The sequence below is a fragment of the Aetokthonos hydrillicola CCALA 1050 genome, assembly GCF_017591665.1.
Lineage (GTDB): Bacteria > Cyanobacteriota > Cyanobacteriia > Cyanobacteriales > Nostocaceae > Aetokthonos > Aetokthonos hydrillicola.
In genome coordinates, this window is record NZ_JAAKGC010000005.1 from 1 (window position 1) to 115343 (window position 115343).

General features: G+C 40.7%; 96 protein-coding genes, 1 tRNA gene and 1 pseudogene (1 of these 98 running past the window's edge). 63 read left to right on the forward strand and 35 right to left on the reverse strand.

Annotation, left to right across the window (positions count from 1 at the left end; genetic code table 11):
• Positions 1-127 precede the first annotated feature (127 nt).
• Together G4P69_RS03765 and hemW are read right to left on the reverse strand one after the other, a co-directional pair.
• Positions 128-358: a hypothetical protein gene (locus G4P69_RS03765; protein WP_208348562.1), complete on the reverse strand. Its 231-nt coding sequence runs from the start codon at positions 356-358 to the stop codon at positions 128-130.
• Between the two features lie 643 nt (positions 359-1001).
• Entirely contained in the window at positions 1002-2186 is a 1185-nt protein-coding gene (gene hemW / locus G4P69_RS03770; protein ID WP_208341664.1) for a radical SAM family heme chaperone HemW, read from the reverse strand.
• 376 nt (positions 2187-2562) lie between these two features.
• Here hemW and G4P69_RS03775 point away from each other — a divergent pair, with 376 nt between their 5' ends.
• Positions 2563-3639, forward strand: a complete 1077-nt coding sequence (locus G4P69_RS03775) for a PIN/TRAM domain-containing protein (protein ID WP_208341663.1) — start codon at positions 2563-2565, stop codon at positions 3637-3639.
• 108 nt (positions 3640-3747) lie between these two features.
• Here G4P69_RS03775 and gloA2 read toward each other — a convergent pair whose 3' ends face one another.
• A complete protein-coding gene (gloA2, locus tag G4P69_RS03780; RefSeq protein ID WP_208341685.1) occupies positions 3748-4134 on the reverse strand; it encodes an SMU1112c/YaeR family gloxylase I-like metalloprotein in 387 nt (128 codons plus the stop codon).
• A gap of 143 nt (positions 4135-4277) precedes the next feature.
• Complete coding sequence (locus tag G4P69_RS03785) at positions 4278-5525, reverse strand: vWA domain-containing protein (RefSeq protein ID WP_208341662.1); 1248 nt, start codon at positions 5523-5525, stop codon at positions 4278-4280.
• A gap of 254 nt (positions 5526-5779) precedes the next feature.
• Here G4P69_RS03785 and G4P69_RS03790 point away from each other — a divergent pair, with 254 nt between their 5' ends.
• From G4P69_RS03790 to G4P69_RS03815, 6 genes are all read left to right on the forward strand, one after another.
• Complete coding sequence (locus G4P69_RS03790; protein ID WP_208341661.1) at positions 5780-5968, forward strand: hypothetical protein; 189 nt, start codon at positions 5780-5782, stop codon at positions 5966-5968.
• A 195-nt stretch (positions 5969-6163) separates the two neighbouring features.
• Complete coding sequence (locus G4P69_RS03795) at positions 6164-6826, forward strand: ATP-dependent Clp protease proteolytic subunit (RefSeq protein ID WP_208341660.1); 663 nt, start codon at positions 6164-6166, stop codon at positions 6824-6826.
• A 122-nt stretch (positions 6827-6948) separates the two neighbouring features.
• Positions 6949-7542 carry an ATP-dependent Clp protease proteolytic subunit gene (locus G4P69_RS03800; protein ID WP_208341659.1) on the forward strand — a complete coding sequence of 198 codons (594 nt, stop codon included), beginning with the start codon at positions 6949-6951 and terminating at the stop codon, positions 7540-7542.
• A 304-nt stretch (positions 7543-7846) separates the two neighbouring features.
• Positions 7847-8422 (forward strand): J domain-containing protein, encoded by a 576-nt coding sequence (locus tag G4P69_RS03805; RefSeq protein ID WP_208341684.1) that lies wholly within the window; start codon positions 7847-7849, stop codon positions 8420-8422.
• Positions 8423-8700: 278 nt separating this feature from the next.
• On the forward strand, positions 8701-11196 hold the full coding sequence (locus tag G4P69_RS03810) for an ATP-binding protein (RefSeq protein WP_208341658.1): 2496 nt from the start codon (positions 8701-8703) through the stop codon (positions 11194-11196).
• A 216-nt stretch (positions 11197-11412) separates the two neighbouring features.
• Positions 11413-11679 carry a MoaD/ThiS family protein gene (locus tag G4P69_RS03815; RefSeq protein WP_208341657.1) on the forward strand — a complete coding sequence of 89 codons (267 nt, stop codon included), beginning with the start codon at positions 11413-11415 and terminating at the stop codon, positions 11677-11679.
• On the opposite strand, the gene G4P69_RS03820 is transcribed toward G4P69_RS03815, so the two are convergent.
• Positions 11672-13969, reverse strand: coding sequence for a DUF11 domain-containing protein (locus G4P69_RS03820; protein ID WP_208341656.1), 2298 nt, complete (start codon positions 13967-13969; stop codon positions 11672-11674). The genes G4P69_RS03815 and G4P69_RS03820 overlap by 8 nt on opposite strands.
• 272 nt (positions 13970-14241) lie before the next feature.
• Here G4P69_RS03820 and G4P69_RS03825 point away from each other — a divergent pair, with 272 nt between their 5' ends.
• Positions 14242-15288: an FUSC family protein gene (locus G4P69_RS03825; RefSeq protein ID WP_208341655.1), complete on the forward strand. Its 1047-nt coding sequence runs from the start codon at positions 14242-14244 to the stop codon at positions 15286-15288.
• A 154-nt stretch (positions 15289-15442) separates the two neighbouring features.
• Here G4P69_RS03825 and G4P69_RS03830 read toward each other — a convergent pair whose 3' ends face one another.
• Positions 15443-16531 (reverse strand): RuBisCO accumulation factor 1, encoded by a 1089-nt coding sequence (locus G4P69_RS03830; protein WP_208341654.1) that lies wholly within the window; start codon positions 16529-16531, stop codon positions 15443-15445.
• A gap of 373 nt (positions 16532-16904) precedes the next feature.
• Here G4P69_RS03830 and G4P69_RS03835 point away from each other — a divergent pair, with 373 nt between their 5' ends.
• The 6 genes from G4P69_RS03835 to G4P69_RS03860 all read left to right on the forward strand — a co-directional run bounded on the left by G4P69_RS03835 (position 16905) and on the right by G4P69_RS03860 (position 22840).
• Positions 16905-17882 carry a response regulator gene (locus tag G4P69_RS03835; protein ID WP_208341653.1) on the forward strand — a complete coding sequence of 326 codons (978 nt, stop codon included), beginning with the start codon at positions 16905-16907 and terminating at the stop codon, positions 17880-17882.
• A gap of 21 nt (positions 17883-17903) precedes the next feature.
• Complete coding sequence (gene ubiE / locus G4P69_RS03840; RefSeq protein ID WP_208341652.1) at positions 17904-18599, forward strand: bifunctional demethylmenaquinone methyltransferase/2-methoxy-6-polyprenyl-1,4-benzoquinol methylase UbiE; 696 nt, start codon at positions 17904-17906, stop codon at positions 18597-18599.
• A 247-nt stretch (positions 18600-18846) separates the two neighbouring features.
• Positions 18847-20082, forward strand: a complete 1236-nt coding sequence (locus G4P69_RS03845; RefSeq protein WP_208348569.1) for a DUF445 domain-containing protein — start codon at positions 18847-18849, stop codon at positions 20080-20082.
• A 110-nt stretch (positions 20083-20192) separates the two neighbouring features.
• Positions 20193-20894 carry a hypothetical protein gene (locus G4P69_RS03850; protein ID WP_208345099.1) on the forward strand — a complete coding sequence of 234 codons (702 nt, stop codon included), beginning with the start codon at positions 20193-20195 and terminating at the stop codon, positions 20892-20894.
• A gap of 8 nt (positions 20895-20902) precedes the next feature.
• Positions 20903-21826 carry a DMT family transporter gene (locus tag G4P69_RS03855; RefSeq protein ID WP_208345098.1) on the forward strand — a complete coding sequence of 308 codons (924 nt, stop codon included), beginning with the start codon at positions 20903-20905 and terminating at the stop codon, positions 21824-21826.
• 189 nt (positions 21827-22015) lie between these two features.
• On the forward strand, positions 22016-22840 hold the full coding sequence (locus tag G4P69_RS03860) for an undecaprenyl-diphosphate phosphatase (RefSeq protein ID WP_208345097.1): 825 nt from the start codon (positions 22016-22018) through the stop codon (positions 22838-22840).
• A gap of 142 nt (positions 22841-22982) precedes the next feature.
• Here the strand turns inward: G4P69_RS03860 and G4P69_RS03865 are convergent, their stop codons facing one another.
• From G4P69_RS03865 to G4P69_RS03885, 5 genes are all read right to left on the reverse strand, one after another.
• Complete coding sequence (locus G4P69_RS03865) at positions 22983-23915, reverse strand: trypsin-like serine peptidase (protein WP_208345096.1); 933 nt, start codon at positions 23913-23915, stop codon at positions 22983-22985.
• A gap of 126 nt (positions 23916-24041) precedes the next feature.
• Positions 24042-27503: a CHAT domain-containing tetratricopeptide repeat protein gene (locus G4P69_RS03870; protein WP_208348577.1), complete on the reverse strand. Its 3462-nt coding sequence runs from the start codon at positions 27501-27503 to the stop codon at positions 24042-24044.
• Positions 27504-28249: 746 nt separating this feature from the next.
• A complete protein-coding gene (locus G4P69_RS03875) occupies positions 28250-28723 on the reverse strand; it encodes an HNH endonuclease (RefSeq protein ID WP_310834000.1) in 474 nt (157 codons plus the stop codon).
• Entirely contained in the window at positions 28713-28973 is a 261-nt protein-coding gene (locus G4P69_RS03880) for a hypothetical protein (protein ID WP_208345275.1), read from the reverse strand. The genes G4P69_RS03875 and G4P69_RS03880 overlap by 11 nt, the downstream gene beginning before the upstream one ends.
• Positions 28974-29088: 115 nt before the next feature.
• Complete coding sequence (locus G4P69_RS03885; RefSeq protein ID WP_208348580.1) at positions 29089-32679, reverse strand: CHAT domain-containing protein; 3591 nt, start codon at positions 32677-32679, stop codon at positions 29089-29091.
• Between the two features lie 315 nt (positions 32680-32994).
• On the opposite strand from G4P69_RS03885, the gene G4P69_RS03890 reads away from it, so the two are divergent.
• The 11 genes from G4P69_RS03890 (at position 32995) to G4P69_RS03940 (ending at position 43516) form a co-directional block, all read left to right on the forward strand.
• A complete protein-coding gene (locus tag G4P69_RS03890; RefSeq protein ID WP_208344207.1) occupies positions 32995-33189 on the forward strand; it encodes a hypothetical protein in 195 nt (64 codons plus the stop codon).
• Positions 33190-33544: 355 nt separating this feature from the next.
• Positions 33545-33727, forward strand: a complete 183-nt coding sequence (locus G4P69_RS03895) for a type II toxin-antitoxin system HicA family toxin (protein WP_208344208.1) — start codon at positions 33545-33547, stop codon at positions 33725-33727.
• Between the two features lie 15 nt (positions 33728-33742).
• A complete protein-coding gene (locus G4P69_RS03900) occupies positions 33743-33952 on the forward strand; it encodes a type II toxin-antitoxin system HicB family antitoxin (protein ID WP_208344209.1) in 210 nt (69 codons plus the stop codon).
• A gap of 246 nt (positions 33953-34198) precedes the next feature.
• Complete coding sequence (locus G4P69_RS03905; protein ID WP_208344210.1) at positions 34199-34351, forward strand: hypothetical protein; 153 nt, start codon at positions 34199-34201, stop codon at positions 34349-34351.
• 389 nt (positions 34352-34740) lie between these two features.
• Complete coding sequence (locus G4P69_RS03910) at positions 34741-37044, forward strand: sensor histidine kinase (RefSeq protein WP_208344219.1); 2304 nt, start codon at positions 34741-34743, stop codon at positions 37042-37044.
• Positions 36992-37438 carry a response regulator gene (locus G4P69_RS03915; RefSeq protein ID WP_208344211.1) on the forward strand — a complete coding sequence of 149 codons (447 nt, stop codon included), beginning with the start codon at positions 36992-36994 and terminating at the stop codon, positions 37436-37438. The genes G4P69_RS03910 and G4P69_RS03915 overlap by 53 nt, the downstream gene beginning before the upstream one ends.
• Before the next feature lie 30 nt (positions 37439-37468).
• Complete coding sequence (locus tag G4P69_RS03920) at positions 37469-38629, forward strand: hybrid sensor histidine kinase/response regulator (RefSeq protein ID WP_208344220.1); 1161 nt, start codon at positions 37469-37471, stop codon at positions 38627-38629.
• A 380-nt stretch (positions 38630-39009) separates the two neighbouring features.
• Positions 39010-40008, forward strand: a complete 999-nt coding sequence (locus G4P69_RS03925) for an ABC transporter ATP-binding protein (protein ID WP_208344212.1) — start codon at positions 39010-39012, stop codon at positions 40006-40008.
• Positions 40009-40821 (forward strand): ABC transporter permease, encoded by an 813-nt coding sequence (locus G4P69_RS03930; protein WP_208344213.1) that lies wholly within the window; start codon positions 40009-40011, stop codon positions 40819-40821. It begins immediately after the preceding gene.
• 211 nt (positions 40822-41032) lie between these two features.
• The gene (locus G4P69_RS03935; protein WP_208348584.1) at positions 41033-42892 is read left to right on the forward strand and encodes a GldG family protein; all 1860 of its coding nucleotides are present in this window, start codon (positions 41033-41035) and stop codon (positions 42890-42892) included.
• A gap of 12 nt (positions 42893-42904) precedes the next feature.
• Positions 42905-43516: a DUF4340 domain-containing protein gene (locus tag G4P69_RS03940; RefSeq protein WP_208344215.1), complete on the forward strand. Its 612-nt coding sequence runs from the start codon at positions 42905-42907 to the stop codon at positions 43514-43516.
• Positions 43517-43542: 26 nt separating this feature from the next.
• On the opposite strand, the pseudogene G4P69_RS40875 reads toward G4P69_RS03940, so the two are convergent.
• From G4P69_RS40875 to G4P69_RS03955, 4 genes and pseudogenes are all read right to left on the reverse strand, one after another.
• Positions 43543-43730: pseudogene (locus G4P69_RS40875) on the reverse strand (IS1634 family transposase); the annotation flags it as partial.
• 251 nt (positions 43731-43981) lie between these two features.
• Positions 43982-44257, reverse strand: a complete 276-nt coding sequence (locus tag G4P69_RS03945) for a hypothetical protein (protein WP_208344216.1) — start codon at positions 44255-44257, stop codon at positions 43982-43984.
• A gap of 784 nt (positions 44258-45041) precedes the next feature.
• Positions 45042-46604, reverse strand: a complete 1563-nt coding sequence (locus G4P69_RS03950; RefSeq protein WP_208348587.1) for an NAD(P)H-quinone oxidoreductase subunit N — start codon at positions 46602-46604, stop codon at positions 45042-45044.
• A 409-nt stretch (positions 46605-47013) separates the two neighbouring features.
• Positions 47014-47334: an RNA recognition motif domain-containing protein gene (locus G4P69_RS03955; RefSeq protein ID WP_208344217.1), complete on the reverse strand. Its 321-nt coding sequence runs from the start codon at positions 47332-47334 to the stop codon at positions 47014-47016.
• A 662-nt stretch (positions 47335-47996) separates the two neighbouring features.
• On the opposite strand from G4P69_RS03955, the gene topA reads away from it, so the two are divergent.
• The 8 genes from topA (at position 47997) to accD (ending at position 59720) form a co-directional block, all read left to right on the forward strand.
• Positions 47997-50645 (forward strand): type I DNA topoisomerase, encoded by a 2649-nt coding sequence (gene topA, locus G4P69_RS03960; RefSeq protein WP_208348590.1) that lies wholly within the window; start codon positions 47997-47999, stop codon positions 50643-50645.
• Between the two features lie 488 nt (positions 50646-51133).
• Positions 51134-51592, forward strand: coding sequence for a type II 3-dehydroquinate dehydratase (aroQ, locus tag G4P69_RS03965; protein ID WP_208341520.1), 459 nt, complete (start codon positions 51134-51136; stop codon positions 51590-51592).
• Positions 51593-51731: 139 nt separating this feature from the next.
• Positions 51732-52712, forward strand: a complete 981-nt coding sequence (locus tag G4P69_RS03970; RefSeq protein ID WP_208341521.1) for an ADP-ribosylglycohydrolase family protein — start codon at positions 51732-51734, stop codon at positions 52710-52712.
• Positions 52713-53058: 346 nt separating this feature from the next.
• Positions 53059-55620: an HD family phosphohydrolase gene (locus tag G4P69_RS03975; protein ID WP_208341522.1), complete on the forward strand. Its 2562-nt coding sequence runs from the start codon at positions 53059-53061 to the stop codon at positions 55618-55620.
• A 170-nt stretch (positions 55621-55790) separates the two neighbouring features.
• A complete protein-coding gene (gene leuB / locus G4P69_RS03980) occupies positions 55791-56876 on the forward strand; it encodes a 3-isopropylmalate dehydrogenase (RefSeq protein WP_208341523.1) in 1086 nt (361 codons plus the stop codon).
• A gap of 122 nt (positions 56877-56998) precedes the next feature.
• Positions 56999-57259 (forward strand): hypothetical protein, encoded by a 261-nt coding sequence (locus G4P69_RS03985; RefSeq protein WP_208341556.1) that lies wholly within the window; start codon positions 56999-57001, stop codon positions 57257-57259.
• Between the two features lie 120 nt (positions 57260-57379).
• Complete coding sequence (locus G4P69_RS03990; protein WP_208341524.1) at positions 57380-58180, forward strand: prepilin peptidase; 801 nt, start codon at positions 57380-57382, stop codon at positions 58178-58180.
• A gap of 571 nt (positions 58181-58751) precedes the next feature.
• Complete coding sequence (gene accD / locus G4P69_RS03995) at positions 58752-59720, forward strand: acetyl-CoA carboxylase, carboxyltransferase subunit beta (RefSeq protein WP_208341525.1); 969 nt, start codon at positions 58752-58754, stop codon at positions 59718-59720.
• A 29-nt stretch (positions 59721-59749) separates the two neighbouring features.
• Here the strand turns inward: accD and G4P69_RS04000 are convergent, their stop codons facing one another.
• The gene (locus G4P69_RS04000) at positions 59750-60172 is read right to left on the reverse strand and encodes a zinc ribbon domain-containing protein (RefSeq protein ID WP_420798728.1); all 423 of its coding nucleotides are present in this window, start codon (positions 60170-60172) and stop codon (positions 59750-59752) included.
• Between G4P69_RS04000 and G4P69_RS04005 the strand changes: the two genes are divergently transcribed.
• From G4P69_RS04005 to petJ, 9 genes are all read left to right on the forward strand, one after another.
• A complete protein-coding gene (locus G4P69_RS04005; protein ID WP_208341527.1) occupies positions 60086-61363 on the forward strand; it encodes an ABC transporter substrate-binding protein in 1278 nt (425 codons plus the stop codon). The two genes, G4P69_RS04000 and G4P69_RS04005, sit on opposite strands and share 87 nt — an antisense overlap.
• A gap of 117 nt (positions 61364-61480) precedes the next feature.
• Positions 61481-61750, forward strand: coding sequence for a DUF7219 family protein (locus G4P69_RS04010; protein WP_208341528.1), 270 nt, complete (start codon positions 61481-61483; stop codon positions 61748-61750).
• A gap of 116 nt (positions 61751-61866) precedes the next feature.
• Entirely contained in the window at positions 61867-63420 is a 1554-nt protein-coding gene (locus tag G4P69_RS04015) for an amidase (RefSeq protein ID WP_208341529.1), read from the forward strand.
• A 36-nt stretch (positions 63421-63456) separates the two neighbouring features.
• Positions 63457-64356: a carbohydrate ABC transporter permease gene (locus tag G4P69_RS04020; RefSeq protein ID WP_208341530.1), complete on the forward strand. Its 900-nt coding sequence runs from the start codon at positions 63457-63459 to the stop codon at positions 64354-64356.
• Positions 64357-64426: 70 nt separating this feature from the next.
• Positions 64427-65254, forward strand: a complete 828-nt coding sequence (locus tag G4P69_RS04025) for a carbohydrate ABC transporter permease (protein WP_208341531.1) — start codon at positions 64427-64429, stop codon at positions 65252-65254.
• A gap of 93 nt (positions 65255-65347) precedes the next feature.
• Complete coding sequence (locus G4P69_RS04030) at positions 65348-65563, forward strand: hypothetical protein (RefSeq protein ID WP_208341532.1); 216 nt, start codon at positions 65348-65350, stop codon at positions 65561-65563.
• A gap of 105 nt (positions 65564-65668) precedes the next feature.
• Positions 65669-66157, forward strand: a complete 489-nt coding sequence (gene psbV, locus G4P69_RS04035) for a photosystem II cytochrome c-550 (protein WP_208341533.1) — start codon at positions 65669-65671, stop codon at positions 66155-66157.
• A 386-nt stretch (positions 66158-66543) separates the two neighbouring features.
• On the forward strand, positions 66544-66963 hold the full coding sequence (gene petE, locus G4P69_RS04040; protein ID WP_208341534.1) for a plastocyanin: 420 nt from the start codon (positions 66544-66546) through the stop codon (positions 66961-66963).
• 253 nt (positions 66964-67216) lie between these two features.
• On the forward strand, positions 67217-67561 hold the full coding sequence (petJ, locus tag G4P69_RS04045; protein ID WP_208341535.1) for a cytochrome c6 PetJ: 345 nt from the start codon (positions 67217-67219) through the stop codon (positions 67559-67561).
• A gap of 133 nt (positions 67562-67694) precedes the next feature.
• Here petJ and G4P69_RS04050 read toward each other — a convergent pair whose 3' ends face one another.
• Positions 67695-69473 (reverse strand): hypothetical protein, encoded by a 1779-nt coding sequence (locus tag G4P69_RS04050; protein WP_208341536.1) that lies wholly within the window; start codon positions 69471-69473, stop codon positions 67695-67697.
• A gap of 513 nt (positions 69474-69986) precedes the next feature.
• Here G4P69_RS04050 and G4P69_RS04055 point away from each other — a divergent pair.
• Positions 69987-70610: a cytochrome b N-terminal domain-containing protein gene (locus G4P69_RS04055; protein ID WP_208341537.1), complete on the forward strand. Its 624-nt coding sequence runs from the start codon at positions 69987-69989 to the stop codon at positions 70608-70610.
• A 5-nt stretch (positions 70611-70615) separates the two neighbouring features.
• Here G4P69_RS04055 and G4P69_RS04060 read toward each other — a convergent pair whose 3' ends face one another.
• Positions 70616-72544, reverse strand: coding sequence for a cation:proton antiporter (locus G4P69_RS04060; RefSeq protein ID WP_208341538.1), 1929 nt, complete (start codon positions 72542-72544; stop codon positions 70616-70618).
• A 283-nt stretch (positions 72545-72827) separates the two neighbouring features.
• Between G4P69_RS04060 and G4P69_RS04065 the strand changes: the two genes are divergently transcribed.
• Positions 72828-72900 (forward strand) — tRNA-Glu (locus tag G4P69_RS04065).
• A gap of 93 nt (positions 72901-72993) precedes the next feature.
• On the opposite strand, the gene G4P69_RS04070 is transcribed toward G4P69_RS04065, so the two are convergent.
• The 3 genes from G4P69_RS04070 to G4P69_RS04080 all read right to left on the reverse strand — a co-directional run bounded on the left by G4P69_RS04070 (position 72994) and on the right by G4P69_RS04080 (position 76640).
• A complete protein-coding gene (locus tag G4P69_RS04070) occupies positions 72994-73587 on the reverse strand; it encodes an SRPBCC family protein (RefSeq protein ID WP_390691843.1) in 594 nt (197 codons plus the stop codon).
• The gene (locus G4P69_RS04075; protein ID WP_208341540.1) at positions 73587-75596 is read right to left on the reverse strand and encodes a GAF domain-containing sensor histidine kinase; all 2010 of its coding nucleotides are present in this window, start codon (positions 75594-75596) and stop codon (positions 73587-73589) included. The genes G4P69_RS04070 and G4P69_RS04075 overlap by 1 nt, the downstream gene beginning before the upstream one ends.
• Before the next feature lie 708 nt (positions 75597-76304).
• Complete coding sequence (locus G4P69_RS04080) at positions 76305-76640, reverse strand: ribbon-helix-helix domain-containing protein (RefSeq protein ID WP_208341541.1); 336 nt, start codon at positions 76638-76640, stop codon at positions 76305-76307.
• Positions 76641-77164: 524 nt separating this feature from the next.
• On the opposite strand from G4P69_RS04080, the gene G4P69_RS04085 reads away from it, so the two are divergent.
• From G4P69_RS04085 to G4P69_RS04100, 4 genes are all read left to right on the forward strand, one after another.
• Positions 77165-77554 carry an alr0857 family protein gene (locus tag G4P69_RS04085; RefSeq protein ID WP_208341542.1) on the forward strand — a complete coding sequence of 130 codons (390 nt, stop codon included), beginning with the start codon at positions 77165-77167 and terminating at the stop codon, positions 77552-77554.
• A 520-nt stretch (positions 77555-78074) separates the two neighbouring features.
• A complete protein-coding gene (locus G4P69_RS04090; protein ID WP_208341543.1) occupies positions 78075-78407 on the forward strand; it encodes a hypothetical protein in 333 nt (110 codons plus the stop codon).
• Positions 78408-78644: 237 nt separating this feature from the next.
• The gene (locus tag G4P69_RS04095) at positions 78645-79184 is read left to right on the forward strand and encodes a Dps family protein (protein ID WP_208341544.1); all 540 of its coding nucleotides are present in this window, start codon (positions 78645-78647) and stop codon (positions 79182-79184) included.
• Between the two features lie 202 nt (positions 79185-79386).
• The gene (locus tag G4P69_RS04100) at positions 79387-79569 is read left to right on the forward strand and encodes a CsbD family protein (protein ID WP_208341545.1); all 183 of its coding nucleotides are present in this window, start codon (positions 79387-79389) and stop codon (positions 79567-79569) included.
• A gap of 394 nt (positions 79570-79963) precedes the next feature.
• On the opposite strand, the gene G4P69_RS04105 is transcribed toward G4P69_RS04100, so the two are convergent.
• Positions 79964-80683 (reverse strand): response regulator, encoded by a 720-nt coding sequence (locus G4P69_RS04105; protein WP_208341557.1) that lies wholly within the window; start codon positions 80681-80683, stop codon positions 79964-79966.
• A gap of 1190 nt (positions 80684-81873) precedes the next feature.
• On the opposite strand from G4P69_RS04105, the gene G4P69_RS04110 reads away from it, so the two are divergent.
• Together G4P69_RS04110 and G4P69_RS04115 are read left to right on the forward strand one after the other, a co-directional pair.
• Complete coding sequence (locus G4P69_RS04110; protein WP_208341546.1) at positions 81874-82998, forward strand: sensor histidine kinase; 1125 nt, start codon at positions 81874-81876, stop codon at positions 82996-82998.
• Positions 82999-83146: 148 nt separating this feature from the next.
• Positions 83147-83581 carry a DUF2294 domain-containing protein gene (locus G4P69_RS04115; protein WP_208341547.1) on the forward strand — a complete coding sequence of 145 codons (435 nt, stop codon included), beginning with the start codon at positions 83147-83149 and terminating at the stop codon, positions 83579-83581.
• Positions 83582-83671: 90 nt separating this feature from the next.
• On the opposite strand, the gene minD is transcribed toward G4P69_RS04115, so the two are convergent.
• Complete coding sequence (gene minD, locus G4P69_RS04120; protein ID WP_208341548.1) at positions 83672-84499, reverse strand: septum site-determining protein MinD; 828 nt, start codon at positions 84497-84499, stop codon at positions 83672-83674.
• 564 nt (positions 84500-85063) lie between these two features.
• Here minD and G4P69_RS04125 point away from each other — a divergent pair.
• The 3 genes from G4P69_RS04125 to G4P69_RS04135 all read left to right on the forward strand — a co-directional run bounded on the left by G4P69_RS04125 (position 85064) and on the right by G4P69_RS04135 (position 89732).
• Positions 85064-85453, forward strand: a complete 390-nt coding sequence (locus G4P69_RS04125) for a nuclear transport factor 2 family protein (RefSeq protein WP_208341549.1) — start codon at positions 85064-85066, stop codon at positions 85451-85453.
• Between the two features lie 369 nt (positions 85454-85822).
• Positions 85823-86863 (forward strand): WD40 repeat domain-containing protein, encoded by a 1041-nt coding sequence (locus tag G4P69_RS04130; protein ID WP_208341550.1) that lies wholly within the window; start codon positions 85823-85825, stop codon positions 86861-86863.
• A gap of 421 nt (positions 86864-87284) precedes the next feature.
• Positions 87285-89732: an ATP-binding cassette domain-containing protein gene (locus G4P69_RS04135; RefSeq protein ID WP_208341551.1), complete on the forward strand. Its 2448-nt coding sequence runs from the start codon at positions 87285-87287 to the stop codon at positions 89730-89732.
• 139 nt (positions 89733-89871) lie between these two features.
• Here the strand turns inward: G4P69_RS04135 and nifT are convergent, their stop codons facing one another.
• The 4 genes from nifT to G4P69_RS04155 form a co-directional block, all read right to left on the reverse strand.
• The gene (gene nifT, locus G4P69_RS04140; RefSeq protein WP_208341552.1) at positions 89872-90075 is read right to left on the reverse strand and encodes a putative nitrogen fixation protein NifT; all 204 of its coding nucleotides are present in this window, start codon (positions 90073-90075) and stop codon (positions 89872-89874) included.
• The gene (locus G4P69_RS04145) at positions 90076-90342 is read right to left on the reverse strand and encodes a nitrogen fixation protein NifZ (protein WP_208341553.1); all 267 of its coding nucleotides are present in this window, start codon (positions 90340-90342) and stop codon (positions 90076-90078) included.
• 308 nt (positions 90343-90650) lie between these two features.
• On the reverse strand, positions 90651-91205 hold the full coding sequence (locus G4P69_RS04150; RefSeq protein WP_208341554.1) for a hypothetical protein: 555 nt from the start codon (positions 91203-91205) through the stop codon (positions 90651-90653).
• 102 nt (positions 91206-91307) lie between these two features.
• Complete coding sequence (locus tag G4P69_RS04155; RefSeq protein ID WP_208348593.1) at positions 91308-91448, reverse strand: hypothetical protein; 141 nt, start codon at positions 91446-91448, stop codon at positions 91308-91310.
• 524 nt (positions 91449-91972) lie between these two features.
• On the opposite strand from G4P69_RS04155, the gene G4P69_RS04160 reads away from it, so the two are divergent.
• The 6 genes from G4P69_RS04160 (at position 91973) to G4P69_RS04190 (ending at position 99923) form a co-directional block, all read left to right on the forward strand.
• Positions 91973-93121: a hypothetical protein gene (locus G4P69_RS04160; RefSeq protein WP_208348596.1), complete on the forward strand. Its 1149-nt coding sequence runs from the start codon at positions 91973-91975 to the stop codon at positions 93119-93121.
• A 477-nt stretch (positions 93122-93598) separates the two neighbouring features.
• Positions 93599-94747 carry a hypothetical protein gene (locus tag G4P69_RS04170; RefSeq protein WP_208348599.1) on the forward strand — a complete coding sequence of 383 codons (1149 nt, stop codon included), beginning with the start codon at positions 93599-93601 and terminating at the stop codon, positions 94745-94747.
• A gap of 216 nt (positions 94748-94963) precedes the next feature.
• Positions 94964-97711: a two-partner secretion domain-containing protein gene (locus tag G4P69_RS04175; protein ID WP_208348602.1), complete on the forward strand. Its 2748-nt coding sequence runs from the start codon at positions 94964-94966 to the stop codon at positions 97709-97711.
• Between the two features lie 48 nt (positions 97712-97759).
• Positions 97760-97906, forward strand: coding sequence for a hypothetical protein (locus tag G4P69_RS40395; RefSeq protein WP_208345458.1), 147 nt, complete (start codon positions 97760-97762; stop codon positions 97904-97906).
• Positions 97907-97973: 67 nt separating this feature from the next.
• Entirely contained in the window at positions 97974-98552 is a 579-nt protein-coding gene (locus G4P69_RS04185) for a Uma2 family endonuclease (RefSeq protein WP_208348605.1), read from the forward strand.
• Positions 98553-98711: 159 nt separating this feature from the next.
• On the forward strand, positions 98712-99923 hold the full coding sequence (locus tag G4P69_RS04190; RefSeq protein ID WP_208345465.1) for an AAA family ATPase: 1212 nt from the start codon (positions 98712-98714) through the stop codon (positions 99921-99923).
• Between the two features lie 128 nt (positions 99924-100051).
• Here G4P69_RS04190 and G4P69_RS04195 read toward each other — a convergent pair whose 3' ends face one another.
• Together G4P69_RS04195 and G4P69_RS04200 are read right to left on the reverse strand one after the other, a co-directional pair.
• On the reverse strand, positions 100052-100672 hold the full coding sequence (locus G4P69_RS04195) for a TenA family protein (protein ID WP_208345467.1): 621 nt from the start codon (positions 100670-100672) through the stop codon (positions 100052-100054).
• Positions 100673-100805: 133 nt separating this feature from the next.
• Positions 100806-101288: a cupin domain-containing protein gene (locus G4P69_RS04200; protein ID WP_208345469.1), complete on the reverse strand. Its 483-nt coding sequence runs from the start codon at positions 101286-101288 to the stop codon at positions 100806-100808.
• A 996-nt stretch (positions 101289-102284) separates the two neighbouring features.
• Here G4P69_RS04200 and G4P69_RS04205 point away from each other — a divergent pair.
• The 3 genes from G4P69_RS04205 to G4P69_RS04215 all read left to right on the forward strand — a co-directional run bounded on the left by G4P69_RS04205 (position 102285) and on the right by G4P69_RS04215 (position 107005).
• Positions 102285-105680: a CARDB domain-containing protein gene (locus G4P69_RS04205; protein ID WP_208348608.1), complete on the forward strand. Its 3396-nt coding sequence runs from the start codon at positions 102285-102287 to the stop codon at positions 105678-105680.
• 96 nt (positions 105681-105776) lie between these two features.
• On the forward strand, positions 105777-106034 hold the full coding sequence (locus G4P69_RS04210; protein WP_208345382.1) for a hypothetical protein: 258 nt from the start codon (positions 105777-105779) through the stop codon (positions 106032-106034).
• A gap of 557 nt (positions 106035-106591) precedes the next feature.
• Positions 106592-107005 carry an NUDIX hydrolase gene (locus tag G4P69_RS04215; protein ID WP_208345383.1) on the forward strand — a complete coding sequence of 138 codons (414 nt, stop codon included), beginning with the start codon at positions 106592-106594 and terminating at the stop codon, positions 107003-107005.
• A gap of 160 nt (positions 107006-107165) precedes the next feature.
• Here the strand turns inward: G4P69_RS04215 and aroA are convergent, their stop codons facing one another.
• Positions 107166-108449: a 3-phosphoshikimate 1-carboxyvinyltransferase gene (gene aroA / locus G4P69_RS04220; RefSeq protein ID WP_208348611.1), complete on the reverse strand. Its 1284-nt coding sequence runs from the start codon at positions 108447-108449 to the stop codon at positions 107166-107168.
• Positions 108450-108557: 108 nt separating this feature from the next.
• On the opposite strand from aroA, the gene G4P69_RS04225 reads away from it, so the two are divergent.
• A complete protein-coding gene (locus tag G4P69_RS04225; protein WP_208348614.1) occupies positions 108558-109751 on the forward strand; it encodes an alpha/beta hydrolase family protein in 1194 nt (397 codons plus the stop codon).
• A gap of 103 nt (positions 109752-109854) precedes the next feature.
• Here G4P69_RS04225 and G4P69_RS04230 read toward each other — a convergent pair whose 3' ends face one another.
• The 5 genes from G4P69_RS04230 to G4P69_RS04250 form a co-directional block, all read right to left on the reverse strand.
• The gene (locus G4P69_RS04230) at positions 109855-110484 is read right to left on the reverse strand and encodes a cytochrome c oxidase subunit 3 (RefSeq protein WP_208340825.1); all 630 of its coding nucleotides are present in this window, start codon (positions 110482-110484) and stop codon (positions 109855-109857) included.
• 34 nt (positions 110485-110518) lie between these two features.
• Positions 110519-112174 carry a cytochrome c oxidase subunit I gene (gene ctaD, locus G4P69_RS04235; RefSeq protein ID WP_208340827.1) on the reverse strand — a complete coding sequence of 552 codons (1656 nt, stop codon included), beginning with the start codon at positions 112172-112174 and terminating at the stop codon, positions 110519-110521.
• Positions 112175-112186: 12 nt separating this feature from the next.
• Positions 112187-113023, reverse strand: a complete 837-nt coding sequence (gene coxB / locus G4P69_RS04240) for a cytochrome c oxidase subunit II (protein ID WP_208340829.1) — start codon at positions 113021-113023, stop codon at positions 112187-112189.
• On the reverse strand, positions 113020-113415 hold the full coding sequence (locus G4P69_RS04245; protein WP_208340831.1) for a hypothetical protein: 396 nt from the start codon (positions 113413-113415) through the stop codon (positions 113020-113022). The genes coxB and G4P69_RS04245 overlap by 4 nt, the downstream gene beginning before the upstream one ends.
• A gap of 389 nt (positions 113416-113804) precedes the next feature.
• Positions 113805-115343, reverse strand: the 3' portion of a protein-coding gene (locus tag G4P69_RS04250) for a chloride channel protein (protein ID WP_243902300.1). It continues 1173 nt past the right edge of the window; 1539 of the gene's 2712 nt are visible here — the last part of the coding sequence; its start codon lies off the right edge, out of view; it ends in the stop codon at positions 113805-113807.

Genomic DNA, 115343 nt, shown 5'->3' on the forward strand with positions numbered 1-115343 from the left:
TCTTCTGCAGAAATTTCGGTGAACAAGGTGTTGTTTTCGATAGCTTGCATGGTTTTTTACTCTGTAAAAAATTTCAAAGTTCTTGTTTAGCTAAGTGCTTATAAGTGTTAGTGACCTTAATTAGTCATTAAAAGCCAAAATCAATTTTGCTGGCATAAGATCTGTTGTACTGAGTGGTAAGTACTGAAAGTGCTAGAACAGCATTGCCCGTTGTATTGAATGTATATTGGCCTGCACCAAGAGCAAAGATTTGCTGAGGTACACTTACTCCGATTTCGATTGCTTCACCGCCGCTAACGATAGCAGATTCTTCTGCAGAGATTTCGGTGAACAGTGTGCTGTTTTCGATAGCTTGCATTGTTTGTTACTCCGTAAATAAAGTTGGGAAGGTTTCGTTTATTCGAGTAGTCGCTTGCTTTATCTCAGCGTATCAACTGCTCGCTTGATTAATACGATATACGGAAGTAACAGGTTGAGTCATTCGCATTTTCTGTAAACTTCACTACGTAATACTGGAATAATAACTACTGAATTACGACAGTAAAGTTTCCTAAAACTACATAGAAATACAGATTTTTATTTAACACGATTGATACTAGTGTACATAAAGATATTGTAAATGTGTTGAATATAAAAGTAAACTTTTCCATAACATTTTTGGAAAAAATGCAAAAGACTCTGAGGAGCAACCGTGTGAGCCCCATCCTCATTCCTTCAGGCAGATGCTTTATAAGGATCCCGGAAGAGATCCCTGTGCATCACCGTCTTTACCGTATTGTGTCCTTTATGTTGGGAAACCCCAATAGTTGTATCAGTACATCCTTGAGCCAAGTACACCGCAATTCTACCAACCTACTTCATAGAACTTCATCTTGAAGCCACTAGTACCGCTTCTCAAGAGCGGAGACACTACGTGCGACGCGCAGCTATGCCCGCAGGGCGCAGGGCTTTACGCGAAAGTCACTCATTCAAAAGTGTTATATATCAAGGCTTTTTTCATTCTACAACTGCTCAAACAGGCTTGCTAAAACCACGTTAGAAAACAAAAACCCTTGGGGATCGCTTAAGCGCAGTCTTCCTTCCACAACTTTTACCCAACCCTTTTCATAATACGGCTGGCAAATGGTATGAATTCGCTCCACCCTATCTTCTCCAAAATCCGCTGCTAACTTTGCTAAACTCAAACCTTCTGCCAAACGCAACCCCAGCATTAAGGTGTCTAACAAAACTTCTTCAGATGCTGTAGGTTCACAATCGATCGCACCTCCGTCTTGGATCCACTGATAATATTCTTTAGTTTTGCGTGGACGAGTGAAGCGCTTAGCTTCAACATAACTTGCTGCACCCATACCAAAGCCATAATAAGGGCGATTTTGCCAATAAACTAAATTATGCCGACATTGATGACCTGGCTGAGCGTAATTAGAAATTTCGTAATGCTCGTAACCAGCATTAGTTAAGATTCGCTGGGCTAGCTGATACATTTTTACTGTTGTTTCATCGCTCGGTAAAGGTTGATCCCCAGGTTTGTAATAACGACCAAAGGCAGTACTTGACTCGATTGTGAGATCGTAGATGGATATGTGAGTAGGTGAAGTGGCGATCGCCTTTTCTAAAGAATCCTGCCACCTGTCTAAAGTTTGATGCGGTAGTCCTGAGATTAGGTCTAAACTAAACTCAGGAATTTGCACCTGATGAATCAAGTCAACAGATGCGAGGATATCGGAGACTGAGTGCGATCGCCCGCAAACTTTCAATAAATCGTCTTGAAAAGCTTGTACCCCCAAACTTACCCGATTGACGCCTGCGTGTTTGTACTTCTGAATTTGTCTTAAATCAAACGTCCCTGGATCCATTTCCACAGAAATTTCCGCTCCAGGAGATATGCCGAATCGTCTATCTAGTGCCGTTAATATCAACTCCAATTGTTGTGGAGATAGAAGTGAAGGAGTTCCGCCCCCAAAGAAAATTGTTACCAAAGGCTCACCTAAATTAGGTGTCATGGTAATTTCTTGACATAAAACTTCAACGTATTGGGCGATACTCCCAGACGTTTCACCCCTTAAGCGATCGCCCACAACAAACACAGGAAAATCGCAATAAAAGCAACGCCGTCTACAAAACGGAATATGTACGTAAGCAGAATTTGGAATACCAGTATTAACAGTTAAATAACGATTTGTCATTTTAATAAAGGATAAATTATTTTATATAAAAAAGTACGTATTTTATTTACATTTTCTTATCTTTTCCCATTAAAGACTATGGAAGAAGGAGTCAGAATTCATAATTCAGGAGTCGGAATCAATTCGATAGAGATTTAAATAGCGCAATAACAACCAGTCTTATAGAATTCACGCGCTCCCAAGCTGGCTCCTGACTCCTGACTCCTGAGTTCTTTTGTTAAAAATTTAAAGCATAAAACTCTTTGGTTATAATGATTGCAGATGTTGTCATACCAAGCTTTTAGTATGACCGTAATTATTTCTAAATACATTTTACCAACGAGGTAAAGACTCTTTGCTCTGTTGGGTTACACCGTTGTAGGAAAACAACAAAACCATGCTTGATGCCATTATCATTTTTTCATTTATCCTGGCAGCAGCGCTTATCGGGTTCTATAGCACCGAACTGCTACCAAACGGCACACTAGATAGCGTGACGAACGTAGACGCTTTGCGCTTTGTTGTTGCAGCTTTTGCTGCGATATTTGGCGCTGCTGCTGGACTGCGTTTTCAGACAGCGTATCGTCGTCTTGAGTCGCAAGTTCGGGAATTACCACTGGAGGTTATTTTAACGCGCGCCATTGGCTTAGTTATTGGGCTGTTAATAGCTAACTTGATGCTTGCTCCTTTATTCTTGCTACCCATTCCAGCAGATTTTGGCTTTATTAAGCCATTAGTTGCAGTCGTAGGCAGTATTATACTCTCATATACTGGGATGAACTTAGCAGATTCTCACGGACGAGGATTATTAAGACTACTTAATCCCAACACCGTGGAAACGTTGGTAGTAGAAGGAACTCTCAAACCTGCTAATACTAAAGTTTTAGATACTAGCTGTATTATTGACGGTCGAATTGAAACGCTTCTAGAAACAGGATTTTTAGAAGGACAGATTATTGTACCGCAGTTTGTCTTGCAGGAATTGCAACAAGTAGCCGATGCCAGCAAAGATCAAAAGCGCGTGAGAGGAAGGCGAGGATTAGAAATTCTCAATAGAATTAAAGCGGCTTATCCTGATCGTATCCTGATCAATCCAGTTGACTACGAGGATATAAATACAGTAGATGCTAAGTTAGTCCGATTTGCTCAAGAAATTAACGCCACCCTTCTAACCAATGACTACAACTTATCAAAAGTTGCTAGCGTCCAGAAAGTACCAGTCTTGAATGTTAACGATTTGGTGAACGCAGTTCGTCCAACCTATTTACCAGGTGACAACATTGACTTGAAAATTCTTAAGGAAGGGAAAGAACCTAGTCAGGGTATCGGCTACTTAGACGATGGCACGATGGTTGTTGTTGAAGAAGGTAGTAATTATGTTGGTGGGGAACTTCGAGTGGTTGTCACTAGTGCTTTGCAAACCAGCGCTGGACGTATGATTTTTGCAAAACCTCAAGCTTCTGCAATAGCATGACGGTAGAGTGTGCTAGGCGCACAAGGAGCATTTTCGAACAATTTCAGCAACGCACCGCTATTACACGGTGCGTTACTTCGTTAACGCACCCTATTTTCTAAATTCGGCTTAACTCTCGTAAATTTCCAAAGGTAGAGAATCTGGATCTTTAAAGAATGTAAATCTCTTACCTGTGATTTCATCTACTCTAATATTTTCCACGTCGATACCGTGGGATTGTAAATCTAGTACGGCTTGATCTATGTTCTCAACTTTAAAAGCAAGATGTCTTAAACCAGAAGCCTCTGGACTATTAACTCTTTGAGGCGGATTGGGAAAAGAAAATAGCTCTATTTGAGAGTTTTCGCCTACTTGCAAATCTAACTTATAGGAATTTCTCTGAGCGCGAAAAGTCTCTTGAATGATGCAGAAACCTAAAATTTCTACATAAAACTTTTTTGAGCGCTCATAATCCGAACAAATAATCGCTACATGATGAATTCCAGTAGTTTTCATGCTTTTTGTATAGTTAAAAGTTAGGCTGGGCATAGCCTATCCCACCATATATATTACATCCCCTATGCCCTATGCCCTATGCCCAAAACGGCGAGGCGTCAATTCCTCTCACCCCTCCAAGAAGTAAATTTCCTCGCCGTTTTTCATGAGTCTTGTAAAACAGTTTTTGAAACAATTCTAGTTTTCTTGCGATCGCTCTCTGATAGTTCTTCTCCGGCTTGCAGACGGGTTGCAGAAGTTTGTAGAACTGTTGCTGCACTTGTGTCGCCCATTTGGAGGGCAGTTTTTGCAGCCGTTTGCAACATTGTTGCTGCACCTGAGCGATCTCCTTGTTGCAGTTTGACTTCGGCTAACTGGGTTTGTCGATACTTTGCTAATGCTAAGATATGCTGCTGTACGTCTTGGTCAGAAGATGGTTGGTAAGCTCCAACCACATTTGCCTCAACTAAAACATTGTCTGAAAGTAACCCAGAATAGTTTAAGGTAGGATCATCAAAGCGGACTTGCAACTCGGTAATCATCTGTCTCCCAGGTGGCAAATGTCCTATATAAAGGTTTGCTAATACTACTCGTTCTACATCTTTCATCAAATCTCCTAGACGCACGGAGAATCTACCATTAGATTCTTGTTGTACTGGTAATTCGATGGTGTCTGGAGCAACCTGAGCAATGGGTTTGAGTTCTGCTAAGCGAACATTTGGAGCCAGAGAGAACAGCAAATAAGCATTAGTCAAGCCCACCGTTTGAATACGGGTGAAAAGACGGCTAAACTCGGCAATTGCTTGATCTGGCTCCTGAATATAAGAGAGTGTTCCACCACCAGCATCTGCTATTGTTTCTAAAACATCTTGGTTCCAATTGTCGCCAAATCCTAAAGTGTTTAAAGTCAAATTGTAATTAGTTGCCAGTTGGGCAAATTTCAAACAGCGATTGTTGTCTCCGTGTTCGTTTTCACCATCTGTTAATAAAAACACTTGAGAAATTGTCTCTTTTTTTCCTTTCGCTAATTCTTCAATGCCTAGGCGTAATCCCTCATCAATAGAAGTACCACCATCAGCAGAAAGACGATTAATTTGTTGTTTAATCCGCTCTGGGTTTTCGACTATTTGATTGGGTATTAAGACTTTAGCACGGTGATCAAAAACAACAACACTGAGGCGATCGCCAGGGTTAAGACTATCAACAATACGGTTTGCCGCTTTTTTAACAGTTTCTAAAGGCCGCCCGTTCATCGATCCGCTATGATCAAGGATTAGACATAAATTTAGAGGAGCACTGCGATCTGTGACTTCTGCGATCGCAGAAATTGAAATTGCCAATTGACGTTGACTATTTGGTTGATTGGCATCTAAGTTCTCGTCATTTAGCTTTGGCTGCAAGCTAACCTTCATAACCCTATTTTCCTATCCAGGATATACATATTTTTATAAATAACTTCATCCCGTTAGATGAGTTCTACGTAAAACTTATCTTAAATCCCTCTTCTTTTGCCACTTTCTACATTAGGCAATTAATTCAGACTATTTGCCTATGTACATTGACCTAATCCAAAGTTAATTTAGCTCCCATTCAAATAACCCTGAAGAGTTGACATCACCTCTTTTATTTTGCTATTCTTGCCTTAGCTTACACGTTTTAGCTAAAAATGTCAACGAGAAAAGGTCAAAAAGGACAGAAAAATATTCCATATCTCCACGATGAAATCAAAACAAAGCATACTGTGCTATTAACACCGACGGTTTGGGAAAAACTAAAAACTATGGCTGAAACAAAAGGTACAAGTATCAGTGAAATAATTGAACAATGGGTAAGAGAAACGGGGGATGGGGCATAGGGGATGGGGCAGAGGAGCAGAGGAAGCAGGGGAAGCAGGGGAAGCAGGGGAAGCAGAGAAGTAGGTAGTCGAACCTTCAGTAGTACCCATGCCCCATGCCCCATGCCCAAAGAGAGAAATCCACACCTTCAACAGCGTTGTTCTTCGCGCTAGGATGTATTACAGTTAACGGCACTTATTTAGGCAGCAGTTCCTATGGACAATTCTCCCATCAAGGGTGTTCAAGCCCCTTATTATGGCGATAACTTCTACCGGACACCACCGCCAGATTTACCTTCATTATTATTAAAGGAGCGAATTGTCTATTTGGGAGCTCCCTTAGTTCCAGAGGTAACTAAACTAATAATCGCGGAACTGCTGTATTTGCAGTCTGATGATCCAGAAAAACCAATCAAAATATACATTAACTCGACTGGTACTTCTGGCTACAGTGGTGACCCAATAGGCTTTGAGACCGAAGCTTTCGCGATTTATGATACAATCAAATATATCAAGCCTCCTATATATACCATCTGCATCGGTTCAGCGATGGGTATGGCAGCTATGCTTTTAAGTGCAGGGACAAAAAATTGCCGTGCGAGTTTACCTAACGCTTCCATTATTTTGCACCAACCTAAGAGCTACGCCCAAGGTCAAGCAACGGATATTCAGATCCGAGCAAGAGAAGTTCTAGCAAATAAAGCGACGATGGTAGATATTCTATCTCGCAATACGGGACAAACCAAAGAAAAGATAGAGAAGGATATGGATCGTCTCTTCTACATGACTCCCCACCAAGCTAGGGACTACGGTTTGATAGACCGAGTTTTTGAAAAAGAAGAACTTGCTAATCCTCCATTACCGGCTGGAGTCATTTAGATAGGAAGAATACAGGAGTCAGAATACAGGAGTCAGGAGGAGCCAGTATTGATTCTGACTTCTGACTCCTGACTCCTGACTCCTTGTTTAAAGATAACTATTGACTAAGGGAGTAAATTATTATGCCTATTGGCTACCCTAGCGTTCCTTATAGACTACCAGGGGAACAGTTCACCCAATGGATTCACATCTACAGTCGTCTTGCCCGTGATAGGATTATTTTCTTAGGGGAAGATGTTGATGATCGGCTTGCTAACGAAATCATCGCCATAATGTTATATCTAGATTCTGAAGATCCAGGTAAAGATATTTTTCTATACATTAATTCTCCTGGTGGTGTCGTAACATCTGGTATGGCGATTTATGACACAATGCAACACATTAAATCAGATGTGGTAACAATTTGTGTTGGTTTAGCAGCATCTATGGGATCTTTCCTATTAGCTGGTGGAACCAAAGGCAAACGTTTAGCATTGCCTCATTCACGGATTATGATTCACCAACCTTCTGGTGGTACCCGTGGACAAGCCACTGACATTGAAATTGAGGCTAGAGAGATTCTGCGGATTCGTCGTCAGTTGAATCAAATTTACGCTAATAACACAAGTCAGACTTTGGAAAAGATTGAAAAAGACATGGATCGTGACTTTTTCATGTCCGCCCAAGAAGCTAAAGAATACGGTTTGATTGACCGTGTGATTGAAGAACGTCCATAGCACCGCTGCGCGAAAATCAAAAGTCAAAAGTCAAAAGTCAAAAGTTTTATATATAAATCAAGGCTTCTGGCTATTTGAAATGGTTGCTTTATCTACGGCGCGCCGTACTAGTTAGCGAAGTTGTTAGTGGTTGTTTCAAGGAACAACTGCTAACAAGTTACCAATAAACTGTGAAGCGTGAACTTTAAATTGAAAATGTACTCTTTATTATTGAGACTTCAAGCCTTAAGCTATAAGATACCGTATGGGTTCGCTCCTATACGGTAAATTGATAGCAGATATTCGCGCTTCTAATAGATCAAAGATGGATCTTGGAGATTGCTACCGTTTATTAGGTTTAAGATCGGGAGCTGCTTTTGCCGACATCAAAGCTTCTTATCGTCGGTTGGCACGACAGTATCACCCCGATATTAACCCAGATGACAGTCAAGCCAAAGAAAAATTTATTGCCTTGACTGAGGCATACAAGCTGCTACTGCAGGTAGTATCGCCAGAAGAAACAGACCAAAAGTTCAGTGACTCAACAGCACCTAGACAGACACCACAAGAAACGCCAACACCGAAGCCACCTAATTTATCTGAAATAGAGGAGGGGCTAAAGTGGAAAACTTATGAGCAGTTGCAGGTGTTTTTGAAACAAAGAAGGTTTCCAGTGGCGATCTCACTGGTAGAGGCTTTAGCACAACGTTTACCAGAAGATGCGGAAGTGCGCCAGTGGCAAGCTATAGCATATCAAATTTGGGGACGAGAGTTAATAGCTCAAAACCAGTTTCCAAAAGCTAAAATTTATCTAAAGAAAGCTTTGAAGACAGACCCCAACAACAAAACCCTTTGGCTAGAGGTACAGCGAGATTTCCAAATTTTGGAGGAGATTTTTTGATAAAAAATAGGGTGTAAGAGAACCAGCCCGCTGGACGGGTTTTCCTACACCCAACACCGTATCTCACGTCTTCGGGATAGGTGCTTTCCAACTTTAGTTAATAGATGTGCTAGGAATATTCGTTAAATTTACTGAGTTTAAAAAAAAATAAATAGGATCTTGGAGTTATTTGGCGCTGTTTCCCCTATAAATAACTGAACTTTAAGTATATTTTCTGATTACAATTAACCAAACAGAGTGACAACTTATGATCACAGTTGTCTAGACTAACCTAAAAAATGAGTGATTACGAAATAATAACACAAGACGTTGACTTCAACGATTGTGATAATGAACCTATTCACATTCCTGGTTCAATTCAACCTCACGGGTTACTTTTCGTCTTAAAGGAACCAGAGTTAACAATATTACAAGTTAGTAACAATACGTTCAGATTTTTTGGTCTATCTGCGGATAAATTAATAGACCATTCTTTGGATATTATTTTTGATAAATATTATGTAGAATTGATAAAAATGTTTATCAACCAAAAAGATTTTTTAGCGAGAAACCCAATAAAATTATCAATAAGTCTATCAAATAGAAATCTATTATTTGATGGTATTCTTCATCGTCGAAATGGAATTTTAATTTTAGAATTAGAGCTTTCAAGATTTTCTGAAAATATTTATTATTTAAATTCTTTTGATTTAGTTAGAGCCGCTGTTTCTAAAATGCAAAATGCTTTAACTTTAGATGATTTATGTCAAACTATGGTTAAAGAGGTGCGTAGCCTTAATGGTTTTGATCGAGTCATGGTTTATCGATTTGACCATGAAGGACATGGAACTGTTATTGCTGAAGATAAACTACAAAATATGAGTTCTTTTTTAGGCTTATGCTATCCAACTTCGGACGTACCTAAACAGGCAAGAAAACTATATTGTTTAAATTGGTTAAGGTTGATAGCGGATGTCAATTATAGACCTGTGGAAATTATACCAAGTGTTAATCCTATTACTAATAGTCCAGTTGATTTGAGTTTGTCTGTTTTAAGGAGTGTATCTCCATTTCATGTAGAATACTTGCAAAATATGGGTGTTAAGGCATCCATGTCGATATCTTTAATTAAAGATGACAAGCTTTGGGGACTTATTGCTTGCCATCATCATTCACCTAAATTTATTTCTTATGAAGTGCGACAAGCTTGTGAATTTCTCGGTCAGGTTATGTCCTTAGAACTCACTTCTAAGGAAGATAGTGAAGATTATGAATATAAATTCGATTTAAAAAATATTCAAGTGAAAATCCTTGAATATATGTCTAAAGCAAAAAATTTTATTGAAGGGTTAGTTAATTATAAGCCTAATTTACTAGACTTGGTTAATGCTCAAGGTGCTGTAGTGTGTTTTGACGGGAATTGCACTCAAATTGGCAAAACACCGCAGGGAAAAGATTTAAAGCGCTTACTTGAATGGTTAGAAAATAATTTACAAGAAGAGGTTTTTTATACAAATTTTCTGTCAAGTCTTTATAAAGAAGCCGAAAAGTTTAAAGATATAGCTAGTGGGTTACTAGTAATTTTAATATCCCGGAACCAAAAGAACTACATCTTATGGTTTCGAACTGAAGTTATTCAAACCGTAAATTGGGCGGGAAATCCTAATCAAGAGACTAAATCAACGAGTGGTGGTCGTTGGGGTTTATCTCCTCGTAAATCGTTTGATTTATGGAAAGAAACTGTTAGATTAAAGTCATTACCTTGGAAAAAATGTGAAATTGAAGCTGCTCTTCAACTAAGGAATGCAGTCGTTAATATTGTTCTGCATCAAGTAGATGAACTTGCTAAATTGAATGCAGCTTTGCAGGAATCTGAGGCGCAATCTCGACAACAAGCAACCCATTTAGAAAAAACTCTGCGTGATCTCCAGCTTGCTCAAGCTCAGCTAATTCAAACTGAAAAAATGTCTAGTCTCGGTCAAATGGTTGCTGGGGTGGCGCATGAAATTAATAACCCTATTAACTTCATTCACGGCAATCTAAGCCATGTAACTGACTACACCACAAGTTTACTCAACTTGATTTACCTCTATAAGCAGTATTATCCCTCACCCCCGGAAGTTATTCAATCCCAAGCTGAAGATATTGATCTAGACTATTTAATTGAAGATCTACCAAAAATTTTGTCTTCGATGAGGGTAGGAACTGAACGTATTCGTGGAATTGTTTTGTCGTTGCGTAAATTCTCACGGCTCGATGAATCTGACATGAAGCCAGTGGATATTAATCAAGGGATTGATAGTACATTATTAATTCTGCAACATCGGCTACAAGAAAATAATTATCCGACAATTGAAATTATTAAAGAATATGAAAATTTACCTTTGGTGGAATGTTATGCAGGTCAGTTGAACCAAGTATTTTTAAATATAATTGTCAATGCAATTGATGCATTAGAAGTGGGTTGGCAAGACCAAGCCTCAACACCTAAAATTAAGATTCGTACTGAAATTACTCAGCCTCAAGATATTGATCAGGATGACACTAATTCATCGATAAAAATTAGTATTGCAGACAACGGACCTGGTATTTCTAAGGAGATACAACCCCACATATTTGATCCCTTTTTTACGACAAAACCTGTTGGGAAGGGTACTGGTTTAGGGTTGGCTATCAGCTATCAAATAATTGAAAAACACGGGGGTCAGCTAACCTGTCTATCAACATCAGGACAAGGTTCAGAGTTTGTTATTAACATTCCAATACGGCAAAAGGGTAAGGTATATGACTATTGATCCTATTTCACAGGAACGAACACAGTTTGTCCTTTACGGTTTTTTTTGATTTGCACTAATTGAACGTTTTGTGCTTGTGCAATTCCCTGTAATATAAACTTGCTAAAATTTATACTATCATTTGAAGGAGACGCTACGCAAAGAGCGCAGTTCCTTGCTTGTTCCATTACTATAAAGCTATTGTTTCACCCTGTCTATTGTTAGTACAAGGCAATTATGTCTCATTCTACTATCACAGTTAGCATCAAGTTATTTGCAGCATATCAGGAAGCTTACGGAGTTCCGGAAATAGTGCTAGAATTACCTAAAGAAACAGCAGTTGTGGCGGTGCGAGATCGCCTAATTAACGAACATCCGGAACTCGCCAAATGGAGGGAAGTTACGCGTTTCGGTATTAATTTGCAATTTGTCGAATCAGACACGATTCTACAAGATGGGGATGAAGTCGTGTTAATTCCTCCCGTGAGTGGTGGCATCAGTTGACTTTAACACGAAAGCGAATGAACCCGTAAGAATTTGTTGGAGTTCCAGGAGCAGTTGCACGAGGGAGAATGTTAGGACTCTTGATAGGATTGACAACTACAGCGCCGTTAGTATTATTGTTACTACCACAGGCTGTAGGTAGTGTTTTTCTTGGTGCAAACAACTGACCCCTATCAGAATCAGCAACATTTGACAGATAAAAGCTTGGGTTAGTTGGCAACTTTGTAGAGTCAAGCGCAAGCCCTATACCCTGAGCGGCTGTTGGTAAACCACCATCTGTAGGAGTTAAATTATTAAAGGTGTTAGGGATGAAAGTAGTATTGTTGGGTATAGGATCACAGATAACGACATTCGTAGCGTCGTTCGTACCTTTCGATAAAAAGTAGATGGTGTATTCCAACTCATCTCCCGGCTTAACAATTCCGCCATTAATCACACCGCGCAGGTATGTAGATGTTGGACTGGGCCAGTTAGAATCATTATCTTCTACACTATTAGGGTCATCAACAAACTGATTAAAAGAAACACCGTTAATCGCAGTAATGCGTTTGACTAACAGCAGCTTAGGTGTACTAGGGGGTACGATATTCAGTACAGTATTACTAGCACTGCTTGGAAAATACGTCCATAGATCTAACCCCTTGGTATCTCCAAAGGAGCCATTACATTTAGTGTTAGCATTACCATTATTGCCTTGTTGGCCAAATGCTCGCTGGTTAGTTGTGGTATCAAATCCATTAATCGGGTCACTGTAAGGTATGGTAGGTGGATTAATACCGCACAGTGCACTACCTGGAGTGCCAACATTAGTACCCCCAACAGTTGTATACCCGCGATCGTCATAAAACCCTGTTGTGTTTCCTAGCGGATTGGTTGCATTTAGTAGCGTAATAGTCGGACCACCAAAGTAATTATTTTCAGCATCCAGCATAGGAAAGTGATACTCTCCGGCATGAATTTTCATGCTGACTTTGTAGTTATTACCACTAGGGAAGTAGTTACCACTATTATCTTTACCGTTCCAAGAAACTGACTGCGCTCCGGAAGTTAGTAATGCTCCGATTAAAACTCGATTTTGTGAATTAGTTGGATCAAAATTCGTGCCATCACGGCTGATGATAATGACGTAATTACCTGAAATGTTACTGTTAAAAGTAAAAGTACCACCAGTAGAATATTTACTATTGTTACCTCCAGCAGTGCCTGTAAAATTTACGGAGTTGACAGTCGGAAAAATCGGGGTTGAAGAAATACCAACTCCGTCCAATGTACCATCTGCTCGATAACGGTTTAGGTATGGAAGCACATTTGAATCAAGAGGATTGAAGAAAGTAGGATACTGTGGACGAGATAGACTAGTACCTCCGTCAGGACTTGAAAGTTGAGCATCTTGACCAATAACGTCGTGATAAAGAATCGACTTACCGTCGCTGTCGAAAAAGCCCACCTGATTACCATAAATCACAAACCCGTTGGGATCTGTTCCTCTAAGAGTTACTTTATATTGATAACCATCTGTTGTAACCGGGTAGGTTGAGAAGTAAACTGGAAGACCATTATTACCTGTGAATAAGGCAAAATAGTAGGTGAACAATCGCCCATTGAAATCAGTTATGGAGTCTTGATTGCTACTGCGTACCGTCACATCCCAAGCTGCAACACTACTTCCCTGACTCGTGTCAAAGTTTTTGGAGCTTACGAGATTAATATCAGCGGTCACTCCACCATTTACATTAGAGTTACTTCCATCAGTTCCATAGAAAACAACGTCGTAAATGCCTGTGGATGGAGCTTTGTAATAACACGGTATATACCCACTGGTGTTACCACTACCAGAAATAGACTGTGGACCTGCTAATTCCTGAGTGCGGCTGGAAATATATCCTTGACCAGGTTGGGAGGAACATTTAAAATTTGGTGTTGCTGGGATGATTTCACTGCCAATACTTCCGCTAACTTGACCAGGATTGAAAACTAGAATATCAGCACTGCCTTGCCCTACAGCACTGGAACCTAAAAGAATATACTCTCCTTGATTTGCGTATACCTTTAGTAAAGTTCTGCGTGTAACAATACCACCGTACTGGTCAGTTCGCCATTCTAGGTTAGCTCTGGCACTACCAGCAGGAGAAGAACTAGGATATAATGTACGGCTACCTTCTGCTTGAGCAGGTTGTATCCAATAACTCCAGGTACACAATAGTAGAGCAAGGCTACCAAGCCATCTTTTTTTAGATTTAGGAGATATAACGCTTCTACATAATTTGAGATGTTTGATAGATAGGCTCATCGCTGGTTTCGGAGATTTTTGGATAGTAGCAAGTTTGCTCAAACACAATTTAGAAGCAGAACTTGATCTGAGTGGCGATTAGGCTGTCTCCTCACCGCCCTTGAGAGCGATCGCGAAGCGCCAATCACACTTACACAATCCCCTCTTTTAGATTGCCCAAAGTATCAGATGATCTACCATATCGATAAATTCGTGGCCTTTTGATTGATAGTTGTGCTATCTTCCCTAAAGAGCAACTACGAACCCCCAAAACTTGCATTAACTGACAGCAGATGAAAGTCAGTAGAGAAAATCTCTTAACCCTAAGCAAATATGCCATAAAAATGGGAATGGCAGCCACCTTAGCTGCTGTAATTGCTCAAAAACTTCACTTAAGATATCCCATTTACGCAATGATTGCTCCCATCATTATTATGGGAACTACACGAGGCAGTACTTGGAGTGCAGGAATTAGCCGGATCAAAGGTACAATAATTGGTATAATTACAGGCGCTATATTTGAGACAATATTTGGTAGTAACCCGTTATCTATATTGGCAGCGAGTACTTTAGTTATCTTTTTGTGTCGTTATTGGGAATTAGGTGAAGCTTACAGGCTAGCTGGATATGTAACTGCTATCGTGGTTTTAGAACATAGCGATCAGCCTTGGCTATATGCCTGGGGTAGATTTTTAGAAACTGCATTAGGAATTGGAGTTGCCTTACTAATCAACACTTACCTCTGGCCATCACCAGCAACAGAAAACTTAGCAAAAAGCTTAACTCAAATTCTGATCGATATGGAAAAGCTTTACCAAATAGTCTTTAACTGTTACATAACAGGAGAATATCACGAAAAAGAAATTAATGATCTAAGAAATAGCATTATTTCATCTCTCAGGGAAGAAGAAAAACTCTGGCCAGAAGCAAAACGGGAACAATCAGGGTTATTTTGGGTAGATGAAAGTTGGGAATTTCTTATCAGAAGATTGTGGGCACATATTTCAACTATGAATAATATTGCTTTAGATAGTCAGGAAAATTCTTTGTTATTAGGATTAGCTCCTCAATTAACACAATTAGCTCACGTGACTTCTATGAGTTTTAGACAGCTAGTTGAAGCTGTTAGTAATAAACAATCTTTTATAAAATTGCCTGAGTTAGAGCAAGCTTGCTATGTAGCAGACAAACAAATAGAATCGTTACAACAAGTTGAAAATAATCACTATCCTCTTGGGGAAATGTTACGCTTTGCCTCATTCTTTTACAATATGGAAGCAATTGCTAGAGATCTATTAAAGATGAGCGATCATAATGGAGAGAAGCAGAAGAAAAGGTAGCCCTCAGCTACCCTTTCTTCTTGCTAAGCTTTTCCACATATAAGTTGCATTTTGTTCTATTAGTCGGAAAAGCTTCAAACCCTATGCCCTATGCCCTATGCCCTATGCCCCTTGCCCCCTGTTATCTAAATGCGCAAACTAAATGTGGAACATATTATTCATCAATTTGCCAAGAATCCTTAGTCAACTCTTCATCAAGAATTTTCTTTGCACGTAGAACCAAAATAATTCGTCCCAGTATAGGTATTTCTGGTACAGTCTCAAGCCACTGAAAGTCTACTTGACCGGAGTTGTCAACCACAAAATAACTGTTAGCGTCCCATTCCCTTTGAGCACGATCTAAAACGACGAGAACAGGTTCTGAGATATTTCGTGTTTGGTTAGGAAGGCTATCACTGTTGCACAAAATCACTAAAGGATCTTCTGCACTCAATAACACTTGCCAACCTGGTAACGGTACCCAAGCTTGTTCTCCTGCAAACTTAACCATCCGAAATGGTTCTACTTCTTTTATAAAAGGAACTGCTTGGAGATCTTGTGGTGTTAAGGGTAACTCACCAACAACTGGGACAATCCGAGGTAATTCTTCTTCTGATTCTAAACGGTAGAACGGTAAAATCGGGGCAGGGCGTTTAGGGACAACCGTAAAATCAGTTAATAATCGTTCGATTTGTGTCCTAGCTGTTTGGGAGTGAGCAAATTTTAACCCTTTAGCAATTTGGCGCGATCGCGCTTGGAGATCTGAGTTTTGGCGGGCTAATTTCCAGCATTGATAAGCTACAGCATCTCCTGGATGATTTTCAAAACCTTCGGGGGGAGTACGAAAGCGGGAGAAATCTTTAATTGCTTTGGCAACTTCCCTTGCCTCGTCTAGATCAAGCCTATGATTGAAGGTTAATTCAGCCGCCGCTGCGCGTTCTTCTTGAGTCAGTAAGCGCAGTTCATACAATACATCACTTCCTCTTGTAGCGTAGTGTGATATGACGGCCTGTGATGCACCAGCTTTTTCTAAAGAACTATAAACTTGGGCACCTACAACAACCTGGTTTTGTTGAACCTGTTCAAAACCAGTCGCTTCAAAGATCGTTTGAGGATTGTAACCTGCTTTTTGCAGTTTGGCGATCGCCACTCCCCATTCTACCCAATTACCTTGCTTTTGTCTGAGTTTTTGCAGGAGATCTTGTGCTATTTCCTCATCCATAGCATTTTCAAGATTTTGAGCATTGGGTGGTTGGTCAGTCATCTAAAACTCCTGATACGTTTGGAAACTCTGTGTCTTTAGACTCGGCTTGCTGACAGTAAGACAAAGAATACCAACAGCAGATATTATTTTATCCCTTAAGGTGCAATACCGTTCCATTGGGAGGGAAAATTCCACAGAATTCACTTAGCGAGTGATTCCAGCGTTGTTCCTCATCGCCGCCTTTTGAACAATTACTTACAACTGCCCAGGTATTTTTTTGCGTAATTACACTTAAAAAACATATACTGTTTATAATTTAAAATACTTATAAATTAATATTTCAAGAGTATAGTGAAGAAGTAGCATAAGCTATTCTCAATTTAGTTTTGTATGGAATATAACAAAAGAAATAATACTTATAAGGATTGATTTTATGGATCATCTACTTCCGGAACTTGATAAAACCAAATGTCAGTTAAGGACTATAGAAAGACCCAAAAAACAAAAAATTCTGGTAGTAGACGATGAGCCAGATAATTTAGATCTACTTTATCGCACCTTCCGACGCGACTTTAATGTTTTCAAAGCAGATAGTGGTATCAAGGCTTTGGAAGTTTTAGCATCTGAAGGAGAGGTAGCAGTGATCATCTCTGACCAACGGATGCCAGAAATGAAGGGAACAGAGTTTCTAAGTAAGACGGTACCCCAATTTCCAGATACAGTAAGAATCATACTAACAGGTTTTACTGATATTGAAGATCTAGTAGAAGCAATTAATGCTGGACAAGTCTATAAGTATATTACTAAACCTTGGGATCCTGGCGAGCTTAAGGCTGTTGTCCAGAGAGCAGTCGAAAGCTATGATTTACTCAAACAGCGAACAGAAGAATTGCGGCGTGTAAATGCCCAAATGTCGTTGCTAACTGTTCTAGTCCAGCTTACACAAGAAGCTCGGAGCTTAGACGAAACCCTAAACGCAACTGCGGCTGTTTTTGGAGAAAGTTTTGCAGCGGATCATTGTATTTTACAGTTAGTAGAAGATAATACCTTAGTTTCGATAGAAGGTAGTTACAGTAGTACAGGTAAACTAGTAAATTGGCTAGCACAAGATCTTTTGTTTAAGGAAGCCCTTGGCACTCTTAAAATGCAAATGTCAATGAATGTGGCTAATGACCCAAGATTTGCCAATGCTAGTCACTACCAGGATTCTGATGTTCAAGCACATTTAATTATTCCAATTATTTATCAAGATGCAGTTGTAGCTGTACTGTCGCTACAGTGGCAACGACCCTGCACCTTACGAGAAGATGAACTAAAAGTGATTCAATTATCAGCCGAAATGGTGGCCATATCGCTCACTTGCAAACAATCTTATAAACCAAAAATCCCATCAATGGTACATAGTGTATAGTATTCAGCCTTGACTACACTAATGACTAACAACGAAATTCGTGCCATTTTCGACAGTATTGCTCCAGTCTACGACCAATTAAACGATTGGTTGAGTCTGGGACAACACCGAATTTGGAAGGAAATGACGATAAAATGGAGCGGAGCAAAAACCGGAGATACAAGCCTTGATTTGTGTTGTGGTAGTGGGGACTTATCCCTACGCCTAGCACGGCGAGTCGGAGCAACGGGACGAGTGTACGGAGTAGATTTTTCAACTGCACTGTTAGAAATTGCTTCTGCCCGCGCTCAAAGCGAGTATCTACCTCCCGTCATTACCTGGGTGGAAGCTGATGTACTAGATTTGCCTTTTGAAAACAACTATTTCGATGCTGTAACAATGGGCTATGGTTTACGAAATGTAACAGATATTCCTAGAAGTTTAAAAGAAATACACCGCGTTCTCAAAGCAAGTGCCAAAGCTGCTATTTTAGATTTTCATCGTCCAAGCAATCAACAAATTCGCGCCCTTCAACAATGGTATATGAATCATCTAGTGGTTCCACTTGCTGAGCAAATGGGTTTTAAAGAAGAATATGCCTACATTAGCCCGAGCTTAGATCGTTTTCCAATAGGAACAGAGCAAGTTAGGATCGCTCGTCAAGTTGGCTTTGTAACTGCAACACATTACCCTATCGCGAACGGTATGATGGGAGTGCTAGTGGTCACAAAAGCGTAAAACAGGGAGCTCTTAGTAGGGAGCTCTTAGTAGGGAGCTCTTAGCAGGGAGCTCTTAGCAGGGAGCACAGAACACAAGGTTGAAGGATAAGAATTACATTAGGAAATCTTGAGCGGGAACGAGTCAATAGTGCGTAGGATTTACCTTTTTTTTCTCCTCTGCTCCCCCTGCTCCCCCCTGCTCCCCCTGCTCCCCCTGCTTCCCCTGCTCCCCCTGCTCCCCCTGCTCCCCTCTGCTTCCCTTTCATATGGATTGGTCTAATCTCTGGCTTTATGTATCTCCCCCAGTTCTGGGTGCAATTATTGGCTATTTCACCAACGATATAGCCATCAAAATGTTATTTCGACCTTATCGACCAATTTACATTGGTGGACGACAGCTTATCTTTACCCCTGGATTAATTCCGGGTAATCAGGATCGCCTGGCTAAGAATATCTCAGAAACGATTATGGGATCGTTACTGACACCTGAAGAATTGCAAAATCTAGCACGGCGGCTCTTGCAAACTGAACGCGTGCAAGCAGGTATTCTCTGGTTACTCCAAATGGCTGTTGACCAAGTAAAAGCTGATAAACAGCAAAAAACTGCTAGTGTTTTGGCAGCGATTTTACGGGATTTGTTAGGAGAATCGTTACCTCGTCTCCTCAAGGTTTTGGCACGGCGTGAAGATTTTTTAGAAGCACAGATCAATCAAATTTTTGACCAAATATTACTGGAATTTCAACTTAGTGAAGAACAAGCAAGACGCCTTGCAGATTGGCTTGTACAAGTTGTGATTCCACCAGATGTACTGCGGCGTGCAATAATTGATTTTTTGAGCGATCGCACAATTCAGACTATTGATGAAAGGTTTCGAGAAAAAACCAGTGGTACTTATTGGGTAGTGGCAAATTTATTTGGCTTACGCAATACTTTAACCCGATTACGGAGCTATTGCTTGGATGAAAAAGAAGCTACCATAGCTCGGTTACAAGAACTGATTCAAGATTTGGAAGTGCGCGATCGTATCAAAAAATTTCTACTTGAAATATCTTTACAAAACTTACCAATAGGGACAGTACGCCAACTAAGAAAAACAACACGCGACACTGTTCGTCAATACGTGCAATCACGAGGTAGCGACGTACTTCAAGGATTAAGTGAATCAATTAACTGGGACAATCTTTCTGTACTGGTTCTTAATCGCCTTAGTAATTCGTCTGTTTTGGGTACTTCTTTAGACGTAGTGAGTAAAGAATTGGCTTTAATTTTAGATCGTTATTTAGAAAAAGATTTAGAAGCTATTGTTGCTCAGACAATTCCCATTTTGGCTATTGATCAGATAATTATTGATCGCGTAAATGCAACCCCACCTGCTGATTTAGAAGCTGCTATTGAAGGAATTGTGAAAAATGAATTACAAGCAATTGTCACCTTGGGCGGGATTTTAGGGTTTGTTGTCGGATTGATGCAAGCAGTATTTTTATTCTTTAACCATGTATGAATAAGTTCATAGACATGAGTTTATTCTCGGAAAATATGGATAGATACGTTTCGGTTGGTGAAGCAGCACAAATTAAAGGCGTAGTTCAGAGATTTTAGGAGGTAATGGACGTGGGAGCAACTAAAACTTATGTAGATCAAATAGATTTCTGGTATTGGGGCGAGTTGTTTACTCTTTCCAATTTAGTTGACTCGTCTCGTCATTATTGCCTTGAATTAATTCTCAAAGGAAAAGGTAAACTCGAATGCAATAAGGAACTGCAAGCTAAGTTTGATATTAATAAAAGGTGGGCTAACTCTGTTTATACCGAGGTACAACCAATTGTCACCAATACTGATGAAAATCCTGCTTACAGCAGTTTAATTGGCTTAACAAAGTTCATGTCAATGTATGGGATGAATTCATCATCTGCGGCGGCGTTTGTTATAGCGCGTCGAGGTCGCAGATTTTCAGAAAGATTACCAAATAAACATCATTTACTTCCTTCCAAGTCCGCCTACACCGAAGATACTAAGGTGAAGCACGTTTGGTCGCATTGGAGTAGAGTTGCTCGTAGTGCCAAAGGTACTCGGAGGCATCAATATTTTACAGCCCGTCTTAACCGGACGCGAAAGGTTACGCCTAGTAGTCAGCTTGTTCATTCTATGAGTAAGTATGGACTGTTGGGCAATCCAGTACAACTGGAGCTTTTTGAGGTTGGTGTGATTCCAACGGGAAATGATGTGGTATCCGTTGCCGCGTCTAAGTCTAGACAAAAGCCAAGTAAACGTAGTATGTCTACTCATACTCAGCTTTTCCTAGATTTAAATTAACGGTTTAAATGTCACTACATCAAAGTTCTGGTCGCTGGCGTTTAGGGTTGGTGTTGTCGTTGTTGACGCTATTGTTGTGGGGAATTTTACCTATTGCTCTGGCAGTAACTCTACAATCTCTTGATGTTTACACAGTCATTTGGTTTCGTTTTTTAGTATCATTTGTATTGCTTGGTATCTATTTAGCAATGCGTGGGAAATTACCAAAGCTAGAACAGATGTCTTCCACTGCTTGGAAGTTGTTAGCGATCGCTACTCTAGGCTTGGGGGGTAATTACTTGCTTTTTATGTGGGGGTTAACACTAACGTCACCCGCTAATGCTGAAGTTAGCATTCAAATATCCACCCTTTTATTCGGTTTTGGTGGGTTGGTAATTTTTAAAGAACGTTATCAGCTGTATCAATGGATTGGGATCAGTGTATTAATTTTTGGTTATGTTTTATTTTTTAACGAGCAAATCACAAATTTAATCACAACTCGTAGTAACTATATTCTCGGTAATGGTTTGATTACACTAGGAGCAGCAACATGGGCTGTTTATGCTTTGGCACAAAAGCAGTTATTACAATCTTTATCCTCCACTAGCATCATGTTGATTATTTACGGAGGATGTGCTTTGTTATTTACCCCTTTTGCTAAGGTAAAAACAATTATAACTGTGGATAGTTTCCACTTAGGAATGTTACTTTTTTGCGGCTTGAATACTCTAATTGCTTACGGGGCTTTTGCAGAATCATTAGAACACTGGGAAGCCTCACGAGTAAGTGCAGTATTAGCATTAGCCCCTATTATTACTTTAATAGCAGTCAATATTATATCAATAATTGCACCTTCTTTAATTCCACCAGAACGTTTCACTTTTACAGCAATATTAGGAGCAGTACTAGTGGTAATAGGCTCAATGGCGATCGCGCTTTTTAAAACTGATTAAACAGTGGTTTTTCGTGCCACTTACTTAGTCAAGAATAGTGTTTAAAGTTACACACTATTGCTTAATCCACTTACGGTATGCGATAGAATAGCGATCGCTCTCCCTTGAGAGACTGCTAGCATGTTTATCAATCCGGGTTCAAAACGGTATAGTGAATTACTAGTTTAATCTTTAAGGTGTTAATTCTGCATGGAATATATTCAAGCTTTTGTTTTAGGTATTATTCAAGGGATTACTGAGTTTTTGCCAATTAGCAGCACTGCTCATCTGCTGATTTTTACAAAGGTTTTCGGTTGGAAGGAACTAGGCGCTAAAGATTTTGTGGATGCTATTCAATTTGGTAGTGTCATAGCTATTGTGTTATATTTCTGGTCGATGATTTTTGATATATTGAAGGGTGGAATTAAAGCACTTCAGAATAAAGACTGGCAGAGCGAAGAATGGAAAATAATTGTCGGTATTGCGGTTGGGACATTACCTGCATTAATTTTTGGCTTTCTTTTTAAAGATGCCATACCTGAGAGTGCTTTAGTAATTGCTATTATGTCAATTATCATGGCGCTTTTACTCGGTTTAGCAGAAAAAATTGGCTCTCGCAAACGGAATTTTAACTCATTGGAAATTCGAGATGGTATTTTAGTAGGATTGGGACAAACCCTAGCTTTAATTCCAGGAGCTTCCCGTTCTGGTTCAACATTGACCACCGCCTTATTTTTAGGGTTAGAACGAGACACGGCGGCAAAGTTTTCATTTTTGTTGGGTTTTCCTACTTTGACTATTGCTACCTTGTATAAAAGTCTGAAAATATTCAAGGAATTTCAAAACCACCAGTTACCAGATAATATTGTTCCACTTTTAATTGTGGGTATTGTTTCTACCTTTATTTTCTCTTACCTATCCATTGCATTTTTAATCCAGTATTTACGAACTAAAAATACTTTAGTTTTTGTATGGTACAGGTTAGCATTTGGAACCACCATATTATTATCAATAGCCGCAGGTTGGAAGGCGTAAGGATCCCAATGAGTGACAATTTAGTGCGATCGCCCTTGGTGCTGTCTTCGGGGCGATCGCGCAAAGCCCAGCAGCAAAGCTGATCGCGCTATAGATTCAGAACCCCACAGCTTCAGCATCATGACAGCTGTGGGACATCTACCTACTTCAAGAAATCGAGTTTGACAGCTACATTAATTAAGTCTTTATTAGCCTGCAAATCTTTAATTTCACCTTCGTTGAGAGCAACGATGTACGGGTCATCATTAATCATAGCGATGATGGGTCCTCCAGAAGAACCACCAGCAGTATCGCAGTCATGTAAAAGGAAATTCTGAGCCTCGTTGACAATGCTACAACCTTTTTGGAAACTTGCAGTCCATCCAGGCCCAGCATTAAAATATTGCTGATATTTAGGAGTAGGAAAATCTCCGGAATAGCCCACGAAGAAGTATTTTTTCTGGTTACGAATCAAAACTGAAGAGGGTAGAGGCTTTGTTCCTAAATAGCCATATTTACGACCAAGGGGTTTATTGATTTTCATAACAGCCCAGTCATTTGGACTAATTGACTTGCTATTTTTGAAATCTGTACCATAAATAACTTCTTCTACAGATGCTATATCTTGAACATCTTGTACTTCTCTATCGATAACGTTTGGTAAGAAGAGAATTTGTTTGCTTAATTTACTAGTATCGGGATCAATGACGCAGTGGGCATTAGTTAAAACCAAATTTTCTGCAATTAACGCTCCTGTACAATGATAACTTTTAGCATCCGCAGTAGTTCCTTGGACACGACCAATTGTAGACCAAGGATATTTCCTGCTCAACATAGGAATACGGTGATCTATTTCGCCAGGGATTCCGCGTGTACCACCAACGTTAGGTTTTGCAGAACGACCAAGTGAGTCGGGGATGTAAGGTTTGCCATTACCAGGTAGTTTTAATTGACCTACATTTTGAAAGCTAGTAAACTTTGGTGGAGTCAATTCTTGGTTTTGTGTCTGAGCTTTTGCTTGTATTGATGACCAATGACCCAAGGTAACAACGCTCAGAATTCCTGAGACAAATAATGCAAAATGTTGTTTAGTCATTGAAAGTTACTCCTCAATTAATATTTGAAATTGTTGACTTTATCTACTGGAATTTTCCAATAAAATGGAAAGGTTTGTAGTTGCATTAAGAGTGCACTCTTAGTGCAACTACGAACCAAGAATTGTTCATCTCCATTCACCTTGCAAAGTAAAAGCAGCCCAATATAAGGGCTTGTTCAAGTTAGGATCACGCAATAGCTTGAGTTGTGCTTCTCGTAAAGCAACACTAGGGGATTGATGAAGCTGTAGCATTTGAAAGTAAAACTCCTGCATCAACTTTGCTGTTGCGTCATCGTTCACTTTCCACAGAGATACTGCCACTCTTTGGGAACCTGCATACATCAAGCCTCTTGTCAATCCTATTAATCCTTCGCCTTCGACATTCTTTCCGATTCCTGTGTCACAAGCACTGAGTACAACTAGGTCAGCAGGATAGTCCAGATTAAAGATATCACCAAGCTGCAGGTAACCTCGAGGAGTTGGCGAGCCTTTTTGATCAAAAAGTGAGAGAACAATTCTTGATAATTCTGGGTGTTCTGGGTCAGCAAAACCGTGAGTGGCAAAATGTAAGAAGCGATACTGTGATAGTTGTTTGCTGGTTGCCCAATTGTAGTTAGCATCGAAATCAAACGCTTGTAAGTTATCTGTTTGATTGACGAGTTTTAAAATCGCGTTGGCTTCCTTGCGCGTACCTTCAAGTCTTCCCAAACCGAAACTTCTTGCTGCACGTTTGATCTCAGCTTGCTGTATTTCAGCAGGAATAACTAAGTTGGAAACAGGAGGTGGCTCAGGTTTACCTGTAATTCGTGTATCATTTGCCTCAAATACTGGGTCAGCGAGGATAGCTAAAGTTTTAGGAGCGCTTTTGCGTCCCATAAGTTCTTTTCGTTGGGTAGCAATAGTGGTGAGGGATGGTAAATTGACGATTTGATGGTTAACTATCAACGGTTGGTACTGAATGTTTCCGGATGCTTTATTATTAGTAGTGATGTCAGATAATGCGGCAAAGGGAATAGTTTGCAATGCACCATCAGCAACAATCACTAAGCGTTTTTTTCCCAACTTGCTAGCTACAGGTGCAAGGATAATTTGACTGAGTTTGTTAAGATCTGGGGAACTATAGGGTAGTTTTATGTTTTGTCTAAAATTCTCTGCTGCGGTTTCGATTTGTTTTTTATCTGGAAGTTGGTAGGTATCAATAGAATTGGGAGTTACAGCCCAAAGATAACTGTGTTCTTTACCTAAAGAATATTCCAACAAGAGTGTATCAGAATCCAGTTGTTGCTGAATCTGCTCTAAATTCAGAGCTTGTGGGTACTTGATTGCTGCGTATTTAGGGCTAGTAAGCCGAATTTTTGTTTGTAACTCTTGTTGTTGACTTAGCAAGTTTTCAAGTTCAAGTTTAAGCTTTGCTATTGCAGCTTCGGTGTTTGGTTTGCTGGATAGTTCTTGTAGTTGTCTTGTTGTACTATCGATTTTCTGCTGCAACTGCTGTTCAATAGCTAAAAGTTTCGGGTCAACACCTTTACGAATATCAGCATGAGCTTCAGTTAACAATTCTATTAAGCCACGGGCACGGGAGCGTTCGCTGATTTGTAGTGCAAGAGCATCATACCCGCTTAACGGGTATTTTTTATGCAGTTGCATCAGCAGATCAATGTAGAATTTGTAATAACGTTGTGCTGAAGCGAAGTAGGAACTTTGTAGGTCTTTGTTAACAACTTTCGTGCGTAATTCTTCGCTAATTTGTATAGCTGCTTTGATTTGTTTTAGGGATCGTTCTAAGTCGCCTTGATTTCGTTCTAGAAGAGCTATATTACCGAGGGTAGTAGCTTCACCCGACTTGTCCCCCACAGCGCGTCTTAAAGGTAAAGCCTGATTGTAGTAGGTAAGTGCCTTCTGCAAGTCTCCTAAATCCGCGTAGACTCTGCCAATATTGTTCAGGGTAGTAGCTTCACCCGACTTATCGCCGGCAGCACGGTATAGAGGTAACACCTGATTTAAGTACGTAAGTGCCTTCTGCTTTTCTCCTAAATCATTGTAGACCGTGCCGATATTGTTCAAGGTAGTGGCTTCGCCAGACTTGTCGCCCACAGCACGGTATAGAGGTAAAGCCTGATTGTAGTAGGTAAGTGCCTTCTGGGTGTCTCCTAAATTCGAGTAGACCGCGCCAATATTGTTCAGGGTAGTAGCTTCACCCGACTTGTTGCCGACCGCACGGAATAGTGGTAAAGCCTGATTGTAGTAGGTAAGTGCCTTCTGCTTTTCTCCTAAATCCGAGTACACTTTGCCAATATTGTTTAGTGTCCCAGCTTCACGCGAGTTGTCGCCCACAGCACGGATTAGAGCTAAAACCTGGTTGTAGTAGGTAAGTGCCTTCTGCTTTTCTCCTAAATCCGAGTAGACTCTGCCAATGTTGTTAAGGGTAGTAGCTTCACCCGACTTGTCCCCCACAGTACGGATTAGAGCTAAAACCTGGTTGTAGTAGGTAAGTGCCTTCTGCAAGTCTCCTAAATTCAAGTAGACCGCGCCGATATTGTTCAGGGTAGTGGCTTCACCCGACTTGTTGCCCACAGTACGGAATAGAGCTAAAGCCTGATTGTAGTAGGTAAGTGCCTTCTGCAAGTCTCCTAAATCAGCGTAGACTCTGCCAATATTGTTTAGTGTTGCAGCTTCACCCGACTTGTTGCCCACAGCACGGAATAGAGGTAAAGCCTGATTATAGTGGGTAAGTGCCTTCTGGTTGTCTCCTAAATTAGAGTAGACACTGCCAATATTGTTTAGTGTTGCAGCTTCACCCGACTTGTCCCCAACAGCACGTCTTAGAGGTAAAGCCTGATTGTAGTACGTAAGTGCCTTCTGCAAGTCTCCTAAATCCGAGTGGACACCGCCAATGTTGTTAAGGGTAGTAGCTTCATCCGACTTGTCGCCCGCAGCACGGATTAGAGGTAAAGCCTGATTGTAGTAGGTAAGTGCCTTCTGGTTGTCTCCTAAATTCGAGTAGACTAAGCCAATATTGTTCAGGGTAGTGCCTTCACCCGACTTGTTCCCCACAGCACGGAATAGTGGTAAAGCCTGATTGTAGTAGGTAAGTGCCTTCTGTAAGTCCCCTGAATCCGAGTAGACTGAGCCAATATTGTTAAGGGTCCTAGCTTCACCCGACTTGTCACCAAGAGCATGGAATAGTGGTAAAGCCTGATTGTAGTAGGTAAGTGCCTTCTGCAAGTCTCCTAAATTTGAGTAGACTTTGCCAATACCTGTAAGAGTAAGAGCTTGATTTGCCTTGTCATTCAATCGCTCGAATAGTTGTAGCGCCTCAAGCCACTTGACGATCGCCTTCCGCAACGATTCTGGTGTCCCTTGCTTATAAAATTGAAGTCCTTCTTGGAAGGTTTGTTCTGCAGTAGCACTATCTCCACCTTGTTGTGTTGTTCCTGCTTTTTGTCCTATCTCCAAACCTCTCGTTGGAGGTGTTGCACCTGCCAAATCCAACAACAAAACCACACCCAGCAATAAAGTTAAACTGTAACGCGGTAACTTTAATAAAAAGCACCCAAAAATCCAGTGAAAAATTTCACTCCTCTTCATTTATTTACCTCAAGTACCAATTTTTAGTTACAGCGATATCACCACCAGAATAAATCTGTGGTTAGTCAATATTTACTTGTCTACAAAAATATTACCTTGAATGTATCCTGATTTTACGCACAAGATTTAGCTGTAACGGTTGCGGTTTCTGTTTTTGCAACAACAAAACGCAATAAGGTAATTTTAAAAACGAAAGAAATAGAGATGCTGCAAGCTTTTTACTGATTTTAGATGATAGCTTTATTTGTGCAATTGGCTCTTTGGACTCGCTAGTTCCATTCACTTGAGATTGGCGATCACGCAGAGCACACTTCGATGGAGCTGATCGCCCTCAGCTTACCCTTCTGGGTGATCGCGCCAATCTATGTTTTTCATCAAACCCGAATTACCTGAAAACTGAATATTGTTCATTTATCAGTAGGTTTTCCCTTTTCCATCTCGAAAAGTTGTTATCTGTAGTTGGAACACTACAAAGAAGCTGGGATGTTGTTGTAGAAGTTCGACAAATATGCACCATCATCTCAAGCCGTTAAAATCAATACACACGTTTTGGGCTTATTAGATCGCTGCGCTGAGTAAGGATAAAGAATAAAGTCTAGCACCTTGCGCCTACGCGATCGCTAGTTTTTGTATTGTACAGGTTAGCATTTGGAACTATAATATTATTATCAATTTCAAACAAAGCCTTAAGCCATTTGATTTCTTCCCCGGCTTCTTCAGATCTGAACCCCTACGGGGCTTGGCCATCAATTCCTTTTTACTGGATCATCTGGTGGTGGATGCCGACCAATTTCTCTATCAGCAGCACGAATATTAATTATTCTAGGTCGGTTGAATGCTAATTCTGTAACTGTGGTGCGTCCTGTTGGTGTCAAACCGATAATCAAAAGCGTATCTGTTGACCAAATAAAGTGTTCTTGCCAACTATCAGTGCGAGGATTAAATAAAGGTACTTCTGATAACAACTGTTCATCAAAGGCTTTAAGTTTATTTGATTTTTGGCGATTGCAATGAAAACAAGCCAAGGCTAAATTATCAATTGAATTAGCACCACCTTTGGAAAGAGGAATTACATGGTCTACAGTAAAGGAAACATATTGCCATTGTTCGGATGCGTGACAATATTCACACAGAAACTTGGCTCGTTGACGTACTTGATTTTGAGTAGCTTCACGCTTTGTAACGATTTGCAGACAAATTTCTAATTCCCTATAACTCACTCTGGTTTTGAGTTAGCGATGAATTTCTGATCATCCGATTCACAAAACTCAGATAATCGTCTAATTCCTCATATTCATCTAATTCTTTTTCTTCCTCGGAAGTAAGTGCAGATTCTTTCTGCTTAATCAATAATGCTTCAATTCGTCCCTGTACTAAGCTAGAAGCTCGAAATATAGGCACTCCTTCTACTAGCTCAATGCGGACAGCACCATCTAATGGTAAACTTTTAGGTAAGTGTAACAATTTCATAGGTCAATTGGTTGTCTTAGCATTTATCTTAAAATATATATAGGTTCCGCAATTGTCCTCGTTGTTTGTAGTTGTGCTTGAGTACACTAAAGTGCAACTACGAACCAAGAATTATTTATCGCCATTCACCTTGCAAAGTAAAAGCAGCCCAATATAAAGGCTTATTCCATTTGCGATCACGCAATAGCTTAAGTTGTGCTTCTCGTAAAGCAACACTAGGGGATTTATGAAGCTGTAGCATCTGTTTGTAGAATTCCTGCATCAACAGTGCTGTTGCTTCGTCGTCAACTTTCCACAGAGATACAGCCACTCTTTCGGAACCTGCATACATCAAGCCTCTTGTCAATCCTACTAATCCTTCACCTTCGACATTCTTTCCGACTCCTGTTTCACAAGCACTGAGTACTACTAGGTCAGCAGGATAGTCCAGATTAAAGATATCACCAAGCCACAGGTAACCTTGAGGTGTTGGCGAGCCTTTTTGATTAAAAAGTGAGAGAACAATTCCTGATAATTTTGGTTGTTCTGGGTGAGCAATACCGTGGGTGGCAAAATGTAGGAAGCGATACTGTGATAGTTCTTTGCTGGTTGCCCAATTGTAGTTAGCATCGAAATTAAACGCTTGTGAACTTTGTATTTCGTTGACGAGTTTTAAAATTGCGTTGGCTTCCTTGCGTGTCCCTTCAAGCCTTCCCAACCCTTCGCGATTGAAACTTCTTGCTGCTTGCTTGATCTCAGCTTGCTGTATTTGAGCAGGAATCTCCAAGTTGGGAACAGGATGTGGCTCTGGTTTACCTGTGACTCGTGTATCATTTGCATCAAAGACTGGGTCAGCGAGGATGGCTAAAGTTTTAGGAGCGCTTTTACGCCCCATAAGTTCTTTTCTTTGAGTAGCAATGGTTGTGACGGATGGTAAATTGACAATCTCATGGTTAACTATCAACGGTTGGTACTTAACGTTTGCGGATGCTTTATTATGAGCAGTGATGTCAGATAATGCGGCAAAGGGAATAGTTTGCAATGCACCATCAGCAACAATCACTAAGCGTTTTTTTCCTAGCTTGCTAGCTACAGGTGTAAGGATGATTTGACTGAGTTTGTTTCCAACCAGAGAATCATAAGATAGTTGTAAGTTGTTTCCAAACTCAAGAGCAGCATTTTCGATTTGTTTTTTGTCTGGAAGTTGGTAGGTATCAATAGAATTGGGAGTTACAGCCCAAAGATAACTGTGTTTTTTACCTAAAGAATATTCCAACAAGAGTGTATCAGAATCAAGTTGTTGCTGAATCTGCTCTAAGTTCAGTGGTTGCGGGTACTTGATTGCCGCGTATTTAGGGCTACTAAGCCGAATTTTTGTTTGTAACTCCGACTGTTGAGAGAGAAGATTTTCAATTTCAAGTTTAAGTTTTGCTATTGTGTCGTCGGTGTTTGGTTTGCTGGATAGTTCTTGTAGTTGTTGTGCTGTACTGTCAATATTCTGCTGCAACTGCCGTTCAGTAGCTAAGAGCTTAGGATCAACACCTTTACGAATATCAGCATGAGCTTCAATTAACAATTCTAGTAAGCCACGGGCGCGGGAGCGTTCGCTGATTTGTAGTGCAAGAGCATCATACCCACCTGATGGCTGTTTTTTATGCAGTTGCATCAATATGTCAATATATAATTTGTAATAACGTTGCACTGAGGCAAAGTAGGAACTTTGTAGGTCTTTGTTAACAACTTTTGTACGTAATTCCTCGATAATTTTTATAGATGCTTTGATTTGTTTTAGGGATTGTTCTAAGTTGCCTTGATTGCGTTTTAGTTCAGCTAGATTACCAAGAGTCCTCGCTTCACCAAATTTGTCGCCAATAGCACGGGATAAGGGTAAAGCCTGATTTAAGTAGGTAAGTGCCTTTTGGTTGTTTCCTAAATTTGAGTAGATACCGCCAATATTGTTAAGTGTTGTAGCTTCACCCCACTTATCGCCAACAGCACGTCTTAGTGGTAAAATCTGATTTAAGTAGGTAAGCGCTTTCTGGTTGTTTCCTAAATCCGAGTAGACACCGCCAATGTTGTTAAGTGTTGTAGCTTCACCCGACTTGTCTCCGACAGCACGGGATAAGGGTAAAGCCTGATTTAAGTAGGTAAGTGCTTTCTGCTTTTCTCCTAAATACAAGTAGACAGTGCCAATATTGTTAAGTGTTGCAGCTTCACCCGACTTGTAGCCCACAGCACGGGATATTGGTAAAGCCTGATTGAAGTGGGTAAGTGCCTCTTGCCAGTCTCCTACATCCGAGTAGACTAAGCCAATATTGTTAAGTGTTGTAGCTTCACCCGACTTGTCGCTGACAGCGCGTCTTAGAGGTAAAGCCTGATTTAAGTAGGTAAGTGCCTTCTGCCAGTCTCCTAAATGCAAGTAGACACCGCCGAGATTGTCAAGGGTCGTAGCTTCACCCGACTTGTCGCCGACAGCGCGTCTTAGACGTAAAGCTTGATTGTAGTAGGTAAGTCCCTTCTGCTTTTCTCCTAAATCCGAGTAGACACCGCCAATATTGTTTAGTGTCCTAGCTTCACCCGACTTGTCGCCGACAGCGCGGCTTAGACGTAAAGCTTGATTGTAGTAGGTAAGTGCCTTCTGCTTTTCTCCTAAATCCGAGTAGATACCGCCAATATTGTTTAGTGTCCTAGCTTCACCAGACTTGTCCCTGACAGCACGGATTAGAGGTAAAGCGTGATTGTAGTAGGTAAGTCCCTTCTGCTTTTCTCCTAAATCCGAGTAGACTGAGCCAATATTGTTAAGGGTCGTAGCTTCACCCAACTTGTCGCCTACAGCGCGTGTTAGGCGTAAAGCTTGATTGTAGTAGGTAAGTGCTTTTTGCTTTTCTCCTAAATCTGAGTAAACTAAGCCAATATTGCTTAGTGTCATAGCTTTTCCCCTCTTATTGTCAACAGCACGGGTTAGTGGTAGAGCCCGATTGAAGTAGGTAAGTGCCTTCTGCAAGTCTCCTAAATCCGAGTAGATACCGCCAATGTTGTTAAGTGTTGTAGCTTCACCCGACTGGTCACCGACAGCAACGTATAGGGGTAAAGCCCGATTGAAGTAGGTAAGTGCCTTCTGCTTTTCTCCTAAATGCGAGTAGACTAAGCCAATATTGTTTAGTGTCTTAGCTTCACCCCAGTGGTCACCAACAGCACGTCTTAGTGGTAAAGCCTGATTGAGGTAGGTAAGTGCTTTCTGCAAGTCTCCTAAATAATAGTAGCTTAAGCCAATATTGTTTAGTGTCATAGCTTCACCCGGCTTGTCGCCGACAGCAACGTATAGGGGTAAAGCCTGATTGTGGTAGGTAAGTGCCTTCTGCAAGTCTCCTAAATCCGAGTAGACTAAGCCAATAGAGTTAAGGGTAAGAGCTTGATTTGCCTTGTCGTTCAATCGCTCGAATAGTTGTAGCGCCTCAAGCCATTTGACGATCGCCTTCCGTAACGATTCTGCTGTCCCTTGCTGATAAAGTTGATCTCCTTCTTGGAAGGCTTGTTGTGCAGCAGCACTATCTTCACCTTGTTGTGTTGTTCCTGCTTTTTGTCGTATCTCCAAACCTCTCGTTGGAGGTGTTGCACCTGCCAGATCCAACAACAAAACTACACCCAGGAATAAAGTTAAACTGTAACGCGGTAACTTTAATAAAAAGCACCCAAAAATCCAGTGAAAAATTTCACTTCTCTTCATTTATTTACCTCAAGTACCAATTTTTTGTTACAGCGATCTCACCACCAGAATAAATCTGTGGTTAGTCAATATTTATTTATCTACAAAAATATTACATTGAATGTATTCTGATTTTACGCACAAGATTTAGCTCCAACGGTTGCGGTTTCTGTTTTTGCAACAACAAAGGGCAAGAAAGGAGTCATTAGAACGAAAGAAATAGAGATTCTGTAAGCTTTTTACTGATTGAATATCATAGCTTGATTTTTGCTATCAAGCTTCTTATAGCGCTAGTTTCCTTGAGAACACGTTGGCGATCGCGCAAAGCGCACTTCGATGGATCTGATTGCCCTTGGCTTAACCTTCCGGGCGATCGCGCCAATCTATGTTTTTCATCAAAAGCGAATCACTGAAAATACAATTCGGTTCTTCGGTAGGTGTTATGCTGAAATTTTAATTAAAACTGGAAATTTTGCTTGCAAATTAAGGTTTACAGGTGATCACAGACTCAATTTCAGCACCGAAGCTTAAACGGTAGGTATAACGTCTGTTATTGTTTCCCAATAAGGATTTCAAACTTATTTGCAGAGGTTTTTAGTATAACAGGTACCGAAGAGCCAAGATTTTTCCACAAATGAGGGTGTTCCCCTTCGGGTTTCGCAGTCGCTTTATGAGGGAAACCAACGCCAGATTCCTACGGAGGGAGACCCTCCTGCAGAACTGGCTCCTCAAGACCGCGCTGCTCTCCGTTCATTGTAAGGGCGAATGCCATACTCTATCCCTGCGGGCTCGCTGCGCTAACGAGAAGCCAGAGGAGCGTATACTCCCGTGGTATTACAATTATCTCGTGAGGATTTATTACAGCAATTTTCTCAATACAGTATAGATGAAAGTTCGTGAAGTCATTAAACTAATAGAGGCAGATGGTTGGTATATTGCAAGAACTAGGGGGAGTCATCGTCAGTATAAACACACTACAAAATCAGGTTTGGTAACAGTTCCAGGAAAATTATCTGATGATTTAGCACCAGGAACTTTAAATAGCATTTTGAAACAGGCGCAATTATAAAGAAGAGGAAAATTAATGCGTTATGCAATTGTGATTGAAAAAGCAGTAAACAACTATTCAGCTTATGTACCAGATTTACCTGGATGTGTAGCTACTGGGACAAATCTTCAAGAAGTTAATCAGCAAATAAAAGAAGCAATTGCTTTTCATTTGGACGGGTTGCGAGAAGAAGGGTTACCTATCCCTGAACCAACTACTTTGTGCGAGTACGTAGAGGCTTCGTAAAACAAGAATTTATGCACTATACATATCTATAATAATAAGGGATAATGGTCGTTCCCTATTCTTAGAGGCTCTCCGCCGTTCGCCCCTACAATTTAATTTTTGTCTGTATGACGTCTCACGATTGTGTAGCGTTTTCCAGCAAGGAACAATTTTAGCTAGACACGTAGGGTGGGCAGTGTTACCAGAACTTTTATGTAGTCAGCAAGATACGTTCCTCACTGCCCACCCTACACCACTTCGATGGAGATGATCACCCTTGGCTTACTCTTCCGGGCGATCGCACTAACCTATGTTTTTCATCAAACCGAAATCAAAGTAGGGAGCAAGATGCTCCCACTACCGTCTTTTTTACAAAATTCGGGTGATCCCTATGCGATCGCTCATTCTAAGGAATGTTAAAACCACCAATTACCAGATAATATTGTTCCTCTTTTAATTGTGGGCATTGTTTCTACTTTTATTTTCTCTTATCTATACCATTGCCTTTTGGCTCTAGTATTTACTAACTAAATTTTGTCATCAAAGGTTTTAAGACTTTCTCAAATTTAAACAGAATCCGTAAACTAAATTTACAAAGCGACATTCACGATGGTGTAAACAATCACTGCTTTTTAATATTTCTTATGAACTATACCCTTATGGGCTTGTTAGACTGTCAAGAATGGTAGCCAAGAAATCATTTTTTCCGTTCCTGTCAATCTAGGCGAGAACTCCTTTGGACGAGAAGGTTATTCGCTACAGCCGGAGGACTGGTTTTAATGAGCCTAGAGCAAACAGGAGGAACAGTAATGTATACTGATGTAGATTTTTCTGATGTGAATGTGACTAACTTGAAAGAAGCTCCAATTCATCTTTCTAGTCACATTCAAACTCACGGTATACTCTTAGTTCTTCAAGAACCAGATCTACAAATATTGCAAGCTAGCAAGAATGTGTATTCGCTTCTTGGAATCTCTCCTGAAGAAGTGTTGCAAAAAAAACTTGAGGATTTGCTAGACCCATTCCAAGTAGACAGAATTAAGGCAGGACTATTAGAGGAAAGTCTCGATTTCATCAACCCTGCTAAAATCTGGATAAGAAAAAAAGGCGATGATTATGTGGTGTTTGATGGAATATTTCACCGCAGTATAGAAGGAACTTTGATTCTAGAATTAGAGCCTGCAATTTCTCAAGAAAATATTCCGTTCTTAAGCTTTTATCATCTAGCAAGAGCTTCTATTAATCAGCTTGAAGAAACAGCAAATTTGCAAGATTTCTGCCAAATCATTGTTCAAGAGGTCAGGAAGGTAACAGGGTTTGACAGGGTGATGCTGTATAAATTTGATGATGATGGGCATGGCTCTGTGATTGCTGAAGAAAAGTTGGAAAATATGGAACCATATTTAGGTCTCCATTATCCAGAATCAGACATTCCCAAACCAGCAAGAAAGTTATTTGCTTCTAATTGGATTAGATTAATTCCAGATACCCATGCAGAACCTGTAGAAATTTTCCCAGTAAATAATCCAGTTACTCAGCAACCGATTGATTTAACTAACTCAATTCTCAGAAGTGCTGCCCGTTGTCATATAGAGTATTTACATAACATGGGTGTGGGTGCTTCTTTGACTATTTCTTTGATGAAAGCAGGAAAACTCTGGGGTCTTATAGCCTGTCATCATCAAGCACCTAAATATGTTTCTTATGAGTTACGCAAAGCTTGCGAATTCTTGGGACGAGTGATATTTTCAGAAATTTCGGCTAGAGAAGAAACTGAAGATTACGATCATCGGATGAGACTCACATATATTCAGTCAGCTTTGATTGAATATATGTCCCAAGAAGAAAACTTTATTGACGGGTTGGTAAAACACAAACCAAATCTTCTAGACTTAACGAATGCTCAAGGAGCAGCAGTGTGTTTTGGTGGAAATTACACATTGATTGGTGAGACTCCTAAAGAAGAAGATTTGAATTTGTTGGTGCAATGGTTAAAGAATAACGTTGAACAAGAAATCTTCTACACAGATTCTCTCCCACGAATTTTCCCAGAAGCGGAAAGCTTTAAAAACGTTGCTAGTGGAATGCTGGCTATTCCTATTTCTAAGCGCAATTATGTACTGTGGTTTAGACCAGAAGTGATTCAAACAGTTAATTGGGGTGGTGATCCTAATAAGGCGTTTGAACTTAATGATGCTGAAGGGAGTATGCGCCTGTGTCCACGTAAATCATTTGAATTGTGGAAAGAAACGGTTCGTTTAACCTCCTTATCTTGGAAAGCAGGGGAAATTAAAGCTGCTCTGGAACTACGCAAGGCAATTGTGAATATTGTTTTACGACAAGCAGATGAACTTGCTCTATTGGCGGAGGATTTAGAACGTTCTAATGCTGAGCTGAAAAAGTTTGCGTATGTTGCTTCCCACGACTTACAAGAACCCCTCAATCAAGTAGCAAATTACGTTCAGTTGTTGGAAATGCGCTACGGAGAAGAACTTGACGAGGACGCTAAGGAGTTTATCACTTTTGCTGTGGAGGGAGTTAGCTTGATGCAAACGCTGATTGACGATGTGCTGGCTTACTCTAAGGTGGATAAACAAGCGATCGCGTTTCAGCCAACGGAAGTAGAAGTGGCTTTAGAACGAGCCTTAACAAATTTACGGAAACGTATTTCTGAAACAGGGGCTACAATCACTCATGATAAGTTACCAAATATTATGGCTGATAGCACCCAGCTGATGCAGTTGTTTCAGAATCTTATCGGTAATGCTATTAAGTTCCGCAGCGATAAACCACCAGTGATTCATTTGGGTGCTTTAAGCTTAGAGGATGAGTGGCTATTTTCTGTGCGGGATAATGGTATTGGACTTGATCCACAATTTAGCGATCGCATCTTCGTAATCTTCCAGCGTCTCCATACACGAGATGAGTACGCTGGTACTGGAATGGGTTTAGCTATTTGTAAAAAAATTGTCGAGTCTCACAGAGGAAGGATTTGGGTAGAATCACAGCTAGGTGAAGGCGCAACCTTCTACTTTACGATTCCATTTGGAGGACGTGATCTTGAGCGCAGAAATGGACGAAAAGCACAAAACAATCTTTTTGGTGGAAGATAATAAAGCCGATATCCGTCTCATCCAAGAAGCGTTGAAAAATAGCTCTGTTCCGCACGAAGTTGTGACGGTTAGGGATGGGATGGATGCTATGGCTTATTTACGCCAAGAAGGACAATATGCTAATGCACTACGTCCCGACCTGATCTTACTAGATTTGAATCTACCTAAGAAAGATGGTCGGGAAGTGCTGGCAGAAATTAAAGCTGATCCTAAACTAAAACGCATTCCAGTGGTTGTGTTGACAACCTCTCATAATGAGGATGATATTTTTCACAGCTATGATTTGCATGTGAACTGCTACATCACTAAATCGCGGAACCTCAGCCAACTATTTAAAATAGTCAAGGGAATTGAAGATTTTTGGTTGGGAACAGTCACTTTACCATCACAATAAAGGAAATGGGGAGTGGGGGTAGACTCTCATATGGCTGTGATCTGTACAGTAAAAATCTTATTGATTGAGGATAATCTTGCGGAAGCAAGGTTGTTACAAGAGTTTCTCATACCAGCCAAGACAAATGATTTTCATTTGGTTCATGTCAAGCGTCTAGCAGAAGCCCTTCAAGAAATTAGTCACAACACTTATGATGTGGTTTTGCTAGATCTGACATTACCAGACAGTCAAGGATTGGCATCTCTTGCAGCTTTGATCCGGTATGCACCTAATTTACCAATTGTCGTACTGACAAATACTAATGATGATGAGCTAGCTCTTGAAGCGGTGCGATCCGGCGCTCAAGATTATCTAGTTAAACGACTGGTAAAACCAGAAGTGCTGATTCGCTCTCTACGTCATGCGATAGAGCGCAAGCAGGCGTTGGAAAAATTGCGTGCAGTTAATCACACATTAGAAATGAGAGTTCAAGAACGAACAGATGAACTGGTAAAAGTTCAAGAACTTAGCCAGAGTAAATCTGAGTTTGTTTCAATGTTGTCTCATGATATTCGTAACCCTTTAAATACTATCCTGCTTGTTGCGGGATTGCTACAAAGTAGTGACGACAAACTCCCCAAAGAGAAAAAACTTTCTCATTTCCAGTTGATGCGATCGGCAATCAAAAACGTCGCACAGCTATTGGATGAAGTGATGTTCATAGGTAAAGCTGATACTGGAAAGCTTGAGTGTGAACTGATCGCCGCCGATTTAGAACTTTTCTGTCATCAAATCGTTCAAGAAATGCAGCTGAGTCTTTGCGAGGAACGTCCTACTATTATTTTCTCCAGTTTCGGTGAGATTGGTGAAGTCATGTGTGATGAAAGTTTGCTGCAGCATATTTTGACTAATTTACTGAGCAATGCCATTAAGTATTCACCACCAAATAGCACAGTCCGGTTTGATCTAATCGGGCAAGAGAAAACGATAATTTTCCGCATTCAAGACGAGGGTTATGGAATTCCCGAAGAAGATCAGCACCGAATATTTCAACCTTTTCATCGTGCCACAAACGTTGGCAGAATTCCTGGTACGGGCTTGGGTTTAGCAATTGTTAAGAAGTGTGTTGAGACACATGGCGGTAATATTACAGTTCATAGTGAAGTTGGGGTAGGAACAACGTTTACAGTTACACTACCGTTGAATAGGTAGAGGCAAAAGGCATTTGCCCTATTTGGTTTTAGTCTCGTAGCGTGCGTTAGCTCAAATCTTGCACATTTAAGTATAAATACTTGATTAACACCGCGAAAGTATCAAGAATTGAACTATAAAACATTCCTTTCCATTCCTCTTCTAGAGGAATTTAGCTCTTAGACAGGGATTTATAATCCCTGGCTGATTTAAATGCAGTCACACAATCAGTATCGTCGCAGTAGCATTTATATTTACCATTTTATTGGTGCAAGTTAAGAGGAGAGGGGATACAACTGAGAAACGCAATAATCAAACCTTGTGGCGTAATTTCCCGCAAGGAACAATTTTAGTGTTTATTATGTTCTGGTAACCCATCAATCACGCTTACGCTTAAACAGATGATTGAAGTTGAACATCTCAATAAACAATACGGTTCTACCCAAGCTATTACTGATGTCACCTTTAATGTAGAACAAGGAGAAATCTTAGGTTTTTTGGGACCAAATGGTGCTGGAAAGACTACAACCATGAGGATTTTGGCGGGTTATCTACCTGCGACGAGTGGAACAGCTCGGATTGCAGGTTTTGATGTGCATGAAAATTCTCTTGCTGTGAGGCAAAGAATAGGGTATTTGCCAGAAACACCGCCATTGTACCCAGAAATGACGGTAGAAGGGTTTTTATTGTTTGTGGCAAGGATTAAGGGAGTACCAGCCGGCGATCGCACAACCAAAGTAAAAGCTGCCATCGAACGCTGTAACTTACAAGACAAGCGCCACGTTATTATTCGCAAGCTTTCTAAAGGATATCGGCAAAGAGTTGGTATTGCGCAAGCGATCGTTCACGATCCACCAGCTATAATCTTGGACGAACCAACTGTTGGACTTGATCCAAGACAGATTATTGAAGTGCGAAATTTAATTAAAAGCCTTGCTGGTAGCCACACAATTATTCTTTCAACACACATTCTACCAGAAGCAAGCATGGTTTGTAACCGAGTAGCAATTATCAACAAAGGTAAACTCGTAGCAACAAATACGCCTGAAAATCTCATGACTCAGTTAACTGGTGGTGCAGGGTATGAACTCGAAATTGAAGGAGATGGTGCTTTAGCTAAACAAGTATTGTCCAAATTACCAGGAGTGAGTTTAGTTGAAACAATGTCTACTGTGGAAATGCATTCCCAAATTCAAGAAAATCGCGCTCTCCTACGGGTGATATCACAGTCTGGAACTGAAATAGGAGGAGAAATTGCAGCAGCATTAATGCATGGAGGATTCACTTTACAGCAAATGCGGCGTGTGAGCGCTACTCTAGAAGATGTATTTTTACAACTGACGACAGAAGAAAAAAATTTGGAGACTTCAACACAAACCAAAGAAGAAGAGGCAGCATAAATGGGTATTGTATTGAGTAATATTATTGCCATTTATCGTCGAGAGTTACAGAGTTATTTTATATCGCCTTTGGCTTATGTGATTGCGGGTGTTTTTTGGTTTATAAGTGGTCTGTTCCTAGTAATGATTTTGCTGGGACCAACCGGAATTCTGGCTTTCGCCGCATTACAGGATTTACAAGCGCAACGAGCTGGAGTACAATTACCGCCAATAGATTACTCCTATGAGTTTGTCAGAGCATTATTGGATAGTATGGGTTCACTTTTGTTATTTATACTGCCAATTCTCTCAATGGGACTTTATGCAGAAGAACGTAAGCGAGGCACTTTAGAACTGTTAGCTACATCGCCAATCACAAACTGGGCAGTGGCTGTGGGTAAATTATTGGGTGTGCTAACGTTTTTTATAACTATGGCTTTGCCATTGCTAGTTTTGGAAGCGATCGCCTTAAGCGGGTCAACTCCACCAATGTTACCAACAATTCCTTTACTAGGTCATTTTGCACTAATCTTACTGGCTGCGGCAATTTTGTCTATAGGAATGTTCATTTCTTCTTTAACAGATAGCACTATTCTGTCTGCTGTCCTCACATTTGCAGTGATTTTATTACTGTTATTGATTGATGTTATCGCTAAAAATATTAGTGGACCGGTGGGAGAATCTTTAGGTTATATATCGTTGCTGAAACATTACAACACTATGATCCAAGGAATTTTAGATACTAGTGGCTTAATTTTGTTTGCAAGTTATATTTTTTTAGGTATCTTTTTGACAGCAAAATCAATCGATGCCTTACGTTTTCAAAGACAATAAAAAGGAGTCAGAAGTCAGAATACAGGAGTCAGAATACACTCTCCTGGCTTCTGAATTCTTCTTCATAAATAACGCAAAAGATTTTTGCTGTATATAGGAATAATATTTGATTTCTCAACAGATACCTAGAACATACCAAACGTTTAATAATGGTGCCTTACGGACTTCGTCCTAACACACCCTACAATACTATCGCCTATTACCTTGGTTAATGAATACTATAATTGCGAAAAAGAAACTTTGGAAATATCTGTTTCTACTTGGTCCATTCCTACTTGCTGCGGGCTTAACAATTGGGTTGGTAACAGAAAAATGGAATGGAATTGCCTTAGCATTCATAATTCCTGGAATTATAGTTGTTGGTTTTTGGCTAATATGGCAAAACCAACAAAGTAACTGGTGGGGACGCCGTTCCACCCAAGCAGGTACTAACGCCCTAGTTGGAACTTTGGCAATGTTAGTCATCGTCGGTTTAATCAACTTCTTAGGTACTCGCTACCACCTAAGAACGGATTTAACAGAAACTCGTTTATTTACCCTTGCACCGCAGTCAAGAGAATTAGTACGTTCATTAAAACAGCCAGTTAAGGTGTGGGTATTTCAGGGTGCTCAAAATTCGCTGGATCGGGAATTGCTGGAAAATTATCAACAGCAAAACCCAAACTTTAAGTTTGAGTACGTAGATCCCCAAGCAAAACCAGGACTGGCTGAAAAGTTTGGTGTTAAAAACCAAGGAGAAGTCTACCTAGAATCTCAAAATAGAAAACAATTGGTACAGGTAGTCAGTGAGAGCGATCGCCTATCTGAAGTAAAGCTAACTAATCGTCTCCAACAAATCACAAGCTTAAGCCAGCCTAAAGTTTACTTTGTTCAAGGTCATGGCGAACACCTACTCTCTCAAGGAGATGGTGCAATGTCACAAGCTGTTCAAGCATTAGGTGACAAAAACTATATTGCTTCACCTCTAAATTTAGCAGAAAAGTCAACTGTACCAGAAGATGCTGCTGTTGTAGTAATTGCTGGTTCCCGGCGCGCACTCTTTGAAAGTGAAGTGACAGCTTTACAAAATTATCTCAACAAGGGTGGTAACTTGTTGCTGATGACTGATCCTAACAGTGATCCAAAACTAGACAATTTACTTGTTAGTTGGGGTGTGAAGCTGGATAATCGTTTAGCAGTGGATGTTGCTGGAATCGAAGCACTTGGTCCTGCAGTCCCCATCGTAACAGAATATGGAAAACATCCGATTACCAAAGATTTTCGTAACGGAATTTCTTTTTATCCTTTAGCACGCGCAATAGAGACTACCCCAGTATCTGGTGTAGAAGCGACTCCCTTGTTGCTAACAAAACCCTATCCTAAAAGTTGGGCAGAAAGTGATCAGAAAAGTGAAAAGTTGGTTTTTCATCCAGGACGTGATCTTAAAGGTCCCTTAACCTTAGGTGTTGCTTTGACAAAAAAACTAGGCAATACAAATACATCTAACCCAACACCAACAACTTCCCCCACACCACAACCGACAACCAAAGCTTCTACAAACCCAACACCAACAACTTCTCCCACACCACAACCGACAACCAAAGCTTCTACAAACCCAACACCAACAACTTCCCCCACACCACAACCGACAACCAAAGCTTCTACAAACCCAACACCAACAACTTCCCCTACACCACAACCGACAACCAAAGCTTCCACAAACCCAACACCAACAACTTCCCCCACACCACAACCGACAACCAAAGCTTCCACAAACCCAACACCAACAACTTCCCCCACACCACAACCTACTACGAAACTTACTGAATCAAGGATGGTGGTTTTAGGAAATTCTGATTTTGCAACCGATGGCTTGTTTGGACAACAGCTAAATGGAGATGTATTTCTTAACTCGGTGACTTGGTTAAGTCAACAGGATCAACCACTCCTTTCAATTCGTCCAAAAGAAGCAAAAAATCGTCGCATTAACCTAACAACATCCCAAGCTCGTGTTTTAGCATTGTCGTCTCTGTTAGTTTTACCTTTAGTTGGCTTTACAGCAGCAGGCGTTGTGTGGTGGCGCAGGAGATAAGAGGGTGGGAAAATGAAATTACAGAGGACAACTTTAATTTTGATACTGTTAGCTCTAGGTTTGGGTGGCTTTGTCTATTTTTACGAGATTAAAGGCGCGACTCAACGAGAAGAAATTAAAGAGAAAAAGCAACAGATTTTTTCTTTTGGGACTGCTGACTTACAATCTTTAATTATCAAGACTCAAAACTTGTCGATAAATCTGGAACGCCAAAACAATAAGTGGATGCTACAATCTCCAGAGGTTATGCCAGCAAATGATGCTGTGGTGTCATATTTGACAAATTTATTGGTCAAGGGTAAGAGTGAACGAACTTTATTGATTCCAGCTAATCAGCTTGGGGAATTTGGTTTAGATCAACCTCAAGCAACAATTGATGTGAAGCTAAAGAATCAAAAAACCCATAAGTTGATTTTAGGAAAGCCTGACTTTAACCAACATTTTTTGTATGCTATGGTTGACCCTATTGCTAAGCCAAGTGGGAGTACAAATGTGTTGTTAGTATCTAAAGATTTTGAGAACGCAGTTCGTCGAGATCTTTCGGAATGGAAAGAAATTGTACCCATTGGTTCACAAAATCCGGTAAACAAGACTGAAGAACCAGCCCCCACAAAAACTAAATAAGCTCAAAGCTGTAACGCACCATTAATAGTGGTGCGTTTTGCCACTTCCGTGGGCAATTCGTAGGCTCGAATCAGATGTTGGGACAACTTTATTTCTATTTCAACCCTAGCCTCTGACTGCTTACCTAATTCTTCTACTACTCTTCCTAATCGGTCATCACTGGCATCTTTTTCTGCTATGGATCAGCCCAGCCGGTGCTTAACTCTAAAGCCTTCCAGGTATCATCAGTTAATCTTAAAGAGCGCACTCGACGATAATGGCATCACCGTGCCAGAAAAGGTTTTTTGTACGCTAAGAAATTTTCAAGTGTCTGGAACGACGATTTTTCGTTCAAACTAGATTAAAACTAGCACCATAACCATAGTTTTCTCACCAATTTTACAGAAAAAAGAGATTGCTGAAAAGCTTATCCCATCTTAGTTTCAGTCTTAGCGTACAATTTACCCGGTTGGGTACAGTGATGCCTTAATCATCAAAAGCTCTGTTTCTAGACATATTGATGAGTAAATCAATAATTGCCTTATGCCTTTTATGAAACTTTAATAGCTCTAAATACGCAAATGGAACGACTATAGGCCATAAAATAGCAGATATAACTAAAACTACACCATAAAAAAAGCGCTGATCAATGGCTTTCATTTCTTCATCTTCTAGAAAGAATCCTAGCCACTCACTGAAGAAGCGATATGAAAGCATCATATAGCTTAAAATTCCCAGGTAGATGATAAGTTTGATTAACATGATAGTAATTTCATTGTCAGAATCGCAGGTATTACTTTACTCCCCACAAAATATCAATAATCTCTAAGTGAATTTTCTATTTACTATAGCAGCCCATTAAGTTTTGAAAAGCTAGAACTGAACACTCCTCGTTGCTTTTCCCCATTCATTTTTTCCTTCCAAAGCAGATCAGCTCTAGTATAAGTATCTTTGATACTATATTTTTCTCTTTGTCCCACATCACCATTAAGCCATACATTTATTAACTTCACTCGAATTTTAATTTTCTATTTTGTGGTATCCTCACAAGCAGCTATACCTGTCAGAGCAGTAAAAGGGGAGAATTTCAAACCAATTATAATAACAATCGAAATTATATCTATCCAAAGTAGTAGATGTCTATAGACTATACAAACCTACACATTGTAATTACTGAGAAATTGGAAAAGAGGCAGATACCAGCAAAGGGAAAACTTTTTCGGGATTCTCCATAGAGCTAAAAATTATCATTAATTTCTTGGACATGAGCTATAGGATAAAGTTCGATACTTTATCCTATAGCTTATTTAATAACAAAGTGAATTTATAATTTCAAACAGTAAATACACTTATTTTGAGTTGAATCTTACCACGATTAATTGAATAACAAGGAGTCAGGAGTCAGAATACACCACCCATAAAGGGATCGTGTTTTAACGCTCCTGAATAAGTTTAGTCACCAAGAATAAGAATAGTATCAAAATAGAATAGGGGCGAACAGCCGTTCACCCCTATTGAATCTAATACAGCTACATCAAGTTTAAATCTACAACTTCTCCGCTAGCTCAGTTGTGGTATTGTTTACCTGATTGCTAATCACTGTAGTTGGTTGCAAGATTGTTGTATGGGCAATGGAATTATTCGCCAGTGTAAATAGAGGATTGGACAAGATACCTGAAATGGTAGTTGCTATTAAAGTGACTATTAAACCCACCTGCAAAGGTCTAAGTCCAGGCAAATCCCAACGCACTTCGGGATAATTTTTCACTGCGTCGGACATTTCTTGAGGTTCTTTGACTACCATCATCCTAACTACGCGAATGTAGTAGTAGATGGAGACGACACTAGTAACTAGCCCTAACAAGACTAACCCATAAAGACCAGCTTGCCAACCAGCCCAGAACAAGTAAATCTTTCCAAAAAATCCAGCTAGTGGAGGGATTCCGCCCAAGGAAAGCAGAGAAATGCTTAATCCTAGGGTGAGAAGAGAGTCTTTCTGATAAAGACCAGAGTATTCCACAATTTGGTCTGTTCCTGTGCGAAGAGAGAACAGAATAACACAGGTAAAACCACAGAGGTTCATGAATAGATAAACCAGCAAGTAGAATACCATACTGGCATATCCCGCTTCGGTACCAGCAATCAACCCAAGCATGACAAATCCAGCTTGCGCAATGGATGAATAAGCTAGCATTCGTTTCATGCTGGTTTGGGTTAACGCCACAACGTTACCCAAAATCATGCTAAGAACAGCGAGGGCGGTGAAGACAAACTTCCATTCGTCAACAACGAGGGGAAAGGCTACTGTTAGTAAGCGGATAGCTAAAGCAAACCCAGCTGCTTTAGAACCGACAGACAAAAAGGCAATTACTGGGGTAGGCGCACCTTCGTAAACGTCTGGTGTCCACTGATGGAAAGGAGCAGCAGAAATTTTGAAGCCAATACCAGCAATTACAAAAACTAGAGCAATCAACAACCCTAAGGATTGACCAGCACCTGCTTTGGCAATTCCATCGCCGATCGCACTCAGTTCAGTTTGTCCACCTGATAGACCATACAGCAGCGACACCCCATACAAAAATACCGCCGTACTCGAAGCACCGATCAACAGGTATTTTAGTGCTGCTTCATTTGAACGGGGGTCACGTTTGGTATAACCTGTCAGTAAATAAGAGGAGATACTCAGGGTTTCTAACGAGATGAAAATCATCACCAACTCGCTAGCACCAGATAAGAACATTCCTCCTAAGGTAGCAGTCAGCAAAATCGCGATGAATTCTGCTAAAGCCGCACCACTTTGTTCGATGTAGCGAATTGACATCAAAATGGTGACCGCACAAGACAAAGCCACAATCCCACGAAAGACGATACTGAGGTCGTCACTATTAAAGGCTCCGCCAAAGAAAATATGGTTGGTACTATCCCATTGAAAGCACAGGGCTACAATCGAGGCAAATAAACCTGCGATCGCTAGATATCCAATCCAACGGGAGGATGTACGCCCCAAAATTAAGTCAACAATTAAAACTCCCAAAAGGGTTATGATTACAATCCCTTCCGGTAGAATCGTTCCAGCATTCAACTGGGATGCAAGATTAGCAAAATCCATCTTTATTTATAGGTTTTGGCTACTAGACATAATAGTCCCACTGTGTTAATTGTATTGTTTTTTGTTTCCCTTGCATTAATCTTTTATAGGCAAGGGGTAAGGGGTAAGGGGTAGGGAGAAAAGCCGCAGGGAGTACTATTTGAAGGGGTTTCCGCTGCTTTTATAGATTTTTTCATGAGTGATTATAAGAAATAATTAAGCAGTTCAGCTCAACACTGAACTGCTTTTAGATGAGTATAGTTCACATAGTACACAGACCGCTTTGGTAAGCGGATCTATGAACTTAAAACTATCCATTGCTAGAGACGAACTCAGTTTGTGACTGTGGGAAGTATAAACTGTTAGTGTGCTTTAATGTATATTTAGTTATGCTTAGCTCAGTCTCTACCGCTTACTTCTGTTTTGGGTGTTAATATCGTTTTGAGTAGCCGCCATTGCTACTGTTTTTGTTACCCCAGCTACCACCGCCAGAACGACTACTTTTTTCCTCTTTTGGTCTAGCTTTATTAACTTTCATTACACGTCCCATCCACTCAGCGCCATCTAAAGCCTGAATGGCGTCGTTTTCCGCAGTTTCCGATTCCATTTCTACAAAACCAAAACCTCTTGCACGACCTGTTTCTCGATCTGTGGGTAGTTGAACCTGCTTCACAGCGCCGTATTCAGAAAATACCTGACTTAGATCTTCTTGTGTAACGCTGTAGGATAGGTTACCTACGTAAATTGACATGAAACTCTCCATAATCCTATTATGCAGAGAGATTTACCCGAAGAGCCACTTGCAGTTATTGATAAAAACAAGGACAATTCCGCCGAGTTGATTTCTCCGCAATTATGATAGCATGTTTTTTGCCAAAAATGTATGGTATGGGGCATGGGGCATAGGGCATAGGGCATAGGGCATAGGGCATAGGGCATGGGGCATGGGGCATGGGCCGTGGAGAGCAAAAAAAGACTTATCAAAGCAATATTGACTTCTTTCTACAAAACTAAATTTAGCGATATAATCCTTTCTCCCATACGCATTGCCCATTGCCCATTGCCCATTGCCCATTGCCCATTGCCCATTGCCCATTGCCCTATTGTATTAACCTTAAAGAAGTATTGTGAAAACTGTAGTCGCCATTTATGCCTGAGATAGGTTAATGATTAAAATAACCAACTCATGCTCTTGCTTTTCTAACCTAAAGGAAGATCCACAGTCCAACTGCTTAATTCTGGCAATCTCTCCCGTATACCTCGAGTTTAAGGGAATTTTGCCGGTTTCCCGCAGTATATGTAACGATTAAACCAAGCTCTTGAGCGCGTCAGTTTCCGCTCAATATCTGACGCCCTATTCTTTCAACTTGACTGTTTAGCTGAGCAGCCCCAACTTTTCTTTGTTTTATTTCCATGTCAACTCTTGTCATTGTCGAATCTCCGACCAAAGCTCGTACCATTCGCAACTACTTACCAAGAGACTATCGGGTGGAAGCGTCTATGGGTCATGTACGTGACCTTCCTCAATCAGCTACTGAAATTCCCTCTAACGTAAAAGGAGAAAAATGGGCGCAGCTAGGGGTAAATATAGACGCTGACTTTGAACCTCTGTATGTAGTTCCTAAAGATAAAAAGAAAATTGTCACACAGCTTAAAGAGGCACTTAAAGACGTAGATGAACTGATCTTAGCAACTGACGAAGATCGTGAAGGTGAAAGTATTAGTTGGCACTTACACCAGTTACTAAAGCCAAAAGTGCCTATCAAGCGGATGGTGTTTCATGAAATTACCTCTGAGGCTATCAAAAAAGCCTTGGAAAACTGTCGCGATATAGATGAACAGTTAGTTCGCGCTCAAGAAACACGGCGAATTTTAGATCGGCTTGTAGGCTATACTTTGTCGCCTCTGCTGTGGAAAAAAATAGCTTGGGGACTTTCCGCAGGGCGGGTACAATCAGTTGCTGTGCGACTTTTAGTGAAGAGGGAACGCCAGCGGCGTGCTTTCCACCAAGGTACATACTGGGATTTAAAAGCAACTTTAACGCCTCCTGCAGAGAAAGGTTCGTTGAGCTTTGTTTCCCAATTAATCACTCTTGGAGGAACTAGGCTAGCAACTGGTAGTGATTTCGACTCAGCAACCGGTCAAATCGCTAAGGAGCGCCAGGTTATCCTTTTAAATGAAGCAGAAGCACTTGCTCTCAAAGAACGCTTAGCTGGTAAAGTTTGGCAAGTCACTGAGATGGAAGAACGTCCTGTGACTCGCAAACCCGCACCACCATTTACTACGTCTACTCTGCAACAAGAATCTAACCGTAAACTGCGCTTGTCAGCACGGGACACAATGCGCATTGCTCAGAATTTGTATGAGCAAGGTTATATTACTTACATGCGTACGGATTCAGTCAATTTATCAGAGCAAGCAATCACAGCAGCTCGTGCTTGTGTAGCACAACTTTACGGCAAACAGTACCTTAGCCCTGAACCTAGGCAATACGCTACCAAATCAAAAGGCGCACAAGAAGCTCACGAAGCTATTCGACCTGCAGGTAACAGCTTCCGTACCCCTCAAGACACTGGGTTGAGTGGTCGGGAATTACAACTCTATGACCTGATTTGGAAGCGTACCGTCGCCACCCAAATGGCGGACTCTCGCCAAACCCAAATCACCATGCAGCTACAAGTGGAAGACGCAGGTTTTCGGTCTTCTGGCAAACGTATTGATTTTCCTGGGTTTTTACGCGCTTACGTTGAAGGATCTGATGATCCCGAAGCAGCATTAGAAGACCAAGAGATTATCTTACCTAACCTCAAGGTAGGCGATCGCCCAAACTGTAAGGAACTGGAAGCGATTGGTCACGAAACCCAACCACCAGCGAGATACACCGAAGCAACTTTGGTAAAAACCCTTGAAAGTGAAGGCATTGGTCGTCCGAGTACATATGCCAGCATTATCGGCACTATCATAGACAAGGGTTATACCCAATTAACCAATAACGCTCTTATACCTACCTTCACGGCTTTTGCTGTTACCGATCTACTAGAAAAACACTTTCCTGACATTGTCGATCCGAGCTTCACCTCCAAAATGGAGCAGACGTTGGATGACATTGCTGCTGGAGAAGCTAAATGGCTACCCTATTTACGGGAGTTTTATCTAGGAGAGAAAGGGCTAGAAACCCTGGTGAAGGAACAGGAAAACCAAATTGATGGTAACGCCGCTCGAACGGTCGAGTTGGAAAACTTAGATGCTAAAGTCCGTATTGGGAAATTTGGTCCTTATCTAGAAGTAGAAAATGGTGATGGTGTTGTAACGGCATCAATTCCTAAAGATTTAACCCCAGCAGATCTTGATCCCAAACAGGTAGAAACTCTACTACGACAAAAAACCTCTGGTCCTGATCAGTTAGGTAGACACCCAGAAACTGGCGAGCCAATCTATGTACTTATAGGTCCTTATGGTCCTTATGTTCAACTAGGTGACAAGTCAGAAGAAAACCCCAAACCTAAACAAGCTTCTCTTCCTAAAGGTGTGAAGCCAGAAGACGCTACCCTTGATATGGCGGTGGGTTTGTTAGCTTTACCTAGATTATTAGGTCATCATCCAGAAACAGGTGGCAAAATTCAAGCGAATTTGGGGCGATATGGCCCTTATGTCGTTCATGATCAAGGTAAGGAGGGCAAAGATTATCGTTCTCTCAAGGCAGGTGATGATGTCTTAACAATTTCTTTAGAAAGAGCGTTAGAATTATTGTCTGAGCCGAAAAAAGGACGTACCAGTACAAGCAAATCTAAAGCAGCCTTAAAAGAATTAGGCTCCCATCCAGAAGACGGTGAACCTGTAAACATCTACAACGGACCTTACGGAACTTATATTAAACACGGTAAAACTAATGTTGGTATTCCAGAGGGTGAATCGGTTGACGATGTGACTCTCTCTAAGGCCTTAGAACTGTTGGCAACCAAAGCACAAACTGCGAAATCTAGTCGCAAAACAAGTCAATCAAAAAGCTCTAGCCCGAAGTCTACAACTAAGTCAAAAGCAACAACTGCAAAGAAAAAATAAAAGGGAGCTCTTAGCAGGGAGCAGGGAGCAGGGGAAGAAGGAAAAAACTGTCTTAGGTATACCCCATGCCCTATGCCCCATGCCCCATGCCCTATGCCCCTTACACTCTATTTCTTTAATAGGATGCGGTTATATTAGTCATGAATGTGATACTCTAGAAAGAAACGGAGAAAGACTACATTTCAAAGTGGCTTGTACCTAAAATAGGTAAGTGGGGATCAACAGGGTTTACATCCAGATCGAAACAGTAAAGTTAGTTTCTCCGCAGTGGCACAATAATAATTGAGGTAGTAACTCAGGAGCGGTCAGTTCAATGGACTATATAGACAAGGTGCTAGAAAAGCTCAAGGAATTAGCACGCAAGCTGATTGAAGCCCTTCTCGGGCCAGCTGCTGAGCCGGAACCGGAACTGATTCCAATTCCAGTTAACGAGCGCTCTCGCAGGCGGTAAGCTGGACTCACCACATACAGAGTCTTAGAGAACCAACATGCCGGATTTAATATTGTCTCCCTTAAGCGTTCTGGTGCTGCATGGACCAAATTTGAACTTGCTAGGACAGCGTGAACCAGGAATTTATGGTTCGACAAGTTTGACGGAAATTAATCGCTTGTTAGAAACAGAAGCAATAAAACTACAAGCGAAAGCATCTTGTATGCAGTCAAATCATGAAGGCGTGTTGGTAGACGCTATACATGGAGCACTAAATCAACATCAGGGTATTTTGATTAATGCCGCTGCCTACACTCATACAAGTGTGGCGCTGAGGGATGCGATCGCTGCTGTTAACTTACCTACAGTGGAAGTGCATCTGAGTAATATCTACCGCCGCGAAGAATTCCGCCATCATTCATATATAGCTCCAGTTGTAATTGGGCAAATTAGTGGATTTGGTATACAAAGCTACTTGCTCGGCTTGCAGGCTTTAGTATACCATTTAAGGCATTAAAAACATCAGTAGGGTCGCAAAGCCTTGTGCCCTACAATAGACGGGAACATCTAAATAGATTCCTGTTTTTTCCGTCTTTCCCCATTTCAATCTTGATAGAGTAGTAGAACAATTTGCTTAACTATTAGCTTGTCCAATAATGCGCTACTCTCTTAGAAGTCGATTTGGTGGAACGATACTTGGAGCACTCCTAGGGAGAAGCTTGCCATTAATTGGTAACAAAAAACACCAAAGTGTAGGGACGTTAAATACGAAGTCTCTACATTGGTTAGAAATGGCAATTTCGGGTGCAGAAAGTTTAATTAATTTGGGTAGGTTTGACTTAAAAGATTGGCAAAAGTACAACAACCCAGAACCAGTGCTTGTAGACACGTTCAATATTCTTCCGGAAACAGTTCTTGCTGCACTGCCAATAGCATTATTTTTTCACGAAAATAGAATAAAACTTCGAGAAAACTTGCTCTTATCGGTTCAATTATGGAGCGATGAGCCGCTCATAAGGGATGGGACACTGGCAGTTGGTTATGCGATCGCTCAGTCTCTAAGAGAAAAACTATCAAAAACCAACTTGATTTCTCAAACAATTTCTTTTATTGGGGAAAGTTCAACGAGCTTACCAGAGCAATTAATAAAAGTTAATGACTTGTTAGATTCTCAAGCTGGATTAGAAAGAGTACAAGCTGAGTTGATCAAAGAAGAAAAGTTCAGTAACGCTATTGCCATGGCATTTTACTGCTTTTTGGATACTCTAGAGGATTTCCGTCTTTCAGTTTTGAGATCTCGTCAAATTCCAAGTCACTCACATGGTATAAATACTATTACTGGGGCTTTGTCAGGAGCGTATAATAGCACTATAGGCATTCCGGTAAACTGGCAGATGCTAGTGGCTCAAGCAAACTCACCAGAAACAGAACTGATCAACTTTTCGCGACTGTTAGAACTAACTGATTCGCTTATGTCTGTATGGTCAGGAATTTATGACTTAGAGACAAATTCTAACGATGTAAAAAAAGAAGATTGTAAGATAATTGAGGTGATCGCGTCTGCGCAGCGTCCCAAAGGTAGGCAGTATAGTAGCGAAATGCTGGTAGCATCTCCTGGGATTATCCGCAGCAACTAGCTGTAATCCTAAAGGTATAGTTGAATATTACTACTATGGTAGGAATTATTAAAATAAATAGACCATTCTTCAAACATCTCCAAACTCCGCTTTTCAAATTTTGAATTTAACCGCAAAAATTCCTGACGGCGAAAAAACAACCTCCTATCGTCCAACTTAATAAAAAGATTGTTGCTCAATTCCTACAAGAATTTTTCGTTAATTTCTATACTGATAATATTTACAAAATCTCCCCTCAATCGTAGTCTGTGTAGGGTAGCTATTGTGGTTAATCAAATTCAAAAAAACTTCTGTTTAGGATTGTTTTATTTTGAGCAGTAAAAGTAAGCAACTGCGGTTTTAGGTGATGAAACAAGCACCATTTTTTCAAAACTTAACGCAGCCGTTAAGTCACTGGCTGCGACGATGGAAAGCGAGACGCCGTCTGTACTTATCCAGGACAAGCGACAAAGACAAATACCGAAAACGAACAGCGTTAAGCTCAATGGCAAAGTCGGTAAAAATGAAACGAGGCTTCTATGCTCTGAGCTTACACTCGTTGCGGCGCAGCAAGTCGTCTCTGATCATTTTTTTGCTTGCTGTTTTGTCGTTGATAGGAGTTATGGGTAATAACTTATACAATCAGCCTCAGCTTCACGTGGGGACTATTGCACCACAAACGATCAAAGCACCAGCAGATGCTACCATCCAAGATCAGCTAAAAACAGCAGATCAACGCCAAGCCGCTAGTATCAGTTCTATACCGGTGTTGATGATTGATAACGAAATTAATCATCAAATCAACCGAAGCTTGCAACAACTGCTCAACCAAGGTAACGAAATTCGTTCTTCAATAGCGTCTTTTCCTTTTTTTGACAATTTAATTTTATCTGCATCTAGCCAGCACTATCTGCAATCCTGTCCTGATTGGGAATGGCAAGCGTTACTTCTAGTTATTGAAAATACTGGAAAACAAAATACAGGACTGTTATCTCCTACACAAAAAAGTAAAATAGGAGCGCTGAAAACTCTTGAGGAATATGAACAAGGCAATGTATTATCAGCAACAGATATGGATTTAAGCCCAGTCGATTTGTTCAAAAAAGCTGATTTTACTCAAGCAGCAGCGCAATTAGAAGCTTATCGTGCCTCGTCTTCTAAGCAACAGTTCTCCTCACTGATGTTTCGGATCTTAAAAGCACGGCAAGGATACGCTAAAGCAAAAACCAAGCTTTTAGAGCTTTTAACTGAACAACCCGAAACAGTATACAAGGAAACTTCCTTACTGGATTTGTCAAACGACGATTGGGCAAAAACACAAATGGGAATCCGACAAAGTGCACAACGAATCCTCGCCCAAGGTTTATCACCTGGACTCCCGACGAATATTTTGGAACATGCAATAAGCCTACAGGTGCAAACATCTGTACCAAAAGATGGTGAACATCTAGCAATCAAATTGTTGTTGAATGTACTCAAACCAAATCTTAAGAAAGATGAAATAAAAACTACACTAATCGCTGCAAAGGCTGCTGCTCTAGTACAACCAGTAATGGTGAAGGTCAAGCAAGGTGAGATTATTGTTAAAAAAGGAGAAAAGATCACCCCTTGGAAACTTGAGGTACTAGATCATTACCGGTTGATTCGTCGAGAAGTTAAGTGGCTAGCATTGTTCCGTTTAGGAAATTTTGTGATTGCTGCTGTTGGTATTTTTGCCTTAATAGAACAACAAAGCAAATGGCGACTGAGACAAACAGATCGATTATTGGTGCTGTTGCTCACTTTGAGTACACCAATATTGCTCACAATGGGTATACCCTACACAACCTGGAGTGGTGTAGGTTTACTTTTGGGTAGTTATTACGGTTCTGTTTTGAGCGTGACAGTTGTAGGTCTAATGTTATTTTTGCTACCAGTTAGCCTAGAAATGAGTAAAATCATGCTTTTAGCTGGTGCAGCTGGAGGCGTATTAGCAGGTTGCGTGGCACAACGACTACACTCACGTGAAGAACTAGCTTTATTAAGTCTTGCTATTGCTGTAACAGAGGGTAGTGTTTACCTGCTACTCTATCTTCTTTTAGGTAAAGCATTTGGTATGTCTTTATATATCACACTTCAACACGCAGCATTATTTGCTTTATCTGGCTTAGCTTGGAGTGTTGTAGCGCTTGGTTTAAGTCCCTACCTAGAAAAATTATTTGATTTAGTCACCCCGATTCGTTTAGCGGAACTTGCAAATCCTAACCGTCCTTTGTTAAAGCGGCTTGCCACTGAAGCGCCTGGGACTTTTCAGCATACACTGTTTGTTGCGACCCTTGCTGAAGCTGCCGCCAAACACTTAAGATGCAATGTCGAGCTTGTAAGAGCAGGGACACTGTATCACGATATCGGAAAAATGCACGATCCCATCGCATTTATTGAAAATCAGATGGGAGGACAAAATAAACACGATACAGAAATTCAAGATCCTTGGAAAAGTGCAGCAATTATCAAAAAACATGTCTCAGAAGGCTTAGTGATGGCACGAAAACATAGTTTGCCAACAGCAATTCAAGCCTTTATTCCACAGCATCAAGGGACAATGCAGATTACTTATTTTTATCACCAAGCTCTGCAAATGGCAAAAGAAGATCCAACATTAGAAGTGGACGAGGCTGATTTTCGCTACGATGGTCCAATTCCTCAGTCACGAGAAACCGCAATTGTTATGCTGGCTGATTCTTGTGAAGCAGCGCTGCGATCGCTCAAAGATACCTCCCCAGAACACGCTTTAGTCATGCTAAACAATATCCTCCGTGCTAGATGGCAAGACAATCAAATGGTAGATTCCGACTTAACACGGGAAGATATGGCTCGAATCGCCGAAATTTTTGTTCAAGTTTGGCAGCAGTTTCACCACAAGCGCATTCCTTATCCAAAGGTGAGATGAGGAATACAGTTATCAGTTATCAGTCAAGAGTAATGTGTTGATCGCAACGCTAAACACTGCACTATAAGTCTTGATAACTGATAACTGATAACTGTTCACTGTTTAAGTGCCCTTTGCCCCATGCCCCATTCCTGTGTATTATATTTGAACACTTACACATAGAAGGAATTATGACTCAAAACTACCGCATTACATTACTCCCTGGCGATGGTATTGGAACCGAAATTATGGCGGTGGCGGTAGACGTGCTGAAAGTCATAGAGAAAAAGTTTGATATTCAGTTTGAGTTTGAAGAAATGCTGATGGGTGGTGCAGCAATTGACGCCACTGGTGAACCATTGCCAGCCGTAACACTGGATACATGTCGTAAAAGTGATGGAGTATTACTAGCTGCTATTGGTGGTTATAAGTGGGATTCTTTACCATCTCACTTACGCCCTGAAGCAGGTTTATTAGGGTTACGTGCGGGTTTGGGATTATTTGCTAATTTACGTCCAGCAAAAATTTTCCCGCAGCTGATTGATGCTTCAACCTTAAAAAAAGAGGTTGTGGAAGGCGTCGATATTATGGTGGTGCGCGAACTCACTGGTGGTATTTATTTCGGTAAGCCTAAAGGTATTTTTCCGACAGAAACGGGTGAAAAGCGTGGTGTGAATACTATGGCTTACACTGAATCGGAAATTGAGCGGATTGGGAGAGTCGCTTTTGAAACAGCACGAAAACGTGGTGGTAAACTCTGTTCAGTTGATAAATCAAACGTTTTGGAAGTCTCTCAGTTATGGCGCGATCGCATCACTCAACTCTCTCAAGAGTATCCAGATGTGGAACTATCACATTTATATGTAGATAATGCTGCAATGCAGTTGGTTCGTGCGCCCAAGCAATTCGATACTATCGTCACGGGCAATTTGTTTGGTGATATTCTCTCTGATGCTGCTGCTATGCTAACTGGCAGTATTGGAATGTTACCTTCTGCTAGTTTAGGCGCTTCTGGTCCTGGTGTTTTTGAACCGGTTCACGGTTCAGCTCCAGATATTGCTGGACAGGATAAAGCCAATCCTCTCGCACAAGTTTTAAGTGCTGCAATGATGCTGCGGTACGGTTTAAACCAACCAAAAGCAGCCGACGACATTGAAGATGCTGTTTTACGGGTTCTACAACAAGGCGATCGCACTGGCGATATAATGTCACCGGGAATGAATCTGTTAGGTTGTCGCGCTATGGGTAAAGCACTCATCCAAGCTCTCGAAGCTTAAGCTGAATGTGTAGAGAAAGTAAAATTTCATACTTTCGGGATGACTGAAATCTCTGTTAACAATCAACATTCATTTTTTCAGATAAACTATAGAGAAACCTAGAAAACAAAATTGGTTGAGTGGTGTACGCTCTAAAACAACGACCGGCAAATTATACCAATCCAAAGAACCAGCCAGCATTGATTGACCCTAACGTCATCAAAGCCGCTGTCCAAATCTATAATATCTACTGCGAAGTACACCCAGAAATCGCTGGGCAACCTTCCGGGGTGGCAATTAACCGAGTTCATCACCGAGGTAAAGTTATTTTTACCAACCACCCGATTCTCCTGCCAGAAGAATGTTTTGTGCCCTTAAATCAAATTGAATCCCATGTGTATTAGTTCGCTTTGTTTTCATAGAAAAGCTTGAGCATGTTTTAGTGATTAAGTCAAATTAAATTCAATGTGTATTAGTTAGTGGCTAGTGGGAAAAATAACAAGTAGCAATTATCCACTAACTAAATGGACCTATTATTAGTCTTTCCGGCAAGTCTAATAGTTTTTGCTTTGGGAGCATCTATTGGAAGCTTTATCAACGTCGTAGTTTACCGACTACCGATACGATTATCTATTCTTTGGCCACCATCTCGGTGTCCACACTGCTTAAATAAACTCAAAGCATACGATAATCTCCCAGTGCTGGGATGGCTTTTGTTAAAAGGACGGTGTCGTTATTGTAAAACCAGAATTTCTTCCCGTTACCCAATTGTAGAAGGGGTGACGGCAATATTATTTGTGGTCGTTTTCTGGATATTTAAGTTTTCTCTATTGACACTAGGTTACTGGGCTTTTTGTAGTTGGCTCTTAGCTCTGTCTTTGATTGACTTGGATACGATGACTCTACCTAACCCACTAACACAGTCAGGGTTGGTGCTGGGAATACTGTTTCATATAGTTTTGGGTTTTGGATCAGAGGCTAGTTTATCAGGATTGGCAAAGCAGGTGATGACAGGAGTTGTAGGAGCAGTGCTGGGATTATGGCTGTTCGATGCGATCGCTATTCTTGGTTACTTTGTGTTAAGAAAAGATGGCATGGGAGGAGGAGATGTCAAACTAGCAGCAATGATGGGAGCTTGGCTAGGTTGGCGGTATTTGCTTTTAGCTATTTTTATTGCTGCTGTTGCAGGTGTTTTAGTAGCTAGAAAAACATTTGGAAAAAAGAAGCCTATCCCTTTTGGTCCATTCCTTGCTTTAGGAGCAGTCGTATCCTTATTTTATGGTAAAGCGATTTTGTCTACCTACTTACATTTAATGTTTAGCTAAAAGAATTCAGGAGTCAGGAGCCAGAAGCCAGAATGAAAGACAGTATAACTGGTGGACAAATAATGAGGCTGAAATCCCCATACTCTTGATTCTGACTACTGTATTCTGATTCCTGACTTCTTGTTTAAAGTTTCTTGAATAACTGTAAACTTCATCACCCCATCAACCTTTTAGGCTTTGCTAATATCAACTTGTGACTAGAATTACACCCTTAAGTACTAGTACTGCTAAGCAAAATTTGCTCGTTCAAAATTAAAAAAGCTGATATCATAAGCTTCTTGTGTTCTTTTATAGGCACCTAGAGGCTTGCTACAGGATATTATAGCTCTAATTCCTGCGCCCGTTGTACTAGTACCAATAGAACAGTTACTTATTTCGTTTCTATCTACTCCAGCAGCTTATTACGATTGAGTTTTCTACAACAGAAACTGTAGACTTGAATTAGTTTATGTATTTTCGTTAAGCTAGCAACTAAGTACCCACACAAGATGTCTGAATTGGTTAGAAGACAAATTTAAAGAAACGGAATTTACCTGTTTTTTACTACTACCCTCTTAACAATAAGATACAAATGCCCAACAACGAAGAATCACGCGGTTTAAAATCCTTGTCCGCCAATTTATTAGATTGGTTTGCAAATCGACGAAAATCTGGATCTATCACTCAAGAACGGCAAGAAAGAGAAATAGCTGATGGACTATGGCATAAGTGTTCCCAATGTGGTGTTTTAACATATACCAAAGACTTAAAAGCTAATATGATGGTTTGCGTGGAGTGCGGACACCATAATCGAGTTGATAGTGATGAACGCATTCGCCAGTTGATAGATCCTAATACATGGCGACCAATGGATGAGCATTTACGTCCCTCGGATCCTTTACAATTTCGCGATCGCAAACCTTATATAGATCGTCTTCGCGAAATGCAGGATAAAGTCGGTTTACTAGAAGCCGTCCAAACAGGTTTAGGTCAAATCAATAGCTTGCCCATTGCCCTTGCCGTGATGGATTTCCGCTTCATTGGTGCTAGCATGGGATCTGTTGTAGGAGAAAAACTTACACGCTTGATCGAGCAGGCGACTCAACGCCGTTATCCTGTAGTCATTGTCTGTACATCAGGTGGCGCAAGGATGCAAGAAGGATTGCTCTCATTGATGCAGATGGCAAAAGTCTCTGCTGCCCTACAATATCATAGAGAGGCAAGACTACTATACATTCCAGTTTTAACTAATCCCACCATGGGAGGCGTTACTGCTAGTTTTGCCATGTTGGGTGATATCATTTTGGCTGAACCAAAAGCGACTATTGGTTTTGCTGGGCGTCGAGTGATTGAACAAACTTTGCGGGAAAAATTGCCAGAAGATTTTCAGAGTGCTGAAGATTTACTCAAGCACGGCTTTGTTGATGAAATTGTTCCTCGTACTCAGTTAAAACAAACTTTAGCGCAGTTAATTGCCTTACACCAACCACCTGCTCCAGCCAAAAACCATAATATGGTGATTTGGGAGACAAGAACTTTAAGTTCTAGTATTGCGGATTGACACTCTCCGGGCTAAAGCCACGGAGATTCTTAAGAGACAAGTCTCTCAATATCCTTATTGCTAAGGTTCCCAGGCTCAGTACGTTTGCCTTGTCGGCGTACTGATGTCTCCTTACGTTGTTTCGGGCGTAATAAACCTCGTGGTTCCAGTTCCTGAGAGTCCCCCAGTACCATACTGGCTATGCTTAACATAGCCAGTTCTTTTATATTTTTAGCTGCATTTATGTCCGCCTGCGCCATGTGATTACAGGAAACACAAATGAACTTTTCTTTGTCTCTACTCTCCGCATCAACGTGACCACAAACATTACATTTTTGGCTCGTATGTTTGGGGTTCACTTTGATTAAAACCTTTCGTGACTTCCCATGAACACAAAAAGAGCCTTTCAGTTCTTGGTATCGCTCATAGCGATCGCCATCCTCATAATTGGCTGTCACAGCATAGTGCAACACAGTGCTTCTACAGGGTCAACTCCTGTAGTTATCAAGCTTAGTGGTTGGGGATCTAGTCCAGTCGAAGAAGAACTATTAAAAAAGGTACTGAAAGAGTTTGAAGTAAAACATCCACATATTAAAGTCAAATATGAGGTTATCTCCGACCAATACATGGACGTCATCAAAACTCGTTTGATTGGAGAAGCTGCACCAGATGTATTCTACTTAGATTCCCTGGATGCTCCTTTGCTCATGAGTCAAAATGTCTTGGAACCGCTAGATAAGTACATTACTCCCACGTTTAATCTAGCTGACTTTGAGGAGACTTTACTCAACACATTCAAATATCAAAACCATATTTACGGTCTTCCCAAAGACTTTTCTACCCTTGCTTTGTTTTATAACAAAAAAGCCTTCACGGCTGCTGGCTTAACAACTCCTCCAAGTACATGGGATGAATTACGGGCTTATTCTCAGAAACTAACAATTGATACTAACAAGGACGGCAGAATCGATCAATACGGTTTTGGAGAGACTTCAGAATTAGCTCGTCAAGCCTATAAGATTAAATCCTTTGGTGGACAAATCGTTGACAAGAATGGATACGCAACATTTGCAAGCCCTGCTGGTTTACAGGGATTGCAGTTAGTCGTAGATCAGTATCAAAAAGATCGCTCCTCAGCACAAAATTCTGATGTGGGAACGAACTCAGGAAGTGAAATGTTTGGTCAGGGTAAGGTGGGAATGGTGATTGAAGGTAATTGGGCAATTCTTTATCTGAAACAGACATTTCCTCAAATAGAGTTTGCGATCGCAGAAGTACCCAGTATTAATAATAAAAAAGGCACAATGGTCTTTACTGTTGCCTACGTTATGAATAAACAAACAAAAAACAAAGCCGAAGCTTGGGAACTCATTTCCTTTCTCACCGGTAAAGAAGGCATGAAACGATGGACAGAATCTGGGTTTACATTGCCTACTCGGAAATCAGTGGCTAAAATCTTAGGCTATGATCAAGACCCCCTGCGGTCTACATTCGTGACTGGGATTGATTACGCTATGCCTTGGCAAGCAGGCAATTACCCGGCAGCCATCACAAACAACTTTGATAATCAGTTTGTTAGTGCCATGCTAAAACAACAACCGTTAAAGCAAGCAATGCTTCGCGCGCAGCAACAAGCCAATACGCAGATTCAATTAATGGAGTAAATCTTATATAATCGTATATTTAAGGAGAATATAAAGAAAAAGTGCATAAGATAGAGCAAGCGGAATATATTAGACCTTTACAAGTTGATCAATAAGAACAATTTAAGAGGCGAATTGATGGAACAGCACAATAAAGTTGACAAAGAAAAATTTTTATACCCTCGCAGCCGCTACCACGGTCGTGTCAAGCCAGAAAACTTACTGTTCAATGCCAATCTCCAGGAATTTGCTCACAAAATAAGCTATATCGCTGCATTAGAAACAAGCGGGAAAATCTCACCTGAAGAAGCTTATACGCAGACCAGAACGCTCTGGAAACAATTAAAGCACAGCAGCAAGGAAATGGGTATTGGGAGCACAAAAGATAGCCCACAAACAAATTCTTGAATTGTTAAGTTGTAATAAGCATAACGCCTTAGGGGAATTATTAATAAACCAAAACATTATTAGTTAATTTAACATAAAGATTTGTACTTTTACTGCACGCGACTGTACAAATCTTTATGAATAAATTTATCGGTTTTGGTGCCACAGAAATTGCGCAAAGAATTGCGTCTGGTGAAGTATCCGCCTGTGAAGTCATTGAGGCTCACATTGCTCGTATTGAAGCAGTTAACCCAAAACTGAATGCAGTAATCATACCGCTATTTGAACAAGCCAAGAAAGACGCGATTGCAGCCGATGAAGCTCATCAGGTAGGAGAAACTCTTGGTGAATTGCATGGCGTGCCTATCACCATCAAGGCTTCTTTTGACGTTGTTGGAACTATTTCTACAATGGGGGTTGCGGGAGAACCTCAAATGAAAGCAACCCAAGACGCTGTGATGGTCGAAAGACTCAGACGATCTGGGGCAATTATTTTAGGTAAGACAAATATACCTCAGTTAGCTGCCCTGAATCAAACTGATAACCCAGTTTACGGGCGTACGGTTAACCCGTGGAATTCAAACCGCGCTCCTGGCGGGAGTACTGGGGGAGAAGCAGCAATCATCGCAGCAGGTGGTTCTTGTTTAGGCTTAGGTAGTGACTTTGGTGGGAGTGTACGGATGCCCGCCCATGCGTGTGGTATTAATTCTATCAAACCAACTTCGAGAAGGTTAACCCTGTCTGGTCATGCTTCATTTTTACCTGGTCAATCAGTAATTATCTCTCAACCAGGAGTGTTGGCAAGAAGAGTTCCAGATCTGAGTTTAGTAATGAAAATTCTTTGTGCACCAGGTCAGGAAGTTTTAGATTATCACATTCCCCCAGTTGCTTGGCGAGAACCTGAGACTGTTCAAGTTGAGAATTTGCGGATTGCATTTTATACAGATAACAATGTGATGACTCCATCACCTGCGATTCAAAGAGCAGTTAGAGAAGCAGCATCAGCATTAGAAAATTATGGTGCAGTAGTAGAGGAATGGACACCGAACAATCTAGCTAGAGCAGTGCAGTTATTCATGCAATTAACTTCTGCTGATGGTTATGCTACTTTCAAAAAACACGTTGGTAACGCTCAGTGGAATAAGCAGCTTAAAACTTACCATCAAATCGCCTCTACTCCTAGAGGCTTGTTGAATGGAATCTCCTCAATTGCTGGGTTGTTGGGATTAGAGGATATGTCAAGAAGCTTAGCATCAATAGGGAAAATCTCCGTCACCAAATATTGGGAAGTCACTAAAGAAAAAGACGATTTTTGCACCGAATTTTTAGCAGCAATGAATCGTAACCAATACGATGCAATTATTTGTCCCTCGAATGCTTTACCAGCCCTTACTCACGGCGATGGCTTTTTTGTAAGTGAGGATACGACTTATACCTGTTTATATAATCTACTGGGAATGCCTGCGGGAGTAGTAGCTGCAACACGAGTAAGGGAGGGAGAAGAAAGCGAACGTAACCCGAAAAAAAGTCAAATAGAAGCGGCTGCAAGTAAGATAGAACAAGGAAGTTTAGGGTTACCTATAGGCGTTCAAGTAGTTGCTCGTCACTGGCGCGAGGACATAGTTTTAGCAGTAATGTCTATTCTAGAACAGCATTTTCGCGCTCAACCTGATTATCCTTCGATGATTTAGTTCTTAGTGAGTAGAAAATCAGGCGGAGGTGTGTTTGTGTCTGAAGCTAGAACGCGAGAAAGAAAAGCCAACGAGAAGATAACAGAAAATTTAGCGGGGTATCTGTTTATCTCACCAACTATTCTGATTTTGGGAACTTTTGTTGTACTACCGATTGTCTACGCGGTTTTTCTGTCTTTACAGAAGGTACAACTTTTAGGAGGAATCGACTACAAGTTTATTGGCTTTCGCAACTTCTCAGAGCTACTTCAAGATGAACGATTTTGGATCGCACTAAAAAATACAGCACAATATGTAGTTATTGTAGTGCCAGCACAAACTGTTCTAGCCTTAATCTTAGCGGTAACCCTCAATTCTGGTATTCGCGGCAAAAATTGGTGGCGGATCCTTTACTTTGTACCCACAGTCACCTCTTCAGCCGTTCTAACGTTAATTTTTATGTGGATTTACAATACCAATGGGTTACTCAATGATTTTCTTGCTTTTTTAGGGCTGCCCACTTACAACTGGTTAGGAGATCCAGCAGTTGCACTCAAAGGCATTATGCTAATGAATATTTGGTCAACTGCGCCGTTTTATATGGTAATTTACTTAGCAGCGTTGCAAGATATACCCCAAAGACTTTATGAAGCAGCAGCGATAGATGGAGCTAATAGCTGGCAGCAGTTTATTCATATTACTGTTCCTATACTTAAGCCTGTGACATTCTTTGTCGTCACAATCGGCGTTATTGGAACTTTTCAGCTATTTGATCAATCTTATATTTTTTCTGGTGGTACTGGTGGCCCAAATAACGCCACTCTCACGGTAGTTCTACTCATATACCAAGCAGTGTTTCGTAACTTGCAAATGGGTTATGCAGCTGCGATCGCCTTTCTACTGGCTGCTGTCATCATCACTCTCACCTTGATCCAACGCCGCTTCTTCTCCGAATAAAGACGTTCACTTCGTCTTCCCATGCCCCATGCCCCATGCCCCATGCCCCATGCCCCATGCCCCATGCCCTATGCCCAATACCCGCTTTTGGAAAGCCTTACTGTATGTTATATTAACCCTCTACGCAGTGATTACGCTGATTCCATTCTTATGGGCGCTTTCAGCATCATTTAAACCCTTATCTGAAATAGTCGCAGGGGGTAGTAACTTCCTCCCAAAAAACTTTACCCTCGATAACTACAAACAAATCTTTCTACAACAACCACTGTTTTTCAGATGGCTGCTGAACAGTGGGATCATTGCTTTTAGTGTCACCGTTTCTAACCTGCTATTGAATTCGATGGCAGGTTACGCTCTGGCAAGATTATATTTTAGAGGAAGGCAGTTTTGGTTCTTCCTGATTTTGGCAGTATTGGCAATTCCAGCACAGGTGACGTTAATTCCCACATTTTTAATTCTAAAAGCCTTTGGCTGGCTAAACTCCTATCAAGGGATGATTGTGCCTAGTATGGTCAATGCTACTTTCATCTTTATGATGCGGCAATTTTTCGTCAATTTTCCAAAGGAACTAGAAGAAGCTGCCCAACTAGATGGTTTGAGGACCTTTGGTATTTTCCGACATATTGTCTTACCATTAGCAAAACCAGCGTTAGCAGCACAAGCGATTTTTGTGTTTATGGGTAGTTGGAACAACTTCTTGCTACCAGTAGTTATCCTGTTTGATCCAGAAATGTTTACCCTTCCCTTGGGGCTCAACACCTTTAAAGGACAATACATCAGCTATTGGAACTATATTATGGCAGCTTCTATAGTTTTCACCCTTCCAGCCTTGGCTCTTTACGCTGCCTTCAATAGGTATTTTATCCAGGGTGTTACCTTTACAGGAGGCAAAGGTTAGTATCAATCAATGAGTTTCGGCAAAAAATGACCCCCTTAAAGTGATAATTGGTATTACAGCGACGAAATCTCTATCTGTGTGTTAACAAATATTATGGGTTTTGCAGACCTATCAATTGGGGAGATAGCAGCAGACTATAGTATTCCTGTAGACAAGGTGCTATCTATCTGTGACCAACTGAAAATTGCCTACAAAAACCAAAAGACGCGTTTGGCGTTGGAGGATGCAAAGGCGATAATTTCCGAAATTCTGTCGGAACAAGCTTCGACAGGTACTAATAACAATGTTGGTGAAACCGAAGTCAATTGACTAGTTAATGGCTAACTGCTAATTCTTAGGAGTCAGCAGTTAGCAGCACGGGAGTCAATATCGCTGTCATAACTATGTTGCGAGTTAAAACTGTTAAGGGGAAACATGTTAAGAAGATTACTTGGCATTTTTGCAGCTGTCTTACTATCGTTTCAGTTTTTTGTCAATAGTGCTTTAGCCCTGGAATTAGATGCGGCTACCCGCACAGTCAAATTAAACGACAAAGGTGATACCATAGAACTCAGCCTTAAACAAGTCAAAGAAGGTAAACGCTTATTTAATTACGCTTGCGCCCAGTGTCATGCTGGCGGTGTTACGAAGACAAACCAGAATGTGGGTTTAGCTCCTGAAGATCTCGCGTTAGCAACACCACCCCGCGACAACGTTGAAGGTTTGGTTGACTACTTGAAAAACCCCACCACCTACGATGGTGAAGAAGAGATTGCTGAACTTCATCCCAGCACCAAGAGTTCTGATATTTTCACCAAAATGAGAAATCTGAGCGATGATGACTTAAAAGTGATCGCCGGTCATATTCTCCTACAACCCAAAGTTGTTGGTCAGAAGTGGGGTGGTGGCAAAATTTATTACTAAAGCTAGCGCCGCTGAGCGAAAGTCAAGCATTCAAAAGTTTTTATAAATCAAGGCTTCTGGCTGTTTGAATGGCTGCTTTATTTACGCCGGGCTGTAGTAGTTTGATGCTTTAGTCGTTAGTCATTAGTCATTAGTCATTAGTCTTTGGTCTTTGGTCTTTGAAAGATGTTATTATCACGCTACTTTTAGAGTGATTAAAGCTTATTAAAGACTGGAGACTGAAAACTAAAGACTAGTGACTAAATTTATGATTGAGTGCATGAGTTTTTCTGGATGAGTACTCTCTTTTATTAAAAAAAACAGGATCTAAGACAGACTGTCATATTTAGTCTCAATTTTATTTAAAATGAATATGTGAAAAGTAAATTGATTGTTCGGAGGAAGCAATGAAACTGATTGCCTCAAGTCTACGACGCTTGGGTTTAGCTGTTTTGACAATTCTTTTAGTTGTTAGTAGCTTTGCCATTTTTAGCGAGAGTGCTGCTGCTGAGACATATACTGTTAAACTGGGTTCTGATAAAGGATCGTTAGTGTTTGAACCCAAGAAATTAACCGTTCATCCCGGCGACACAATTAAATGGGTGAACAACAAAGTTCCTCCCCATAATGTGGTGTTTGATCCCGCAAAAAACCCTTCTAAAGATAAAGATCTAGCGAAGTCCCTATCTCATAAGAAGTTGCTCATGACTCCAGGACAATCTCAAGAAACAACTTTTGCAGCAGATGCACCTCTTGGCGACTACACCTTTTACTGTGAGCCTCATCGCGGAGCTGGTATGGTTGGCAAAGTAACAGTTGTTCAATAGCTAACAATAGTGCTATTTGAGGCTTAGATGATTGATTTTCCTTGCTTGTTGTGTAAACTTAGCCATTAATAGTCATTTGTCAAAGTCGCTAGTTTAGGCACATGCTAGAGATCAAAGGCGGTGACGGGTTCTATTCTCTCTCGATATGCCATAAAGGGAATGTAAATGGAGAGGATGAACTTGTCACCGTCAATTGTATGATTACGCTGTAGCTCCCCGACTAATACCGGAGCCTTATCGCGAGGAAAATCTCTTGAAAAGATTTTTATTAATTATTGTGTTGGCGATCGCCCTATCTATATTTAAATTTATAAATCCAGCATTTGCAGCCGAAACATCTGACGGTGCAAAAATCTTTAGTGAACGGTGTGCTTCCTGCCATATAGGTGGCGGTAATATTCTTATCGCCGAGAAAACTTTGAAACAAGAAGCTTTATCAAAATACTTAGAAAATTATGATACCGATGAAATCAAAGCTATTATCTTCCAGATACAGAATGGTAAAAATGCTATGCCAGCCTTCAAGAATAAGCTAAGCGATCAGGAAATCCTAGAAGTCGCCGCTTACGTCTTTCAAAAAGCTCAACAAGGATGGTGATTTCAGTTATCAGTTATCAGTTATCAGTTATCAGCCAAGATGAATAATGTGTTTATTTTTGGGTTTAAGCCCCCTACAATACACCTTGATCGCTGATAACTGTTTACTGTTCACTGATAACCCCTACTCCCTCCTACTCGTTGTTCTGTCTTTGTTCTCTAAGTTGGCGCAATCGCTTCAGTAGTTTTTGCCCAGATTCGATAGAAGTCGATGGCTGATTACTACTGACTTTGGGTTGAGATGATGCTTGAGGAATAATTTGTGATGGTGGTGTTGGTTGATTGCCTCTAATTCCCTCATTAGTTTGTCGTTTAACAGAAGTTTGGGGTGAAATTCTGCTTACCTGTTTAAGCTGAAGTGGTTGTGCATTTACTTGTGGTGTGTGCACTTGCTGAGAAACATTAGCTGGCTGTTCATTTGATGGTTGAGCCACAGGAGAGAAGCCTCTACGACGTTCTATCAATCTTTGTCGTAGTTTAGATAAAGCTTCCTGCTTTTGATTTATGGCAGATGAAGATCCAGCTGTGTTATTGGTAGGTGCTGCAACTTGAAGCAAACGGGCAGGTGCTTGTTTTACAGCCTCAGAGCTACCATCAGTTTTCAAAGATAAGCTAAATGGGTAATACTTGGGCTTACCTGTTTTTTGAACAGGGTTGTTCTGGAAATATTCTCTAAAATATTCTCTGGTAGATGCTTTGAGATCAGATGAAACAGAGTTATTCATAAAGGTTACTGTTTCAACTTTACCTTCAGCATCTACAATCAAAGCACCATCAAGTCTACTTTGTTGGCTTGATTTTGCATTAATTGTTCCAAAAATAGGCAGTTTAGTTTCTATATTGGGGTATTGTTGCTTGACTTGATTAAATTGATCCCCAAAATTAGGAGTTTTTCCAACTACTGCTCCTCCCATATTTGAGGTAGACTGCATCTGCGGCGAGAGGGAAGCGTTCCCAGCTTGCGGGGATGGTATTAAATTTGTGTTTGCTAGGCTGACTCTAGTTTGTGAAGGTTCTCCTATTGGAGTTATTAGCTGCCGATTTTGTATAGCTGTTGATACGGTGTTTCCATTTGCTATGACGGGTGAAGTTGTATTTTGTGTTGTTCCTAGGGGGATAACAGATGGAACACTTCGCAGATCTGGCGGTACTTTAGCAGCTTGTAATTCTGGTAGACGGCTAGAAGATGATACTCCTGTAGCTATATTGCTTTGTCTAGTATTTGTATTAACACTTTGGACTGGCAAATTTGTCTGTGGTAGTTCTGTAGCTATATTTGCTTGTCTATTAGTTGTGTTAACACTTTGTATCGGCAAATTTGTTTGTGCTAGTTCCGCAGGTGTTTTAGCAGGCTGCAATTCGCTTATATTAGAAGGTGGTAGAGGTTGGGGTGCCCCCAATGCCACCTTGTCATTAAAACGAGTTAATGGTCGGGGATTTATGGCTGTTGGATTTAACGAACTACTAATAGGGTTGATCGGGTAATTACTTAGCGGGAGTCTCTGTAAGGGCTGACTTTTGGGTAAAGAAGGAATAGATAAGTTAGTTGATGATTTAGGTAGTGGAGGTAATATTACCTGAGTCGTAGGAGATTGAGGTATTGGAGATAAAAGCTGCTGTTGCGTAGATAAGTTTGGTGGTGGCGGAGGGATTTGAGGTTGTAAGGCAAGGGGTTTTATTGCTACTTGGGGTACTCCCGCTTGTGGAAGGCGGTTTTGTTCTGCCTGATTTAATTCAACAACTCCAACAGTTTTTGATGGATTTATTTCTTGTTGTTTTGGTTTGGAGTCAACTGGCATCAACGGCAGGATGAACGCGATAGTACCGTGGATGCCAACAGAGGCAATAGCTGCTATTCCAGTAGGTTGGCTTAGGAAGTCTGGTATATTTTTCAGCAATGAGGCGTAAGACATAACAGTTTTCGTTCACTCGGCTCGTTTGCAATTGACTGGCGATTTTATCTTTCAGGCAATAATTAACAGATCTGCTTTTATAAAATAATAGCTTTATTGAACAGATTTAAAACAGAAAGATTGCTAGTTTTTATAGTTGTTAATCGAAACAAAAATGACGCAGTATTTTTCCAAGAAGTTGCGTTTATTGAAAATTAATTTTGAAAATTAGTTTTAGGACAGTGGGTATGGGGCATGGGGCATGGGGTAAGAAGTAGAGAACACAGGAGGGAAAGAAAGAAAAAAAAAGGTGATCCGATTCGTATTGACTTCCTTTCAGCTCAAGATTTACCGAAGTAATACTTACTCGTCTACCCTATGCCCTATGCCCTATGTCTATTCTCATTTTGCATAATATTATACATTCGTACTTACTACTATACGAAATATTTTTTTACGTTAAGCATTTTTAATATTTCTTAGCTAAACTTGTAATAAAAAGACATGATTCGCTAATCAAAGGGGCGAGGGTCTATGAAAAATCCTAACGTTGAGATGGTTTTGCGCCGAATAACGACAAGTTTATCGGTAGTTATTATTACGTTGACTCTTGTTGGTGTCAGTACTGGAGTTCTGTTGTCTTTTAACTATGAACCTGCTGCTGGAGCAGCATATCAGTCATTGAAAGTTATTAACACTGAATTACCATACGGATGGTTGTTCCGGAAAGCACATGAGATCGCAGGGCATGGAGTGATTGCGATCGCACTCATTCAAATTGTAGTAATGTTTCTAGGCCGACAATTTCGTAACGGTTGGTTAAGTGCTTGGATTAGTGGCATATTCCTAACCCTGAACTTGATCGGGCTAGCGTGGACAGCGATGATTCTAGGATGGAATCAAGAAGGATACTGGCGTTTTAACATCGAATTAGGAACTATTCAAGCAATTCCTTTCATTGGTGAACAGCTAAGGGACATTATCACTGGTGGAGCAGTGAGTACGGTAACTGTCCAGCATCTTTACACGATACACAGCTATATACTCTCAATTACAGCCTTAATTCTGGCGGTGATCCATCTAGTTGGAGCGTTGTGGCAAGAAAAAGAAGTGATGGAAGTAGGGGAGTTACAACAGCCCGAACCAGCAAATTCATAATTGTGCTAAGAATTCCTAACCACAGTGTTACTGGCAGCAGCCTGAGATAATTTTGCCAGTGGCACTTCTTCTACTTCTGGTAACTTTTCTAAAGCAAGGCGAGTTGACTGGCTGGCACCAGATAGACGTTTTAAAAGCTGTGGTCTGGGATCATGCAATAAGTAGATAATGCGATCGCCAACTTCCCACTCTTGATTTGCTGGCATTACCTGAAGATTATTGTCTCTTTCTATTAATAGCGGTACCAACTCCTCAGAGCGAATTAATGCCTGTAAATGTGCTTGTTGAAGGGCAAAATCAGACGTATTAAGTGTAGTAGTCCCTAACTTAACTCTTCCATCATTCAAATAGTCGTTCCAAGTTTTAATGGCAAAGTCGGGGATAAAAGCTTGATTAACTTTATTCTCATTGGTTGAGGTAGTTGCTTGCGGATCGCGGGGGAAAACTGCCAATACACGCGGTGGATTAAATTCCTCGGCGGCTCGCTGAGCTAAAACAAAATTTACCTCACCATTGTTTGTCATCGCTAAAAAAGTTCCCATTGAAGCAAGTTCTGCTTCTTCTAAAACACCAGTATCTAAAGCGCTGTTACCGATCACTTTTATCTTTTCCGCTTCAGCTTGCTCGCAACGTTGAGGATCGGTATCAATTATCACCACTTTTTCTCCACGTTCTTGGAACAATCGAGCAATTAACAAACTTAAGGGACTACAACCAACAATTACTGCTCCAGTTGCGTGTTTCGAGGTGATTCTTAAGCATTGAGCGATCCAGCCCGCCGTCAACCCCTGACAAACAACAGTCATGATAATTGTAAGAAAGACTAAAGCTTTAATAGAATCACCACCGTTGATACCGTGCTGTGTCAGCAAAATCGCAAATAAAGAAGCAACAGAGGCAGCTACAATCCCTCTAGGAGCAACCCAGCTTAAAAATAGTTTCTGTCGCCAGTTAAGATCACTATTAAAAGTACATAACAGGATATTAACCGGACGAACAACAAACATTAATACCAAAACGGTCAATAAGTTACCCCAGCCTAGAGCAAATACACTGGCAATAGATAAGTCTGCTGCTAGCAGGATGAATAAAACTGAAATGCTAAGAATTGTTAACTGACCTTTAAACCGCCGTAGCAAACGCTCTTCTGGTACAGAGGAGTTCGCAAAAACCATACCCGCAACTACGGTTGTCATCACTCCAGACTCGGTGCGGATCGTCTGCGCTAGCGTAAAGATCCCCCATAAAACTGCAAGAACAACTAAATTTTTTAGCTCTAGGGAAAGAAAGTTAGCGCGTTTGAAAATAGCGCTCATTAAATAACCACCTGCTGCGCCAATTGCTGCACCAATACCAAGACGCACAAGCAAACCGATGATCGCCCCTTTGGGGCCAGCATCGCCGTTTAAAATAGTGTCTAGCACAACAAAGGCAAGAATAGCCCCTACAGGGTCAATTAAAACGCCTTCGCCTTCTAAAAGCATGGCTACCTGTCGATCAACGTTAATTTGCCTCAACAGGGGGCTGATCACTGTTGGTCCTGTGACCACAACAATGGAAGCGTACAGAAAAGCGATCGGCCAAGGAAATTCGCCAAGCCAATGAGCCGCCATACTGCCACCCAATAACGTGATCAGCGTTCCTAGTGTCACAAGCAATTGCAGGCTAACAGAAACTCTACCTAGCTCTTGGAGATCTAAATTCAGTCCACCCTCGAACAAAATAATCGCTGTTGCTAGCGCCACAATAACATCGAGCCCAGTGCCTAGCATTTGGGGATGTAATAGCCCAATAACATCGGAGCCTAAGACTATACCGAACAGTAGTAAAAAGACAATGCTGGGTACACGAAGGTATGCAGCTACCACTTGAGCGCTAATACCTGCAAATACTGCGATTACGACTTGCAGGGCAATGTGAGAAGATGCTTCCATATGTCAAATTTCAAGGGATATATTTCAACATCTTTCGTGGTGCAACATGACACCCTATGTTCCTTGGTAGATCAAGATGTTTGTTCATACTTGGTTGTTTATAACACAGTATTCTCTATGTTTTTAGTCAAACAGGAAACACTCAATTAGCATCATCGGCATCCGTTCGGTTGATCTAGCACTGTACTAGTTTAACTTCCCCAGAATCTTTAAAAATTTTTTCCTTAAATCTCTTGACATTATCGAGAAAAGTAGTTACCTTTATAAAAGTGAAACGACAGACGCCCCCATCGTCTAGAGGCCTAGGACACCTCCCTTTCACGGAGGTAACGGGGATTCGAATTCCCCTGGGGGTATATCAAACAGTGAACAGTAAACAGTTATCAGTGGTCAAGGGGTGTGTTGGAGTTTTCATACCCCTTGATAACTGCTCATCTGCTCAATCCCTTTCACAGGGCTGAGAAGCTTTCTAGACGTTTGTAAATTGCCATCAGATTTAATTTTACGTCTTGGCTAAGGCGACGCTCTATGATGGCGACAGGCATAGTCAATTTAGGCCAGACTTTGACTGTGTAGGAGAGATACGTTCCCATCAAGTCACCGTTAGAATAAGGTTCTAAACACCAGCTACCGGAGAAGTCTTTAAAATCTCCTTCTACCATTTGGAAATTAATTTTCTCCGGGAAGAATTCTTCTAAATCGAGAATCACTCGCGCAGAAAAATTGAAGCGTAGTAAGCGCTGACAGCCTATCTGCTCTAGGCGTATACCTCCAGTAGGATGCTCCAGCCGACAACTTTTTGCTAGGTTCGGGATAAAATCAGCCAAAGCTTCATAATCTGTAAGCACTTCCCACACTTTTGCTGCTGGTTGAGGGATTTGGACTTGAGCAGTTATTTGTCGCTGCCGCTGCGATATTTTTTGAATATGCACTTGCACAGCTTGTAAAGCATCTACATCAGAGTCCAAATTTTCTTCTAGATATAACTCTTCCTCGGTGGCGGTTAAATCAAGTTCCTCTTGTTGAATGTTTTGTTCTTCGATCACTGTTGGCTGTTGTCTGAAAATTGGGGCAAAGTCAAGGTGAAGCAGATCTTGCTTAGGTTAGAGTTTTCTATCGGGGTACTCTCCACGGTAATCGCTCCATTAAGATGTTGTACTAAGGACTTGGCTAAGGCTAGTCCTAAGCCAGTACCAGGAGTCCATCTTCCTTTTTTTCGACGGAATCTATCAAATATGTACGTGGCTTCCTCTTCAGATATGCCATGTCCAATATTAGTCACTTTAATAATAACCTGATCTACTTGTTGTTCAACTCGGTGAGTCACTTGCAGTTCAATGACAGTATCTTGTTGGGTATATTTACAAGCGTTCGTTAATAACTCTTGCAGGATCCGATCAAAACTCTCTACCTCAGTTTCTAGGATGTAAGACTCTTCCGGTAAATCTAGAGAAATTCTTAAGCCTTTATCTGCCAGTGTTGTTTCAAAAGATCCTGTTATATTTTCTATTTTTTCATTTATGTAAATGGTTTCTAATTGTGGGCGCTGTGGCTGGCTTTCCAATCTTTGGAATGTCAGCAAATCATTAATTAAATTAATTTCCTTAGTACATTCCTGCTCTAGTATATCCATATACCTAGTGTGACGTTCAGGAGTTATTCCGGGGTGACGTAAATTACGCAAAGCCATACGCATGTTGGTTAAGGGGTAGCGTAGGCGATCGCTTATGTTGCTCAAGAACTCATCTTTGAGATCGTTAAGTTCTCGCAATTGCTCAACGTATTGCCGGGTTCTTTCATGCAATTTGGCTTGGAGTTCTAGGCTGCTTTGGAGTTTAGCTGTGCGCTCATCGACCAACATCTGTACTTGTCGCAGCGTTTGTGTTTGAATTACAGCATTACTTATTTGCGCACAAACCATTTCCACAATATTTAACTCTGCTGATTGCCAATCACGAGCATCTGCTTGCTGTAGCACTAGAAATCCTAAAACTTTGCCTTGACTTTCTAATGGCATTAATAGCACCGACGGCAATACTTCCAGAGCAAATACTGGGGCAGCAGCCAAACCCTCATTTTGGTCTGTGCCATTATTAACGATAACTGCTTTTCCAGGATCGCTAAACGCCCGCTGACACAACCCACACTCTAAAAGCCAAAACGAATCCTCTAAATTCTCTAGCACGCTAGCTACAGAAGTTAGTGTTTCTCTAAACCATTGCCCAACAACATTTGCTTTCGCTTTAGGTATTTGTGTTCTAGGTCGAGTTCTAAATAACGGATCAGTATATTTTAATAATATCAGTAGACCACGGTCTACCTGGAGCGCTTCTGCCGTAGAGGTGATTGTTAGCTGGAGCATTTGATTTAACTCCAGGTTACTACGGCTGAGTATCGTCAATTGCTTGATTAAGCTTTGATGCTGAGTACAGGTTTGCAGCTCTCGTTTTTGGCTAGCAATAATCTGTGCTTGTCCCACTTGCGAAAAGGCGATCGCGCAAGATGGCTCAAGAGTTTTTAATAATTGTTTTTCTTTTTGACTCCAATCATAGGGTTGGGATTTTATGAGGCAGATCACGCCGTTGTTATTGCCACCAAATCGACAAGGTATGGCTAAAACAGCTTTTACTGGTATTGGCAAGGACTGACATCCTATTACCAGACTTTTCTCTATTCTGGAAATATCCTCAATGGTTGGTTCACAAGCACACTGCACCACCGGCAAATCCATCTGTTCGACTGAATATACCTCATCTGAGTGAGCCACATCTGAATACTCTTGTGTACACCAATAAGCACTGATTGCCTCATCAGAGACATTGTCCATTACAGTCACTAAGCAGCAGCAATCTACTTGGAAAGCAACTCCTAGTGCTTGGGCAGTTGCTTCCAACATGCCTGATGGAGCCAAGTTACTGGCAATAATTTGGTTAATTTTTTGTGCCAACTGGTGGGCAGGTTCTTCCTGATGCTGCATCAGCTTAACCGGGTATAGTTTAAGTCGATCTACTTCATCTAGACATTGTGGTGACGAGGATAAACGCTTTTCCATTCCTGGCGTGCTCTTGGATAATAACCCCATTCTTTTTGTCTCGAACCTCCTGGTATATTAATTACCCTTAGTTCAGTGGCTGCACCTTGATGAATTGTAAATCTTTGATTAGTACTTTCTCTCAACTGTTATAGCCCTTTTATATTGCAGATGACCAAATTCCTGAAATATTAAATAATTCTCTATAAAAGCAGAAAAATACCAATAACTGAACTGAATTGTTGGGTTTTGATAATTTCTAACTGTTGCCGTCAATTTGATTTGCTAGTTGTGACTCAGAATATCTTTTCTGTACAACATCCATAAACCGTAATTACTCTATAGTTAAGCTAAAAAGCGCATAAACTCCTTCAGTATTATCACTGTGTTATAACTTGGGGTAATGTAGTATTTATTCTATTTACTCCGAGTACTAACGAAATGTAAAATATTGTTACGCTAAAGGCTCTGGAATCTAAGAAAGTTTTAATGTACCGATTGTAAAGAATAAAAGATATTTTAGGCTGCTATTACCTAAACCCGTATCCTTCACTACCATTTATTAAGCTCTACTTTTACATCTGTCAAGTGTAGTCAGACCCCCCAACCCCGTTCGGGGAGGCAGGGGGAGCTCTTGAGGCAGGGGACGACAGAAAATTCTTCCTACATCAATGCAGTTCAGTTACATCTTGTCAAGTAGTAACTGAACTGCATTAGCAAAAACCAAGTTTAAATAGCTAAGCTCTCGACACTCAGAGGAACCATCTCGCCATTTCTTGTGAGTCCTAACAACATCGGTTGTCGCGGTTCAATGAGTTGACCAGTAAGTACACAGCGTTCTTCCTGTTGAGCCGTGGCGGCTATGCTAGCCCGAATATCGGCCTTTGAAAATCGGGGTTTCCACTCTCCTGATTTTTGCTGGACATAGTTCCATAGAATATCCCGGATGAGAGCTTGGTACCCCTGATTTCCCGCTAGTTCTTTGAGTTTATCTTTGAGATCGCGCTCTAAGCGGATACTGGTGACTTCCATATCAGTGGTTGGGGTACGAGCGATTGTATGCATGAGTTTTTCTCCTTAAAGTATGGACAGGATAGTAATACAAGTGTAGTATGTTTAAAGGAATGTTCAATAGGTGAAATTTTTTGTGGAAATAATCATTGTAGGCCAAATTACTTGTCACTGCGTTGTTTCAAGCAATTGTATATTTTCTTTTCTTAAAAATTTGCTAACAAGGCCCAAGTTTTTTGGAAATTAGCTTATTTGAACGTGGAGTATTTATTTATGAGTAACCGTAGCGTAAACCAATGGCAACAGATTGAGGGCAGTCATGATTTTAGATATGCCAGCATTACAGTAACAAAACTAAATAAAAGGAGCGGGAGGTATAAGCATTACTGAGGTTGTGCTTCACATAAGACGAAAAAAGTCAATGGCCAAATTCCAACCCCCGCTTCCGCAACAGTCGAAGCGGGGGTTTTGTATGAGGAGTCAAAAAGAGAGAGCAATGCATCCAACTATTTTTTTGTCCTCGAGACACTTCTGGACGGATGTGCAAGCAAACCTGGAATAACAGGAGAGCATAAGGAATGTTGAAATTAATATATACTGAAACTAGTTTTTACTTAGAGTATGTAGTCCAGTCGCTAGAAGAATGGGTAGCGCAACAAGCAATTTTGGCGCTGCGAGTTGGACAAGTCTTATGTGTTAAACCCAGCACTGCTTCCTTTTTGCTTCCTGTTAATTTATCAGGAGTAGAAGTGCTTAGGGTTCTTGCGTATCAAGATGACCAAGAAATTATTGCGCTGGATGTTTGTGACCTTGATTTCGTAGAAGTCACTTTGCGAGGTTCTTGGTTATCAAATGGTGCTGTTGATGCTGATGGTTTGTTTGTCACAGCTGTAAGCGATCGCACTGAGTTGTTTCTCCACAAACTTTGGCTGGAAGCTCAAGCTTGTACCTCTGTCTGCAGCGAATAAAATCAACTTCAAGGGTGGAGGAAACAAACTTTCCACCCTTTTGTTATCAGTTATCAGTTATAAATCCATTAAAACAATTAGTAATTATTATATTTCTTCCTAGATCATGTTAGGTTTGCCTATCATGATAATGAAGTATTACATGTAGAGTAGAATATACTCCTCAAACTTCAGTCTATAGGTCGATTAATCTCTTAGCATTTTCCAAGTAGAGTCGTATCAGATAGAGCCTATATATCAGATTAATTGCGTTTTGCAATTAAGCATTCAAACATAGAAGGATAGCGCCAGCGCTTAGCTTTCTAAGCCAACGTTATTGATTTATTCGTGGTGCAAGATTGCTTTTTGAGCGCTGAATACTGAAAAAATGTTTATCCATAAAACCTATGGATAGAAATCCTTCATGAGGATAAACAACATCTGTTCTTCATCTTCATGAACAAGATCTGTCATCTATCTATGACAGCTGATAAAAAGGCTGATCAACTTAGTAAATGTTAATGTTTGGAGGGTTTATTATATGTTGCGTCCAGTGCGCTTTCTAATCGCTGTTTTTACCTGTGCATTACTGTTTTTCTCTAGTGCTTTTCCTGCTGCTGCAATCAGCGGTTCACAAAGTAATCCAGAAGATGCTACTACACAGTTATTAGAAACCCAGCGTCTAACTGACGAAGTAAGTGCAGAGCCACCCCTAGGATTGAAACAAGTTCAAAAGAGATCAAACGAGGGGCTTAACGAGGTTCAGGGAGCAGCGGATATTGACAAAATGAAGCGTCCCGAAAATTCCCAGACAGCAACTTCTGCAGGAGAGACTGCTAAAAATCTTCTAGACAGAGTAACGGGTAAGAAGTAACCAACGTTAAATACGCAACATCCTCACTAAAAGAGTGTTGCTTTAGCAAAGTTAAATTGTGAATACCTAGATTTTGGTGGCAGACATCTTGATGAGCAAAAATCTTTCAAGATGTCTCTTGCTATCTTTATAATTTAGGGAAGTTCAGTTTAACCTTCTAATCTTTCTTAGGGTTGATGTTAATTAGAGGTCGAATTTGTGAAGTTAGAAGAGAAGATAGATTAGGAATTTAAAGTAATGCGTCAAGTGAACATTGGTTTGACACAAGAGCAACGTCAAGGGGTCAGTCGCTTATTGAATCAAGATTTGGCAGATGCTTATCTGTTATTAGTTAAAACCAAAAAGTATCACTGGGATGTAGTTGGACCTCAGTTCCGCACTCTACACCAACTTTGGGAAGAACACTATACAGCATTAACTGAAACTATCGATGCTATCGCTGAGCGAGTGCGTGCTCTAGGCGGTTATCCAATTGGGACAATGGAAGGGTTTTTGAAGGTTGCAACTCTCAAAGAACACGCTGGTAACGTTCCAACTGCAAGCCAAATGGTGGCTAACCTAGTAGAAGACCATGAACAGGTCATCCGCAATCTCCGGCAACATGTGGATCAGTGCGCCGATGAATTCCACGATGAAGGAACTGCTGATTTCCTAACAGGAATAATGGAAGGTCATGAGGAAATGGCTTGGATGTTGCGCTCGTTCATTGAAGGAGAAGCACTTCAAGCAGATGGTTCGAACCCATCAACAGAAAAGAAAACACCTGTAGGGGTGTAAATATTTAAATTTTCTGACTAAATCAGCCGCTACATTTGTACTCAAATGAGCGGCTATTCTATAACTTTGGTTCAATAGTTGTGAATACCGATTGTCGGATGCAATTTTTGATAAAGCCTGCCTTATGATGGAAGGCTAAAAAAATAGAAACTGATATTATAACGATAACAAACAAAAAATAAAATATTAAGTGAGAAGAAATATGAGCTTAGAAAAACGAGTCGAAGCAACTGCAAAAAATATTGAGGGAAAAGTTCAAGAAGCTTTCGGGGAAATAACTGGTAATCCAAGGCAAAAGGCAGAAGGACAAGCAAAACAAGCAGAAGCTCAAATAGAGCACACTGTAGAAAATCTTAAAGATGAGGTCAAAAGAGTTTTTGACTAGACAAAATAAATATATGTCAGGATTCTAAAACGCAAAATGCCCTTCGGGAGTTGAGAGACTCCCAGAGGAGAAGGAGATCCCGAGGGGCGTTTTAATGCGTCGCTTCAGCATGACTCTGTAAAAAATAACTACTATATTAAGCCACGCATGCCCTAAAAATAGGGGCTTAAGGCTACGCGTGTCGAGGACATAGAAGAAGGGTGGATCAGTACACTCTTAGACAAAGACTGTACGTATTGATCCTAGAAACCTTAGAAGTAGGGATATTAAGGCAGTCCCGATGAAAAAAATTTCACCGCCAGGCATGAAAGAGGAATATTCCCTGCTAAGAGCTCCCTCTTATAAGTCAGAGAGAGTAATGTCTTAAGAATCCCCGTTTCTGTAGAGCAGGAAGTTAAGCGACTAATCCAGAGCGTAAGGCGCGAACAGCAGCTTGAGTACGATCATCAGCACATAACTTGTTGAGGATATTCCGAACGTGGGTTTTGACAGTTCCAACTGTTATATAAAGCCGCTCAGCAATTTGCCCGTTACTACACCCAGCTACAATCAGCTCTAAAATTTCCAGTTCCCTTTGTGTTAGTGGGTATGTTTCTAGAACTTGCTCATACTCAGAGGGTAGTGCTTCTATTTTTACTGTTTTAGGCTGATCAGATTCTTGGTTGTTCGGTAACCCTTGGCGCATTTGCTGCAACACAACGTTAGCGATCGCCGGATCAATCCAAGATTGACCCTCATAAGTTGCTTGTATCGCCTCTGTTAACCTATCAATGCTAGTATCCTTCATATAATAAGAATCTGCTCCAGCGGCAAAAGCTGCAAGTACAGCATCCTCTGTATGATCCATCGTCAACACAAGAATTTTAGTTGCTGTGTCCCCACTTTCTGTTTGAAATTGCCTAAACCTCCGTGTGAGTTCGATGCCGTCAATATCTGGTAACCCAATGTCCACAACCGCTACATCTGGCTTAGCCGTTTCCAGCAGTTTCAATCCTTTAGTTCCATTGGGTGCTTCCCCAATTACTTTTATCCCATTGTTGGACTGTAGTGCAGCTCTCAGCCCCATTCTTGTCAGGTCATGATCTTCAATTAAAACTATATTAATTTCACTCATCATTAATACTCTCTGACTCCTAGTTGCATTAATCCCCGCATTTTTCATAAGTTTAGCCACTTACGCTTTGCTATCTCACTTGTTAAGACCTTGACCCAAAGTATATTTTTGAGATTTGTATAGAAATAGGAGTTTTGGCAGAACTTCCAAAACCGCCTTACTTTACCTCTAATCTTCTAGGTTTCATAAGCTTTTAGTAAATCATAGTGAGATATCCAGGTGTAGATAGCCATTATTTTGCGGTTCTCTTCTTTTTCCAAAACTAAAGATAGATGATCTTTTATCAAAATTTCATCCATCGATAGAGATATACAATTCTCTGAGTTTTTGCCAGTTGCACCTAACCACTATCTAGCCTGGGATATATAGCTAGCTGACATGATCTTAAAAGATTATAACCTGCTTCACAATCAACAAGTGATTGTTTAAGGGCGATACTACTGTGAGTGCGTAAATAAACCTACCATTCAAAATACGGTAAAAGCTAAGAACACAATTGTTTTGACCTACGCCTTCTTGTTTTCAGGCTGTATGGAAAGACAAAATTCCTTATCCTTAATACATATAATGCTCAATTTGTATAGTACCTTAGTCCTACTAGTTTTTATCTTTATTTGACCATATTCTTGTTTGCTTGGCACTTAACCTTAATCTCTTGCAACCACGATTTGAGACCAAAAAGGCAAACTAACAGGACCACTTCCATGTTTAACGGTGAAAATTTTTCCTCGTCTCTACGTCTGAGAATTCTAACTTACGATAGGTAAAAGTTGGCAAAAAATTATAACTAACGGTTGAAGACAAGGCGGATCGATGCATCTAAAATGACGCTAGTATTAGACCGTCTTCTAAAAAGAAGTACAAAAAGCGAAGATATGTTACAGGCTGTAACCTAACTGCCTCACTGTTCCAAACCTTTCATTGCTTCGTGTCTAATCTTATAATTAAAATAGAGGATGAGATGCCCCTCTTATTCATGCTACATAAACAATATGAAAGAAGCACAATTTTTCAAAATTAATATAGCAAGCTACCTGCATTTCATTACTCTAAATACAAGCATTACATTAAGGGATTTAGCACCTAAAAAAAGGTACTATGACTCAGAAAAACTAAAGTAAGAGAAAGAAAAAACGTTATAATCTCTAAAACAAAAAATATATATGAGTTTTTCAAATCGCTGAGATCTTATGTTATATAGCGAAAATTCTAAAATAGAGCGTATTTTAGCAGTAGATGATACTCCTGACAATCTGATTCTACTAGAAGCAATTTTAGAGGTTGAAGGTTACGAAGTTCAAATAGTATCTGATGGGAGAAACGCTCTACAGCAAATCGTACAAGCTCCGCCCGATTTAATTTTGCTAGATGTTATGATGCCAGGAATGGATGGTTATGAGGTAACACGTAGAATACGTAATAATAGCGAGTTACCTTATATCCCTATTCTGCTAGTGACAGCTTTTAAAGAGGCTAGCGTTGTTGAAGGTTTGGATGCAGGAGCAGACGATTTTATCTGTAAGCCTTTTGATCAAGATGAACTATTGGCAAGGGTAAGATCGCTCCTACGTCTTAAACATAGCATTGACGAACAGCGAAAGATGACACGCCAACGTGAGGACTTCGTTTCACGGATGACTCATGATTTGCGAACCCCTTTAGTTGCTGCAGATCGTATGCTAAATTTGTTTGCTACAGAAACTTTTTGTAAGATTTCCCCGGAAATGAAAGAGGCGATCGCCGCAATGATTCGTAGCAACCATAATTTGTTACAAATGGTTAACAATCTCTTAGAGGTTTACCGTTTTGAGGCAGGTAAAAAGACTCTACAGTTTGAAAACTGTCATTTAGGAGAAATCGTTCAGGAAGTCGTTCAAGAACTAACTCCTCTTGCTAAAGAAAAAGGTTTAAGTGTGAATATAGACGCAAGTAACTTAGATCAACAAGACGCAAATGCTGGTATAGTGATGGGGGATCGCCTAGAACTAAGAAGAGTTGTGAGCAACTTGATCGGAAATGCTATCAAGTTTACAGATACAGGTGGTGTCAATATTCGTGTTTTTGAGAAATTTCTGCCTCCTAACGACCAAAAATGGGCAATAATTCAAGTAGAAGATACTGGGTATGGGATTGCGTCAGAGGATCAAGCAATACTCTTTGAACGGTTTCGTCAAGGAAAAAATAAACGTTCTGGTAGTGGATTGGGACTACATTTATCCCTCCGCATCATTGAATCACACAAAGGCAAAATAGATATTTCCTCCGAACTAGGCAAGGGGAGTGTATTTACCGTGTATCTCCCAAAACAACTTTGAGGGTTTGATAGGCAACATGATAGAGGTTAATGAAATCAAATAAAAGTACCATAGAACTCGTATTTGATTTTTGAGAAACCGGAACTCAGCTTTCCTTGTATAGTGTTCCCTGAGCTCCACATCTTCATTGAAAACAATTAAAGAATATATGTCTACAGGATTAACTCCAACACGCGGTCAAGTAGAAAGAACCTTAGCGCAGCGCATCCAGGCTTTATATCGCGAGTATTTAGGACACCAACCAAGTAAAGTTACTTGCCAACTGTCAGATCAAAACTTAGTAATATTATTAGAGAATGCTATCACCCAACCAGAGCAATTGCTTACTCAAGCAGGTCGCCAAGAACTAGCAAAGCAAGTTCATTCTGACTTAGGTAACGTCATCGAACCTAAAATTAAGGAACTAATTGAAGAGATTTTACAAGTCTCTGTCTTAGATTTACTAAGCGATACTACTCTGGAGACAGGATTAAGTGGATTTATTGTACTTCTCACAGATACACCTAATATCCGGAGTAATGCTTCAAGTTCCAAAATTAGGAAAAGGAATTCATCCCATAAAAGTGAAGGTCAGAAATCCTAAGTATAAAATATGCTTACCATGTTTATAGTAAGCATATACATCCTCGTATTACTAGGTGTGAAAGTAAATTTCAGGCATCCTAGTTTTTAGTCAAAAATACGGGCATAAATTTGCAAAACTAGTCGTTGGATCGATTTCTTCTTCTGTTTCCAACAACTCATTGTACAACCCTTCAAAGTCAAGGAATTCGACGGTTTTTCCTTGGAGTCGGGAAGCAATATTATCGAACGCTATAGCTGTTTTTGATTTATCTTGTGCTAGGGCTAATGGTTCACCTTGATTTATCGAAACAATCACACTTTCGTCTTCGGGAATTACTCCAAATAAGGGAATTCCCAAAAGTTCTTGAACATCTTGCACTGTCATCAGATTAAAAAGCCGTGCTATTAAGGGTTTGACACGGTTGATAATTAATTCAATCTTTCTAATACCTTCTTCTTCTAGAAGCTTGAGTGTACGATCAGCATCACGAACAGCAGGAATTTCTGGTGTAGTAACGATTAGCGCCTCACTCGCAGGGGCGATCGCATTCTGAAACCCCATTTCAATCCCTGCTGGGCAATCTATTAGCACGTATTCATACCTCTGTGCTAAGGCATCTACCAATGATTTCATTTGCTCTGGTTTTACTGATTCTTGGGAGCATTTTTGTGAGACTGGTAGAAGTACTAAGCGAGGTTGCCTTTTATCTTTAACCAAAGCTTGCTCTATACGGCACTCTCCTGCTAGGAAATCTAACGCACCGTAGACTATACGTTTTTCTAAACCTAGCAGCAAATCTAAATTTCTCAAATTAAAATCAGCATCAATCAATGCGACTTGATGCCCCTTCTTAGCTAAAGCCATACCTAGATTAGCTGTTACTGTGGTTTTACCCACCCCACCTTTGCCAGAGGTAATGACAATAATACGTGTCATGATGGAAACCTGCTCTATTAGGAATCAGGGATGCGCCCCATAATTACCTTTACGAGGAAAATTAGGTACTAACCGGAGGTAAAGTTATCTATTTATTAAAATTTCCTGATGAAAATGATGAATAAATTCACGGCTAGTCACTAAATACACTCTTAATAACTTTATATTAAATATCAATTAGCTGTTTTAGTGCATAGTGAACGAAATAAAACTCAATTTTTGTAATTTAGAGGTGTGTTATTTTTCTGTTAAGTTACTATGATGTAATTGCCCAAATAAGAACGCCAAATTTGTGACATTAATATACTTCTAAACGTTTTATATTAATTGTAATCAGACAGAATTACTGTTAAGGTGTGTAAACAAATACAAATAAAAGTCAAGCTCTTTCTGTTGTCACGTCAGGCTTCCCAACTATAAATATTTACGCTAATCTACTTATAATCAATGAGATTGAGACTTAGCTGAAAATCGTCCTATTAAAGTAAATTAATACACTAACACAATTGCTATGTGTTATGTGTAAAAAACAACTAATAACCCCTTTATTACTTGGAGGTTGCGATGGAAGCAGACAATACGTTGAAAGTTGGACATGAGGCATTTAAGTATTTCACTGATGGTTTAGCCACAGGTGAGTGGGATTTGTTTCTCAATATGCTTACCGAAGACTTTAGCTTCTGGTTTCCTATAGGAAAATTCCATGGACTAAATGTGGGAAAAGATAAAGCTCAAGCTTTTTTCCAATACGTTTCTGAATGCTTCGAAGGTGGACTGACCCTAACTTTAGACCGTGTTACTAGCAATCAGACAACTGTCGTTTTTGAGTTCCGTGATGAGGGAACATTTTTGGGAAAACCTTACAAAAATCGGATAGCGGTTTCGTTTGATGTGCGTGAAGACAAAATTTGTGGCTATCGAGAGTACCTTGGCAGTGATGGTGAATCGAACTAAGGGCTGCCAATAATACAAAAGTTAAAATTAATGCAAGTGTATAAAGAACAAATTGATTTTTCTATAAAATTTAAAAAAATCCGGAATATCTTTTGGAGAATCGGTAATTAAGTTTATCTTACAAGAGTAAGATGTTTTACTTGTATTAAAGTAGCACAATAGAATCGGTGTAATTGCAGGAGAATACGCTGACGTGTGTCTCTATTCTTTGGTATAATCCCTCACTAGGTTTATACAGAGAAACACCGAAATAGTTTGTAGACCGTAATTCTCAAATAAATTAGGCATTACAAATTATTCCAGTCGAACACTGATAAACACTAACAGATTATACACTATCCTATGAGGACTGCATCGCAACATATCCAAATGAGAACAGTTATCACAGGTGCCGTAGTGGGACTTTTATTAGTCGGGGGGCTTTGGTATTGGCAATCTTCCCCAGCGGCAATCACTATATTTTCTCCTCTTAATGGGTCTCGAAAAATAGTGTTGGGGGATTTTTCATTTAGCTTAGCCCTTAAAGGACATTCTAGTCCAGTTCTAGCACTCGCTATTAGTCCTGATGGTAAAATACTTGCTAGTGGGAGTACAGATAAGACGATTAGATTGTGGAATCTTGCTACAGGAAAGATACTCTACACCCTCACTGGGCACGGAGATTGGGTTAATTCTCTTGCCTTCAACCCTGATGAAAAAACCCTTGCTAGTAGTAGCACTGACAATACCATTAAGCTGTGGGATATCACAACAGGTAAGGAAATTCGTACACTTCGGGGACACTTAGCCTCGGTTCAATCTATAGCTTTCAGTCCTGATGGTCAGACCCTTGCTAGTGGCAGTTGGGATCAGAGCATAAAGTTATGGAATTGGTCAACAGGAACACAAATTCGCACATTAAAGGGTGAATGTGACGTAATTAATGCGATCGCTTACAGTCCAGACGGCAAAATGATAGTCAGCAGCAATCAGTTCGATAATTCCATTAGATTGTGGGATTTACGCAAAGCAAAAGAAATTCGCTCTTTTCGAGGTCATTCTGATGCTGTGTATTCCCTTGCTTTTAGTCCAGATGGTAAAACCGTTATCAGCGGTAGCTGGGACAATAGTATAAAAGTGTGGAATTTGTCAACAGGGGAAGATATTCATACATTGGTAGGACATACAGGTAAAGTGCAGAATATTGCCATCAGCCAAGATGGAAAAATTCTTGCTAGTGGTAGTTGGGATAAGACTATAAAACTGTGGGATTTAACTACGGGAGGGGAAATTAACACTCTCAGAGGTAGCCCTGATAAAGTTTGGGCTGTCGCTTTCACACCCGATGCCCAAACCCTTGCTACAGCAAGTTTTGATAAAACCATCAACATTTGGCAGATGTCACAAAAAAGTCAGCGCACAAGACTCTAAAAGCTGTACGAGTCATGAAAATAAAAATGTTATGCAAGACTCCTCAGAGGGTGACCTCCGTAGAGTAATTTATAGCATAGGTGGCAGTAGATAAAAGTCCTTTACGCTGCTAGAAGATCGCGAAGTAAATTTTACAAATTTTTCAGCCCAAGTTTATTAGAAAGTGTTATCTTAAAAAATTATACGTATTGGACTGATGAGTACCTGTGCAAAGTTAAAACTTTGTAGAGATAGGAAACACGTAAGTCTTAACAGCTATACAATAATTTTGCTTGACCGCTTACTCCTTTCCCCGCCAAGATTACCGTCTAGGCAAAAGATAAAAAATCACATCGGTAACCTTATACTTGTGTTGGGAGTAATACCAGACGATTTTTCTATTCGTAGGGGTAGAAAGCGTTGGATTTTTCGGGAATAAATTATGAAGAATAGATTTGAAGAAGAAACGCACGTTAATCCTCAAACTTTTTTACTGTTGAATAATCAAGGACAAATCCTTCAGATTCCACTTGATAAACAAGAACATCGTTTAGGGCGGGATCATTCTTGGGCAGATCTACAAATAGATACAGGTTGGGAAGTTGTCTCTAGAAGGCAATTAATTTTAAAACAAGAAGGAGATGACTATCGGATTTACGATGGTGATGGTTTAAAGCCCAGCAGCAATGGGATATTCATCAACCAAACGCGGATTAACTGTCACGAAGGGTGTCTTTTAAGAAATGGAATGCATCTGGAAATAGGACAAAATCCTCACGGTCGAGTCTTACTAGCTTATTATAATCCCTCCAAGAGCGGTCAAGGGCAAGTAGTAATGCCCAGCAAGCGTCGTTTGGCTCTAAAAGATTTGAAGGAATGGCCTGTGCAACTAGGTCGTGCACTCAAAGCAAATCAATATTCCTCAATGGAATTAGAAGCACCTACAGTTTCCCGATTGCACGCCACGATTTATCCTGATAGCCACGGTGGACACATCCTACACGACCTTAGCACAAATGGAACTTTTGTTGATGGCAAAAGGATATTGAAACGCTTCCCTTTGAGAGAGGGTAGCACAATTCAGATAGGTCCTTTTAGTCTGCTTTATCACCGTGAATACTTAGAACTATTAAATAATGGAAGTCGAATTCGTCTTGATGTTCACAAACTCCTACGGAGAGTTAAAGATAAAACGGGACGTGAAAAAGTTATCCTAAATGATGTGTCTTTGGTGATTGAACCTGGACAGTTAGTTGCTTTGGTTGGCGGTAGCGGTGCTGGTAAATCAACTTTAATGAAATCTCTTTTAGGAATTGAACCAGTCTCTTCCGGTTCAGTTTTTCTGAATGGAGATAACTTAAGGCAAAATTGGGCAGTTTACCGATCGCAGATTGGCTATGTCCCTCAAGATGACATTGTACATCCTGACTTGACTGTTGAGGAAGTTTTAAGTTACGCATGTAAACTGCGACTACCACCAGATACAGATGTGAAGCAGGTGGTTGAAACCACGTTAGAGCAAATCAAGTTGAGCCACGTTAAAACTAACTTTATTCGTAACCTTAGTGGTGGACAGCGTAAACGTGTCAGTATTGGTGTTGAATTATTAGCAGATCCTAAACTGTTTTTCCTTGATGAACCAACTTCTGGTCTTGATCCTGGTTTAGACAAAGAAATGATGAAACTACTGAGGGAGTTAGCAGATCAAGGGCGAACAGTAGTGTTAGTGACTCATGCTACTGCCAATATTGAGGTTTGCGATCGCATAACTTTTATGGGTAGGGGAGGAAAGCTGTGCTATTTTGGCCCTCCTCAGCAAGCACTAAACTTTTTTGAGATGCCTTCTACTGATTTAAAATATTTCTCAGATATTTATATTAAATTAGACCAAGGCACGACTCCGGACGAAGTTCGAGTAAACGTCGATAATTGGTCGCAGAAATATTTAGCATCGTTGGAGTATAAAACCTACGTAAAATCTCTTCTAAGTCCTGGTAATCAAAATAACTCTAATGCTACTGATAAGCTCCATACTGGAATATCCCCTTTTAAACAGCTATGGTTGTTGAGTCAACGGGCTTTCCAGTTGGCGCTACGCGATCGCTCCAGTTTAATTTTCTCATTAGTGTCGGGTCCGATTGCGATCGCACTTACCGCTTGGATCTTGCACGATCAAACCCCCCTGAAAAAACTTAATCCTCTAGAACTTAGCCAAAATCCCCTAGCACTTAAAGTGCTATTTATTTTTAGTTGTATTGGAATTTGGATTGGATTATCTAGCTCTGTCGGCGAAATTGTGAAAGAATCAGGCATTTATGCCCGCGAAAGATTAATTAATCTTGGCTTATTTTCTTACTTAGGTTCTAAGATCCTAATTCGTTCTGGTTTAACAATTCTTCAAACTGCGTTGATTGTTGTAACCATCTTAATCGGTTTCAAATCTCCCGAATATAACCTCATACCTTGGTTTTTAGGTTTAGGCATTACTAGCTTTTTAACACTTCTGGCTAGCATCAGCTTAAGTTTAATGATTTCAGCCTTTGTCAAGACTGAGAACGAAGGAAACAGCATTCTTCCTTTAATTATGATACCACAAATCATTTTATCTGGGGTGCTTTTTGAACTTAAAGGATTACCAGGTAAATTGGGATGGGTAACAATTAGTCGATGGTCTATGGGAGCTTATGGAACTTTAGTAAACGTTAACGCGATGGTGCCAAAAACAACACCGACTCCAGGACTACCGCCTTTGGACAAACTCGTTACAACCTCCTCTGTTTATGAACCCACGTGGCGGAACCTCGGATTAAATTGGGGTATTCTTGGACTGCAAACTCTTATTTTCTTGGGTGTGACGTTGTGGTTACAAAAGAGGAAAGATATTGTATGAAGTACCCCAAAGGTGCACAGAAAATTTTATACAAAGCACTAGGAAACTCCAAACTATTATGTAGGGTAGAGAGGGATACCATAAAGCATTGGTGACTTCTTCCCGATGCCCAATGCCCAATGTCCCATGCCCAAATTTTTCAAGCTAATCTTTTAGCCTCTATAGTTTGCGGTAATTTTAAGGGTTCTGGCAAATCTGGGATTGCTAGTTCCCAACCATTTGCTAGGGTAAAAATCTTACCCTCAGATCCCTGTGTTTGGCTCACTACTTCTTCCTCAAGGTCTTTTTTGGCTATATAGACCATTAAATGTCCGGTAGCATTTTGACGGAGCATCACTTTCATTTAATTAAGTTCCTCAACAAGTTCTAGTTCTTTTTTGCGACAACCAACAATAAAGCCCTTGTCTATGAAATGTACTGCATATATATAGGAATTTTGTAAAAATGTCCCGATACTGACTATGTAGCCAGTATCTCTCTTGTTTGCTAGTGTTGCCCCAATTTCTTGACCGGGATATGTGCCATCGTTGCGGATCAGCTTACGAGTTCTTACTTTTGAGCCAATTTCAAAAGCTGGTGGCAAGTCTAATTCTAATTCATCTAATTGCATAGAATAAATGACCTCTGGTATAGGAGTGAACTCAATAGTTCTTGCATATCGGGTTACATTTGTTTTGTACCGATTGTTGCCGCACTGCTACAGCGCGAAAGTATTGGATAAATGTTGCATGGCTCGGTCAGACGATGCCCCAGCCAAGCGCGAGCCTTAAGGGTTTGAATTTCCGCTTCCGTCCCACGGGTTGAATCACCTCGACACAGATGATCTCCATGTTTCGGGTGGGAGATTCTAAAAAATGATATCCACTCCAACGCATCAGCTTGACCTGACCTACCTTTGGATCCGAAACTTCCAAAGTCTCATCTGCTTCTGGCCAGGTTGTGGGGTCCCAATCGCTTAAACTTATGACCATGCTTAGGTGGTGCACCTCGACCTTTTTTGGCCTCAGGTTTACCCCAAAGGCATCTATTATAGCGATTCTCGATTGAGTGCAATACATTTGTAGGGGCGAGCAGCGTTCGCCCCCACATTTGGATGTAGTTAACACAAATGGGAACCGCTATAGATGCTAATCTGAGTAATAAGTCTGCTTCTATACCAATGGTAGCCGTCACAAATTTCGCGTTGCCATAACCTCTGTCATAAGCGGCAAGCGGTCTAGTTTCTAACTGCCGACTCACTTGCTTTAGTTGAAACGCAGCCTTAGAAGTTGGAGTTTCAAAGCTGGTAATGCGTTCGTGTCTTAACGGTAATGCCCAACTCCCATCTGTCTCTGGTATCCACGCCAAGGTGCTGTAACGAAAGTCCCACACTGACACCAACGCCTTTCCCCCCACTAAAAGTCCTTTCCTTGAGCGTCTTTGCGTCTGGTCTGGGCCAAAAGGTATGATCTCCTGCGAGAAATGGTTGCTCATCAGTTCTTACCTTTGTTACCAGCAGATTCATCAGTTTTTTTCTTTGAGGACGACTGTCATGCAGTGCAGCGTAAATACTTGGCCAAGACCGCCTAAACACCCTTATTTTGAGATAGGCTGACAAATGATTGGATCGTTGGGCTGGTCAACACTGCATCCATGCCTATCAAATACTGCGTCTCTTGCTTTACCTAGACCATCATAGATTGCTTGCCGGAATTCTTCTAATTGTGTCAGGATCATCTAAGTCAATGAACTTTTGTTTACATTCATTGACTTTACAGCAGTCAGTGTAACTTCTGACTGCTTTCCTTTCTAACAATCAATCTACGCCTCAGTACTAATGTCTGTTTTTTATGTGTTATTCTATCCGTGCTTTGCTTCTGTCTGAGCTTTTAGTCCAAACTCCAGTATAAAAATAAGTTGATTGGATGATAAAACTATTAAAATACCAGTAGTCTTTGTGTGGATGTGATTACTAGTAAACGGCTCAATGAATTTGGCAAGCTCCATCGATAATGGAAGTTATCGGTTTTAAAACTACTGCTTTTCTTGTTACTAAGCCTGCTTGTCCTAATTTCAGTAGCTCTACCAGATGATAGCTCGAATTGCTGTATTCTTTAGTTTACAAGCTTTTCAGGGTACTTTGTCGCACCATCAGCTATTTGCGCGAATAAATTCCGAACACCATCATATCGCTCACCTATACAGTAACCTTTTGCTGGGAGAATGAAGAGTATAAACGTTTAAATAAAAGGTTTAGAAATATGTCTCTAAGTATCTCAAGCGTGTTCGATGCCAATTTTTATCGTGCAGCCAATAGTGACTTAGCTGGTTTAAACGATACTCAAGCTTTATCACACTTCCAAGCCTATGGTTTAAATGAGGGTCGTCGCTTCTCACCACTGATTGATTTGAACTTTTACCGAGCTAGCAATCCCGACTTGCCAAACAGCAACAACAGTGAACTTTTAAATCATCTAGAAAATTACGGGGTAGCAGAGGGACGGAGTTTTTCTCCTGTTGTTGAACTCAACTACTATCGTTCTTATAACAGTGACCTCAAAAGCTTTAATAATGAGCAACTATTTAATCATTTGAAAAACTATGGTATTAGTGAAGGACGCGAGTTTTCCACACTCCTCGGCTTGGGATTATATAAGTTATATAACTCTGATCTGACAAATCTAAATAGCTCTCAACTGTTAAACCACTTTGAAATCAATGGGATAAACGAGGGGCGTCAGTTCTCACCCTACTTTGATTTTAGCTACTATCGTGCTAACAATAAAGATTTAGCTAATCTGAATAATAATCAGTTGTTGCAGCACTTTGAAATTAATGGGATAAATGAAGGGCGTCAGTCTTCACTCTACTTTGATGCTAGTTACTATAAAGCCAATAATCCGGATTTGGCTTCTTTAAAAGGGATTCAATTGCTGAAACACTTTGATACTTATGGTGTTTTTGAAGGACGTCTTGCTGCTAGAAAATACGGTGGAGACACCTTAAGCACTGCTCCCAAACTCAATCTAGGTTTAAATTATACTGGGGTACTTGAATTCGTTGGCTCTGCTAATCCTAATGATTACTATCGGTTCGATTTGAATCAAAGCTCAACTGTGAGTATATATGACTATGGGCATTCTAGAAGCGTTAGTGAGCAAATACTTAATAGTAAAGGTGAGGTTATCTACTCAAGAAATAGTGCAGTGTACAATTCGGATTTTAGTTTTATAGGCGACCCGCTTCAAAAGGTTTCATTGTCTCCAGGTACTTACTACGTACACATTCAACCCCAAGCAGGGAACACTGATTACGTTTTGTTTCTTTCTGCTAGCAATAATGATAATAATCTTCGCGCTAAGTTTTCAGGAACCAGTAAGGCTGCTAACAAATATGGATTTGGGTTATAGATTTAAAGATATCTATTAACTTTGTTATTAAAAAAGGAAATGCAGATGTATTTTACGAACATATTAAGTCCTTGAATAATTTTCTAATACAAGAATGGATAGAACAAGGAAATACAATCGAGAATTTCTACACGGGTTCAGCGAAAATAGTTATTATCTTAGATACTGCTAGCTTCCATAAAAGGAAAGATGTTTTAGATAAAATTGAAGCGAAAAGCTCCATCGATAATGGAAATTATCGGTTTTAAAACTACTGCTTTTCTTGTTACTAAGCCTGCTTGTCCTAATTTCAGTAGCTCTACCAGATGATAGCTCGAATTGCTGTATTCTTTAGTTTACAAGCTTTTCAGGGTACTTTGTCGCACCATCAGCTATTTGCGCGAATAAATTCCAAACACCATCATATCGAGCACCTATACAGTAACCTTTTGCTGGGAGAATGAAGAGTATAAACGTTTAAATAAAAGGTTTAGAAATATGTCTCTAAGTATCTCAAGCGTGTTCGATGCCAATTTTTATCGTGCAGCCAATAGTGACTTAGCTGGTTTAAACGATACTCAAGCTTTATCACACTTCCAAGCTTATGGTTTAAATGAGGGTCGTCGCTTCTCACCGCTGATTGATTTGAACTTTTACCGAGCTAGCAATCCCGACTTGCCAAACAGCAACAACAGTGAACTTTTAAATCATCTAGAAAATTACGGGGTAGCAGAGGGACGGAGTTTTTCTCCTGTTGTTGAACTCAACTACTATCGTTCTTATAACAGTGACCTCAAAAGCTTTAATAATGAGCAACTATTTAATCATTTGAAAAACTATGGTATTAGTGAAGGACGCGAGTTTTCAACACTCCTCGGCTTGGGATTATATAAGTTATATAACTCTGATCTGACAAACCTAAATAGCTCTCAACTGTTAAACCACTTTGAAATCAATGGGATAAACGAGGGGCGTCAGTTCTCACCCTACTTTGATTTTAGCTACTATCGTGCTAACAATAAAGATTTAGCTAATCTGAATAATAATCAGTTGTTGCAGCACTTTGAAATTAATGGGATAAATGAAGGGCGTCAGTCTTCACTCTACTTTGATGCTAGTTACTATAAAGCCAATAATCCGGACTTGGCTTCTTTAAAAGGGATTCAATTGCTGGAACACTTTGATACTTATGGTGTTTTTGAAGGACGTCTTGCTGCTAGAAAATACGGTGGAGACACCTTAAGCACTGCTCCCAAACTCAATCTAGGTTTAAGTTATACTGGGGTACTTGAATTCGTTGGAGCTGCTAATCCTAATGATTACTATCGATTTGATTTGAATCAAGCCTCCTATGTCAGTATATATGACTATGGACATTCTAGAAGCGTTAGTGAGCAAATACTTAATAGTAAAGGTGAGGTTATCTACTCAAGAAATAGTGCAGTGTACAATTCGGATTTTAGTTTTATAGGCGACCCGCTTCAAATGGTCTTGTTGTCTCCAGGTACTTACTACGTACACATTCAACCCCAAGCAGGGAACACTGATTACGTTTTGTTTCTTTCTGCTAGCAATAATGATAATAATGTTCGCGCTCAGTTTTCAGGAGCCAGTAAGCTTGCTAAAAAATATGGATTTGGGTTATAGATTTAAAGATATTTAAAGCTATTTCAGGCTTTTAGTAAAATATTTAGTGTATAATTTGATGCTTAGGACGGTTTTTAATAGCTTTGACATTACCACTTGATGATGGTATGTTTTTAAACATAGGTGGAAAAGCGAGGCAATATAATGTTTACAAACAAATATGTGATAAAGGTTTTCACCTATAATTGGGATATCGCCTTTTAACAGGTTTTGAGAATGGCGAAAATTCGGCTTATTAAATACCTATTTCGATGGTGGAGTTTGAGTGGAAGTACCGCCTTGTTTTGGCTTTCTACCTTACACCCAATAACAGCACAAATAGTTCCAGATACAACGCTTTCCAAAAATTCTATCGTTACATCCTCTGGTAAAATCAACACCATTACTGGTGGAACGCAAGCTGGAGGTAACCTGTTTCACAGCTTTAAAGAATTTTCTGTGTCCTCTGGTAGCGAAGCTCACTTTAACAATACTATCGACATTCAGAATATTATCAGCAGGGTAACAGGTGGCTCAATCTCTAAGATTGATGGTGTAATCCGAACTAATGGCTCTGCTAATTTCTTTTTTATCAACCCTAGCGGCATTATTTTTGGACCAAATGCCTCTTTGAATGTAGGAGGTTCGTTTATAGCGAGTACAGCGAACAGTCTAAGGTTTGCTGATGGCACAGAATTTAGTGCTGCCAATCCCCAAGCTACCCCTTTGTTAACGGTAAGTGTCCCGACAGGACTGCAATTCGGCTCAAATCGTGGAGACATTGTTAACCAATCCCAAGCAAGTCTGAGCGGTGTCAATAATCATCAATCTCCGGGTGGGATTCAAGTTCGTAACGGGAAAACCCTGGCACTTGTAGGTGGTAATGTGTCCCTTGATGGCGGCAATTTAACAGTAGCAAGTGGCAGAATTGAGATAGGTAGCGTTGGGACGGGCTTGGTTAATCTAACTGAGGTTCCCGAAGGCTATGCTTTGGGATATGCAGGTGTGCAAAACTTTCAAGATATTCAACTCTCCAAAGGTGCTCAGATTGATACAAGCGGTCCGAGGGGCGGTGATATTCACCTTACAGGTAGGAACATCAGCCTTACAGATAGCGCTGCTATTTTTTCTACCACTCAAGGTGCAAGTCCCAGCATTGGCGGAAATTTGATAGTAAACGCAGCTGAGTTTGTAAACTTGAGAAATAACGCTCTACTATCTACTTCCACTCTCAATACTGGGTCTGCTGGTAACTTAATCATCTCAACTAAAAAGCTAACAGTTGATAGTGGTGCATTCATACAAACTCCCAGCACTGGTCAGGGTTCTGCTGGGAATTTACAGGTGAGAGCTACTGATGCTATCGAACTATCAGGAACAACAGCCGATGGTTTGTACCCTAGTGGCTTATTTGCGCAAGTTAAACCAACCGCAACAGGTACAGGAGGAAACCTGACTATTGAAACTGGAAAACTGACAATCAGAGATGGAGCAAGTGTAGATGCTTCAACTTTTGGGGCGGGTCAAGCTGGGAATGTGGTAATTAAAGCAACTAATGTAGAACTGGAAGGGTTTGCACCAACATTAAGTGGAAACAGTGGCATTTTTGCTCAAGTCGCAGATACAGCCATAAATAACGCTGGTAATGCAGGAACTCTAAGGATTGAGACTGAACGATTAACTGTCAAGAATGGAGCACAAATAGCTACGACTGGTCGGAAAAGGGGAAATGGGGGAGATTTGACCATAGTCTCTAATTCGATTGAACTGAGTGGTGCTTTACCAAACGCGACTCCTCGTAGAGGTAGCAGTGGCATTTTTGTTTCTACTAGATCGCCTAACGCTACGGGTAATGTGGGTAATCTTAACATCACTAGTAGGCAGATTACAGTCAAAAATGGGGCTAAAATTGCCGCAGAGAATGAAGGTACAGGTCAAGGCGGAACCCTCAACTTGAATGTTAGACAGTTAACGATTCAAAACGGGGGGTTGGTACAATCTGGTTCTTTTGCTGAAGGTTCTGGAGGAACTTTGACTGTAACAGATGCGGAGTCTGTTCAAGTCATTGGTAAAGGAACTATTGGTTCTACCGCCGTTGTCAGCACTCTGTCTGCTGCCGCTGAAGCTTCTGGTAAAGCTGGTAACTTGAATATTACAACCAGAAGATTGAATGTTGAAGATGGGGCGCAAGTGAGTGTAAGTGGCAAAGGTTCTGGTTCTGCTGGCAGCCTGAGCATTACTACTAACGACCTTCGCCTTAACCAAGGAAGACTCACTGCTGAAACCAATGCGGGAGAGGGAGCGAATATCACACTACAAAACTTAGGCCTATTATTGTTGCAAAATCAAAGCTTGATTTCTGCTCAAGCCTTCAACAATGCCAATGGTGGAACCATCAAGATTGATGCTGCAAAAGGTGTTGTTACGGCTGCTAGTGATCAAAACAATGACATTATTGCAAACGCTTTTCAAGGTAAAGGTGGTGCAATTGACATTGCAACACAAGGTATCTTTGGGATCGCAAAGCAAAAGGCAACTCCACCAAATATTACCAATGATATTGATGCTAGCTCTAACTTTGGCTTAGCCGGTACGGTAACTATTAACACACCTGATGTAGACCCTAGCCGTAGCTTGTTTACTTTATCCACAGGTGTAGCACCACCGCCAAGGCTAGCTGCCTCTAATTGTTCGATCTTTGCTAACTCAGGTGGTGATAGTTTTACCATCACAGGTCGCGGCGGCTTACCCCCCAGCCCTTACGAACCCCTAACCAGCGATGCTATTTGGACAGACACTCGCGAATTATTAATCAAGGCACACCAAATTCAACCTAACAGGTATGCTGCTAAAATCAAATCCAGACCAATAGAAATTGTGCCTGCTACTGGCTGGGTGTTCAATGATAAAGGCGAAGTCACCCTTATTTCTTCAGTGTCTAATGCTATATCTAACAGTACTCCAACGAGTTGTCCTGCAAGGTGAACAATCGCTGCCTCAGATAGGATCTTTTTGTTCTCCCTACTCTACTATATGATTAATACAGTAGTACATACGAACTATGAAAAACTCCAATATGGGAAGCAGTGGAGTGAGTTCGTGGAACGAAAGCGCCGCTTTGACCCAGACAACATATTAACACCAAGTCAAGGTATTTTTTCGCCTACCAATCGTTCATAAAGTGTTACATTATAATTTCAGATATTCAGAAGTATTTCTAACCAAAGGGTTTGAGAGGGCGATCGCCATGACAACAGCAACCAAAAAACTCTCCCTAGAAGAATACCTCGCTTACGACGACGGGACAGACACTAAATATGAGCTAGTGGACGGAGAGTTAGTGGAAATGCCACCAGAAACCAATAGGAATAACCGGATTGCCCTATACCTGCTGTCAGAATTTATCAAACTAGTACCTTTATACCTAATCTGTCATAAAGATACGGAAATTGTTGTTACAGGTAATCGCACTCGCGTCCGCCTGCCAGACTTAATGATTTTAACTGAGGAATTATTCGCAGCGATCGGTAGCGGAAGAGCTACAATTACTCAGGATATGCCATCTCCTGCGCTGGTGGTTGAGGTCGTTTCTCCTGGCAAAGTTAACGAAGACAGGGACTACCGCTACAAGCGATCAGAGTACGCTGCACGGGGAATTCCAGAATATTGGATTATTGATCCTGGTAAGGACGTAGTTACAGTCCTTACCCTGGTAGACGGATTATACGAAGATGCTGTATTTCAAGGGAGTGATTACATAGCCTCAACAACTTTCCCTGAGCTAAAACTGACAGCAGCACAAGTTTTGGCAGCAGGACAATCCTAATGTCTTTTGTCCAAGGTCAACACACCATCTCTCATGATCACGTTAGACTTAGGAATTAAAATGTAATAAATCTGACCTATAGTAGAGTAATCTTCCCAACAAATTAGACAACCAACACATTTTGATAATGATTCTCCCTTATTAAAGGATCAAACTTTCGTGGAAATTAAACAGCTAATTTTAGAAGCACTTAGCCTTCCAATTAACGCTACTTCCTACTACGTTAGCCAGAAATTAGCAGAACTTTATCCAGAATTAGCACTTGTCGAAGGTAGCGACTGCTCATTTAACCTGGAGAGTTATGCAAGAGCACATAAGTGTACCATTGAACAGCAAGAGATTATCCACAATCAAGTCAAAACTTCGTGGGATGGCTCGTCTAAGGTAGTACATCATGGAGTCTCCAATGCCTATTTGAAGGTGACATGGCACAGACATACTCTTGATGTACTCCTCATGAGTTGGGGTACTGAGTGGTCTACAGTTCGATATTATTGGATTTTAGCTGAAACCAAAGAAGTCGCCGAAAACTTTTTTGCAGACGTTGCAGAGTGGAACGAGCAGATTCGGGAGGAGGTTTTGGTTTTTGAAGAAGGTTACTGGGCGAAAAGCCCGGAACTATTTAGAGCTATTAAGAGCGCAACGTTTGATAATCTTGTGTTGCGTGGTTCTCTTAAACAAGATATTCAAGATGACTTAGGTAACTTCTTTTCATCACAAAATACTTATCAGGAATACGGTATTCTCTGGAAACGAGGTATTTTGTTGATTGGCTCACCAGGGAATGGAAAAACTCATGCAGTAAAGGCATTGATCAATAAAATGCAGCAGCCATGTTTGTACGTCAAAAGCTTCAAAGCCCGATATGATAACGAGAGCGAAAACATTCGTAAAGTCTTTGATCGAGCACGTACATCAGCCCCATGTATTCTGGTTTTAGAAGATCTTGACTCTCTTGTGAATGCAGAGAACCGCTCGTTCTTTTTGAATGAACTTGACGGTTTTGCATCCAATTCAGGAATTGTGACCATCGCCACCACGAACCATCCAGAGCGTTTAGATCCAGCTATTGTTGATCGACCTAGCCGCTTCGACCGTAAGTATCATTTTGAACTGCCGAATCAACAAGAGCGCTTAGCTTACATAAAGCTATGGAATCAAACACTCAAAGCTGATATGCTCCTTGGAGAAAAAGCTATGACTCAGGTTAGCGAACTAACTGATGGCTTCTCATTCGCGTACCTAAAAGAACTGTTCCTTTCGTCTTCAATCCGGTGGATCGCTACGATGGAGTCAGGAGGGCTAGAGAAAACGATGCTTGAACAAGTAGCTACACTGCGAGAACAAATGAGCAGTGGAACCACAGAGTAATAGGAATTTAACAAATACACCCTTTAGGAACCCCCAGGGTACAGCATACCTGTCGGGAACCCCTTTAGGGCAACCCCCTCATAGATGTGTAGCAACATTTAAGTAAATTTTTTTTCCTGCCAACTTACTTAACTGAGCCATGCAGCTTGGAAAAAATCTCGCTCACATAACATCGCATACCGATAGATTGACTGTACTGCCGTTATCTGAGTGACGTAACGCTCAACCAGATTTTCTAATGTCTGCGCCAGTGGAGCAAAATCTGTACTGCTATAAGTCCTGATCCAATCAGCATACTGATGATTGGGTATGCCATCAGCAGCCAACTGCTCTCCCAAAAAAGCATAAAGACGCATACAAGGAGACATAGCAGCTGCAGTCAATCCCACATCCCCACCCCAAGCAGTCGCTAACAAAAAGTCAGTATAGCGGCGAGTTGCTGTACCTGGTTCCACAGTGCCCAAGTTAACATTCCATTTCGCCGCATAGCCTTCATGCAATCGTAGTTCTTCTAATACCCCCGAGGCTAGATTGTGAAAGACTGTAAATCCCTCGAAATCGGGAGCTTTAGCAGCAGCAATACTGTAGGCACGCGCAAAAGCTTCCAAAAAAAAAGCATCTTGTCCTACATAGTAAGCAAACTTCCGTTCGTCAAGACTACCATCCCCAAGACTTTGAACAAACGGATGCTCAAGACACGCTTGTGCCAAATCTTGATTCGCTTCCCACAATTGTTGTGAAATTGTCATTGTTGTCAGTTGTTAAGTAGTTGGGCAAAATCAATTTTATTTGTGGAGGTAGAGAACAGAGAAGCCAGAGGAAGAGGGGCATGGGGCATAGAGACAATGAAACAATACCCAAACCATGTTTACTGGGCAGCTTTTACCTGTTTTGAGGATTGGTTAAAATAGCTTTTGGTTGATTAGCATTAAATAGAGAAGCTGACAACAGAATAACCGATTTGTTCGTTTGGTTTTCTCCATAATGAACCATTCCCGCAGGTTCGACTAAAGAATCTCCCACTGTCAGCTGTGTTGTTTCCCCTTTTTGAAGAATCAATTGTGTGCCGTTAGCTTTCGTTACTTTAGCTTCTCCTTCCACTACAGTATAAGTTAAAGTTCCGTCCTCTACTCGTTCAATCTGCATTCCTGGGTGAGTATGAGTAGGAAGTTTTGTTTTTGGTGCAATTGTATAACGTACAAGCTCAAGAATTTGCTTTTTATCAACAGTTGGATAACCATTAGCTAAAACTTCACGAGTGACAGATTGAGTGTAAGTATTGGCTTGTGAGGTCTGTTGACTGTTAATAACTACACTATCAAAAGCTAGGATAGCTAACGGGAGAATCACAGACAATTTTCTCATAGTCAAGGTTTTTGCAGTAACTTAATAAATATTACTTTTCCTTCTTGAGTCAGTAAAACTGATCCTACATTGCGCTTTCAACTCATCTGCAACATTGCCCATCAATTTAGGCGATAGCGTAGCGCGCCCTAGCTCCCAACCAAGCTTCCCTTGGTTGCCCTGTGCCTCTGACACAGGGGAAGGGTTTCCCAAAAGTTACTCTTCAGGACAAGAAGGGCGATCGCACTTCCTGACTAGTTAAGTTAGTCACTTTGGATGCGATCGCGTCCCGAAGGGGCTCCGTACTGTACACATTCCACGCACAACCTTGGACAAAACGTGCTACCTTCAGGAAATTATAAACGTTTCAGGAATTCTTCAACAGAGTTGTTGAAGTGGTTCGCCACTTCTGATTTTCCACATCCCGTGAAAAGTCGGAAGTACATGAGTTTGCAAACCCGCATCTGTGCCAAATCAACTAAAATATTTATTTTTTCACAAAAAAACGAGTTTATACTGAAGACATTTTGTTAAATATTTAATTATATATTAAAAATCAATAAAAAGAACTGCTAACTAAGCCTTTTTGTTTTAATTCAAAACAATTTTTCTCGCTCTTTATGTATTCATTTAACGATTTTTTACTTAAGTAGATATAGTCTTTAAAGTATTTTCTTTGTACTAGATTTACGGTTTTTTTGAGAAAAACTTTGTACTGTATAAGCATTCGTATTTTTCATTTGAAGAAAAGCCGAAGGCGATTTAAATGGGGATTCTCACCCCATCCAATCGAAAGCCAGCACCTTGGGTTTAGTAGGGGGCTGAATCCAGTTTAGGCAAGGGAGAGCAAATGGCATTAATCCTCGATCTTGTCCACTAAATCAAATCTTCTGCCCTCTGATTTGCCCGAAGGTCTGTTTAATTTTTCAAAAACTAATATTTTAATTTCAACCTTTGAAATTCCAAAGGCTATCGTATTCATTCTGTCGAAATACCTAACTTTGAATGGATTAATCTATGTTTGTTAGCCAAAATAATCCCATTAAGACAGATAGTCTTATCGCAAATAATCTAAATACCAATTTATATAGCACTGATAAGAGCTATCTATCCGATGTAAACCGTAATAACTATACTTCTAGTTACCAAGTTTATGAACCCATGGTTGGATCAGCCAGCAGTTCTTCTGTTACTGGTGAACCAGACTTAATATTTCAAAATGTTTCAGCACCAAGTAGTACAACAGTTGGTAGTACTATTCAACTTAACTACGAACTGAAGAATCAAGGCAATGCTAGTGCAGATTATAGCTACTCTAAGTTCTATCTCTCCAAAGATACTACTCTTAGCAGTGATGATGTGTTTTTGAGCTATGATTTTGTTTCCAACATTAGTGTGAGTGGTATCAGTTACGAATCAGTTTCACTCACTATTGCGAATAGTACTAGTGGTGGTAATTATTATCTGTTGTCTCAAGCCGATGGTTATAATTATGTCTCTGAAAGCAATGAAAGCAATAATATTACGGCTAATGCAATTTCTCTGACTAAATTGACACCAGACTTAATAGTTCAAAATGTTTCAGCACCAACTAGTGCAACAGTTGGTAGTACCATTCAACTTAACTACGAACTGAAGAATCAAGGCAATGCTAGTGCAGATTATAGCTACTCTAAGTTCTATCTCTCCAAAGATACCACTCTTAGCAGTGATGATGTCTTTTTGAACTATGATTTTGTTTCCAACATTAGTGTGAGTGGTATCAGTTATGAATCAGTCTCACTCACTATTGCGAATAGTACTAGTGGTGGTAATTATTATCTGTTGTCTCAAGCCGATGGTTATAATTATGTCTCTGAAAGCAATGAAAGCAATAATATTGCCGCTAATGCAATTTCTCTGACTAAATTGACACCAGACTTAATAGTTCAAAATGTTTCAGCACCAACTAGTGCAACAGTTGGTAGTACCATTCAACTTAACTACGAACTGAAGAATCAAGGCAATGCTAGTGCAGATTATAGCTACTCTAAGTTCTATCTCTCCAAAGATACCACTCTTAGCAGTGATGATGTGTTTTTGAGCTATGATTTTGTTTCCAACATTAGTGTGAGTGGTATCACTTACGAATCAGTCTCACTCACTATTGCGAATAGTACTAGTGGTGGTAATTATTATCTGTTGTCTCAAGCTGATGGTTATAATTATGTCTCTGAAAGCAATGAAAGCAATAATATTGCGGCTAATGCAATTTCTCTGACTAAATTGACACCAGACTTAATAGTTCAAAATGTTTCAGCACCAACTAGTGCAACAGTTGGTAGTACTATTCAACTTAACTACCAAGTCAAGAATCAAGGCAATGCTAGTGCAGATTATAGCTACTCTAAGTTCTATCTCTCCAAAGATACTACTCTTAGCAGCGATGATGTGTTTTTGAACTTTGATTTTGTTTACAGCATTGGTGTTAGTGGTATCAGTTACGAATCAGTTTCACTCACTATTGCGAATAGTACTAGTGGTGGTAATTATTATTTGTTGTCTCAAGCTGATGGTTATAATTATGTCTCTGAAAGCAATGAAAGCAATAATATTGCCGCTAATGCAATTTCTCTGACTAAATTGGCACCAGACTTAATAGTTCAAAATGTTTCAGCACCAAGTAGTGCAACAGTTGGTAGTACTATTCAACTTAACTACCAAGTCAAGAATCAAGGCGATGCCAGTGCAGGTTATAGCTACTCTAAGTTCTATCTCTCCAAAGATACCACTCTTAGCAGTGATGATGTGTTTTTGAACTGTGATCTCGTTTCCAGCATTAGTGTTAATGGTATCAGTTATGAATCAGTCTCTCTGAATATTGCTAATAGTACTGCTGGTGGGAACTATTATCTGTTGTCCCAAGCTGACGGTTATAGTTATGTCCCTGAGAGCAATGAAAGTAATAATATTGCTGCTAATGCCATTTCTCTGACTAAATTGGCACCAGACTTAATAGTTCAAAATGTTTCAGCACCAAGTAGTGCAACAGTTGGTAGTACTATTCAACTTAACTACCAAGTCAAGAATCAAGGCAATGCTAGTGCAGATTATAGCTACTCTAAGTTCTATCTCTCCAAAGATACCACTCTTAGCAGTGACGATGTGTTCTTGAACTCTGATTTCGTTTCCAGCATTGGTGTTGGTGGTATCAGTTATGAATCAGTCTCACTGACTATTGCTAATAGTACTGCTACTGGGAACTATTATCTGTTGTCTCAAGCTGATGGTTATAGTTATGTCCCTGAGAGCAATGAAAGTAATAATATTGCTGCTCAAGCTATTACACTACAACAGACTAATAGTGATTGGTATAGTCAAAATCTAAAAGATGCAGGATTGATTAATTTAACTCGCTCTCTGGGAGCAGATGGAAACTTAAGTAGAAATGATATGATTTCTGTGTTCCAAGAGACTGAAGATAATAGCGTCATTGATACTACTGAATTAGTTGATCTTCGCACGATTGTTAGTAATGCTAGCCGCTTTACTATGCTAGATTATGTTCGTGTTCTCTCAGACGATGTAGTGAATGGGAATACAGCGAACCAATGGTGGACAGGAGGTGGCACAACTCAGACAGCACTAGGAAATCTTTATGGTGGTAGTAGTGCGACACAAATGGAAAAATTGATTGGCAAGTGGTTCTTAGGAAGCGATCGCCCTACTGCATCTAATAATGCCAGCTATCAAGCAATCAGTGGTTCTTTATTCCAAAATGGTATTAGTGCAGATGATATTAAGCAAGGCGCTTTGGGAGATTGTTATTATTTAGCTACTCTATCTTCCATAGCTCAGAAAAAGCCTGACTACATCCAGAATATGTTTATAGACAATGGTGATAATACTTTCACGGTTCGTTTCTTTAAAAATAGTGTAGCTAACTACGTCACAGTTGATCGATATTTACCGACTGATGCTTACGGACGTTTAATATATAGTAATCCAGGTAGTTCCTACAATGATTCTAAGAATGAATTATGGGTAGCGCTAGCTGAAAAAGCCTACGTTCAATTGGGTGAGTTAGGTTGGAGCCGTCCTAGCTATACCAAAAATGCTTATACTTCTATTGAAGCTGGTTGGATGGATTATGTGACTAATCAAGTCACTGGCTTAGAGGCAACTAAACAACAAGTTGCCAATATGACGAAAACTCAGCTTATTAATTTAGTCAACTCCAATAAAGTATTAACTGCTGGCTTTGTTAACGGTGCTAATTATGGTGTAGTTAACAATCATGCCTATACCGTTACTGCTTACAATGCAACACAAGGAACATTTAGAGTTAAAAATCCTTGGGGATATCAAGACGCTGACTTAACATGGGATCAATTGCTTAATCTCAAAACGTGGTTTGTTTGGTCGAACGTTTAGCTAGCACCAAAAGAAGCCTCACATCTGAATCCGGTACTCCGGATCAGTGTGAGATGAATTTTGCGGCGGCGACGAAACCAATGAAGGCATCCGAATTTGGCTACTCGTGAATCTAATCAAGAATTTGTGGGACAAAAAGATTCTTTTTTAGATTTGCTTGATTCTCACATTTACGGTATCGTCTTGACTTTAAGCACAATTGTGCTGCTTATCTATGGTTTTGTCTTTGGTAATTGGGGAGATTATGTGCAGCAGTTTCAAAGCGATCTCTTTATCCATGGCATGAGCTTAGCAGTTTGCGTATTTTACCTTTTATTTCCTACTGCTGTTGGTGATGATATGGCTCGTCGCTGATGGAATAATCCCGAGGTATTTTTAGCAGTTGTGTTTGTTCCTTTACTGGGTTCTCTTGCTTATCTTTGTTTGCGCCCACCATTACTGTTATCGACCACTCGTGAAGAATCATTAATCACTTATCGGTAAATATCGGCAGCGATCGGCGTACCTGACATCTTGCACCCCGGCTGAATCAGCCCGATATACCGCCCTACACTTAAGTGTAGGGCTAATAGCTTAAGTCCATTTCAACGGACTGAAATCCTTGATCAGTCCTCTTGAGAGGACTTTAGCTATCAGCCAGCGATTTAAATCGCTGGCTGGCTGACAGCCTAGTGCAAGATATCGGGTACCCTTCGCGAAGGGCTAAAGCCCGACGCCCTTACTAATGTACCTCACTTACCTGCAAAGCATTGTAGGTATTACTCTTCGACACTCAAAATCAGTAAACTTACAGTACGAATGTAGGCTAACATACAGATTAGCTCTCAATTTTGGCAGTGCTTTCAAAGTTCAATCTACTTCTTTGAATTAATTTTTTTACAAAAGATTAAATTCTTGAGGATCTAAGCCGGATGAGTCGAAAAGTAAGCAAAGTATTTCAGCAATCTGGAGTTATCCCCTATAGATTACAAAATGGAAGCCTCGAAGTCTTGCTGATCACAACCCGCAACCGCCAAAATTGGGTAGTTCCCAAAGGTGGCGTAATAGATGGAATGAGCCCAGCCATCTCAGCAGCAAAAGAAGCATGGGAAGAAGCTGGAGTTGTCGGGCAAGTATATACCCATGAACTTGACACTTATAAATATCGTAAAAAAGGCAAGAAATACGAGGTTAAGATGTTTTTGTTGTCAGTTGAAACAGTATTAGAAGATTATCCAGAAGTAGGTCAAAGACAGAGACAATGGTTAGATATAAACAAAGCTATTAGGCGAGTTAAGAAACCTTCAATTAAACGAATTCTTAAAGATTTTCTCGAACCCAATTAAATTATTCTTTTGCATTTCAATGCAAGCTTATTCCAACTAGGCAAATCAGATGTTTTGGTAGAAATAAAGTTAGTTTATCACGCAACAATTCCTTCCAGTCAATGCTGATTTATAACCTCAATTTGATTAGAAAATTTTTTCACAGGTGTCAGCTTAGCACTCACGATAAATCTAACATTTGAAAGAACCGGGTAAAGTAATCTGGAAAAGTCTTTGCGGTACAGCCAGGGTCTTTAATAATAATCCCTGGCACTTTCAATCCAGTCACAGCAAAAGCCATTGCCATTCGATGATCGTGATATGTTTCAATCTCTGCTGGGGTAATTTGGCTTGGTTCAATTTTCAATCCATCAGCAAATTCTTCAACCTTGACTCCTAGCCGACGTAACTCAGTGACAACGGCTCGAATACGTTCAGTTTCTTTATACCGAATGTGTTCTACATTACGAATTGTGACTGATGAACTAGCAAAGGGCGCGATCGCTCCCAACGTTTGCACTAAATCCGACATATCATTCATGTCAATGTCGATCCCCTGCAATTGTTTGGGTCCTATCACTTCAGTGTAGTTATTAGAGCAATTAATCTGGCAACCCATCTGTTCTAAAACATTGAGCCAGAGAATATCACCCTGGCATGATTGTTTTGTTAAATGGTTAACCCGAACTCTTCCACCTGTAACCGCAGCAGCAGCAAAAAAGTAAGAGGCATTTGACGCATCAGGTTCTATGGTATAATTATTACCCTGATAACGCTGACCAGCTTTGATCTGAAATTGATTCTCTTCTGTTTGCAGCACCTCTACGCCAAAATCCGCCATAAGGCGACAAGTCATTTTAACGTAGGATTGGGAAACCAGCGTACCTTCAACCTCAACGGTAGTGTCCTGTTGAGCATATGGTGTAATCATTAGTAATGCTGAAAGCTGTTGACTAGTTTGGTTGGCTTTCAAGCAAAAATGCCCCCCAGAGAATTGCTGAGCGTCGATAGTGTAGGGCATAAAACCAGGATTACCTTCAAAGTTAATGGTTGCTCCGCCTGTTTGCAAAACTTTGAGTAAGTCGCCCATTGGTCGTTCCCGCATTCGAGGAACACCATCTAGGCGATACTTGCCCTTACCGAGCGCAACCAACGCTGAGATAAACCTTGCTGTTGTACCAGATAAACCCACAAATAAATCCGCCTGCTTGGCTGGAATTTCGCCCCCTCTTCCCGTTACCTGGATTTGAGCTAGATCAGAATTTAGTACAATGGCAATCTCCAAGTTTTCTAAACATTTGGCAAAATAAGTGCTATCTTCACTAAACAAGGCATTTTCTAATATAGAATCGCCTTGTGCCAAAGCAGCAACGAGCAGCGCCCGATTAGTAATACTTTTAGACCCAGGAATCTCTACTGTGGCATCCACTGGGCGATTCAGAGCAGGGATTTCAATAGTATCCACGTTACACCTCTATGCAAGTGATCAGCTACAGTATATATTCTCTTAAGTAGGGTTGCACTAGAGAATATTTCTCACACCATCTTCTCCAATACGAGCGACGAAAGCCTCATGAAGCTATTTTTTACTGATCAAAATTTCTCTTATAATTTACTGCGGACAGTTGGACATAGTGTTTATGGTGGTGCTGATATTGGTGAATGTTTAGCAACAGTCGCTCGGATCGAAGACGGCAATTATGAACACTGGTACAATGAATGGCATAATACTGCCCAACGGGTGGAACACCATGCGTCTAAGAGTTTGAAAACAGGGAATCCCATCAGTGCTCGTCAAGCTTATTTACGTGCCAGTAATTATTACCGTACTGCTGAATTCTTCCTGCACAGTAACCAACAGGATCCACGTATCCTTGAGACTTGGGGACGAAGCGAAACCTGTTTTCGGCAAGCGGTTGAACTATTTACGCCTCAGATCGAAGCGATTGAAATTCCTTTCGAAGAGACAACTTTACCTGGCTATTTCTATCGCAATAATTCAACTAATCAACCCTGTCCAACCGTAATTTTCTATCCAGGTTTTGACTCAACGTTAGAAGAATTGCATTTTTTTGGAGCGTCGGCAGCAGCAGCGCAAGGTTATAATTGTCTGACATTTGCTGGTCCAGGACAAGGCGGTGTAATTCGCAAACAGAACATTCCCTTTCGCCCAGACTGGGAAACAGTTGTAAATTCAGTGGTTAATTATGCTTCCAACCTTTCTGAAGTTGATACAAAACAACTCATTTTATTAGGACAAAGTTTTGGTGGACTATTAGCCATACGTGCGGTAGCCTATAATTCTCGATTTGCTGCTTGCATTTTTCATGGTGGCATCTTTGACTTGTACGACTCTTTTCTAGAACTGTTTCCACCAGAATTAAGCGCTCAATTATCAATTGCTGATGATACCAGTATTAATCAGCTTGTGAGTGCCGTCATGACAGCAAATCCTGGTGCAAATGCATTGCTTGGTCATGGTATGTATGTGATGGGGGTATCGTCTGGTGCCGAACTCGTTGCCAAAATCAAACGATTCACATTGAAAAACCTAGCTCAGCGTGTTACGTGTCCAGTCCTAATTATCGATGGAGAACAAGATCATTTCTTGCCTGGCCATGGAAAGCAATTGTACGATATGCTGATATCTCCGAAAGATTACTTGCTATTTTCAGCCACTGAGGGCGCGGAAGAACATTGCCAAGTTGGTGCACTGGCGTTATGCCATGAACAGTTATTCAATTGGCTCAAGCAACAGGGGTTGTGAAGATCATTTGACATATATATTGTAAGGGCGTACCCTTTGTGTTTCTGAAGGGTACGCCTCTAGATCTCTATCTCTGTGTCTCTTTTAAAGAATTGCCATAACACTAAAACAGAGTCAGGATATACAGTAGGGAAAATAGGATGATCCAGATGATGTCTACAAAGTGCCAGTAGATTTCTGCCATTTCAATGCCAGTGTGTTTACTAGCAGAGTAATGACCTTGACGACGCGATCGCCACAGCACTCCGAGTATCAACAACAACCCTATAAATACGTGCAAACCATGAAAGCCTGTCATTAAGTAAAAACAGTTGGCAAACACGTTAGTCGTTAACCCATATCCCAGCGTCAGATACTCGTATACCTGACCCCCAAGGAAAATAGCTCCCATCAGAGCAGTGACAGCATACCACAATCGCATTCCAGCGACATTGTTTTTCTTAATCGCTGTATCACCTAAGTGGATAACGAAACTGCTAGAAACCAGGATGATGGTGTTAATCGTTGGCACAAGTAATTCTACTTCTGTACCTTCAGGTGGCCAAACTGCGTTACTACCGCGCAAAAAGAGGTAACTCGCAAAAAAACCGCCAAACATCAAGGACTCGGAAACTAGAAAAGTTAGCAGCCCAAGCACCCGCAAGTCTGGGTGTTCTTCATGGGAAACACCGACTTCCTCTAGTGTGACTGAATCCGACGATATTCTTGGCGTGTTAAAAGTTGAATCCTGCATAAATTCCTATTTCCAGATCCAATTATTGATTTCGCTAAACAGCAGGTTGGGCTGTTCCATTAGCTGCAACATCGCTTTTGCCGTAATCGTAGGGACCGTGAGTCACCACAGGTAATACTTCCCAGTTTTCAATTGCAGGAGGCGAAGCGGTTGTCCACTCTAAAGTCAGAGCATCCCAAGGGTTATCTGATGCTTTAGTACCATACATCCAACTCCAGACAACGTTGATGAAAAATGGCAGCACGGATATTCCCAAAATGATTGCCCCAAAGGTACAAATATGATTGATTCCGGCAAACTGAGGGTCATACATTGCAACTCGTCGCGGCATTCCTTGCAATCCAAGCTGGTGCATTGGTAGGAAAGTGAGGTGAGTACCAATAAAAGTCAGGGCAAAATGAACCCGTCCCCAAGTTTCATTCAACATACGCCCGGTCATCTTGGGGAACCAATGATAAATTCCCGCGTAGATGCCAAATACAGAACCACCAAATAAAACGTAGTGGAAGTGACCAACTACATAATAAGTATCGTGGACGTGGAGATCGAAAGGCGCTGTACCCAATGTCACACCACCGAGTCCGCCAACAACGAACATTGACAGCAAGCCAATAGCAAACAGCATGGCACTGGTAAAGCGGATCTTGCCACCCCAAAGTGTAGCTACCCAACCAAAGATTTTGACCCCAGTAGGAACAGCAACAATCAGAGTGGAGATAGTAAAGAACATCCTCATCCAAGGGGGTGTACCACTGGTAAACATGTGGTGTACCCAAACAAATAAACCTATAACGCAGATTGCCAAGCTGGAATAAGCGATCGCCTTATAGCCAAAAATCGGCTTCCGTGCGTGAACTGGAATCACCTCCGACATAATGCCGAAGATAGGCAAAATCATTAAGTATACCGCAGGGTGGGAATAAAACCAGAACAAGTGCTGGTAAAGTACCACATTTCCACCTGCATCAGGTTTAAAGAAAGAAGTGCCAAAGTTGATATCAAATAACAACAGCACCAGTCCCGCCGCCAACACTGGGGTAGAAAGCAGAGCTAAGAATGAAGTTGCCAAGATTGCCCAGCAGAATAATGGCATTTGAGTCCACTGCATGCTAGGTACTTTCATCTTCAATATCGTGATAACAAAGTTTAACGATCCCAAAATTGAGGATGTACCCACCAACACAATGCTAAGAATCCACATTGATTGGGCAGTATTCGCCGTAATTAAACTCAAAGGTGGGTAAGCTGTCCAGCCACTTTGCGAACCGCCAAACACAAAACTTCCCAGCAGGAGTGCTCCGGCTGGAGGATTGAGCCAAAATGCGATCGCATTGAGTTTCGGAAACGCCATATCTCTCGCCCCAATCAACAACGGTATGAGGAAGTTGCCAAACCCCCCAATTGCGGCAGGGACAATCCAAAGAAAGATCATCAGCGTACCGTGATTGGTCATGAAGGCGTTATAAAGACTGGGGTCGAGGACATCTGATTCTGGCGTATATAATTCAACTCTCATGGCTACCGCCATCAATCCCCCAATCAGATAAAACACAAAGGCTGTAACTAGGTATTGAATGCCAATGACTTTGTGATCGGTGTTAAAGGTGAAGTAGTCGTACCATTTCCACTTCTCGGGTAGTTGGTGATGAGTAACGACCTTTGTTGCTTTCGGAGCTTCTAACTGTGTCATAGGAAAAATAGGCTATGAATGTACTGCAACGGTTTGGTCGGTTTCTGGCTGTTCTGCAACGCGGTTTTCTTGCAGCCAGCGTTCAAAATCTTCTGGTGTGTGGACGACCACGGAAGAACGCATACTGCCGTGATACGCGCCACAAAGTTCAGCGCAAACTATCGGAAATTCTCCTGTTTTTGTTGCAGTGAACCGCAACTGTGTCGGTTGTCCAGGAATTGCATCTTGCTTTAACCGGAATTGTGGCACCCAAAACGAATGGATGACATCATTTGCAGAGATATTAAGCTGTACGTCTTGTCCAATGGGAACATGTAATTCACCAGCATTTATATCGCTATCAGGATAATTAAAGATCCAAGCGTACTGCATTCCGCTCACGTTCACCACTAGAGATGGTGGTTTGCCTTCGTTTGCAGGTGCAGAACCAATACCAATTGAGCTAGAGTTGGGCTCTGAATCGTGCGCTATCATGTGATGGGAATTCACCTCAATTCCTCCCATTTCAGTGTAAACATTTACACTATAAATTCCTAGCCCGATAACAATGATTCCTGGTACTAGAGTCCACAAAATCTCCAGAGGAAAGTTACCTTCGATGGGCTGTCCATCACCATTATCACCGCGACGACGACGGAATTTTATCAGAGAATATACGATTGCCCCTTGTACTACTAAAAACAAAGCAGTACCAATGCCTACCATCACGTTAAAGAAATTGTCTACTAATGGCGCTTGTAGAGAAGCTTGCTCTGGCAGAAGAGAATTATTTTGCGCTACCCACAAGCTAATGAGAGTCACTAATATGCCAGCAATTAGGGTGAAAACCCCAAGGGGAATTTCTTTCATAAATAAATTTCCTCTGGATAAGTATTTCGCTGCCACAGTTTTTCTAAGATTTCAACTTGTCTTCGCAACACAGCAGCACGATAAAGAACATATCTGTTATGCAAAGCAATTCCTGAACAAAGACTAATGGGGGCAAAAAACATCAAACATACTAGCACATAGATAGTTGTATTCTCCCGATTAGTACTTAATTGCTGAGCATCTTTAACTGCATAGAGTAAATGCTGTGTCGCGATAAAATCAAGATGATGCATCCAAACCAGGCTTATCACTCCTAAAGCTGGAGAAAGCACTACTAAGGTTAATAAACAGACTGTCAGAAACCTCAAGAGATTCGGTTTCATCACAGGACTAGTTAGCTGAACCATGTCTATTGCACAAACCTTCTTCATAAAGATTTTGTATATAAACAGGGTTATATCAGCTACCTCACCTCTGTGTAGCATATTTTATTATGCATGTACTCAACTGTTTAAAGCCTTAAAGGATAAGGATTTAGAATTTTTTTCAGGGAGGGGTACTAGTATTTGGTCGTTTTTTTATGTCCATATAGAGATGAATTACATTAAGTAATGTACTAGTGGTAACTTAATTTCGTGCTAAAATAACCAACTTTATAATTTTTTCAGAACTATTAAGATTTCGTATAATCGTTCAAAGTGAACAAAACCGTGACGCTTTTCAGGGCATGGGGCATGGGGCATGGGGCATGGGGCATGGGGCATGGGGCATAGGGCATAGGTTGAGTATCTACTCATTTCGCTGCTCCTATGCTCCTCCTTTAATTATTAAGCGCTCCTCTAACTAAAATCACTGTGCTTTCCACACCAGATGCGATCGCCTCTGGGATATTACCTTTAATTGCATGTTGTAGCATTCCCTCACGAGAAGCTCCCAAAACGATAACATCGTAACGTTCCCTTCTCACCAAGTTAATAACTCCATCACAAACAGAATCTGCTTTAAGTGGGATCATGGTGACTGATGTGTTATTCAGTCTTCGCTGATGAAGAAGCTGACGGCTCGCTTGTTCTAACAGTGTCAGATTTGCTTGTGACTCTGATGGCTTAAATACTTGAGCGAGGTGAATTTCTGGTTGTGGGTTATTACCTAAAGTTATGAATGCAGGGAGGAGTTTAAGTGCTACCGATGCATTAGGACCACCAGCCATGGGGACTAACCAACGGTTAAACGAGTGAGTTGCAGAGGATTTTTTAGGAGTTACTTTATTTGTGAGTTCTGCAGGAAAAAGATCTGTTATCTGTTCTGTTACCAAGTTGATTGTACCCAGCTTCACTAACACAAGATCGCAGGTTGCTTTGTGAATTAGAGTATCGACAACGTCACCAAAAATACGCCCAGGAGTAGAAGTGTTACCCTTCCACCCCATTAAAATCAAGTCTATATGTCGGTCTTTGATGGTTTCTAGAATTGCTTGTGCGACATCATGAGCAACTCGTATTTGTGTATGAACAGGAATCTTCCACTTTTTTCCCATAAATTCGGCTTGTCGCAGCAAGCGCCGACTCTTTGTTGTCCTAACTTGTGCTTCTGACGGAGTTGTGTTGCGGGAGACAAGCACGATTTGCACACACTCTAATTCATAATGGCGATCGCGAGCAATAACTGCTGCCATTTCTAATAGGATTCCTGCTGTGTCGGGATTCGCGATCGGTACTAATAATCTACCCCTGCCAGTGCTAGGCGATCGCGTTTGATAGACTACATAAGAAGGATCTGATCTCAGTCCTGTTTGCTTGCTGTCGCAATTAAGATGATTTGCTTCTGCACGAATAATATCTGCACGGGTAATAATCCCAACCAGCCTCCGTCCTTCGACAACTGGTAACCGACTAATTTTATAGCGGTCTAGTAAATAGAGTACATTGCCTAGGTTATCAAGAGGCTTCACAGTCAATGGACTGCTAGTCATTATTTCGGTTATTGGAGTATTGCCTGCTAAGTTTCGATCACGTATTTTTAGGAAATCACTTTGAGTAATAATTCCTACTAATTTGTTATCTTCTACAATCGGGAAACCTCGGTGATGGGAACATGAAAAAGCTTGTACGGCTTCATCTATAGTTATATTGGCCTCTAAGGTTTCTACCCGCTCTTGCATCACATCGTTTGCTTTTAACTTCGTCAAAATCCCTTCATCGGAGACTCGTTTTTCAATATCGATGCCATTTAAATTTAAAATTCTGTTATAAAGTGATCCTGGCAAGAGCTTGTCAGCAACTAAGTAGGATGTTACAGAACCAATCATCAAAGGAAGCACCAAAGTAAAATCCATTGTTATCTCGAATACAATCACAAT

Coding starts and splice junctions, on each gene's coding strand:
- G4P69_RS04175 (WP_208348602.1), top strand. CDS start 94,964: ATGGCGAAAATTCGGCTTATTAAATACCTATTTCGATGGTGGAGTTTG.
- G4P69_RS03905 (WP_208344210.1), top strand. CDS start 34,199: ATGATCACCCTTGGCTTACTCTTCCGGGCGATCGCACTAACCTATGTT.
- G4P69_RS04085 (WP_208341542.1), top strand. CDS start 77,165: ATGTTGAAATTAATATATACTGAAACTAGTTTTTACTTAGAGTATGTA.
- G4P69_RS03895 (WP_208344208.1), top strand. CDS start 33,545: ATGAAAGTTCGTGAAGTCATTAAACTAATAGAGGCAGATGGTTGGTAT.
- G4P69_RS03950 (WP_208348587.1), bottom strand. CDS start 46,604: ATGGATTTTGCTAATCTTGCATCCCAGTTGAATGCTGGAACGATTCTA.
- G4P69_RS04015 (WP_208341529.1), top strand. CDS start 61,867: ATGAATAAATTTATCGGTTTTGGTGCCACAGAAATTGCGCAAAGAATT.
- G4P69_RS03795 (WP_208341660.1), top strand. CDS start 6,164: ATGGACAATTCTCCCATCAAGGGTGTTCAAGCCCCTTATTATGGCGAT.
- accD (WP_208341525.1), top strand. CDS start 58,752: ATGCCCAACAACGAAGAATCACGCGGTTTAAAATCCTTGTCCGCCAAT.
- G4P69_RS03820 (WP_208341656.1), bottom strand. CDS start 13,969: ATGAGCCTATCTATCAAACATCTCAAATTATGTAGAAGCGTTATATCT.
- G4P69_RS04245 (WP_208340831.1), bottom strand. CDS start 113,415: ATGAAGAAGGTTTGTGCAATAGACATGGTTCAGCTAACTAGTCCTGTG.
- G4P69_RS03940 (WP_208344215.1), top strand. CDS start 42,905: ATGAAATTACAGAGGACAACTTTAATTTTGATACTGTTAGCTCTAGGT.
- G4P69_RS03835 (WP_208341653.1), top strand. CDS start 16,905: ATGGATCATCTACTTCCGGAACTTGATAAAACCAAATGTCAGTTAAGG.
- coxB (WP_208340829.1), bottom strand. CDS start 113,023: ATGAAAGAAATTCCCCTTGGGGTTTTCACCCTAATTGCTGGCATATTA.
- G4P69_RS04110 (WP_208341546.1), top strand. CDS start 81,874: ATGTTATATAGCGAAAATTCTAAAATAGAGCGTATTTTAGCAGTAGAT.
- G4P69_RS04005 (WP_208341527.1), top strand. CDS start 60,086: ATGAACACAAAAAGAGCCTTTCAGTTCTTGGTATCGCTCATAGCGATC.
- G4P69_RS04010 (WP_208341528.1), top strand. CDS start 61,481: ATGGAACAGCACAATAAAGTTGACAAAGAAAAATTTTTATACCCTCGC.
- G4P69_RS04050 (WP_208341536.1), bottom strand. CDS start 69,473: ATGTCTTACGCCTCATTGCTGAAAAATATACCAGACTTCCTAAGCCAA.
- G4P69_RS04145 (WP_208341553.1), bottom strand. CDS start 90,342: ATGCAATTAGATGAATTAGAATTAGACTTGCCACCAGCTTTTGAAATT.
- G4P69_RS04195 (WP_208345467.1), bottom strand. CDS start 100,672: ATGACAATTTCACAACAATTGTGGGAAGCGAATCAAGATTTGGCACAA.
- G4P69_RS04135 (WP_208341551.1), top strand. CDS start 87,285: ATGAAGAATAGATTTGAAGAAGAAACGCACGTTAATCCTCAAACTTTT.
- G4P69_RS03920 (WP_208344220.1), top strand. CDS start 37,469: ATGGCTGTGATCTGTACAGTAAAAATCTTATTGATTGAGGATAATCTT.
- G4P69_RS04230 (WP_208340825.1), bottom strand. CDS start 110,484: ATGCAGGATTCAACTTTTAACACGCCAAGAATATCGTCGGATTCAGTC.
- G4P69_RS03800 (WP_208341659.1), top strand. CDS start 6,949: ATGCCTATTGGCTACCCTAGCGTTCCTTATAGACTACCAGGGGAACAG.
- G4P69_RS04030 (WP_208341532.1), top strand. CDS start 65,348: ATGGGTTTTGCAGACCTATCAATTGGGGAGATAGCAGCAGACTATAGT.
- G4P69_RS03775 (WP_208341663.1), top strand. CDS start 2,563: ATGCTTGATGCCATTATCATTTTTTCATTTATCCTGGCAGCAGCGCTT.
- G4P69_RS04115 (WP_208341547.1), top strand. CDS start 83,147: ATGTCTACAGGATTAACTCCAACACGCGGTCAAGTAGAAAGAACCTTA.
- petE (WP_208341534.1), top strand. CDS start 66,544: ATGAAACTGATTGCCTCAAGTCTACGACGCTTGGGTTTAGCTGTTTTG.
- leuB (WP_208341523.1), top strand. CDS start 55,791: ATGACTCAAAACTACCGCATTACATTACTCCCTGGCGATGGTATTGGA.
- G4P69_RS04200 (WP_208345469.1), bottom strand. CDS start 101,288: ATGAGAAAATTGTCTGTGATTCTCCCGTTAGCTATCCTAGCTTTTGAT.
- G4P69_RS40395 (WP_208345458.1), top strand. CDS start 97,760: ATGATTAATACAGTAGTACATACGAACTATGAAAAACTCCAATATGGG.
- G4P69_RS03845 (WP_208348569.1), top strand. CDS start 18,847: ATGGATTGGTCTAATCTCTGGCTTTATGTATCTCCCCCAGTTCTGGGT.
- G4P69_RS04025 (WP_208341531.1), top strand. CDS start 64,427: ATGCCCAATACCCGCTTTTGGAAAGCCTTACTGTATGTTATATTAACC.
- G4P69_RS03870 (WP_208348577.1), bottom strand. CDS start 27,503: ATGAAGAGGAGTGAAATTTTTCACTGGATTTTTGGGTGCTTTTTATTA.
- G4P69_RS04225 (WP_208348614.1), top strand. CDS start 108,558: ATGAAGCTATTTTTTACTGATCAAAATTTCTCTTATAATTTACTGCGG.
- psbV (WP_208341533.1), top strand. CDS start 65,669: ATGTTAAGAAGATTACTTGGCATTTTTGCAGCTGTCTTACTATCGTTT.
- G4P69_RS03855 (WP_208345098.1), top strand. CDS start 20,903: ATGTCACTACATCAAAGTTCTGGTCGCTGGCGTTTAGGGTTGGTGTTG.
- G4P69_RS03925 (WP_208344212.1), top strand. CDS start 39,010: ATGATTGAAGTTGAACATCTCAATAAACAATACGGTTCTACCCAAGCT.
- G4P69_RS04205 (WP_208348608.1), top strand. CDS start 102,285: ATGTTTGTTAGCCAAAATAATCCCATTAAGACAGATAGTCTTATCGCA.
- G4P69_RS04095 (WP_208341544.1), top strand. CDS start 78,645: ATGCGTCAAGTGAACATTGGTTTGACACAAGAGCAACGTCAAGGGGTC.
- G4P69_RS03885 (WP_208348580.1), bottom strand. CDS start 32,679: ATGAAGAGAAGTGAAATTTTTCACTGGATTTTTGGGTGCTTTTTATTA.
- G4P69_RS04090 (WP_208341543.1), top strand. CDS start 78,075: ATGTTGCGTCCAGTGCGCTTTCTAATCGCTGTTTTTACCTGTGCATTA.
- aroQ (WP_208341520.1), top strand. CDS start 51,134: ATGCCGGATTTAATATTGTCTCCCTTAAGCGTTCTGGTGCTGCATGGA.
- topA (WP_208348590.1), top strand. CDS start 47,997: ATGTCAACTCTTGTCATTGTCGAATCTCCGACCAAAGCTCGTACCATT.
- G4P69_RS04060 (WP_208341538.1), bottom strand. CDS start 72,544: ATGGAAGCATCTTCTCACATTGCCCTGCAAGTCGTAATCGCAGTATTT.
- G4P69_RS03790 (WP_208341661.1), top strand. CDS start 5,780: ATGTCAACGAGAAAAGGTCAAAAAGGACAGAAAAATATTCCATATCTC.
- G4P69_RS04130 (WP_208341550.1), top strand. CDS start 85,823: ATGAGAACAGTTATCACAGGTGCCGTAGTGGGACTTTTATTAGTCGGG.
- G4P69_RS04160 (WP_208348596.1), top strand. CDS start 91,973: ATGTCTCTAAGTATCTCAAGCGTGTTCGATGCCAATTTTTATCGTGCA.
- G4P69_RS03860 (WP_208345097.1), top strand. CDS start 22,016: ATGGAATATATTCAAGCTTTTGTTTTAGGTATTATTCAAGGGATTACT.
- G4P69_RS03890 (WP_208344207.1), top strand. CDS start 32,995: ATGGATCTGATTGCCCTTGGCTTAACCTTCCGGGCGATCGCGCCAATC.
- G4P69_RS04080 (WP_208341541.1), bottom strand. CDS start 76,640: ATGCATACAATCGCTCGTACCCCAACCACTGATATGGAAGTCACCAGT.
- G4P69_RS03825 (WP_208341655.1), top strand. CDS start 14,242: ATGAAAGTCAGTAGAGAAAATCTCTTAACCCTAAGCAAATATGCCATA.
- G4P69_RS03865 (WP_208345096.1), bottom strand. CDS start 23,915: ATGACTAAACAACATTTTGCATTATTTGTCTCAGGAATTCTGAGCGTT.
- G4P69_RS03830 (WP_208341654.1), bottom strand. CDS start 16,531: ATGACTGACCAACCACCCAATGCTCAAAATCTTGAAAATGCTATGGAT.
- G4P69_RS03815 (WP_208341657.1), top strand. CDS start 11,413: ATGTCTCATTCTACTATCACAGTTAGCATCAAGTTATTTGCAGCATAT.
- G4P69_RS03975 (WP_208341522.1), top strand. CDS start 53,059: ATGAAACAAGCACCATTTTTTCAAAACTTAACGCAGCCGTTAAGTCAC.
- G4P69_RS03970 (WP_208341521.1), top strand. CDS start 51,732: ATGCGCTACTCTCTTAGAAGTCGATTTGGTGGAACGATACTTGGAGCA.
- G4P69_RS03935 (WP_208348584.1), top strand. CDS start 41,033: ATGAATACTATAATTGCGAAAAAGAAACTTTGGAAATATCTGTTTCTA.
- G4P69_RS04075 (WP_208341540.1), bottom strand. CDS start 75,596: ATGGAAAAGCGTTTATCCTCGTCACCACAATGTCTAGATGAAGTAGAT.
- hemW (WP_208341664.1), bottom strand. CDS start 2,186: ATGACAAATCGTTATTTAACTGTTAATACTGGTATTCCAAATTCTGCT.
- G4P69_RS03930 (WP_208344213.1), top strand. CDS start 40,009: ATGGGTATTGTATTGAGTAATATTATTGCCATTTATCGTCGAGAGTTA.
- G4P69_RS03805 (WP_208341684.1), top strand. CDS start 7,847: ATGGATCTTGGAGATTGCTACCGTTTATTAGGTTTAAGATCGGGAGCT.
- G4P69_RS04215 (WP_208345383.1), top strand. CDS start 106,592: ATGAGTCGAAAAGTAAGCAAAGTATTTCAGCAATCTGGAGTTATCCCC.
- G4P69_RS03900 (WP_208344209.1), top strand. CDS start 33,743: ATGCGTTATGCAATTGTGATTGAAAAAGCAGTAAACAACTATTCAGCT.
- G4P69_RS03910 (WP_208344219.1), top strand. CDS start 34,741: ATGTATACTGATGTAGATTTTTCTGATGTGAATGTGACTAACTTGAAA.
- G4P69_RS04150 (WP_208341554.1), bottom strand. CDS start 91,205: ATGAGCAACCATTTCTCGCAGGAGATCATACCTTTTGGCCCAGACCAG.
- G4P69_RS04105 (WP_208341557.1), bottom strand. CDS start 80,683: ATGAGTGAAATTAATATAGTTTTAATTGAAGATCATGACCTGACAAGA.
- ubiE (WP_208341652.1), top strand. CDS start 17,904: ATGACTAACAACGAAATTCGTGCCATTTTCGACAGTATTGCTCCAGTC.
- gloA2 (WP_208341685.1), bottom strand. CDS start 4,134: ATGAAAACTACTGGAATTCATCATGTAGCGATTATTTGTTCGGATTAT.
- G4P69_RS04170 (WP_208348599.1), top strand. CDS start 93,599: ATGTCTCTAAGTATCTCAAGCGTGTTCGATGCCAATTTTTATCGTGCA.
- G4P69_RS03880 (WP_208345275.1), bottom strand. CDS start 28,973: ATGAAATTGTTACACTTACCTAAAAGTTTACCATTAGATGGTGCTGTC.
- minD (WP_208341548.1), bottom strand. CDS start 84,499: ATGACACGTATTATTGTCATTACCTCTGGCAAAGGTGGGGTGGGTAAA.
- G4P69_RS04055 (WP_208341537.1), top strand. CDS start 69,987: ATGAAAAATCCTAACGTTGAGATGGTTTTGCGCCGAATAACGACAAGT.
- G4P69_RS03785 (WP_208341662.1), bottom strand. CDS start 5,525: ATGAAGGTTAGCTTGCAGCCAAAGCTAAATGACGAGAACTTAGATGCC.
- G4P69_RS04155 (WP_208348593.1), bottom strand. CDS start 91,448: ATGATCCTGACACAATTAGAAGAATTCCGGCAAGCAATCTATGATGGT.
- G4P69_RS03945 (WP_208344216.1), bottom strand. CDS start 44,257: ATGTTAATCAAACTTATCATCTACCTGGGAATTTTAAGCTATATGATG.
- G4P69_RS04100 (WP_208341545.1), top strand. CDS start 79,387: ATGAGCTTAGAAAAACGAGTCGAAGCAACTGCAAAAAATATTGAGGGA.
- G4P69_RS03955 (WP_208344217.1), bottom strand. CDS start 47,334: ATGTCAATTTACGTAGGTAACCTATCCTACAGCGTTACACAAGAAGAT.
- G4P69_RS04125 (WP_208341549.1), top strand. CDS start 85,064: ATGGAAGCAGACAATACGTTGAAAGTTGGACATGAGGCATTTAAGTAT.
- G4P69_RS03990 (WP_208341524.1), top strand. CDS start 57,380: ATGGACCTATTATTAGTCTTTCCGGCAAGTCTAATAGTTTTTGCTTTG.
- ctaD (WP_208340827.1), bottom strand. CDS start 112,174: ATGACACAGTTAGAAGCTCCGAAAGCAACAAAGGTCGTTACTCATCAC.
- G4P69_RS04185 (WP_208348605.1), top strand. CDS start 97,974: ATGACAACAGCAACCAAAAAACTCTCCCTAGAAGAATACCTCGCTTAC.
- G4P69_RS03765 (WP_208348562.1), bottom strand. CDS start 358: ATGCAAGCTATCGAAAACAGCACACTGTTCACCGAAATCTCTGCAGAA.
- nifT (WP_208341552.1), bottom strand. CDS start 90,075: ATGAAAGTGATGCTCCGTCAAAATGCTACCGGACATTTAATGGTCTAT.
- G4P69_RS03810 (WP_208341658.1), top strand. CDS start 8,701: ATGAGTGATTACGAAATAATAACACAAGACGTTGACTTCAACGATTGT.